The organism is Pseudonocardia sp. DxW (genome assembly GCF_058448985.1).
Genome location: NZ_JBZFLK010000003.1, coordinates 55469 through 170164, shown reverse-complemented (window position 1 = coordinate 170164; position 114696 = coordinate 55469). Strand labels below are relative to the sequence as shown.

The following is a 114696-nucleotide window of genomic DNA, read 5'->3' as shown; positions in this document are numbered from 1 at the left end:
TGAAATGGCTGCCGCACGCCGGGCACCCGGCGCTCGCCGACGCCGTCGGGCCGCTCCGGATGCTCACCGACGACCCGGACCGGGTCCGCCGCTGGTGGGTGGACGAGCCGTCGTCGGGCGACCGGCACCTGCTGGTGGTGCTGGACGGCGCCGCCGACACCCCCGGCGCCTGGGCCGGGGTGCCCGGCGTCACCGTGCTGCGGATCGGCCCGGCCCGCGGCCGCCGGCCCGCGGTGTCGGTGCTGCGGCTCGCCGTCGGCGTCGAACCCGGCGGGGCACGCACGCTGCGCCGCGGCGGCCCCGGCGGGACACCCGTCGGTGTCCCGGACGCGGTCACCGGGGCCGAGGCGCGCGCGCTCGCCCGGCGGCTGGCGCGCTACCGGCCGGACGGCCCGGCCGACGCCGCGGGCCCGGACGGTCCGGTGGACGTCCGGGCGCCCGGGCTGGGGCCGCTGCTCGGCCTCGGCCGCCCGGACCGGGACGGGATCGCGGCGCTGCGCGGGCGCCGCGGCCCGGCGGACCGGCTGCGCGTCCCGCTGGGCACCGACCCGGCGGGCCGGCCGGTCGTGCTCGATCTCAAGGAGTCGGCGCAGGGCGGCGCCGGGCCGCACGGGCTGTGCATCGGCGCGACCGGGTCCGGCAAGTCCGAGCTGCTGCGGACGCTGGTGCTCGGCCTGGTCGCCACCGCGGGTGCGGACGAGCTGAACCTGGTGCTGGTCGACTTCAAGGGCGGTGCGACGTTCCTCGGGCTGGCCGGGCTCCCGCACGTCTCGGCGGTGATCACGAACCTGGCCGAGGAGCTGACCCTGGTCGACCGGATGGCCGACGCGCTCGCCGGGGAGATCACCCGGCGGCAGGAGCTGCTGCGCGCCGCCGGGAACCTCGCGTCGCTGGCCGAGCACGACGCGGCCCGGCGCGGCGGGGCTCCGCTGGACCCGCTGCCGTCGCTGCTGGTGGTGGTCGACGAGTTCTCCGAGCTGCTCGCGCAGCGCCCCGAGATGATCGACCTGATGGTGACGATCGGCCGGCTCGGCCGGTCGCTCGGGATCCACCTGCTGCTGGCCTCGCAGCGGCTGGAGGGGGGGCGGCTGCGCGGCCTGGAGTCGCACCTGTCCTACCGGATCGCGCTGCGGACCTTCTCCGCCGCCGAGTCCCGTGCCGTGCTCGGCGTGCCGGACGCCCACCTGCTCCCGCCGACCCCCGGCTCGGCCTACCTGTCCGCGGGCACCGACGAGCTGGTCCGGTTCCGGGCCGCCTACGTCTCCGGCCCGCAGGACGAGCCGGCCGGCCGGGGCCGGGCGTCCGGCGGGCCGCGCCGCGCGCTGTCGTTCCCGGCCGGGCCGGTCGCGCTGCCGGCCCCGGTGCCGGTCCCGGAACCGGCCGGGCAGCCGGTCGCCGCGGCGAGCCTGCTCGACCGGGTCGTCGCCGCCGTCGGTGCGGCTCCCGGCCCGCGGGCGCACCGGGTGTGGCTGCCGCCGCTGGAGGAGCCGCCGCCGCTGACCGCGGTGCTCGGCGAGCCGGCCGTGCGGCCCGGCCGCGGCCTGCAGGTGCCCGGCCCGGGCGGCTGGGCGGTGCCGGTCGGCCTCGTCGACCGGCCCTACCTGCAGAGCCGGGACCTGCTCACGCTCGACCTGTCCGGGGCGGCCGGGCATCTCGCCGTCGTCGGCGGGCCCCGGTCGGGCAAGTCGACGGCGCTGCGCACGGTGGTCACCGCGCTCGCGCTCACCCGCACCCCGCACGAGCTCGGCGTGCACGTGCTCGACCTGGGGGGCGGCGGCCTCGGCCCGCTCGCCGGGCTGCCGCACGTCGGGACGGTCGCCGACCGGCGCCGGACCGACCTGGTGCGCCGGGTCGTCGCCGAGGTCGTCGCGACCGTCGACCGGCGCGAGCAGCTGTTCGCCGCGCACGGCATCGCCGGGATCGAGGAGTTCCGGGCCCGGCGCGGCGCCGGGGACCTGGCGGACGAGCCGTGCACCGATCTGCTGCTCGTCGTCGACGGCTGGACGGCGCTGCGGGCCGGGTTCGAGGACCTCGACGAGCGGGTCACCGCGCTGGCGTCGGGCGGGCTGGCCTACGGCGTGCACGTCGCGGTGACCGCCGCCCGCTGGGCCGACTTCCGGCCCGCGCTCAAGGACCAGCTCGGCAGCCGGATCGAGCTGCGCCTCGGCGATCCCGGCGAGTCCGAGGTGGACCGCAGGCGGGCGGCGGCGGTGCCGGTCCGGCCCGGGCACGGGCTCGCCCCGGACGGCGCCCCCGCCGTGCTCGCCGCGCCGTGGCCCGGTCCCGGAGCCGATCTCGCCCCGGCCGTCGCGGCGGCCTGGGACGGGGCCACGATGCCGGAGGTCCGGCTGCTCCCCGAGCGGATCGCGGTCGACGAGCTGCCCGCCGGACCCGGCCGCGGGCCCGCCGTCGGCGTCGACGAGGACCGGCTCGCCGCCGTCGAGCTCGACCCGGACGAGCCGCACCTGCTCTGCTTCGCCGACTCCGGCGGCGGCAAGACGAACCTGCTCCGGCTGCTGGCCCGCGACGTCACCCGCCGGTGGACGCCCGAGCAGGCCCGGATCGTCGCCGTCGACCACCGGAGGACCCTGCTCGGCGCGATCGACGCCACGCACCTGCTGGCACACACCTCCACCGCCCAGGCCACCGCGCAGGCCTGCGCCGACATCGCCGGCTCGCTGGGGCGCCGGTTGCCGGGGCCCGGCGTCTCCGCGCAGCAGCTGCGCGACCGGTCCTGGTGGAGCGGGCCCGAGGTGTGGCTGCTGGTGGACGACTACGACCTGGTCGTCCCGCCCGGCGGGACGACGCCGCACCCGCTGCTGCCGCTGGCCGAGTTCCTGCCGCAGGCCCGCGACGTCGGGCTGCACGTGGTGCTGGCCCGCCGCACCGGCGGCGCGGCACGGGCGCTGTTCGATCCGGTGCTCGGCAGGCTGCGCGAGCTCGGCGCGCCCGGTCTGGTCGGGTCGGGCAGCCCGGACGAGGGCGCGCTGCTGGAGAAGGTCAAGCCGCGGCCCGGGCCCCCCGGGCGGGCCGTGCTGGTCGACCGCAGGCACGGCGCCCGGCGGCTGCAGCTCGCCTGGACCGAGCCGGGATGACCGGGTACGCGGTCGCGGTGCACGCCCGCCCGGACCGGGTGCTGCTCGCCGCGGCCGATCCGGACGGCATCCGGCTGCTCGCCGCCGCGCCCGGCGGCACCGATCCGGCGGCCGCGGTCGCCGACTTCTTCGGTGACCATCCGCCCGTGGTGGTCGTCCGGGTCGGCGCGACCCCCGGCGGTCGGTTCCCCGGCACGCCGCGGGTGGAGACGGTGCCGGTCGCGGTCGCCGCGCTCGCGGTGGGACCCGCGCCGCCGCCCGGGCCGGTCCTGGTCGCGGAGACCTGGTCGGCGGATCCGTCCCGGGGCGGGCCCGCGGTCGTCCGGGACGGCGCGGTGATCGAGCCGGTGCCGGCGGCGCTCCCGCTCGGGATCGCGGCGCGCGCCGTCGGTGCGGTGGAGATCGTGCTGGTGGGGGAGCCGGCGGGGGACGTCGCCGCCGCACCCTGCCCGGTGCGGCGGGCCGGCCCGGGGGATCCGGACGACCCCGCCGACCCGGCCGCGGTCGACGGCGCGGGGCCGGACACCGCCGCGGTGCTGGGGGCGGCGCTACTGGGTGCCGGGCTGCTTGAGCTGGGGCCGGGGCCGGTAGACGCCGTGCTGCCGGGGCCGGTCCGGCCCGGGCCGCCGCCGGGACCGCCCGCCGGCCGGGACCGGCGGGACCTCATGCCCCGGGTGCGCCGGGTGCGCCGGGTCGTCGGCCGGGCCGCGCTCCCGGCCACCGCCCTGCTCGGGGCGGCACTGCTCACCGCCGGGCTCCTGGCGGGCGGCCCGCCTCCCGGACCGCCACCCGGACCGTCACCCGGTGCACCAACCGGCGGGACCCTCGTCCAGTACGGGTACGCGGCCGTCCTCCCGGCGGGCTGGGAGCACACCGGCGGCGACCCGGCCCGCCGGCGCAGCCTGCTCACCCCGGCCGGTCGGCCGGACGGGGCCGAGCTGGTGGTCGTCGAGCGCAGCCCGCTCGGCTACGACGCCGGGCGCGAACCGGACCGCGCCCGCCGGGAGCTGGCCGCCCGGCTGGCCGGCGCCCGCGGCGTGACCCCTCCGGAACCGGGCGCGGCCCCCGGGACGCACCGCTACCGCCAGCATCCCGGCGACGGCACCGTCGTCGACTGGCTGGTCCTGTTCAGCGGCACCGACCAGCTCGTCGTCGGCTGCCGCAGGCCGGTCGCGGCCGAGCCGCCGGCCGCCTGCGCCGAGATCGCCGGATCGCTGCGCCGGACGCGGTGATCCGTTCCCGGTCGCGAACCGTCACCCCGGGAACGGCCGCGGCCGCCGGGCGTCGGATGGCACGGTCCCCGCCGGCCGGGCGACCGCTCGGCCGGAACGGGACGGGGTGGGCGGATGACCCAGGGATTCGGCACGACGACCGACGAGATGGCCCGCGCGGCCGGGCGGGTGCGGGAGGTGAGCCAGGCCGTCAACGGCGAGCTCGGCGGGCTGCGCTCGCGGCTCGAGGCGACCCGCGGGCAGTGGGCGGGTGCGGCGGCCACGGCGTTCACCGCGCTGATGGCGGAGTGGGACGCCGAGGCGAAGCGACTCAACGCCGCGCTCGCCGACATCGCCGAGCAGCTCGGCGGCACGGCCACGGCCTACCAGGCGGTCGAGGACGAGAACGCGCGGAACGTCTCCGCGATCACATCGGCGCTGGGCTGAGAGGGGAACGGGCATGGGATCGGAGATCAGGGTCACGTTCGCGGCGATCGACCAGGCGGCCGCGGACATCGACGGGGCGAGGGCGAGGATCACCGCGCAGCTCGGGGAGCTGCAGAGTCATCTGACCCCGGTCGTGGCGGGCTGGACCGGCGACGCGGCGAACCGGTACAACGAGGCGCAGCAGCGCTGGGACCGCTCCGCCGCGGACCTCACCGGGACGTTGCAGCGGATCCGGGCGCTGGTGTCCGCCGCGGGCCAGGGATACCAGGACGTGGAGCGTCGCAACGCGGGCCGATTCGGCGTCTGACCATCCCGGGAGCGGGTGGACCGACCCCCCTCGCGCCCGCTCCCGGGATCGCCGGGTACTCTTGACACTCGTTGTGCAGCGGTGGAGACCCGCGGGCGCCGACCGTCGTTCCTCGAGAAGGTGCGAGGCAGCGAACTCCGGCGGGCGAGCGTCCCTCCGGCGTCCACCAGCGGCACGCTAGGAACCACACCAGTGTGGGCCGGATCCGAGCGGACGAGTCCGCCGGTACCGCCCACCGCAGCCGAGAACGACGACGAGGTAGATCCGTGCCCACGTACAGCCCCAAGCCCGGCGACATCACCCGCGCCTGGCACGTGATCGATGCCGACGACGTGCGCCTCGGTCGGCTCGCCACGCATGCCGCCACGCTGCTGCGTGGCAAGCACAAGCCGACCTACGCGCCGCACGTCGACAACGGCGACTTCGTGGTGATCGTGAACGCGGAGAAGATCTCGGTGTCCGGCAACAAGCGGACCGACAAGTTCGTCTACCGCCACTCCGGCTTCCCGGGTGGCCTCCGCCAGCGCTCCGTCGGCGAGATGATCGACAGCCAGCCCGACCGCCTCGTCGAGAAGGCGATCAAGGGCATGCTGCCGAAGAACCGGCTCGGGCGTGCGATGGCCAAGAAGCTGAAGGTCTACGCCGGTCCGGACCACCCGCACGAGGCGCAGAAGCCGCAGCCGTTCGAGATCACCCAGGTCAGCCAGTGACCACCCCGAGCAACGAAGAGGGACAGCCCGTGACCAGCCCCGAGAACGGACCCGACGAGGTCGTCGACGCGGTCGAGACCGAGGGTGCGGCCGCCGCGGCGACCGAGACCGAGCTGACCGAGACCGTCGGCGAGGCCGTCGGTGACGTCGAGGCCGCAGACGTCGAGGCCGTCGACGAGGTCGACTACTCGATCGAGGAGAACACCGACTTCGACGCCGACGCGTTCGCCGCCGAGGCGCCGCTGCAGGGCGACCGTCCGGTGCAGACCGTCGGCCGCCGCAAGGAGGCCGTGGTCCGCGTCCGGCTGCTGCCGGGCACCGGTGGCTTCACGCTCAACGGCAAGCCGCTCGAGACCTACTTCCCGAACAAGCTGCACCAGCAGATCGTGAAGGAGCCGCTGGTCACCGTCGAGAAGACGGAGCGGTTCGACATCTTCGCGAACCTGCGCGGCGGCGGCACCGCGGGTCAGGCCGGCGCGCTGCGCCTGGCCATCGCCCGCGCGCTGGTCGAGCTCGACTCCGAGGACCGCCCGGCCCTGAAGAAGGCCGGCTTCCTCACCCGGGACGCCCGCGCCGTCGAGCGCAAGAAGTACGGCCTCAAGAAGGCCCGCAAGGCGCCCCAGTACTCCAAGCGCTGATCGCAGACCGGATGCGTCGCCTTTTCGGGACAGACGGCGTCCGGGGCCTGGCCAACGGCGAACTCCTCACTCCGGAGTTCGCCGTTGGTGTGTGTGCCTCGGCCGCGCGCACCCTGTCGAACGGAGCCGGCCGCCGCCCCGTCGCGGTCGTCGGCCGGGACCCGCGCGCGAGCGGGGAGATGCTGGAGGCCGCGGTCGTCGCGGGCCTGACCTCGGCCGGTGCGGACGCGATCCGGGTCGGCGTGCTGCCCACCCCGGGCGTCGCGCACCTGGTCGCCGAGGCAGGCGCCGATCTCGGCGTGATGATCTCCGCGTCGCACAACCCGATGCCCGACAACGGCATCAAGCTGTTCGCCGCGGGCGGTCACAAGCTGCCCGACGACGTCGAGGACGAGATCGAGCGCGGTCTCGGCACCCGCGCGGACCGGCCCACCGGTGCGGACATCGGGCGGGTGTGGGACGCGCCGGACGCGACCACCGTCTACGTCGACCATCTGCTGTCGGCGGCCCCCGGCTCGCTGGCCGGGCTGACGGTGGTCGTGGACTGTGCGCACGGCGCCGCGTCCGTCGCCGCGCCCGAGGCGTACCGCCAGGCCGGCGCGGACGTGATCGCGCTGAACGCCGAGCCGACCGGGCTGAACATCAACGACGGCGTCGGGTCCACCCACCTGGAGCCGCTGCAGCGCGCCGTCGTCGAGCACGGGGCCGATCTCGGCATCGCGCACGACGGCGACGCCGACCGCTGCCTGGCGGTGGACGCCGCCGGGAACGTCGTCGACGGCGACCGGATCATGGCGGTGCTCGCGCTCGCGATGCGCGAGGCCGGCGAGCTCGCCCACGACACGCTCGTCGCGACCGTGATGAGCAACCTGGGCCTGCACCTCGCCATGCGCGACGCCGGGATCACCCTGGACACCACCAAGGTCGGTGACCGGTACGTGCTGGAGCGGCTGCGCGAGGGCGGGTACTCGCTCGGCGGCGAGCAGTCCGGGCACGTGGTGCTGCCGGGTCACGCGACGACCGGGGACGGCCTGCTCACCGCGCTGCGGCTGATGAGCCGGATCGCGTCGACCGGATCGTCGCTGGCCGAGCTGGCGTCGGTGATGACGCCGCTGCCGCAGGTGCTGCGCAACGTCGTGGTCGGCGACCGGGACGCGGTCGCCGCGTCCGACCGTGTCGCCGAGGCCGTCGCGAAGGCCGAGGCCGAGCTCGGCGACACCGGGCGGGTGCTGCTGCGACCCTCGGGCACCGAGCTGCTGGTCCGGGTGATGGTGGAGGCGCCGACCGCCGAGGAGGCCGGTGCGGTCGCCGCCCGGCTGGCCGACGTGGTCGCCGCCGCGAGCTGAACCGCCGCCGCTCGAGCGTTGCACGATGGTCGTCGGGACCGCCATCGTGCAACGCTCGACCGGCTGACGTTCGCGATGGCGAACGACCCTTGGGTGGTCGGGGGCCGGATCGGGCAGAGTGCCGGGATGCGACCGGACCTGCGGCGGGACCCCGATGCACTGGACCGGATGGCCACCCGGCTGGACGACGCCGTGGTCGATCTGCGGGCCGCCGTGGTCGCCGGCCCGACCGGTGAGCACGGCCGGGACGCGCTGCGGATCGCCGACGAGCTGGAGTCGCTGGCCGCCACCGCCCGGTACTGCGCCGGCGCAGCCCGCGCCGCCGACGAGATGACGGCCGCAGCGTTCCGGGCGGCCCACTGGACGATGCCGAGCCATCCGGCCGGGCCATCGGACATGGCCGGGCTGCCGGATCAGGCCGGGCCACTGGACCTGGCCGGGCGATCGGATCCGGCCGGGGCACGGGACCCGCGGTGACCGGGATCGCGGAGCAGAGCGCCGCGCTGCGGCGGCTGGTGGCGCGCCTCGACGACACCGCCGGCGCGCTGGTCGCGGTGCGCGGTGCCCTCGCCGCCGCCTGGGACGACCCGGCGGGCCGGGAGTGGACCGACCGGCTCGATCTGGTGCGCCGGGCGACCGACCGGCTGGCCGCCGACGCCACCGCCGAACGACAGCGCCTCGACGGGGGCTCCGAGCAACCCGAACCCGAGCAACCCGAACCCGAGCAACCCGAATCCGAGCAACCCGAACCCGAGCAACCCGAACCCGAGCAACCCGAACCCGAGCAGCCGGAAACCGGCCCGGCCGGGCCTACCGCCCCGCCGCTGCCCGGCATCACCGGGACCCGCGCCACCGACCGCCGCGGCGTCGTCGCACCGCTGCTGCCGCCGCTCGGCCCGGGCCCCGGCCGCTGACACGGGGGCCCGGGCCCCGGCCGCTGACACGGCGGCCCGGACCCCGGCTGCTGATCACCGATCGGGCACCGGATCGGTCGTCCGGGAGGGGTCCCGGTTCCCGATCGGTGATCAGGCGCCGGCCGGCCCGGTCAGCGGCCGATGCCGAGCAGGCCGCCGGACGAGGCGGACTCCTCGTCGTCCTCGGCCGGGGTGAGATCGACCAGCGGAGCCCCCGGGACGTTGCCCGAGGTCAGCGCGGACACCCGCTTCTCGCCGATCAGCTCCTGCATCAGGAATGCGGTGACCAGCGCCCGGGTGATCTTGCGGGTGCGGTGCTGCGGGCGGTTCTGCAGCAGCAGGCTCGACCAGTGCGTGCCCTCGCAGAAGCCGAGATGGCCCGCCTTGTCGATGCTGCGCAGGGTCACCTCGCCACCGGCCGCCCTGGCGATCGGCTCGGCGTGCCCGGCGGCCGGGGCCAGCGAGTCGACCGCGGCGGCCAGGTGCAGGGCGGGTGCGGTCACCCGGCCCGCGGCCTCGATCGCGGACGGCGAGGTCTCGGCCGGGGCGAGCGTCACCAGCGCGCCGAGACGTTCCCGGGCGGCCGCGGCCAGGATCGCCGCGCCACCGCCGATGCCGTGCCCGACCAGAGCGGTGCGGCGGGCGTCGACACTGATGTGGCCGTCGCCGAGCCGGACGCCGACGCACACGTCGAGCACGGTGTTCAGGTCCGCGGAGAACCGGGACACGCTCGGCACCGGGCCGCGCTGCGTGTTCGGTGCCGCGGCGACGAAACCCCAGGTCGCGAGGTGCCGGAGCAGCTCGTGATAGCGGCGCACCGGCTGCAGCCAGGCGTGCCCGAGCACGACGGCGGGCAGCTGGTAGCCCTCCGCGGGGGTGTAGACGATGCCCGGCAACCCGATCAGGCCGAGATCGCCGTACCGGACCGGATTCGGCCCCGGCCGGGAGAGCACGCCGAGGGCGTCCTTGGCCCCCTTCATGGACGGGGGACGGGTCACGCTGGTCCGGGCCACGGACGGCACCGTACCGGTGCAGGTCACGACCTGCCCGCCGCGCCGCCCACCTCGGGCGTGGCGCCGCTCGCACCCGGCGCCGGAAGATCGCGGATCGGGCGTCGATACGCTCGGTCGTATGTGTGGCATCGTCGGTTACGTCGGTCATCAGGTCGCACTCGACGTCGTGCTCGGCGGCCTGCGCCGCCTGGAGTACCGCGGGTACGACTCCGCCGGTGTCGCCCTACCGGGTGACGGTGACCTGCTGGTGGAGCGGAAGGCGGGTGCGCTGGCGAACCTGGAGGCCCGCCTGGACGAGATCGGCCGGGAGGGCTTCGTCAGCACGTCCGGGATCGGGCACACCCGCTGGGCGACGCACGGCCCGCCGACCGACCGCAACGCGCACCCGCACCGCAGCAGCGACGGCAAGGTCGCGGTGGTCCACAACGGGATCATCGAGAACTTCATCGAGCTGCGCGCCGAGCTGGAGGCGCGCGGGATCTGGGCCGAGTCCGACACCGACACCGAGACGGCGGCGCACCTGGTCGCCGTCGCCTACGCCGAGGGCGGGACCGCCGGGGACCTCCCGGCCGCCGTCCGCGCGGTGGCCCGCCGGCTGGAGGGCGCCTTCACCCTGGTCGTGACGCACGCCGACGACCCGGACCGGATCGTCGCGGCCCGCCGGAACTCGCCGCTGGTGCTCGGCATCGGCGACGGCGAGACGTTCCTGGCGTCCGACGTCGCGGCGTTCATCGAGCACACCCGCTCGGCCGTCGAGCTCGGGCAGGACCAGGTCGTCACCATCACCCGGGACGGCTACGAGGTCACCGACTTCCACGGTGAGCCGGTGACCGCCACCCCGTTCGAGGTGACCTGGGACCTGGCCGCCGCCGAGAAGGGCGGCCACGACTACTTCATGCTCAAGGAGATCGAGGAGCAGCCGACCGCGATCGCCGACACCCTGCGCGGGCACCTGGTCGACGGCCGGATCGTGCTCGACGAGCAGCGGCTCACCGACCAGGAGCTGCGCGACGTCGACAAGGTCTTCGTGGTCGCCTGCGGGACCGCCTACCACTCCGGGCTGCTCGCGAAGTACGCGATCGAGCACTGGACCCGGATCCCGGTCGAGATCGAGCTGGCCAGCGAGTTCCGCTACCGCGACCCGGTGCTGGACCGGTCCACGCTGGTCGTCGCGATCTCCCAGTCCGGCGAGACCGCGGACACCCTGGAGGCGCTGCGGCACGCCAAGGACCAGAAGGCCAGGGTGCTGGCCATCTGCAACACCAACGGGGCGCAGATCCCGCGCGAGTCGGACGCGGTGATCTACACCCATGCCGGTCCGGAGATCGGCGTCGCCGCGACCAAGACGTTCACCGCGCAGGTCGCCGCGAACTACCTGGTCGGCCTGGCGCTGGCGCAGGCCCGCGGCACCAAGTACCCGGACGAGGTGGTCCGCGAGTACGAGCAGCTGGAGGCGATCCCGGCGGCCGTCGCCGAGGTGCTGGAGTCGCTGGGGGCGGCCCGCGCGCTCGGGCAGGAGCTGGCGCCGTCGAAGGCGGTGCTGTTCCTGGGCCGCCACGTCGGCTACCCGGTCGCCCTGGAGGGTGCGCTCAAGCTCAAGGAGCTCGCCTACATGCACGCCGAGGCGTTCGCGGCGGGCGAGCTCAAGCACGGCCCGATCGCGCTGATCGAGGACGGCCTGCCGGTGGTCGTGGTGATGCCGTCGCCGAAGGGCCGCGCGGTGCTGCACTCCAAGCTGCTGAGCAACATCCAGGAGATCAAGGCCCGCGGCGCGCGGACCGTGGTGCTGGCCGAGACCGGGGACGAGACGGTGCGGCCGTTCGCCGACCACCTCTTCGAGCTGCCGGCCGTGCCGACGCTGCTGCAGCCGCTGGTGGCGACGATCCCGCTGCAGGTCATCGCGGCCGAGATCGCCCGGGCCCGCGGCTACGACGTGGACAAGCCGCGGAACCTGGCGAAGTCGGTCACCGTGGAGTGAGCCGACCGCCGATCGGGACGCGGGTCTAGTCTCCGCGCCATGCACGGGTTGTACACCGCGGAGCAGGTCAGGGCGTCCGAGGGCGCGATGGCGGCGACGGTCGCCGACGGCGTGCTGATGCGCCGGGCGGCCGGCGGGCTGGCCGCGCACCTGCGCGGCCTGCTCGGCGGCGGCTACGGAGGCCGGGTGGTCCTGCTGGTCGGGGCCGGCGACAACGGCGGCGACGCGCTGTGGGCCGGTGCCGAGCTGCGCCGCCGCGGCGCCCGGGTCACCGCGCTGCTGCTGGACCGGGACCGGGCCCATCCGGCCGGGCTCGCCGCGCTGCGCCGGGCCCGCGGCCGGGTGCTGCCGGTGCTGCCGGAGACCCTGGACGCGGCGCGCGAGCTGGTGGCCGGTGCCGACGTCGTGGTGGACGGCATCGTCGGCATCTCCGGCCGCGGCCCGCTGCGCGATCCGGCCCCGGCGCTGGTCGACGCCGCGGACCGGGCGGGCGTCCCGATCGTCGCCTGCGACCTGCCGTCGGGCGTCGACACCGACACCGGGCGCACCGCCGGGCCGCACGTGCGGGCCGCGTGCACCGTCACCTTCGGCACCCGCAAGCCGGTGCACGCGCTCGCGGCGCCGCTGTGCGGTCCGGTCCACCTGGTCGACTTCGGGCTCGGACCGTACCTGGGCGAGCCGCACGCCCGGGTGCTCGACGACGCCGACGCCGGCCGGTACTGGCCGGTCCCCGGCCCGGACGACGACAAGTACAGCCAGGGCGTCGTCGGGATCGCCGCCGGATCGGCGACCTACCCGGGAGCCGCCGTGCTGGCCGCCGGCGCGGCCGCGCTGGCCACCTCCGGGATGGTGCGGTTCGCCGGATCGGCGGCCGACGAGGTGCGCCGGCACTGGCCGGAGATCGTCGCCACCGGGGACATCACCGACGCCGGCCGCACCCAGGCGTGGGCGGTCGGCCCCGGCATCGGCACCGGATCGGCCGGCCGGGCCGTGCTGGAGGCGGTGCTGGACCGGGAGGTGCCGGTCTGCATCGACGCCGACGGGATCACCCTGCTGGCCGCCGACCGGGCCCTGCGGGAGCGCGTTCACGGGCAGCCCGCGGTGCTCACCCCGCACGCCGGCGAGTTCGCCCGGATCGCCGGCGACCTGTACCGGGACCACGGCGGCGACCGGGTCGCGGCGGCCCGGGCCGCCGCGGCCGAGCTGGGCGTGACGGTGCTGCTGAAGGGCAACGCCACTGTCGTCGCCGCCCCGGACGGGCGCGCGCTGGTCGATCCGGCGGCCGACGCGTGGGCCGCCACCGCGGGCTCCGGCGACGTGCTCACCGGGATGATCGGTGCCCTGCTGGCGGCCGGCCTGGAGCCCTGGTGGGCGGCCGGCTGCGCGACCCTCGTGCACGCCAGGGCGGCGACCCGCGCCGCGCGTGCGCACGGGCTGCCGCCGGTGCCGGTGCCCGCGTCGTCGCTGCAGGCCGCGATCCCGGCCGCGCTGAGCGGGGTGCGGGCCGCCGCAGCGGGCTGAGCCCGGGCCGCGCGGTCCCGTCCCCGGCGGGCCGACCGGTGCGGGATGCGATGATCGGACCCGTGTTGCCTGCCACCGAACCCGTGCCCGGTGCGGGTGCCGCCACACCCCCGGCCGGCGGCCCGCGCGCGGAGGCCGTGATCGACCTGGACGCGGTGCGGCACAACGTCGCCCTGCTCTCCGGTGCGGCGGCCCGCTCGGGCGCCGAGACGATGGTCGTGGTGAAGGCCGACGGCTACGGCCACGGCGCGCCCGGCGTCGCCCGGGCCGCGCTCTCGGCGGGCGCGACCCGGCTGGGCGTGGCGACCCTCGACGAGGCGCTCGCGGTGCGCTCCGCCGGGATCGACGCCCCGCTGCTGAGCTGGCTGCACCTGCCCGACGAGGACTTCGCCGCCGCCGTCGCCGCCGGGGTGGAGCTGTCGGTGTCCTCCCGCGAGCACCTCGCCGCGGTGCTCGCCGGGGCCCGCGCGGCCGGCCGGCCGGTCCGGCTGCACCTCAAGGCCGACACCGGCCTGGGCCGCAACGGCTGCCCGCCCGGCGAGTGGCCGGGCCTGGTCGACGACGTCGTGGCGGCCGCCGCCGACGGGACCGCCGAGCCGGTCGCCGTCTGGTCGCACCTGGCCCGGGCCGACGAGCCCGGCGATCCCAGCATCGACGCCCAGGCGGCCCGGCTGCACGCGGCCGTCGCGCACGTCCGCGACCGCGGCTTCGCCCCGCTGCGCCATCTCGCCAACTCGGCGGCCACCCTGACCCGCCCCGACCTGCACCTCGACCTGGTCCGGCCGGGCATCGCCGCCTACGGGCTGGACCCGATCGCGCAGCCCGCGGACAGCCCGCTGCGCCCGGCGATGACGCTGCGCGGGCGGGTCGCGCTGGTGAAGACGGTCCCGGCGGGCGAGGGCGTGTCCTACGGCCACGAGTTCGTGGCCGCCGGCCCGCGGGTGCTGGCGCTGGTGCCGCTCGGCTACGCCGACGGCGTCCCGCGGCGGGGGAACGACCGCGGCCGGATGCGGGTGCGGATCGGCGGCACGATCCGGCCGGTGGCCGGCCGGGTGTGCATGGACCAGTTCGTCGTCGACTGCGGGGAGCCGGGCGCGCTCGCGGTCGCCGTCGGGGACCCGGTGGAGCTGTTCGGGACCGGCGCGGGCGGCGGGCCGACCGCCCGCGAGTGGGCCGACGAGCTCGGCACCATCCACTACGAGATCGTCACCGGGATCAAGGGCCGGGTCCGCCGGACGGTGCACGACGGAGGGCAGGCGTGAGCCGCAGGGGATGGACGGTCGCCGGGATCACCGGCGGCCTGGTCGGCGCGGCCGGGGCGGCCGCCGGTGTCGGCGTCGCCGCGCAGCGCCGCAAGATCGCCTCGGCGCGGCGCAGCCTGGCCACCGAGATGGCCGAGCACGGCGGCGCGCCCTCGCCCGGCCGGATCGGCGAGGAGAGCTCGGTGATGGCCGACGACGGCATCCGGCTCGCCTGCGAGGAGGTCGCGCCCGCGGACGGATCGGAGCCCGCCGCGACCGTCGTCCTGGTGCACGGCTTCGCGCTGGACCGGCGGACCTGGCAGGAGCAGCGCGCGTTCCTGGCCGGCATGACCGACCCGTCGGTGCGGATGGTGCTCTACGACCAGCGCAGCCACGGCCGCTCCGAGCGGGCGCCGCAGGACTCCTGCACCATCGACCAGCTCGGCCGGGACCTCGACGCGGTGATCCGCGCGATGGTCCCGGAGGGGCCGCTGGTGCTGGTGTCGCACTCGATGGGCGGCATGACGGTGATGGCGCTCGCCGAGCAGCACCCGGAGCTGTTCCACGACCGGGTCGCCGCCGTCGCGCTGGTGTCGACGTCGGCGGGCGAGATGGCGGCGTCCGGCCTGCCCGGCACCTTCCTGTCCCGCCGCAACCCGGTGATCCGCGCGCTCGGCGGGCTCGCCGCCTGGCAGCCGGGGCTGGTGGAGACCGGCCGCCGCGCGCTCGGCGACATCATCTGGGCGATCACCAAGCGGTTCGCCTACGGCGACCGGCAGGTCGACCCGCGGATGGTGGACCTGGTCGACACGATGATCGACTCGAACGCGGTGGGTGCGCTCACCGACTTCGTCGACACCCTCGGCACGCACGACCGGCTCGCCGCGCTGCCCGGCCTGTGCTGCGCCGAGGTGCTGGTGCTCGCCGGCGACGGCGACCGGATCATCCCGTACCGGCACAGCGAGGTGATCGCCGACGCGATCCCGACCGCGCGGCTGGTGCGGCTGCCCGGCGTCGGGCACATGCCGATGCTGGAGCAGCCGGAGAAGGTCGACGCCGAGCTGGGTGCGCTGATCGAGCGCAGCCTGGAACGCACCCGGGGCGGCCGGTTCCGGCGCAGGCGCCCCGAGCACGGCCCGGACCGGCGCCCGGACGCCGACGGCACGCCGGACCGCCCGCGCCGCCGCGCCGGCGTCCTGCGCGGGGCCGGCCGCGGGAAGCGAAAGGGCCGCGCGTGATCCCCGCGCCGGGTGCCGCGCCGCTGCGCCGCGAGCTGCCGACCGTCGCCGACACCGAGACGTTCGGCGAGGAGCTGGGCCGCGAGCTCGTCGCCGGGGATGTGCTGCTGCTCGCCGGCCCGCTCGGGGCGGGCAAGACCGCGCTGGTCCGCGGGCTGGCCCGCGGGCTCGGGGTGACCGGGCAGGTCGCGTCGCCGACGTTCGTGATCGCCCGCGAGCACCCGCCGTCCGGGGACGGGCCGGCGCTGGTGCACGTCGACGCCTACCGGCTGGGCGGCGCCGGCGGGCCGGACGAGGCTGCCGCTGCCGCCGCGGTCATCGACGAGCTCGACGACCTGGACCTGGACACCGAGCTGGACCGGGCCGTGGTTGCCGTCGAGTGGGGGATCGGGGTGGCCGACCGGCTCGCCGAGCGCGCCGTCGAGGTCGTCCTGGAGCGCCGCGACGACGAGACCCGGGTCGCCACGCTGCGCCGCACCGCACGCCCGTAGGCTGGCCGACCGTGCTGGTACTGGCCCTGGACACCGCGACCCCGGTCGTCACCGCCGGCCTGGTCGCGCTGGAGGACATCCCGCGGGCCGTCGCCGTCCGCGCCCACCGCGGTTCCCCCACCCGCCCGAGCAGGCACGGCGAGCTGCTGATGCCCGCCGTCCGGGCGCTGTGCGCCGAGACCGGCCGGGACCTCGCGACGGTGGACGCGATCGTGGTCGGCGCCGGGCCGGGGCCGTTCACCGGGCTGCGGGTCGGGATCGCCTCGGCGGCCGCGCTCGGCCACGCGCTCGACGTCCCGGTGCACGGCGTCTGCACGCACGACGCGATCGCGCTGGCCGCGGCCGGGATCGCCGAGCCGGGCGCGGAACGTCCGCAGGCCGGGCCGGGCAACCTGCTCGTCGTGACCGACGCGCGCCGGCGCGAGGTGTACTGGGCGGCCTACGACCCGGCGGCGCGGCGGCTCAGCGGCCCCGCCGTCGAACCGCCGGACACGCTGGCCGGCCGGCTCGGCGAGCTGGCGGTCGGCACCGTCGCCGGGGACCCGGCGTTCGCCGACCGGCTCGGTGTCCCGGTCGCCGGGCCCGATGCCGTCACCCCGGAGGGCCTGGTCGGGGTGGCCGCGGCCGCGCTGCGGGCCGGGCGGGAGCCGGAGCCGGTCGAGCCGCTCTACCTGCGCCGCCCGGACGCCGTCGAGCCGACCGGGCGCAAGCGCGTCACCGCATGAGCACCACCGTCACGGTCGGCCCGCTCTACCGGGCCGACGCCGAGCGCTGCGCGGAGCTGGAACGGTTGCTGTTCCCCGGCGACGACCCGTGGAGCGCCCAGGCGTTCCGGGACGCCGTCAGCTCCGGGCAGCTCTATCTCGCCGCGCGGGCGGGCAGCGAGCTCGTCGGTTACGCCGGGCTGGCCGTCGTCGCCGGTCCGCCGCAGGCCGAGGCGGAGGTGCACACGATCGGCGTCGATCCGGCCTGGCAGCGGCACGGGATCGGCCGGGCCCTGCTGGCGAAGCTGCTGGAGGTCGCCGACGAGCTGCGCGCCACCGTGTTCCTGGAGGTGCGGACCGACAACGAGCCGGCCAGGACGCTGTACGAGCGGCACGGCTTCGAGATCGTCGGCCTGCGCAAGCGGTACTACCACCCGTCCGGCGCCGACGCGCACACCATGCGCCGGACCGCGCGCGGCTGAGCCGCCTACCGGCTCACAGCGGCGTCGTCCAGCGCGGCCGCGGTCACCTCGGCCAGCAGGTCGAGGTGCTCGGCGGTCGCGGTGAGCGGCGGCGAGAAGCCGACCGCCGAGCCCATCGGGCGGATCAGCGCCCCGCGCTCGCGGGCCGCGCGGAACACCCGCTGCGGCAGGTCGGGCGCCCCGGCCAGCCGTTCCGGGTCGAGCGCGAGCGCGCCGAGCACCCCGGTGCCGCCGCGGGCGTGGTCGACCAGCGGATGGTCGGCGATCCCCTGCAGCCGCTCCAGCAGCTGAGTCTCCAGCACGTCGGCCCTGGCCAGCAGCCCGTCCCGCTCCAGCAGGGCGATCGTGGCGCTGCCCGCCGCGCACGCCGCGGGATGACCGGCGTAGGTCTGGCCGTGCCGGAACACCCGGCCCGGGACGTCCCAGAACGGGGCCGCGATCCGCTCGGACGCCACGATCCCGCCGAGCGGCTGGTAGCCCGACGTCACGCCCTTCGCGAAGACGGCGATGTCCGGGCGGACCCCGAACCGCTCGACGCCGAACCAGTCGCCGAGCCGGCCGAACCCGCAGATCACCGCGTCGGCGACGAACAGCACCCCGTGCCGGCGGCAGACCTCGGCGGCGGCCGCGACGTAGCCCTCCGGCGGCGGCAGCACGCCGCCCGCACCGATCACCGGTTCGCAGAAGAACGCCGCGACCCGCTCCGGGCCGAGATCGACGATGGCCTTCTCCAGGCCGGCGGCGTCGTCCCAGGGGGTCTGCACGACGTCCGGCACGAACGGCCCGGCCAGCCGGTTACCCGGGATGCCCGCCAGCGAGGTGCCCAGGCCGTGGGTGCCGTGGTAGCTGTGCTCGCGGTGCAGCAGCACCGTGCGCTGCGGTTCCCCGATCGCGCCGAAGTACTCCCTGGCGAGCTTCGCGGCGGTCTCGATCGAGTCGCCGCCGCCGCTGGTGAAGAAGACCTTGCCGCCGTCCAGCGGGGCGCGCTCGGCGATCTCGGCGGCGAGCCGCTCGGCCGGCTCGTTGGTGAAGTCGGTGAACGTGGAGTACGCCTCCAGCCGGCCGAGCTGCTCGGCGATCGCGTCGACGATCTCCCGCCGGCCGTGGCCGACGTTGGCGTACCAGAGGCTCGCGGTGCCGTCGAGGTAGCGCCTGCCTGCGTCGTCGAACACCCAGACGTCCTCGCCGCGGACGATCGTCACCGCGCTGTCGCGGACGGAGTGCATGGCGGCGAACGGATGCCAGAACGCGGACATCGGCGGACCTCCTGGGCGGGACGGGGACTCGCCGTTCGACGCTAGCCCCGATCACCGGCCGCCGGATCCCGGTGGATCCACAACTGTGGACGGCGTGGTTGTGTTATCCACAAGGATGTGGATCTCGACGACCTGCTCGGCCGGGACGGTTTCGGGCTCGTCCCGGTCGTGCCGGGGCGGCGGCGGCCGGTGCTCGGCGCGCACGTCGTCGAGATCGGGCACCCGACGCGCTGGGTGCCGCCGGGCTGGGTGCTGCTCACCACCGGCCTGCGGCTCGGCTCGCCCGCCGACTGCCGGGAGCTGGTCACGGAGCTGGCCGCCGGTGATCTCGCGGCGCTCGGGTTCGGGATCGGGATCGTGCACGACACCGTCCCCGCCGCGCTGGTCGACGAGGCCCGCCGCCGGGAGCTGCCGCTGTTCGCGGTGCCCGAGGCGACGCCGTTCCGGGAGATCGTCCGCGCCGTCGACGCGGCGGTGCTGGATCGCGACCGGGACGTGTTCCGGCGGACCGCGGCGATCACCGACACGCTGACCGGGCTGCTCGACGGGCCGGTCCCGCAGCGGTCGCTGGTGCACGGGCTCGCCCGCGCGCTGCGCTGCGGGGTCGCGCTGCACCGCCCGGACGGGTCGGTGCTCGCCGCCGATCCGGCGTCCGGCCGGGCCGGGGCGGCCGAGCGCTGGACCCGGTTCCGCGGGCTCGCGATCACCGGGCCGCCGGTCGAGGTGGTGGACGCCGACGGGCTGTTCGCCGCCGCCGTCCGGTCGCGCGGCGAGCTGCGCGCCTGGCTGGTGGCGGGGGCGTCGCGCGGATCGGTGCCGGTCCCGCTGATCGTGCGGGCGGTGGCGCTGGTGGCGCGGCTGCTCGGCGGGCTGGCCGCCGCCGCGGACGACGACGCGCTCCGCCGCCGGGCCGACCGGGCCGCCGAGCTGCACCGGCTGGTGGCCGGGGACCCGGCGCCCGGCCCGGACGCCGGGACCCACGGACCGCCCGCCGACCGGCCGCGGACGGTGCTCGTGCTGGCCGCCGGCACGGCACTCGCCGACGCCGAGCGCACGCTGGACGCGCTGCGCGTCCCGTACCTGCTCGGCGAGGTCGACGGCTCGGTGGTGGCCGTCGTGGGGGAGGACGTCCCCGCCCCCGGGCCCCCGGTGGCCGGCGCGGCCGGCGGGCTCCCGGTGGCCGGGTCGGCCGGGGTCGCTGCCGGGGCGCCGCTGGGCCCCGGCCACCGCGACGCCCGGCTCGCCGCCCGGCACGTGGCGCTGACCGGCGGCGGCCCGGTCCGGGCCGGGGACCTCGGCGTCCTCGACCGGATGGTGCTGGAGATCGGCGAGGAGCGCACCGCGGAGCTGGCCCGGCCCCTGCTCGCGCCGCTGGCCCCGCCGCTGGTCGAGACGGTGCGGGTCTGGCTCGCGCACCGCCAGGACGTGCCGGCGACCGCGCGGGCGCTGCACGTGCACCCGAACAGCGTCCGGCACCGGCTGGGCCGGGTGCAGGCGCTGGTCGGGGACCTGCGGGACCCGGCGGTGCTGGCCGGGATCTACCTCGCCCTGCTCACCGGCGGGTGATCGCGGATCGGGAACCGCGACGTACGCGGGACGGCCGGTCGGGTTCCCGATCCGTGATCACCGTGCCGGGTCATCGGCTCCAGTGCGCGACGGCCCGGCGCCGCAGCAGCTCCCGGTACTCGGCCGTGGTGTCCGGGTGCAGCTCGCCGGTGCCCCAGTCGACGATGACGCCGTACCGGCGAACCAGGTCGGCGGTGTCCAGCTCGCCCTCCCGGTAGCGGCGCGCGACGTCGGCGGGATCGGCGTCCAGCCAGCCGTGCCGGGCGGCGCGGATCCGGTCCCGGGCGGCGTCGGTCGCCCCGCTGTCGATCTCGTAGTGGTCGAGCTCGGGATCGACGGCACGGACCACGACGCCGTAGTCGCGCTCGGCACCGGCGAGCGTGACGTAGCCGTCGATCACGTCCTCGACGACCGCCGCCGGATCCCGCTCCAGCGGGTCGCCCAGACCGCCACCACCGGCCGACGGCCGGGTGAACGTGTCACCAGGCTCCACCCGGACCCCGGAGAAGGTGGCACCGAGGAACCGTGGTGAGGCGGAGTCGCGGTTGAGCCACACCCCGTGCGGCACCGACGGGAGCCCACCCTCGATCCCCCAGGTGACGGAGCGGGAGCGGTCGCAGCAGTAGGACATGACCGTCCCCGCACAGTCGGTGAGCGTGCCGCCCTTCTCCAGCCCGCAGCCGCCGCGATGCCGGCCGGGGCCGCCGGAGTCCGGCACGATGCGGTGCTCGGTGATGAGGACGGGCGAGAGCCGCTCCTGGCCCTCGACCGGCTGCACGGCGAGACCCGGCCCGAAGACGGGAGCGGTTGCACTCGGGCCGTCCTTCGACGAGCGCGCACCCCAGCCACCGGCCATCCAGTCGTACCACATGAAGAACGGTCGATCGGCCGTCCGCGCGTCCCGGCCGCCGATCAGCAGGTACTCCAGGTTGAAGGCACAGGCCATCGCCCGCTCCGGCATGACCGACGACCACATCTCGAACAGGCCGTTCATCAGCTTCTCGTAGGGGCCCGAGCAGAACCCCGTCACGGCGTACGGCCAGCCCGCGTTCACCACCGTCCCCTCCGGTCCGATGTCCCCCCGGACGACCCGGTAGAAGCCGGAGTTCAGCGGGACCTCGGGGAAGAAGGTCTTCGTGCCCGCGTAGAGCGCGGAGAAGGTCGTGCCGTAACCCGAGTTCAGGAACGTCGAGACCACCGGGGCACTGCCGTTCAGGTCGTAGTGGACGCCGCCGCTGTCGATCGTCATCCGGATCCGGACCGGGATCAGGCCCTCCCCGGCGCCGGGGTCGGCGTCCAGGTGGTCGACGGTCTCCCAGGTGCCCATCGGCAGCTCGGCGAGCCTGGCCCGCACGAGCCGCTCGACGTAGTCCTGCACGCCGGCCATCGCGGCCACCACGGTGTCCCGGCCGTACCGCTCGACCAGGCGCAGCACCTCCCGCTCGCACACCGAGGTCGCCTCGGCCTGGGCGTTGAGGTCCCCCTCGGCGCTGTAGGGCGAACGGGTGTTGGACACCAGCAGCTGGGCGACGTCGTCGAGCCGGTGGCCGCGGCTCCACACCCGCAGCGGCGGGATCCGCAGGCCCTCGCCGAAGTGTTCGCCCGCGTTGACGTCGAACGAGCCCGGGACCGAGCCGCCGATGTCGGCCCAGTGCCCCTTGTTCTGCGCGTAACCGATGATCTCGTCCCCGACGAAGATCGGCCGGATGAAGCTGACGTCGTTGAAGTGGGTGCCGCCCCGGTACGGGTCGTTCACGGCGAAGACGTCGCCCGGGTGGATGTCGTCGCCGAACTGCTCGAGCACCGCCTTGCACTGGAAGTGCAGCGTGCCGACGTGCACGGCGATGTCGTCGCTGCCCTGCATGACCGTGTTGCCCTGCGCGTCGCACAGGGCGGAGGAGAAGTCGCGGGCGTAGATGACGAACGAGTAGCAGGTCCGCATGATCTGCTCGCTCATCAGATCGACCGCGGTGACGAAGGCGTTCTTGAGGACCTCGAAGGTCACCGGGTCGAGTCCGCCAGGGGTCCGGTCGTTCACGCGCCACCTCCGCCGATCCGGAGTCGGATGTTGAGCCACTCGTCGACCTCGGCCCGGCTGCCCGGTGGGACGAGCGTCGTCGAGTCCAGCTGTTCGACGACCGCGGGGCCGTCGAGGACGTGTCCGGTGCGCAGCGCGTCCCGGTCGTACACGGCGGTGTCCGTCCAGCCCGAACCGGAGAAGTACACCGGCCGCCTGCGGTCCGGTTCCGGTGTGCCGGTCACGGCCGGGTGCGCGGGGAAGGACGGCTTCGGCGTCGTGCCGATCGCGGTGAGGCCGAGCTGGTAGATCTCCACGGGGGTGTCGTCACGGCGGAACGCGTGCTCACGCTCGTGCTGTTCGTGGAACCGCGCGACGGCCTCGGTGAGTGCGCCGTCCGCACGTCCGCAGTCGACCTGCAGCGAGCGCCACTGGCCGAGGTAGCGCATGGACACGGTGCGCTGGAGGACGACGTCGGCGTCGGTGACGCCCTCGGCGTGCATCCTGGCCGTGGCCTCGGACTCCAGCCCGGCGAACGCGTCCTCCAGATCGGCGGCGTCGATCTCGTCGGTGCGGCCGCCGAACATGGCGGACAGGTCGTGCCGGATGTCGACGAGCAGGCAGCCCAGGGCCGAGGTGACACCGGGATTGGGCGGGACGATCACGGTGGGGATGTTCAGCTCGCGGGCGATCTCGGCGCCGTGCAGGCCGCCGGCCCCGCCGAACGCGACGAGGGCGAAGCCGCGCGGGTCGTAGCCGCGCCGGATGGAGATCAGCCGCACCGCGTCGGCCATGTTGGCGTTGGCGACCTCCAGCACCGCCTCGGCGGCGCGGTCCACGTCGAGGCCGAGCGGATCGGCGACGGTGGCTCGCAGCGCCTTCTCGGCGAGATCGGGCCGCAGCTCCTTCGCGCCTCCCGCGAGCGACCGGCCGAGCCTGCCGAGATGCAGGTTCGCATCGGAGTTGGTCGCCAGCTCGCCGCCACCGTCGTAACAGGCGGGCCCGGGGTCGGCACCGGCGGACTGCGGTCCGTTGCGCAGCGACCCGGCGTCGTCGATGTGCGCGATCGAGCCGCCGCCCGCTCCGATCGTCAGCACCTCGATCGACGGGAAGATGATCGGGTAGCCGAACTCGACCGACCATTCCTTCGTCATCCGGAGCGTCCCGCCGTGGATGAGCGACAGGTCGGTGCTCGTGCCGCCCATGTCCAGGCCGATGGCGTCCGGGAACCCGCACTGCAGGGCGACGTGCCGGGCGGCGATCGCTCCTGCGGCGATGCCGCTCGCGGCGAGCCGGACCGGGTAGCGCTCCACCGTGCGTGGAGTCATCGAGCCGCCGCCGGAGTGCAGGAGCAGCAGGTCCTCGGTGTACCCGCCGTCGCGCAGCTCGTCGGCGAGCCGGCCGACGTAGCCGCTGACCAGCGGAGCCAGCACGGCGTTCGCGACCGTCGTGGTGAACCGGTCGTGCTCGAAGATCTCCGGGAGGATCTCGGCGCTGGTCGACACCGCCGCCCCGGGGAGCTCCTCCTCGAGGATCTCCCGCATCCGGATCTCGTGCACCGGATTGGCGTAGGAGTTGACGAAGCACACCGCGACGGTCTGGGCGCCGCGTCGCCGCAGCAGCCGGGCCAGCTCCCGCGCGGCGGGCTCGTCGAGCGGGGTGACGACCCGGCCCGCGTGGTCGACCCGCTCCGGGACCTCGAACCGGTCGCGGCGACGGATGTAGGGCGGTGCGACGTCGGCGTAGGCGTCCCACAGGTCGTCGCGGGTCCCGTCGCGGATCTCGATGACGTCCCGGAACCCGCGGGTGGTGACCATCGCCGCCGGCCGGAAGCTGCGCGTGATCAGCGCGTTGGTCGCGACCGTCGTACCGTGCGAGAACAGCGACACCCGGCGCAGGTCGATCCCGCCGCGGGCGACGCCGTCGAGGACGGCGCGCATCGGATCGTCCGGTGTGGACGGCACCTTGGTGACCCGGACGTCGTGCCCGTCCTCGTCGAAGACACACACGTCGGTGAAGGTCCCCCCGACGTCGATCGCGACCCGTTGTCTGCTCATCGGTCCTCCGTCGCTGCCGCCCGTCCCGTGACAGGTCCCACTCTCGCCGGTGGACTTTCCGGTCGTCACTGTCGGATCTACAGTTGATGTCTTCATCTCTTGTCCAATCGCACGAGGGCGATCCCCATGAGCGGACCGGTCGAGCTGACGTTGCGTCTCCTCGTCGCCGAGCCGAGCCTCGGCCTGGCTCCGCTCGGCGATCCCGACCTCGACGTGCAGGTGCGGGGAGCGCACTCGATCGAGATCGCTGACGCGGCCCGGTGGCTCCGCCCCGGAACCCTGATGCTGACGACCGGTCTGCGGCTGGCGTCCGCCGCTCCGGACGCGGGGGACTGGACCGACCTGGCCGCGGAGCTGGCCGGGGCGCGGATCGCCGCGGTCGGGTTCGGGACCGGCATCGTGTTCGAGCAGGTTCCCTTCGGTCTCCGTCGGGCTGCCGCGCAGCACGGCCTCCCGGTGCTGACCGTCGATCCCGAGGTCCCGTTCACGCGGATCGAGGAGGCCGTCACCCGAGGGGTGATCGAGGGGGAGAGCTACCTGCTGCGGCGGACGGTCTGGCTGCAGGACGACCTGCTCGCGGCGCTGGTCTCCACCGACCCGACGGATGCGCTGATGGAGCGGCTCGCGTCCCTCGCCCGCGGCTCGGCGGCGCTCTTCGACGCGGCGGGCCGGACCGTCGCGTCGAACGGTTCGGCGCCGTTCCGGCTGATCGCGGACGAGCTGGCCCGTGGCGGACGCACCTTCACCGTCGGCCGGTGGGAGGTGCGGCACCGTGCCCTGCGGATCGGGCCGTCCGACTACCACCTGGTGATCGCCTCACGCGAACCCCGTGTGCTCGACGACCTCGGCGACGACCTGCTCCGGACCGCCGGGAGGGTGCTCGCCGCGGCGAGCAGCGTCCGGGTTCTGACCGCGGACCAGGAACGGCTGGAGGCCGGCCGGCTGCTCTCCGCGCTGCTCGCCGGACTGCCATCGTCGCGGGTGAGGCAGACATGGGAGCGGCTGCGCACCTTCGGTTTCCGTCCGGGCGAGCCGTTGCGGATGGTCCGGTGGGACGCCCCCGAGCCGTCGCGGCCCGGATCTCGGTTCGACTCGCTCGGTCCGGCGGAGGAGCCGGCCAGGCTGCTGGTCCGGGCGGACCCTGACCCCACCGGGTCCGGCATCGGTGCCAGTGCGTTGCTCGCCGACGACGAGCCGGGCGCGCGATGGCTGGAGTCCGCTGCCGCGGCGGGCGCGGTCGGTGCAAGCGGTCCGTTCACGGACCTGACCGCCTGTCCGGAGCGGGCGGAGGAGGCCGGCGCCGCCCACCGGCTCGCCGGGCGGGGCGGTCTCGTCCGGCTCGACGAGGTGGGCTACGCGACGTGGCTGTCGGCGACCCGGCACGGGGACCCGCGCGCGGCCGACCGGTTCGAGCATCGGTTCGGTGAGCTGACCCGGGCGCCGGAGCTGCGGGAGACGGTGGTCGCCCATCTGGCGTCCGATCAGGACGTCGGCGCGACCGCCCGGGGTCTGCGGCTGCACCCGAACACCGTCCGGTACCGCCTGCGGAAGGTGGAGTCGCTGCTCGGTGCACGGATCGCCGCCGCGTCCACGATCGCGGATCTCTACCTCGCGTTCCGGGAGGAGATCGAGGAGCTCCGGGCCTCCGGGGCCGGTCAGTCGGTTGCCGACAGGTAGGCCAGCAGCCGCAGCTCGTCGTCGGTCAGCTCCAGGGTCCGCATCGGCAGCAGCTGCGCCAGCTGCTCCGGGGTGCGGGCACTGGCGATCGGCGCGGTGACCGACGGCTGGGCCGCCAGCCAGGCCAGCGCGACGGCCGGGACCGGCACACCGTGCCCGGCGGCGATCTCGTCCAGCCCGGCGAGCACGGCGCGGCCGCGGGAGTCGAGATAGGCGGCGGCGCCCTCGGCGCGCGGACCCTCCGGCACCGAGTCCGGCCGGTACTTCCCGGTGAGGAAGCCCCTGGCCAGCCCGTAGTACGGGTAGACGGCCAGTTTCTCGGACTCCGCCAGCGGCGCCAGCGCGGCCTCGTAGTCGTCGCGCTCCATCAGGTTGTAGAGCGGCTGGACGGCGGTGAAGGCGGTGAGCCCGTCGCGCGCGGAGATCTCCAGCGCCGAGCGCAGCCGGTCGGGGGCGAAGTTCGACGCGCCGATCTCGCGGACGAGGCCCTCGCGGACGAGCGCGTCGAACGCGTCGAGGGTCTCCTCCTGCGCGGTGTCCGGGTCGTCGCGATGTGCGTGGTAGAGGTCGATCCGGTCGGTGCCGAGCCGGCGCAGCGACGCGCGCGCGGCGGCCGCGATGTTCTCCGCGGCGAGCCCGGTGTGCCCGGGCAGCGCGCCGACCTTGGTGGCGATGTGCAGCCGGTCCCGGTTGCCCCGGGCCCGCATCCACTCGCCGAGGATCGTCTCGGACTCGCCGCCGGAGTTGCCGGGATGGCTCCACATGTAGGAGTCGGCGGTGTCGATCATCGTCCCGCCCGCGTCGGCGAACGCGTCGAGTACCGCGAACGACGCGTCCCGGTCCGCCGTCCAGCCGAACACGTTCGCCCCGAGAACCAGGTCAGCCACGGCCGTGGACGCTACCCTCCGGGGCGCGCCGCAGTTCGTGCCCCGGGTGGGTGAAGAACCGGTTGAGCCCCCGTCGCGGTTCTGGCACTCTCGTGAGTAGAGTGCCAATGCGCGCGACGGACACCTGTCGCCCCGGCACCCGCGACGGCGGGGCGGGAGGGCGTACGCGCGCGCTGCTGACACCGGACATACCCGTGACACCGGATTCACCCCAGGAAGGGGAGGTCATCGTCGTGGCGAACATCAAGCCGCTCGAGGACAAGATCGTCGTCCAGGCCAGCGAGGCGGAGACCACCACCGCCTCCGGCATCGTCATCCCGGACACCGCCAAGGAGAAGCCCCAGGAGGGCAAGGTCCTGGCCGTCGGCCCGGGCCGGGTGGACGACAACGGGAACCGCGTCCCGCTCGACGTGGCGGTCGGCGACGTCGTCATCTACTCGAAGTACGGCGGCACCGAGGTCAAGTACAACGGCGAGGAGTACCTGATCCTCTCCGCCCGCGACGTGCTGGCCGTCGTCAACTGACGCCGAGCATCTCGTGAACGCACCGCCCCGGCGGGTCCACTCCGAGGGGTGGTCCGGCCGGGGCGGTCGCATTTCTCCCATGACGAGAGGTTGAGAGAAGAGAAGATGGCGAAGCAGATCAGCTTCGACGAGAACACGCGTCGCGCGCTCGAGCGCGGCGTGAACCAGCTCGCCGACGCGGTGAAGGTGACGCTCGGCCCGCGCGGCCGGCACGTCGTCATCGACAAGAAGTTCGGTGGCCCCACGGTCACCAACGACGGCGTCACGATCGCCCGCGAGATCGACCTCGAGGACCCCTTCGAGAACCTCGGGGCGCAGCTGGCGAAGACCGTCGCCACCAAGACCAACGACGTCGCGGGCGACGGCACCACCACCGCCACCGTGCTGGCCCAGGCGCTGGTGAAGGAGGGCCTGCGCAACGTCGCGGCGGGCGCCGCCCCGTTCGCGCTCGGCCAGGGCATCGCGGCCGCCGCGCAGAAGGTGTCCGACGTCCTGCTCTCCCGGGCGACCCCGGTCGACGCGGGCAGCCACATCGCCCAGGTCGGCGCCATCGCCTCCCGCGAGCAGGAGATCGGCGACCTGATCGCCCAGGCGATCCAGACCGTCGGCAACGACGGCGTCATCACCGTCGAGGAGGGCTCCACGCTCTCGACGGAGCTGGAGATCACCGAGGGCTTGCAGTTCGACAAGGGCTACCTGTCGCCGTACTTCGTCACCGACTCCGAGTCGATGGAGGCGGCGCTCGACGACCCGTACATCCTGCTGCACCGGGACAAGATCAGCTCCATCCAGGACCTGCTCCCGCTGCTGGAGAAGGTGCTCGGCGAGGGCCGGCCGCTGCTGATCATTGCCGAGGACGTCGAGGGCGAGGCGCTGTCCACCCTGGTGGTGAACTCGATCCGCAAGACCGTCAAGGTCGCCGCGGTGAAGTCGCCGTTCTTCGGTGACCGGCGCAAGGCGTTCATGGACGACCTGGCGATCGCCACCGGCGGTCAGGTCATCAACCCCGAGATCGGCCTCAAGCTCAACGAGGCGGGGCTGGAGCTGCTGGGCCGGGCCCGGCGCGTCGTGGTCACCAAGGACAACACCACGATCGTCGAGGGCGGCGGCTCGAAGGACGACGTTGCGGGCCGGGTCGCGCTGCTCAAGCGCGAGATCGAGGAGTCCGACTCCGACTGGGACCGGGAGAAGCTCCAGGAGCGCCTGGCCAAGCTCTCCGGCGGCGTCGCGGTGATCCGCGCCGGCGCGGCCACCGAGACCGCGCTCAAGGAGCGCAAGCACCGCATCGAGGACGCCGTCGCGGCGACCCGGGCGGCGGTCGAGGAGGGCATCGTCCCCGGTGGCGGTTCCGCACTGGTGCACGTCGCCTCGGAGCTCGACGGCGGCCTGGGCCTGACCGGTGACGCCGCGACCGGCGTCGCGATCGTCCGCAAGGCGCTCTCGGCGCCGCTGTACTGGATCGCCGAGAACGGTGGCGACGAGGGCTCGATCGTGGTGTCCCGGGTCGCCGAGAAGGGCTGGGGCACCGGGTACAACTCGGCCAGCCGCAGCTACGGCGACCTGATCGCCGACGGGGTCATCGACCCGGTCAAGGTGGTCCGGTCGGCGGTGGAGAACGCGTCCTCCATCGCGCGGATGGTGCTCACCACCGAGAGCGCCGTGGTGGACAAGCCCGAGGAGGAGCCGCCGGCCGCCGCCGGTGGTCACGGCCACGGGCACGGGCACTGACCCCGGATCCACACAGCACACACGACGAGGGCGGGTGGTCGAATCGACCACCCGCCCTCGTCGGCGTCGGGAACCGGTGTGACGCGCCGGTGTCGCGGCAGGGTGCGACGCTCAGGCGGAGCCCAGCGTCTTCTCGATCGGCTGGGGATCGGCGACCTTGAGGGTACGGCGCGGCCCGCGGATGATCGTGTCGCGCTCGGACTCGGAGAGCCCGCCCCAGATGCCGTACGGCTCGTGGACCTTCAGCGCGTGCTCCCGGCACTGGGCCAGCACCGGGCATTCCTGGCAGACCTGTTTGGCGCGCGCCTCGCGCCGGGCCCGCGCGGGACCGCGCTCGCCCTCGGGATGGAAGAAGAACGCGCTGTCCATCCCCCGGCAGGCTCCCTCCATCTGCCAGTCGTAGATGTCGGCGACCGGGCCGGGAAGCCTCCGGATGTCCGCCATGTTCGTCACCTGCCTTCGACCTCGGACGTGTCGAGGTCCAGATTCCCGGGGTCTGCCGGGCGCAAACCTGATTCGAGGTGAACGATCGTGCACGTCCGGACGTCGGATCCGGGAGCCGTCCCGCCGCCCGGGATCCGGCGCCTGCTCGGCGGCCCGGCGAGCACCGCCGAGACGGCCGCGGCCGGCCGGTCCGGACCGCTGTGGCGCTGGGCCGGCGGGGTCGCGCTCGGCGGGTTCGGCCACTACGCGGGCGCCGCGGCGGTGCTGGAGCCGCTGTCCCGGTCGCCGGCCGCCGGCCCGGCGCTGCGGGCGCACGCCGCGGTCACCCGGGCGTCGCACCTGCGGCAGCTGGGCGGGCACGCCGCCGCCGCGGTGCTCGACGGCGGGGCGCTCCGGGCGCTGTCCGCGATCGCCGCCGCGGGGGACCCGTCCGCCACCGACGTCTGGGGGACCGGGGCCTGCGCCGCGACGGCCGACGCGCTCACCGGGCTCGCCGCGGACGCCCTCGGCCGGTTCGACGCGCGGACCGCCCGGGTGCTGCTCGACCGCGCCGGGCCGTGGTGCGGCGGCCCCGGCCACCGGACCCGGGTGCGCCACGACTGGGTGCTGGCCGAGACCGCGCTGGTCGCGGGGGACCCGGTCGTGGCGCTCGGGGTGGCCGGGCGCGCGCTGGCCGGGGCCCGGCTGCTCGGCTCGCCCCGGCACGTGCTGAAGAGCCGGCTGGTCCGCGCGGTGGCCGGCGGGGTCGCGGGCGAGGACCCGGTCGCGGTGCTCGCCGAGCTGGACGCGGTCGCGGCGGAGGCGGGCGGCTCCGGGCTGCTGCCGCTGCACCGCGCCGCACTGCTCGCCGGCGCCGATCTCGCGGCCCGCACCGGCGCCCGGCCGCCATCCGGACAGCGCGGTGGTCCGTCCGCGGGAGCCGGCCGTGCACGAACCGGACACGCCACGGCCGATCGGGCGACGCCGGACGGCCGGCGTGATCCGGACGCCGGGGGACGACACGCCGGAGCGTCACGATCCGATACGCGTAGTCGCCAAACGGATGCGGAGGGTCGCCGAAGTGCGGTGTTGCGCACGGTGAGCGTCCTATACACGCGAAGTGACGGGCCCGGGCGGGACCTGCTGCGGGAGTAGTGCCCGCAGGCGGGCCCGGAGGATGTACCGTATGGACTACTCCATTCGGCGACCCTTCACCCACATGACGCTGAGCCAGGCGGGGCGAGGTTCCGAACGGAGGCAACAAATTCGCCCCGACCGTGTCAAGGTGAGAGGGTCACCCGCCGATTCGGAGGGTGAATATCACCCGGCTGCAGGAAGCTGCAGGAAGGAATCGTCGTGACGACGGTACTCATCTGCGACGATCGTCGCAGCGTCCGCGAGGGATTGACTCGCGTCATGTCCGCGGTCCCCGGGGTCCAGCGCATCGACTGCGTGGCCCACGGGGACGAACTCCTCGCCCGCTACGCCCGCCAGTCCGTCGACGTCGTCCTGGTCGGGACGCAGCGAGCGGTCCCCACCGGCGTGGAGGCCACCCGGCGTCTCGTCGCGGCCCACCCGCAGGCGAACGTGATCGTGTTCGGCGCCCCGGACGACGCCGGCAGCATCGCCGCCGCCATCGCCGGCGGGGCCCGTGGCTACCTGCGCTGGGACGCCTCGCGTCCCGAGCTGGTCGCCGCGCTCGCGCACACCCTGGCCAGCACCTCGGTGCCGACCCCGCGGGTGCCGACCGACCCGGGTGTCCAGCTCACCGAGCGCGAGCTGCAGGTGCTGCGCGGGATGAGCCAGGGCAAGAGCAACGGTCAGATCGGCCGCGAGCTCTACCTGTCCGAGGACACCGTCAAGACCCACGCGCGCCGGCTGTTCCGCAAGCTGGGCGTCCGGGACCGGGCACAGGCCGTCGCGCACGGCTTCCGCCGCGGCCTGGTCTCCTGACCGGGTTCCACACCCACGTCGTTCCCGCGGAGCGTCCGCCGGTCCCGAGCCGGAACGGCCGCAGCATCCGGTCGGCGCCGCACCACCGGCGCGACCCCCGGATGTGATCTGGTGAGCCGGGCCGACCCCCGCGGTCCGGTGCGGAGTGCGCAGCGCGCACCCCCTCGACGGCCCGTGTCCCGGGCCGCGGCGCCGGTCGTGCTCCCCGCGGCCGGACCCGCACATCCCGTCCCGCCGTCGGCGGCCTGCTCCTCCCGAGCGCGTGCCGTCGCCCCGCGGACGAGCGGTCGCTCCCGCGCCGGGAGTCGTCACCTCGCTGCTCCTGCTTCACTCTCGTCACTCGCGCCTCTGGTGTTACATCGCCCGCGCGAGGACCTTCGGCCCGGACAGCGCTGAGCCGGGCACCACCGGCGCCGGGCGGTCCGGTCCCGGTGTCCGGGCCCTGTCAGTGGCCCTGTCATGGGCCCTGTCATGGGCCCTGTCATCGCCGCGCAGCGCCCGGATCGTCCCCCCGCGGCCCGAACAGACCGTTCGCCGACCGTGCCCGGCTGGTGACCGCGTGCACCCGACACGCCGCGCAACCCGACACTCCGCACGATCGTCTGACTCCGTGTGGAGCAACTCCCGCGGGCGTACTGCGCTCGGATACGGTGGGCGGACTGTGGTCCCCGCCTGTCCTGCGGCGGGTTGCCTCCACGATCGGATGACACTGACGGAGTCTCGTAACGCCTGGGCGGTTCCCCACGATGAGTGAATCAAGAGACGTACCCGACGAGTGGATCGAAGCGGCCATGGCCGGCGATCGCTCCGCGGTCGAGCGCGTTCTCACCATGATTCGGCCCCTCGTCGTGCGCTACTGCCGCGCCCGACTGGGGACCGACCGAGGGTCCGTCTCGGCGGACGACGTCGCCCAGGAGGTGTGTGTTGCAGTGCTGACGGCGTTGCCGGGGTACCGGGTGCAGGGCCGCCCGTTCCTCGCTTTCGTCTACGGCATCGCGTCGCACAAGGTGATCGACGCGCACCGCGCCGCATCCCGGAACCGGTCCGAGCCCGTCGCGGACGTGCCGGACCGGATCGAGATCGCGGACGGTCCGGAGAGCAGGGCCCTTCAGGTCGAACTGTCCGCGGAGATGTCCAGGCTGCTGGAGGTCCTCCCGGAGAAACATCGGGAGATCATCGTGTTGCGGGTGGTCGTGGGGTTGTCCGCGGAGGAGACCGCGGCGGCCGTCGACTCCACACCGGGCGCCGTCCGGGTGGCACAGCACCGGGCGCTTACCCGGCTGCGGAAGATAATGAGTGAGGAGGTGGTCCGGGATGCGTGACGACCAGGGTCCGGTCGGTCCGGGCTCCCCTCCGCCGTCCGGCGACGGCTGGGAGCGACCGCCGGCACCGGTGACCCGGGGCCGCTTCGGCGAGCCCCGCACGGGCCGCCACGGCAGCGGCCCGAACAGCCAGGGCGGACCGAACGGCCCGAGCGGCCGCGGCCCGAACGGGCACGGCTACGTCCATCCGACCGGCCGCAACGGGCATCCCGCCCCGCAGCCGGTCGGCAGGCGGTTCGCCGAGCTCGACGACGAGGGTCCGGTGGACCTGGTCGAGCTGCAGGCCGACGACGAGCTGATCAACGCGCTGTCCTCCGGGCTCGGCGTGTCCGGCCCCGGCCGCCAGGGCTACGACGTCGACGACCGGCTGGTCGCGATGCTGTCGTCCTGGAAGGACGAGGTCGACCGCGAACCGGTCCCCGAGCTCGTCGGCACCGACGAGGCCGTGCAGATGCTGCAGCCGGCGCGGCCGTCGCGGAAGGTCTCCTACCTGCGTCCGCTGGTCGCCGCCGCGGCGGTGGCCGCCTGCGCGCTCGCCGTCGTCTCGATCAGCGCCCACGAGGCGGTGCCGGGCGACACGCTCTGGGGCGTCTCGAAGGTGCTCTACAGCGAGCGCGCCGAGCAGGTGCAGGCCGCGGCCGACCTGCGACAGGGCATCGAGCGGGTCAACGCCAAGCTGGCCGTCGGCGACACCGTCGGCGCGCAGCAGGACCTGGCCTCGCTCGGCCCGCTGGTCGACAAGGTCGGGCCGGACGAGCAGGGCTACTTCGAGCAGCAGAACCGGTTCCTGACCGCCAAGGTCGCCGAGACGCCCCCCGGGACCCCGACCGATCCGCGGTCCCCGCTGCGCGATGGCACCCCGGCCCCGCCGCCGCCCCCGGCGTCGGAGGGCACCCCGGAGGAGCCGCCGCCGGCGCAGCCGCAGCAGCCGTCCCCGCCGCCCGGCTCGACCGGTCCCGGTGGCACCACCGGTGGCGGCGAGGGCAGCCCCGGACCGGCCGACCCGAGCGGCTCGACCGATCCGCGGGTGCTGTCCGGCCCGGGTGGCACCACGTCCGACCCGTCCACCACGACGAACCCGGACCCGTCGCAGACCTCGCCGACCACCGAGGGCTCGGCCGACCCGACGACCACCACGTCGTCGACCCGGCCGACCGCCTCCGGCGAGGGCAGCTCCGACCCGGAAGGGCCGACGTCGTCGACCGCGACCGGGGCGGTCAGCAGCAGCCCCAACTAGCGCCACGCAGGAACGACGAAGGGCGGGCCCGGCCGGGCCCGCCCTTCGTGTGTGCCGCAGGTCGCTGTGCGGTCTTCGTCTCAGCCCGGCCGTCACCGGCCGGGGTCGCCCGGCTCAGCCGTCGGCGAGCGTCGCGTCCGCGTACCCGCGGCAGTACTCCCACGTGACGTAGTGCGCGGGATCGGGATCGTAGGCCGGCTCGTGCGGCCGCATCCGGCCCTCGTCGAGCAGCTGCTGGAGGCTCGCCCGCAGCAGGTTCCACTCGTGGAAGTGCTGCTCACCGCAGTCGGCGCAGTCCACCACGATGCCCCGGACCCCACGCCCGGACAGCAGCGCCTGGTAGACCGCGAGATCGGCCAGGTCGGCCAGGATCTCGCCGCGGTCGGTCTCGGTCAGCGGGGGTCCGTCGGGGTCACCGGAGCCCGCTCCGGTGATCTCGGCGTGATCGTCCAGCGCCCCCATGGAGCGCGCAGGGTCATCCGGGTCTCCGGCGAACGGGTCCGGTGGCAGCGCCTCTGGTGACACGCTGTACACGGTACCGGGGCACGGGGCCGGGCCCCGGCCCACCCCGCAATGGTGGACGTACGATGGCGTCGGCGCGGCGGGCGCCCGCCGCGGTAGCCGTGACTGCAAGGAGCCTCCAGGAGATGACGAGCGAGATCGGCGGCCTGCCCGAGAAGTTCGCGATGCTCGGCCTGACGTTCGACGACGTCCTGCTGCTCCCTGCCGAGTCGGACGTCGTGCCCAGTGCCGCCGACACCTCGAGCCAGGTCACCCGGCGGGTCCGGGTCCAGGTCCCGCTGGTGTCGTCCCCGATGGACACCGTCACCGAGTCCCGGATGGCGATCGCCATGGCCCGGGCCGGTGGACTGGGTGTGCTGCACCGCAACCTCTCCCCGGAGGCCCAGGCGGCCCAGGCCGAGGTGGTCAAGCGGTCCGAGGCCGGGATGGTGACCGATCCGGTGACCTGCTCGCCGGACGCGACGCTGGCCGACGTCGACGCGCTGTGCGCCAAGTTCCGGATCTCCGGCGTGCCGGTGACCGGTGAGGGCGGCAAGCTCGTCGGGATCATCACCAACCGGGACATGCGCTACGAGGTCGACCAGGACCGCTCGGTCGCCGAGGTGATGACCAGGGCGCCGCTGGTGACGGCGAAGGTCGGGGTGACCGCGGAGGCGGCGCTCGGTCTGCTGCGCAGGCACAAGCTGGAGAAGCTGCCGATCGTCGACGGCGACGACGTGCTGCGCGGCCTCATCACGATCAAGGACTTCAACAAGACCGAGCAGTACCCGCTGGCCACCAAGGACCCGGACGGCCGGCTCGTGGTCGCCGCCGCGGTCGGCGTCGGCGACGACGCCTACGCGCGCGCCATGCTGCTCGTCGAGGCCGGTGTGGACGTACTGATGGTCGACACCGCGCACGGGCACTCCCGGCGGGTGCTGGAGACCGTCGCGAAGCTGCGCGCCGAGGTCGGCGAGCAGGTCGACGTCGTCGGCGGGAACGTCGCCACCTACGAGGGCGCGCTGGCGCTCGTCGAGGCCGGCGCGGACGCCGTCAAGGTCGGTGTGGGCCCGGGCTCGATCTGCACCACCCGGGTCGTCGCCGGGGTCGGCGCGCCGCAGATCACCGCGATCTACGAGGCCACCCGGGCGTGCGCCCCGGCCGGCGTCCCGGTGATCGGCGACGGCGGCATCCAGTACTCCGGGGACGTCGCCAAGGCGATCGCGGCCGGCGCGTCCACGGTGATGCTGGGCTCGCTGCTCGCGGGCACCGCGGAGTCGCCGGGCGAGGTCGTGCTGGTCGGTGGCAAGCAGTTCAAGACCTACCGCGGCATGGGTTCGCTGGGCGCCATGCAGGGCCGCGCCGGTGCCGCCGGGCGCAGCTACTCCAAGGACCGCTACGCCCAGGACGACGTGCTCAGCGAGGACAAGCTCGTCCCGGAGGGCATCGAGGGGCGGATCCCGTTCCGCGGGCCGCTGTCGTCGGTGGTGCACCAGCTGGGCGGCGGGCTGCGCTCGGGCATGGGCTACGTCGGCGCGCAGACGATCCCGGAGCTGCAGCAGGCGCGGCTGGTCCGGATCACCGCCGCCGGGCTCAAGGAGAGCCACCCGCACGACATCACGATGACCGTCGAGGCGCCGAACTACGCCGCCCGCTAGTCCGCGGCGCGGGAGCGCCGCCTAGGGTGTGCTCGTGCGTGACCTCGTGGAGATCGGGATGGGCCGGGAGGCCCGTCGTGCCTACGACCTCGGCCAGATCGAGATCGTGCCGTCGCGGCGGACCCGCAGCTCGAAGGCGGTGTCGACGGCCTGGCAGCTGGATGCCTACCGGTTCGACATCCCGCTGGTGACCCACCCGACCGACGCGGTGGTCTCACCGTCGTCGGCGGTGCGGGTCAGCGAGCTGGGCGGCCTGGCGGTGCTCAACGCCGAGGGCCTGTGGGCCCGGCACGGCGACGCCGAGGGCGCACTGGCGAAGGTGGTCGAGGCGGCCACCGGCGACGAGCCGGACACCGCCCTCGCGCTGCTGCAGGAGCTGCACCAGGCGCCGATCCGCGAGGACCTGATCGCCGAGGCGCTGCGCCCGCTGCGCGACGGTGCGCACACCGTCGCGGCCCGGGTCAGCCCGCAGCGGGCCCGCGAGCTGACCCCGGCGCTGCTCGCCGCCGGCGTCGAGGTGCTCATCGTGCAGGGCACCATCGTCTCGGCCGAGCACGTCTCCGACGGCGAGCCGCTGAACCTGAAGGACTTCATCGCCGACCTCGACGTCCCGGTCGTCGCCGGCGGGGTCGGTGACTACCGCACCGCGCTGCACCTGATGCGCACCGGCGCGGCCGGCGTGATCGTCGGCTACGGGCAGTCCACCGCCACCACCACCGACGAGGTGCTGGGCGTGGGCGTGCCGATGGCGACCGCGATCGTCGACGCCGCCGCCGCCCGCCGCGACTACCTCGACGAGACCGGCGGCCGCTACGTGCACGTGATCGCCGACGGCGGCATCGGCACCTCCGGCGACATCGCCCGCGCCGTGGCCTGCGGCGCGGACGCGGTGATGCTCGGCGAGCAGCTGGCCGAGGCCGCCGAGGCGCCCGCCGGCGGCCTGTACTGGACCTCGTCGGCGGCGCACCCGTCGCTGCCGCGCTCCGAGGTGACCGGCCTGGGCCGGTCCGGGCGGACGCTGGACCAGGTGCTGTTCGGCCCGACCGACAGCCCGTACGGCACCACCAACCTGTTCGGTGCGCTGCGCCGGGCGATGGCCAAGACCGGCTACTCGGACCTCAAGGAGTTCCAGCGGGTCGGGCTGAACCTGCGGGCCTGACCGACCACCCCGGCCCGGGGACGGCTCCCGGTCCGGCGCGCCGGTGCATGATGGTCGGCAGAGCCGTCCCGCAGGTCGAGGAGGACCCGATGAGCCGACCCACCGCCGGATCCGCCATGGGCGGCGGCCGCGCGTTCGTCGACGCCACCGGCACCCCGGTGCCGCTGCGCGGACCAGTGCAGCGGGTGGTGGCGACGGATCCGGAGGTCGGTGCGCTGCTGGCCGAGCTGGGCGCCCGGGTGGTCGGCTGCGCAGGCCCGCTGGACGGCGCGGAGCCGGTCGGCGCCGAGCGCGCACCCGATCCGCAGGCCGTCGCCGCGCTGCGGCCGGACGCGATCGTCACCGGGCTCGGCGACGGCAGGCACGATCTCGCCGATCCGGCCGTGCTCGGCCGGCTGCGGCAGATCGCCCCGGTCATCGCGGTCGACCTGGCCCGCCGCGCCGCCTCCGCCGCCGACCTGCGCGCCCTGCTGGGCGCGGTGAACCCGCCCCCGCACCGCTCCCGCGGGCGGCACGAGGACTGACGATCAGGCGGTGGCGCCCCGGATCGACCGGACGCCGACGGTCAGCCCGACCGCCATCGTCGCCACCGCGGGGAGCAGGCCCCACAGCACCGCCGGATCGGCGAACGTCCCGGCGAACAGCACCCGCTCGGCGTCCACGATCCAGGTGAGCGGGTTCACCACCGACGCGACCCGCATCCACTCCGGGCCGGTCTCCAGCGGCAGCATCATCCCGGACAGGATCAGCAGCGGGAACAGCAGCGACTGCTGGACCGCCACCAGGGTGATGATCGCGGCCTGCACGACCAGCGAGGTCAGCTCCTTCATCGTATGCCGTACTGAGTAATGGGTCGTTAGAGTACGCCGTACGGAAAGATCACGCCAGGGAGAATTCGTGACCGACGACCAGCTGCCCGCCGGGACCACCGCCGGGCAGGCGATGATCGAGCTGCTGTGGGACCCGCCGCCGGCCCCGCGCCGCGGGCCGCGTCAGCGGCTGACCCTGGACCAGGTGCTCGACGCCGGGATGGCGGTGGCCGCGCGCTCGGTGGACGAGCTGTCCATGCGCAAGGTCGCCCAGGAGCTGGGCGTCGGGACGATGAGCCTCTACACCTACGTCCCCGGCCGGGACGAGCTGTTCGAGCTGATGGTCGACCGGGCGTGGCGGATGCGGGAGCTCCCGGACCGGGAGCTGCCGTGGCGCGGGCAGGCCGCGTTCCACGCCCACGAGGCGTGGCGGATGTACCGCGCGCATCCCTGGCTGATCAGCTCCAACCTGTGGCGGATGCCGTTGGGACCGCACGTGCTGGACGCCCAGGAGGACCTCTACCGGGTCCTCCTGCTGACCGGGCTGGACGCGGTCACCGTGGTCCGCGCGGCCGGGCTGATCGAGTCGCACGTGTTCGGCGCCGCCCGGGCCGAGATCACCGACACCAGTGTCGCGGCGCGCACCGGGGTCACCCAGGACGACTACTACGCGGCCCGGGCCGGGTTCTGGGGGACCTACTTCAGCGAGCAGCGGTTCCCGTCGATGCTGCGGCTCTGGAACGCCGGCGGGTTCGACGCCGACAACCCGGACGGGGACTGGGAGTTCGGCCTGGAACTCATCCTGGACGGGATCGAGCGGCTGGCGGGTGGTCCGGGGCCCGGGTGACCCGGATCGCGTCGTTACCCTTGACGCGTGCAGACCCCGACCGTCCTCGTCGTGGACTACGGCGCCCAGTACGCGCAGCTCATCGCCCGGCGGGTGCGGGAGGCCGACGTGTACTCCGAGATCGTCCCGGCGTCCACCCCCGTCTCCGAGATCGTCGCCCGCGAGCCCGCCGCCGTGATCCTCTCCGGCGGCCCGGCGAGCGTCTACGCCGAGGGCGCCCCGGCGCTCGATCCGGCGCTGTTCGACACCGGCATCCCGGTGTTCGGCATGTGCTACGGCTTCCAGGCGATGGCCCGCGCGCTCGGCGGCGAGGTCGCGCACGACGGCACCCGCGAGTACGGCCGCACCGAGGTCACGCTGTCCGGTTCGCCGGGCGTGCTGCACGACGGCCTGCCCGCCCGGCACCCGGTCTGGATGAGCCACGGCGACTCGGTGACCGCCGCGCCCGAGGGCTTCACCGTGACCGCGTCGTCGGACCGGGTCGCGGTCGCCGCCTTCGAGGACACCGGCCGCCGGCTGGCCGGCGTGCAGTACCACCCGGAGGTCGGCCACTCGCCGCACGGCCAGGAGGTGCTGCGCCGGTTCCTGCACGAGGTCGCCGGCATCACCCCGGGCTGGACCACGGCGTCGATCATCGACGAGACCGTCGAGGCGGTCCGGGCCCAGGTCGGCGACGGCCGGGCGATCTGCGCGCTGTCCGGCGGGGTCGACTCCGCGGTCGCCGCCGCGATCGTCCAGCGGGCCATCGGCGACCGGCTGACCTGTGTGTTCGTCGACCACGGGCTGCTTCGCGCCGGCGAGCGCGAGCAGGTCGAGTCGGACTTCGTCGCCGCCACCGGGGCGAAGCTGCACACCGTCGACGCGGCCGACCGCTTCCTCGCCGCGCTCGCCGGGGTCACCGACCCGGAGGAGAAGCGCAAGATCATCGGCCGGGAGTTCATCCGGGTCTTCGAGGCCGCCACCGCCGAGGTGCTGGCCGAGGAGAAGGTCGACTTCCTGGTGCAGGGCACGCTCTACCCGGACGTCGTCGAGTCGGGCGGGGTGGACGGCTCGGGCAACAACACCGCGACGATCAAGAGTCACCACAACGTCGGCGGGCTTCCCGACGACATCGAGTTCGCCCTGATCGAGCCGCTGCGCGCGCTGTTCAAGGACGAGGTCCGCAAGGTCGGCGCCGAGCTCGGGCTGCCCGAGGTGATCGTCGCCCGGCAGCCGTTCCCCGGCCCCGGCCTGGGCATCCGGATCATCGGCGAGGTCACCCACGACGGGCTGGAGACGCTGCGCGCCGCCGACGCGATCGCCCGCGACGAGCTCACTGCGGCCGGTCTGGATCGGGAGATCTGGCAGTGCCCGGTGGTGCTGCTGGCCGACGTCCGCAGCGTCGGCGTGCAGGGCGACGGCCGCACCTACGGGCACCCGATCGTGCTCCGCCCGGTCAGCTCCGAGGACGCGATGACCGCGGACTGGACCCGGCTGCCCTACGAGGTGCTGGAGCGGATCTCCACCCGGATCACCAACGAGGTGTCCGAGGTGAACCGGGTGGTGCTCGACGTGACGAGCAAGCCCCCGGGCACCATCGAGTGGGAGTGAGCCCCGGGCCGACGTGATGCGGGGCGGAGCCGGTCAGTCCGGCCCCGCCCCGGCCCACCCGGGTCGAGCGGCGCTCGACCCCCGTCGGAGCCGCGACCTCGCAGGTGGAACGGACGTCGGCGAGGCTCCCCAGCCCGCCGGCACCCGTCGTCTCTCCCTTAGTCGTCCATGGCCGCCCGGGAGTTACGCACACTCGCCACCAGGAATGCGATCCCGGCCACGACCGCGGTCCCGGCCAGCAGCCAGCGGATGTCGACGAGCTCCCACGGGCCCGTCCCGGTGATCCCGGCCGCCGCGACCAGCAGCGACAGCAGGCCCGCAACCAGCCCGACCGGATCCGGCCGGGTCCGCGCACGGCCGTCCCGGCCGGTACCGCCCTGCTCAGCCACGCTGCACCTCCACCGCTCCCATCTCGGCCCGCAGGTCGAGCTCCAGTACCCGTCCGCCGGGACCGTCCGGCCCGGGATCGGTGACGTCGAGCCGGGCGTCCTGCCCGGCCCGGGACTGGCCGTCGACGGTCACGTCGCCCCATCCGGCCGAGCTGCGCACGACGAGATCGGCGTCCTGCGGGACGCGGACGATCACCGCCCCGGCACCCACCTCGGCCCGGGTGGACACCGGGCCCTCGGCGCCGGGGGCCGCGGTGAGGTCGAGCCGGGTCAGGTCTAGTTCGATGCTGCCGGTGCCGCGCCGGTACTCCGGCGCCAGCTGGGCCACCGTCGCCGGGGCGTCCATCATCGGGCCCATCCCGCCGCGGACCGCCCACCCGTCCGGGCCCAGCGCACCGTTCAGCAGGGTCGCCAGCCAGGTCACGATCGCGAGCAGCACCGCGAACGGGATCAGCCAGCGGCCGGCCCGCCGGAACGCACCCACCAGCAACCCGATCCCGACGACGGCGAGTGCCGCACCGGGGACCGCGGAGGCGGGTAGTGCGCCGGGTGCGGCCAGCACCACGACGCCGACCATGCCCGCGGTGACCAGCGCGACGGCGAGGGTCACCGGGGTCACCCTGGAGCGCGGCCGGGGTGGCGGCGCCGGTTCGGGGCCCGGCTCGGGGAGGTCCCAGGCGAACGGTGCGACGCCGAGCGGGTCCCACGCCGGCGGCGCGCGCTCCGGCTCCGGCGGCGCGACCGGCGGCGTACCCGGCCGGCCCGGATCCCGGGCCGGGATCGCGGCGGTCGTCCCGTCCGGTGCGGCCCAGGGCACCGGCGGCGTCGGGGTGAGCGCGGCGGTCCGGCCGCCCGGGCGCCCCCCGCGGGTCACGTGCACCGCGACCAGCAGGCCCAGCGTGACGATCGTCGCGATCAGCCGGTCCACCGGCATCACCAGCGGGATCGCCAGCAGCGCCGCGATCGTCAGCAGCACCGCGGCGAGCGCGGAGGTCGATCCGCCGCGCTGCGGTGGCGGGCCCCCCGGCCGCCCCGCATCCGGCAGCACCGCGCACCCGGCGAGGTACAGCGGCAGTCCCGGGCCGGCGATCGCCGCGACGACGAAGCCGACCCGCACCAGCGTCGGATCCAGCTCGTAGCGCCGGGCCAGCGCCGCGGCGACGCCGGCCAGCTTCCGGTCGTCGCGCGGCCGCAGTGGCCGTGACTCCCACATGTCGCGCAGGGTGTCTGTCGCCTGCACCCCCGTCCCCGGGGCCCCCGATCCGCTCATGCAGGTCACTCTGCCCGCCCCGGGGACCCGGGGTCTCCGGGACAACCCCGAGGGGACCCCGGAACCGGACCGGAGGGCCCGGGGCGCGGCGCGTGTGACGATGGAGGGGTGAACAGCCCGAACCCGCGCACCGGGAGCCCGCCCGCGACCGTCGCGCGCGAACCGGACGTGGTGCCCGGGGAGCAGCCGGGAACGTCCCCGGAGCCGCCCGGGACCCAGGCTGCGCCGCTGGACCAGGCTGCGCCGTCGGACCAGGCTGCGCCGTCGGACCAGGCGGACCCGGGCGCGGCGACGACCGTGCCGGCCCCGGGCGCGGCGACGACCGTGCCGGGCCCGGCCACCCGGCCCGCGGCCCCGCTCACCCGGCGGCGCACCGGGCGGCTGCTCGGCGGCGTCGCGGGCGGTCTCGCCGACCACGTGGGTGTGGACGTGCGGTGGGTCCGGGCGGCGTTCGTCGTCCTGACCTTCCTGGGCTGGGCCGGAGTACTGGCCTACGGCCTGCTGTGGGTGTTCGTCCGGCAGGAGGACGATCCGGTCGAGCGCACGGTGACCCGCTCCGAGCGGCTGCAGGCGGCCGGGCTGCTCACCCTCGGTCTCGGCCTGTCCCTGGTCGCGGCGACCTCCGGCTCGTCGGTGCTCGGCTGGATCGCCGGGCCGCTCGGGCTCGCGACGGTGGGTGCCGCCGTCGTCTGGCGGGAGGCCGACGAGGCGCAGCGCAGGCGGTGGGCGCGCGACGCCCGCAGCCGGGTCGTCGGCGGGCGGGCGGCGCTGCTGCGCACGCTGCTCGGCGCCGCCCTGGTGCTGACCGGGCTGGCGGTGTTCCTGGTCGGCAACCTCGATCTCGGCCAGGTCCGGTTCGGGATCCTGGCCGCGCTCGCCACGCTGCTCGGCGTCGCGGTGCTGACCGTGCCGTGGTGGGTGCGGCTGGTCCGGGACCTCGGGGAGGAGCGGCAGGCCCGCGCCGTGGAGGCGGAACGGGTGGAGATCGCGGCGCACCTGCACGACTCGGTGCTGCAGACGCTCGCCCTGATCCAGCGGCAGGCCGGCGACTCCCGCGAGGTGCAGCGGCTGGCCCGCGGGCAGGAACGGGAGCTGCGGGCGTGGCTGTACGGGCCGGGCGGCCGGGCGCGGGGCGGTGACGGCAGCGCCGCGGCGACCGAGACGACGCTGTCCGCGGCGATCACCCGGGTCGCCGGCGAGGTCGAGGACACCTACGCGGTCACGGTCGGCCCGGTCCTGGTCGGTGACGCCGAGCTGGACGGCGACCTGCGGGCGCTGGTGCTCGCGGCCCGCGAGGCGATGGTGAACGCGGCGAAGCACTCCGGATGTTCGGAGGTGGACGTCTACGTGGAGGTCGAACCCGGCGAGGACGGCGCCGCAGGCACCGCCGAGGTGTTCGTCCGGGACCGCGGGCGCGGCTTCGACCCGGACGCGGTGGACGGCGACCGGCACGGCCTCGCCGACTCGGTGCACGAACGGATGCGCCGGCACGGCGGTACGGTCCGGATCCGGACCGGCGCGGGCTCGGGTACGGAGGTGCGGCTGTCGATGCCGCTGGGGGAGAAGGAGACGGCATGAGCGACGACGGCGATCCGATCCGGGTCTACCTGGTCGACGACCACGCGCTGTTCCGGTCCGGGGTGCGCGCCGAGCTGGACCGCGGCGACGGCGGCACACCGGTGGTCGAGGTGATCGGCGAGGCCGGATCGGTGGACGAGGCGGTGGCCGGCGTCGGGCACCTGGCCCCGGACGTGGTGCTGCTCGACGTGCACCTGCCCGGCGGGGGCGGCGCGGAGATCCTGCGCCGGACCCGGGCGGCGGGCACCGAGTCGGTGTTCCTCGCGCTGTCGGTGTCCGACGCGGCCGAGGACGTGATCAGCGTGATCCGGGCAGGCGCCCGCGGCTACGTCACCAAGACGATCTCCGGCCGGGACCTGTCGGACGCGGTGCGCCGGGTCCGGGCCGGGGACGCGGTCTTCTCGCCGCGGCTCGCCGGGTTCGTGCTGGACGCCTTCTCCGACCGCCCGGGCGCCGCCCCGCCGGTCGATCCGGAGGTCGACCAGCTCACCAAGCGCGAGCGGGACGTGCTGCGCCTGCTGGCCAGGGGCTACGCCTACAAGGAGATCGCCGGGGAGCTGTTCATCTCGGTGAAGACGGTCGAGACGCACGTGTCGAGCGTGCTGCGCAAGACCCAGACGTCGAACCGGCACGAGCTGTCGCGCTGGGCGACCGACCGCAGGCTGGTCTGATCCGGACGCCGTGACACCGACGGCCCCGGACCAGCTGGTCCGGGGCCGTTCGGGGTACGGGTCGTGCTCAGCCGCCGAGCAGCGAGCCGACGCCCTTCGTCACGCCGCCGAGCGCGCCGCCGACCGGCTCGGTGACACCGGACAGCACGCCGCCGACCGGCTCGGTCACCGCGCCCAGGGTCTGGCCGACCGGCTTCGTGACGGCCTGCAGCGGCTGGGTGGGCTCGCTGCCCCCGTCGTCGGAGGACCCGCCGTCGCCGGAGTCCCGCTCCGCGGAGGTGTCCAGCAGGCCGGTCACCGGGGCGGCGGCCTTCAGCACCGGACCGGTGAGCGGCTCGGTCGCGCTCAGCACCGGCTCGGTGACCGGGGAGAGCGCCCCCAGGACGGGGGTGGTGACCGGCTCCACGGTGTCGGTGAGCGGCTTCGTCAGCGGCTGCACCGCCTCGGTCACCGGGGTGACGGCCGAGGTGACCGGGCTGAGGGTGCCGCCGAGGGTCTCGCCGACCGGTGCCGCGGCCCGGGCGACCGGCGCGACCACGCCGCCGACCGTGGACCCGACCGGGCGGGTGGCCTCGGTGATGTCCTGCAGCGGGCCGGTGCTGGTGCCGCCCTGCGCCGGGCCGGGCGCGGTGACCGGCTCGATCAGGTTCGTCGCGGGCGGGCGGGACGGGTTGTTGAGCGCCGCGACCAGCGGGACCCCGCCGATCGGCGAGCCGGTGGCGGTCGAACCGGTCCCGGTGCCCGGGGTGCCCGGGGTGCCCGGCGCGGACGGGGCGGGCGAGAGGATCCCGGGCAGCAGCCCGCCACCCTGACCGCCCTGTTCCGGGGCGCGCTGCACCGGCACCGCGGCGGCGGCGCTCGGGCCGGAGCCGGTGGAGACCTGGCGCACCGTGGCCGCGGCGGTGGACCCGGCCGCCTGCTGCGGGAACGCGACCTCCATCCAGTCGGTCGCGCCGGGCGCGGTCGCCGGGAGGGTCTCCAGCGTCGACTGCAGCGCCACGTTCGCGGCCAGGTACTGGCCGGGCAGGCCGTCGGTCTGGGCGCTCGCCGGCAGCCCGACGCCGGGGAACAGCCCGTCCGCGGCGGCCTGGGCGTCCGACGGATGCGACGCGGCGCCGTTGTAGATGGCGGCGCCGAGCACCGAACCCGCGGCGACCAGGGCACCGGCGACGGCACCCGCCCGCCGGCGGCCGGCCGCGGGCCGGTTGGCCCACTCCTGGGCCGCGACGGCCGCGGAGCGCGGCTGCGGCAGGTCGATGTCGGGCCAGCCGCCGGGCGCACCGGCGGCGGGGACGTCGGCGGCCGCGGCGGGGACCGGCGCGCGGCCCTCCCGGCGCAGCAGGTCGCCCACGGACAGCACGGGGCCGGTCAGCGGACCGGTCTCGTGCCGGGACTCGCGCGCGCCTGCCGTGTGCCTGGCCAGCAGTTCGGCGACGCTCACTACCTCACGGGGCCCGGAGGCGCCGCCCTGGGCGCCGGGGAGCGGGGCACCGGCGGGGGTGTCGGTCACGGCCGCACGTCCTCCTTCGGGTCATTTCGACCAGGGAAGATGTACCGGATGAGCCGCCCCGTCCCAAGTGGTGACCCTCCGCTCGTCGCAGGTACCCCTTTAGGGTGATTCCCGTTCATCGGGCGTATCCAACCGCTCGTCCTGCTCGTTGGCGTCACAGGCAACCTGTGTGTGACGCACCAGGGTCGGAAGTCCCAGGTCGGTCACCCGTCGCCTTCGGAATCGGTCACGCAGCGGGCACGCCGGGCGAATCGGCGAACGGTTGTGATCTGATCCGCCGAGACGCCGTGTGCCGCACGCCGCGGCGGGACGGGGGCCGGTTCAGCGCCCGCCGAGCCGGCCGCGGCCGAGGCGCAGCAGCATCATCGCCAGCTCCCGGCCCTCGGACCCGAGCGCGTCGAACCGGTCCAGCACGGCCATCTCGCGGCTGTAGACGATCCGTGGGCCGCCGGCCGCCATCCGGGCGGCGCCGATCCGCTTCGAGACCTCGGTGCGCCGCAGGATCGCGTCCAGGATCTCGGCGTCCAGCCGGTCGATCTCGGCGCGCAGCGCGTCGATCTCGTCGTCCGCGGCGGTGGGGACGGAGTCGGTGCGGGTGCCGTGCGGGCGGGGGTCGGTGGCGGGCATGGGCTCCTCGTCTCGGTCGGTCGGGTGCTCGGGCCCGGGGACCGGGGACGCGCGAACGCCCCGGGTCCGCGGACTCCGGGGCGTGCTGGTGGCTCTGCGCTCAGACGGTGGGCGCGGTGGGCGCAGCGGGTACCCGGGTCCGGGACCCGTGGCGAAATCGCCCGCCGACGTACACGTTGCGCACGCGCGGAAGTGTAGACCACCCGGCGCGATGACGGCCGCGGGTTCGGGAGTGTCGGACCCCCGGCGTACCGTGTTCGACACGATGAGTGCGCTGTTCGAACTCCCCGGAACCAGCCAGGGCGGGTCCGCCGCCGAGCCGAAGACCTCGCGCGGCCGCCAGCTGCTGGAGGGTCTCAACGACCGGCAGCGAGAGGCGGTCACGCACGCGGGATCGCCGCTGCTCATCGTGGCCGGTGCCGGCTCCGGCAAGACCCGGGTGCTCACCCACCGGATCGGCTGGCTGCTCGCCGAGCGCGGCGTGCACCCCGGCGAGATCATGTCGATCACCTTCACGAACAAGGCAGCGGCCGAGATGAAGGAGCGGGTCGACGCGCTGGTCGGCCGCCGGTCCGGCCCGATGTGGGTGTCGACGTTCCACTCGATGTGCGTGCGGATCCTGCGCCGGGAGGCCAAGCACCTGGGGGTGCGCAGCGCCTTCTCGGTGTACGACGCGGACGACACCCGCCGGCTGGTCGGCATCGTCGGCCGGGACCTGGAGCTGGACCCGAAGAAGTACGCCCCGCGGGCGCTGGCCGCGCAGATCTCGAACCTGAAGAACGAGCTGCTCTCGCCGGACGACGCGGCCGAGCGCGCGGCGAACGACCACGAGCGCCGGGTGGCCGAGGTGTACGGCGTCTACCAGGCGCGGCTCCGCCAGGCGAACGCGTTCGACTTCGACGACCTGATCATGGAGACGGTCTCGCTGCTGGACCGGATGCCCGCCGTCGCCGAGTACTACCGGCGCCGGTTCCGGCACGTGCTGGTCGACGAGTACCAGGACACCAACCACGCGCAGTACGAGCTGGTCCGCCAGCTGGTGCTGCCCGCGACGGCGCAGGCCGCCCCGGCCGAGCTGTGCGTGGTCGGCGACTCGGACCAGTCGATCTACGCCTTCCGCGGCGCGAACATTCGCAACATCGTCGAGTTCGAGCAGGACTTCCCGGACGCGCGGACCATCCTGCTCGAGCAGAACTACCGCTCCACCCAGACCATCCTCACCGCGGCCAACCGGGTCATCGCGCGGAACACCGAGCGCCGCGACAAGCGGCTGTGGTCGGACGCGGGCGACGGCGAGAAGCTGGTCGGCTACGTCGCCGACAACGAGCACGACGAGGCGTCGTTCGTCGCCCGCGAGATCGACCGGCTGGTCGACTCCGGCGAGTACCGCAACTCCGACATCGCCGTGTTCTACCGGACCAACAACCAGTCCCGGGTCTTCGAGGACGTCTTCCTCCGGGTCGGGCTGCCCTACCGGGTCGTCGGCGGCGTGCGCTTCTACGAGCGGCGCGAGATCCGGGACGCGCTGGCCTACCTGCGGGTGCTCTCCAACCCGGAGGACACGGTCAGCCTGCGCCGCATCCTGAACGTGCCCAAGCGCGGCATCGGCGACCGGGCCGAGGCGGTCGTCGCCGAGTACGCCGAGCGGGAGCGCACCTCGTTCGCCCGCGCGCTGCGCACCGCGGCCGAGCAGCCGGAGCGGCTGCCCGCGCTGGCCACCCGGTCGCAGCGCAACATCGCCGGGTTCGTCCGGATGCTCGACGAGCTGGGCGAGCTGGTCGAGCGCGGCGACGACACCGCCGAGATCCTGGAGGCCGTCTACGGGCGCACCGGGTACCTGGAGGAGCTGCAGGCCTCCGAGGACCCGCAGGACGGCACCCGGATGGACAACCTCGCCGAGCTGGTCACCGTCGCCCGCGAGTTCGCCGGGGACGCGGCGGTGGCCGACCTGGCGGCGCTGTCGACCGATCCGGACGCCGGGGCCGCACCGGCCACCGACGGCCCGGCCACCGACGGCCCGGCCACCGACCGCCCGGCCACCGACGGGCCGGGTGCCGACGACGACATCGCCGCCGGCGTCCCCGAGCCGGGTTCGCTGGCCGCGTTCCTGGAGCGGGTCGCGCTGGTCGCCGACGCCGACTCCATCCCGGACGACGACTCCGGTCTGGTCACCCTGATGACCCTGCACACGGCGAAGGGCCTGGAGTTCCCGGTGGTGTTCCTGACCGGCTGGGAGGACGGGATCTTCCCGCACCTGCGCACCCTCGGCGACCCGAAGGAGCTCGCCGAGGAGCGCCGGCTCGCCTACGTCGGCATCACCCGCGCCGAGCAGCGGCTCTACCTCTCCCGGGCGATCGTCCGGTCCGCGTTCGGGCAGCCGAGCACCAATCCCGCGTCCCGCTTCCTGGACGAGGTGCCGCCGGAGCTCGTCGACTGGCGGCGCACCGAGGAGCAGCTGGTGGCCGAGCGGCCGTCCGCCCCGGTCGGCCGGTTCGGCTTCGGCCGCCGCTCCGGCTCCGACCGCGGCGACTGGAAGGTCCCCGAGCGCAGCCTGAACAACCAGTCCCTGCAGCTCGACGTCGGCGACCGGGTCAACCACGACAAGTACGGCCTGGGCACGGTGGTCGCCTCCGACGGGTCCGGGCCGCGGGCCACGGTGACGATCGACTTCGGCAGCGGCGGCACCGTCCGGCTGATGCTGATCGGCGGCGTGCCGATGCAGAAGCTGTAGCCGGGCGGCTCAGTCGTCGTCGTCCGGATCGGCGACGGCCTCGCTGCGGGTGAGGATCTCGGTGCTGCCGAACGCGCCGGACACGTCCACCCGGACGGGCTGCCCGCCGGTGGTCGCGCACGCGGTCTCGCAGTCCACCGAGCCGAACACCTTCCAGCCGCCCACGGTCACCCGCGCGTCGTCGGGCACGACGACCCGGACCGAGCCGAACAGCACCCCCAGCTCGACCCGGTCGCGGTCCTCGGCGACGCCGACCGTGCGGCTGCCGAACACGACCGTGCCGTCGTCCCCGCCGAGCAGGTGCGAGCCGCCCCACAGGGCGGCGGCGACCAGCGCGATCGTGGTGAGCGTCCCGCCCGCCGTGCGCGCCCACTCCAGGCCGATCTCGCGGGCCCGGGACGGGGCCGGCGTCGCGTCCACGCGGCGGGCGGGCGCACGATCGGGCGGCAGGTCGCCGGTCAGACCGGTGAGCTCGGAGTGGTGCCGCGCGGCCCACGCCTTCGCCGCCCGCTCCTCGTACTCCTCGAGCGTCAGCCGTCCCTCGCCGTGTGCGCGTTGCAGCCGGTCGTCGACCGCCCGCCGCTCGGCGTCCCCGATCCGATAGTCGTCCCCCATCCCGACATCCTGTCGGGTCCGGTCGGGGCGGCGGAAGCCGGGACCCGCCTCAACAGTTCTGGGGATTCCGCGCGGCCCGGGACCTTCGGACGGTGTGCGCGCCCCGGGGCGGCGCGCACCCTCGCCGGGCAACCGCCTCGCCGTCCCGGGAGACCCGATGACACCGACCGAGATCGTCCTGTTGCTGGTACTGGTCTGCTACGCGATCTACCGGCAGAGCCAGGAGCACGAGGTGGTCGGGGGTTCCCGGTTCACGCTCGCGATCGTCTACGGCGTGGTGGGGCTGCTGGTGGGCGGCTTCAGCAGACCCGACGGCGTCGCGGAGTGGTCACTGTTGGCCGGCTCGATCCTGCTCAGCGTGCTGGTCGGTCTGGCACGGGGCCGGTGGACGCGCGTGTGGCGGACCGAGCAGGGGCGGGTGCTGTCCCGGGGCACGCCACTGACGATCGGGCTGTTCCTCGGGCTGGTCGCGGTGAAGTTCGGGATGGGCACCGTCGCGTACCTCACCGGGGTCAGCGACGACGGCGGGTTCGGTGAGGTCCTGCTGATGATCGCGGTGATGGTCGCGTTCCAGGCCGAGATCGTCTGGCGGCGGGCGCGGGTGCTGGGCGCACCGCGCACGACGCCCCGGGCGTCGGCGAAGGCCTGAACCGGCTCAGGCGTCCCGGCTGCCGGTGGCGCCGCTGATGTCGAGGCCGCGCGCGGCGAGCCACGGCCGCGGGTCGGTCTTGGTGCCGTCCGCCTCCCACACCTCCAGGTGCAGGTGCGGGCCGGTGGACTGGCCGCGGTTGCCGACCTCGGCGATCTCCTCGCCGGCCCGGACCTGCTGACCGACCTCGACCAGCGAGCGGTTGATGTGCCCGTAGACCGTCGCGGTGCCGTCGTGGTGCCGGAGCACGACCCACATACCGAACCCGCTGGCCGGCCCGGACTCCTCGACGACGCCGTCGGTGAGCGCGAAGATCGGCGTGCCGATCGGGGCGGCCAGGTCGATCCCGTAGTGCTGCACGCCCCAGCGGGCGCCGAAGCCGGAGGTGAACCGGCCCGAGGTCGGCATCACGAACGGCTCGCCGTCGTAGACGACGGCCTTCGGGGCACCCTGCGACATCGCGGTGGACAGGGCGCGCTCGACCTTGGCGGCCTGCTCACCGAGCCGGGCGGCCTTGGTCAGGTTCTCCACGTCGACCGCGGCCGTCCGCGCCAGATCGGGCACCGACGACGCGGCCGCCAGCTGCTCGCCGCCGATCGCCGAGGTCACCGCGGGTGCGGTCGCCGCGGCCGGCTCGGCGGTCACCGGGAGCATCGCCGACGCGGCGATCCGCTCGTAGGACTCCTCCACCGACGGCGCACCCGCCAGTGCGGGGATGCCGAGGGTGCCCGCCACGGTCTGCCCGGCCGCGACCAGCGCACCGCCGGCTGCGGCGGCGACCGTCACACGGGTGCGCGAGATCGTCGGCGGTGGCGCCGGGAGCCGGTGACCGCCCGCGGTGACCGGCACACGGGGGAGCGTGCCGGGCCGGAGCTCCGGTCGGATGGCGCCGCTGGGGGAGCGGTGGCGCGCCAAGACCTGCCCTTCTGGGTGTTCATGGCGCCGCGGGCCGTTCGCCGGTGGTCGTCGGAGTGGGGGCTCCATCGGGGGGTGGCGCCGTTCGGGGAGGGCGCCGACCACCGTGATCGGTCCGTGACGTGGACGACGCGACGGTAACCCGCGAGTCGCGGTGTGGCAACGGCGTGCCACCGGGTGGTTGCGGACGGTCGGAGATCATCGACGACCGGTCGGGCCGGTGCGGGGAGCCGTCGCCGGCGTCGTCAGGAGGCGGGGGCGCCGCGCTGGTCGGTGACCGCTTCGGCGGAACCCGGATCGCGCCGTCCGACCGGGCGCAGCGAGCCGCGCAGCCGCCGGTCGCGGACCCGGTCGTGCTCGCGCCGCTCCTGCTCGCCGCGGGCCAGCGTGCTCGCCACCCAGTGCACCGTCCGCCGGTCGATCGGCAGCGACAGGTGACCGACGTCGTCGAGCCCCAGCTCCTGCACGTCGAGATCGGGATGGCGGAGCCGGGAGTTGCGCTGCGGGAGGATGATCTCGTCCATCCGCGACCAGACCACCAGGAACCGGGTCCGGCAGCCGGGTGCCGGCTCGGTCAGCTCGCGCAGCACGTCCGAGCCGGGTCGCAGCTGGCGGCACAGCGCGGTCGGCGCGAGCCGGGCCAGGTTGCTGCCCGAGTGCGGGCTGCCGAGGGTGACCACGGTGTCGACGACCGCGTCGCCGCCCATCCGCTGCACGTAGTAGCGGGCGATCACCCCGCCCAGCGAGTGCCCGACGATGTGCACCTTCTCCGAGCCGGTCACCTCGCGCAGCCGCTCGACGTGGCCGTGCAGCTCGTGCGCGGCACTGCGCAGGTCCCCGGTGAGCAGGCTGTAGTTGATGGCGTTCACCACACCGAACCCGCGGCGGCGGAGCTCATGGGCGAAGACGGTGAACACCGAACGGTTGTCCATGATGCCGTGGATCAGCAGGATCGGGGTGCCCGCCGCGGCCGGGTCGGCGACCACCAGGCTGCGCTTGACCGGGGGCAGCGAGTCGGTGCGGTAGTGGCCGTGCGGGCGGACCGTCTCCTCCGCCAGGCCGACCGGGTAGAGCGCCACGTGCGCGGTGAGCCAGGCCCACTCCACGGCCAGGCCACGCAGGCCGGCGGGCGAGGTGAAGGTGCGCAGCGCGTACCCGGCAGCCTGCCCGAGGTCGAGGGCCAGGGACGGGACCCCGGCGGCCACCGCGCGCAGGCGCCGCCATCCGGGTAGCGCCGTCGCCATGATCGAACGATAGGTCAGAAACGTCACCGCAACCAGACGGCAAAACGGTCAGGGCTGACCGGGGTTGGTCGCCCGCGGTCATCGGTGACTGCTCTTGCGGGGTGACAGCAGTCACCAGGACCAGGTCAGGACGGGTGCGGCCGGTCTGGTTAGGCTCCCCGACGCAGCACGACCGACGTCCGCGACCGCTGCCGCCTCCCCTGTGCGGGGCGCCCCCGGGAGAAGCCGGGCCGCGCCGGTCGCGACGAGAGCGAAGTGGAGCGGGAGAGCCGAGTGGACCTGTACGAGTACCAGGCGAAGGATCTCTTCGCCGCGCACGGAGTCCCGGTGCTGCCGGGCAGGACCGTGGACAACGCCGCCGACGCGGCGGCCGCGGCGGCCGAGCTGGGCACCGCCGTCGTGGTGAAGGCTCAGGTCAAGACCGGCGGCCGGGGCAAGGCCGGTGGAGTCAAGCTGGCCGAGAACGCGGACGAGGCCAAGGAGAAGGCCGAGGCCATCCTCGGGCTGGACATCAAGGGTCACACCGTCCACCAGGTGCTGGTGACCGAGGCCAGCGACATCGCCGAGGAGTACTACTTCTCGTTCCTGCTGGACCGCTCCAACCGCACCTTCCTGGCCATGTGCTCGGCCGAGGGCGGCATGGAGATCGAGCAGCTGGCCGTCGAGCGGCCGGACGCGCTGGCCCGGATCGCGATCGACCCGATCGCCGGTGTCGACAAGGCCAAGGCCGACGAGATCGTCGCCGCGGGCAAGATCCCGGCGGCGGTGGCCGACGAGGCCGCGACCGTGATCGTCAAGCTGTGGGAGACCTTCGTCTCCGAGGACGCCACGCTGGTCGAGGTCAACCCGCTGGTCCGCGACCCGCAGGACAAGGTGATCGCGCTCGACGGCAAGGTCACCCTGGACGAGAACGCCGGCTTCCGGCACCCGGCGCACGCCGAGCTGGTCGACGAGCGCACCGAGAACCCGCTCGAGGCGAAGGCGAAGGCCAAGGGCCTCAACTACGTCAAGCTCGACGGCGGCCAGGTCGGCATCATCGGCAACGGCGCGGGCCTGGTCATGAGCACCCTGGACGTCGTCGCCTACGCCGGTGAGGCGCACGGTGGCGTGAAGCCCGCCAACTTCCTCGACATCGGCGGCGGCGCCTCGGCGCAGGTCATGGCCGACGGCCTGGACGTCATCCTGGGCGACGACGAGGTCAAGAGTGTCTTCGTCAACGTCTTCGGCGGCATCACCGCCTGCGACGCGGTCGCCAACGGCATCGTCGAGGCGCTGAAGATCCTCGGCGACGAGGCGACCAAGCCGCTGGTCGTCCGGCTGGACGGCAACAACGTCGACGAGGGACGTCAGATCCTCGCCGACGCGAACCACCCGCTCGTCACCGTGGTGGGCACGATGGACGACGCGGCCGCCAAGGCCGCCGAGCTCGCGAACGCTGGAGCCTGAGACATGTCGATCTTCCTCAACGAGAACAGCAAGGTCATCGTCCAGGGCATCACCGGCGGCGAGGGCACCAAGCACGCCACCAAGATGCTGGCCTCGGGCACGAACATCGTGGGCGGCGTGAACGCCCGCAAGGCCGGGACCACGCACACCGTGGGCGACAAGGACGTCCACGTGTTCGGCACGGTCGAGGAGGCGATCAAGGAGACCGGCGCCGACGTGTCGGTGCTGTTCGTCCCGCCGAAGTTCGCCAAGGACGCCGTGATCGAGGCGATCGACGCCGAGATCCCGCTCGCCGTCGTGATCACCGAGGGCATCCCGGTGCACGACTCGGCGTACTTCTGGGCGCACGCCGTCGCGAAGGGCAACCGGACCCGGATCATCGGCCCGAACTGCCCCGGCATCATCTCCCCCGGGAAGTCCAACGCGGGCATCATCCCGGCGAACATCGCCGGCCCCGGCAAGATCGGTCTGGTGTCGAAGTCCGGCACGCTGACCTACCAGATGATGTTCGAGCTGCGTGAGTTCGGCTTCTCCACCGCGATCGGCATCGGCGGCGACCCGGTCATCGGCACCACCCACATCGACGCCCTCGAGGCGTTCGAGGCGGACCCGGAGACCGAGGCCATCGTGATGATCGGCGAGATCGGCGGCGACGCCGAGGAGCGGGCCGCCGACTTCATCAGGGCGAACGTCACCAAGCCGGTCGCCGGGTACGTCGCGGGCTTCACCGCGCCGGAGGGCAAGACGATGGGCCACGCCGGCGCCATCGTGTCCGGCTCGGCCGGCACCGCGCAGGCGAAGAAGGAGGCCCTCGAGGCCGCGGGCGTGAAGGTCGGCAAGACGCCGTCCGAGACCGCCGCGCTGATGAAGGAGATCCTCTCCTCGAAGTAGCAGGCACTCGCCGACGCACGCGCGGGCCCCGCGATCGTCTCCCGGGGCCCGCGCGTTCGCGTGGTGCCTCACCCGACCGGGTGGCCCGATCGGCTAGCGTGCGACCGAGCAGTCCTGTCGCCGACGCCGCGCCCGTCGCGGCCCGCTGGAGTAGCCGTCATGACGAGCCACCAGCCCGCCTCCCCGGGGGCCGCACCCCCTGCCCGACCCGCGGAGGCCGGTGATCCCGGCACCCTCCAGGGAGGTCCGGCGCGGCTCGCGGTGCTGGGCGGCGGGGCGCTGGCCCTGATCTCGCTGATCGCGGCGTTCTTCGACGCCGGCGCGGGCAGCCTGCTCCCACTGACGCTGGTCGTCGGTGGCGGGATCGCGGGCACCCTGTCGCTGCTGCCCGGCACCGGCCGCACCCTGGTCGCCGGGGTGGCGCTCACCGGGACCGGGTTCTTGACGATGCTGTTCCTGTTCACCGCGAGCGGCAGCCCGGTGTCCGCGGGTGCGGCGGGCTGGATCTCGCTGGCGTTCGCCCTGCTCGCCGCGGCCGCGCTGCTCTACGGGCAGCTCCTGCTGTCCGGGGTGCTGTCGGCGCCCGCGCCGCGGCCGGCCCGGCCGTCGCACGTGGCCGAGCAGCCGTGGGCCACGCCGGGGCTGCCGCAGCCCGGCTACCCCGGTCAGCCCGGGCCCGGCCAGTTCCAGCAGCCCGGGTACGGCCAGTACGGCGCCGTCCCCGGCCACTACGGCGTGGGGCAGCAGGCCGCGCCCGGTTACGGCCAGCACGCCCAGCACGCCCAGCCGCCGGGGCAGTACCCGGGCCCGTACGGCCAGCCCGGTTACGCCGGTCCGCAGCCGGGCGGTCACACGCCCGGGGCACATCCCTCGGGGGTGCCGTCCGGCGGTGCGTTCTCCGGGATCGCCTACGGCGAGCGGCCGGTCGCGGCGTCCGAGCCGGGTGGGTACGGGCAGGCGCCGGGCCAGCAGTACCCGGGTCAGCCGGGTGCGGGCCAGCCGGCCGCGGGGCAGCAGGTCGCGGGTCAGCCGGGTGCCGGTCAGCCGGCGTCCCCGGGTGTTCCCGCTGGTCATGATGCTTCCGCCGGCCAGCAGGTGCCGGCCCAGCCGGCCGCGCCGTCGTCGTCCGGTCAGCCCGCGCCGGGGCTCTCCCCGGCCGCCCAGCCCGGCTCGGCGCTCCCCGAGCAGGGGCAGGCGTCCTCGCCGGCCCACCCGGTCCCGGCCCAGTCCCCGTCGGCCCAGTCCGGGGCGCCCCGGTCGGTGTCCCAGCATTCCGCGGGGCAGTCGGAGTGGGCGCCGGGACCGTCCGGGACCGCCCAGCCGGGGACGCCGGCCGATCCGCCGCCCAGCACCCGCCCCTACGGCGGCGAGGACGTCCCCGGCGCCGAGCCCGGCGCCGGTGCGGCGTCCTCGGCGGGCCACCGGCAGCCGGATCCCGCCGGGAACGCCCCGGACGACGAGGCGACCCGCGCACTGCGCACCGACGGCGGCTCGTCGGGCTGAGCCGGGACGCGGGTGACGGTGACCGCCGTCCCCGGCGTGCCTGCCGTCGGTGGCGTCCCGGCGCTGCGACCCTGACCGGGTGAGCACCCCGTCCCGGCCCACCCGCGGCCGTCCCGCGTCCCGTTCCCGGACGACCGGCTCCGCGGCCGGCCGGACCCGCGGCGGGGTGCGCGACGCGGGCGTCTCCGAGCGCGGCCGGTCCCGTGACGGCGTTGCTGTCGAGGGCGGCCGAACCCGTGACGCGGGTGTCGCCGACCGCGGCCGGTCCCGTGGCACGGCCCGCGCGGGCGGTCCCGGCGGGCGACCGGAGCGCGGCGGCACCGGGCACGGTCTGGACCGGCTGCGGGTGCTGCTCGCCTCGACGATGGGGGCGGTGCTGGCCGGCTACACGATGCTGGTCCCGGTCGCCGCACTGCTCACCGGTACCGGCGGTGCCCCGGTCACCGCGGACGGCGCGCTCGCCGCGGCCGTCCCCATGTGGCTGGCCGCCCACCAGATCCCGATCGCGCTGGACGGGCATCCGCTCGGCGTCCTCCCGCTGCTGCCGACGATCGTGGTCGTCGTGCTGGTCGGCTGCTTCTCGCGCTGGGCGGTGCGCCGGCTCGGCGGGCGGGTCCGGCACGACGCGGGAGCCGTGGTCGCGAGCCAGGCCGGCGCCGCGGCAGCCGTCGCCGTGCTGGCCGGTGCGCTGCTGCCGCGGGAGATGGCGGTCACCGCGCCGTGGGCGTCGCTGGTCGGTGCCGGGCTGATCGGCGGCACCGCCGCCGGGGTGGGCGTCGTCCACGCCTGCGGGCTCCCGGTGGCCTGGCGCCGGGTGCTGGCGGGCTGGCCGGGGGTGGCGCTGGCCGGGATCCGGGTGGCGGCCACCGGCCTGCTGCTCACCGCCGCGCTCGTGCTGACCGCGGCGCTGCTGCTCACCGCGCCCGCGGTGACCGACATCGCCCTGCGGCTCGGCCCCGGGATGGGCGCCGCGACCGGGGTGCTCGTGCTGACCGTGGGCTACCTGCCGAACGCACTCGTCGGTGCGCTGTCCTGGGCGGCCGGGCCGGGCGTGACGATCGGCATCGCCACCTCCGGGCCGCTGGCCGCCGAACCCGGCCCGATGCCGCCGTTCCCGCTCACCGCGGTCCTCCCGGTGACGGCCGTCCCGACCGCCGCACCGCTGGTGCTGCTGCTCCCGGTGGCGGTGGGCGTGCTGACCGGGCTGGCCTGCCGGCGTGCGCTGCCGGCCGGCGCCCCCACCGCGGACCGGATCGCCGCGCCGGTGACGGCGGCCGCCGTCACCGCCGTCGGGGCGGCGGTGCTCGCCACCGTGGCCGGTGGCCCGCTCGGCGGCGGCCCGTACGACCCGGTGTCCTTCCACCCCGGTGCCCTCTTCGGGGCGGTGCTGCTCCTGGTCGGTCTGCCCGCGCTGCTCACCTGCGCCGGGCCGGAGCTGGCCCGGCACGTCCCGATGGGCAGCGCGCCCGGTCGCCGTCCGGCCGCGCGCCCGGCGCCCGCGCGATCCCGCGGTGCTCGCCAGGGCCGCCCGGCCACGGTCGGTGACCTCGTCGAACGCCACCGCACCTCGGGCTCCGGGGCCCCCGGCCAGGCGTCCGCCGCGACCCCGGCCGGGCGCTCGGCCGACGACCCGGATCCGGGCAGCGCCACCGACCACAGCGCCACCGACCACAGCGCCACCGACCACAGCGCCACCGACCACAGCGCCACCGACCACAGCGCCACCGACCACAGCGCCGCCGGCCACGACAGCGCCGACCACAGCACCACCGATCGCGACAGCGCTGACGACGACAGCACCGCCGATCCCGGCGACCACGGGGCGACCGGCGACCACGGGGTGACCGGCAGCCGCGGCGACACCGGCGGTCGCGGCACCACCGGCACCCTCGGCGAACCGGGCGGCGAGCCGGACCGCTGACCGCCGCCGGACCTCCCACCCGGCCCGGACAGGGTCCCGGCACCGCCCGGCGGGCCCCCGCCTACCCTGGCCTGTGCAGCGGGACGGCCCGCGGGGCGATGTCGAGGGAGAGCGGTGGGCGCGGACGAACAGCCGGTGACCGGCCGGTTCCGGATCGTCGTCCTGATCTCGGGCGGCGGGACCCTGCTCCAGGCACTGCTCGACGCGGCGAGCCCGGAGTTCGCAGTGGTCGCGGTCGGCGCGGACCGGCCAGGGGCCGCCGGGCTGGACCGGGCACGCGCCGCCGGCCTGCACACCTTCGTCGAACGGGTCGGTGACCATCCCGACCGCGCGGCATGGAACCGGGCGCTCGCCGCCGCCGTGACGGCACACCGGCCGGACCTCGTCGTCGGGGCCGGCTTCATGAAGCTCGTCGCACCGGCTTTCCTGGACGCGCTCGGATGCCCGATGCTGAACACGCACCCGGCCCTGCTGCCGGCGTTCCCCGGCGCGCACGCGGTGCGTGACGCGCTGGCCGCCGGGGTGGACGTCACCGGCGCGACCGTGCACGAGGTCGACGCGGGACTGGACACCGGGCCGGTGCTCGCGCAGGCGGAGGTGCCGGTACTCCCGGGCGACGACGAGACCGCCCTGCACGAGCGGATCAAGACCGAGGAACGACGGCTGCTGGTCGGGACGGTGCGGCGGCTCGCCGCATCGGGGACCACCGCCTCCGAACCCACGAGGTGAACATGAGTGAGCGCAGGCCGGTCCGCCGGGCCCTGATCAGCGTCTACGACAAGGCCGGGCTGCTGGACCTGGCGACCGGGCTGCACGCCGCGGGGGTGGAGATCGTCTCGACCGGCTCGACCGCCGCGCGGATCGCCGACGCCGGCGTGCCGGTCACCGCGGTCGAGGAGGTCACCGGGTTCCCGGAGTGCTTCGACGGCCGGGTGAAGACCCTGCACCCGCGGGTGCACGCCGGGCTGCTCGCCGACACCCGCAAGCCCGAGCACGTCGACCAGCTGGAGCAGCTGGGCATCGCGCCGTTCGACCTGCTGGTGTCCAACCTGTACCCGTTCCGGGAGACGGTGGCCTCCGGCGCCGGCCGGGACGATATCGTCGAGCAGATCGACATCGGCGGTCCGGCGATGGTGCGGGCGTCGGCGAAGAACCACGACAGCGTCGCCGTCGTGGTCGACCCGGCCCGGTACGACTGGGTGATGGAGCAGGTCGCCGCGGGCGGGTTCGTGATCGAGGACCGGCGCGGGCTGGCGGCCGAGGCGTTCCGGCACACCGCGGGCTACGACGTCGCGGTGGCGTCCTGGATGGGCGGTGAGCTGGCGCCCGAGCAGGACGCCGGGCCGTTCCCGACCTGGATCGGCGCCACCTGGAACCGGGAGCGGTCGCTGCGCTACGGCGAGAACCCGCACCAGGCCGCCGCGCTCTACACCGACGGCGCCCCCGGCCTCGCCGGTGCCGAGCAGCTGCACGGCAAGGAGATGTCCTACAACAACTTCGTCGACGCCGACGCCGCCTGGCGGGCCGCGCACGACCACGGTGACCAGCCGACCGTCGCGGTGATCAAGCACGCGAACCCGTGCGGCATCGCGGTCGGCACCGACGTCGCGCAGGCGCACCGCAAGGCCAACGCCACCGACCCGGTGTCCGCCTTCGGCGGCGTGATCGCGGTCAACGGCGAGGTCTCGGAGGAGCTGGCCGAGCAGGTCGCGGAGATCTTCACCGAGGTGGTGGTCGCCCCCTCCTATGCCGACGGTGCGCTGGAGGTGCTGTCGCGCAAGAAGAACGTCCGCCTGCTGCGGATCCCCGGCGAGGTCGCCCGATCCGGGGTGGAGCTGCGGCCGATCTCCGGCGGGGTGCTCGTCCAGCAGCGCGACCTGGTCGACGCCGACGGTGACGACCCGGCGGCCTGGAAGCTCGTCACCGGCGACCCGGTCGCCGAGGAGACGCTCGCCGATCTCGCGTTCGCCTGGCGTGCCTGCCGCGCGGTGAAGTCGAACGCGATCCTGCTCGCGCACGACGGCGCCGCGGTCGGCGTCGGCATGGGTCAGGTCAACCGGGTGGACGCGGCCAAGCTCGCGGTGCAGCGGGCCGGTGACCGGGCGCGCGGCTCGGTCGCCGCCTCGGACGCGTTCTTTCCGTTCCCGGACGGGCTGGAGGTGCTGCTCGAGGCCGGCGTCACGGCCGTCGTGCAGCCCGGCGGCTCGGTGCGCGACGAGCAGGTGGTCGCGGCCTGTGCACAGGCGGGCGTCGCGATGTACCTGACCGGGACCCGGCACTTCGCGCACTGACCCCCGTCCCTCCCCGGCAGCCGGCCCGGGTCGCCACGCGCGGCCCGGGCCGCGCCGTGTCCGGGGCCCGCGGTCCGCCCGGCGGAAACTGTCGGAGTGCCGTGCGACGGTGCTCCGCATCGGCCCGGGCATCCCCCGACCGGGGGCTGCGCAGCGCCGGGCCGAGCCCTATGATTCGAACGTAAGTTCGAGCACGCGCCGTCTTCCCCACGGCGCGCCGGGCAGGTTCCGGCCGGTCAGCTGACCGGCCACGGTGCGTGGAGCGGGGGAGGTCCGTGTGGTGAGGGCCGTGCAGTGGTGGGCCGTGCAGTGGTGAGCGCAGTGGATGCCGGTGCGGGTGGGGACCCGGAGCCGGTGTTCGACCCGGCGGAGGTGTCGGGCCCGGTGATCGGCGCCGGGTACACGGGGACGGACGGGGAGCCCGTCCCCGTGGGCCGCGCCGGTCCCGGGGATGCCGGGCCCGGCGCACCGGTCGGTGCGTCACCCGCGGACCGGCTGGCCGCGGCGCGGCGGGTGCTGCACCGGATGGAGGCCCGGGCGGATCCGGAGCGGTCCCGGCCGCGCGGGGTCCCCCGCACCGGGCCCGCGCGCCCGGCCGGTACCGCGACAGGTGCCGCGACAGGCGTCGCCGCAGGTGCCGCCGCAGGGATCGACGACGCGCCGGGCGATCCGGTGCTGCCGGTGCCCGGCCCGCTGTCCGGGCTGCTGCCCGGGGGTGGATTGCGTCGCGGCTCCACGGTCGCGGTCGGTGCCGGGGCGGGCGCCGGGTCGCTGCTGTTCGCACTGCTGGCCGCGGCGTCCGCGGAGGGCGCCTGGGCCGGGGTGGTCGGCCGTCCGGGCCTGGGGGCGACGGCGGCGGCCGAGAGCGGTGTCCGGCTGGACCGGCTGGCGCTGGTCCCGGATCCGGGGATCGACGTGGTGCCGGTCGCCGCGGCCCTGCTCGACGGGCTGGATCTGGTCGTGGTGGCGGGCCCGGAGCGGGCCGGGCTGCGCGCGGCGGACCGGCAGCGGCTGGCGGCCCGCGCCCGGCAGCGCGGGGCGGTGCTGCTGGCGCTGGGCCCCTGGCCGGGGGCGGACCTGCGGCTGCACTGCGAGCGGGCGCGCTGGGAGGGTGCCGGCCGCGGGACGGGCCGGCTCCGGTCGCGCCGGGTGGAGGTGCGCGCGCACGGCCGCGGTATCGGGCCGGCGGGGTGGGGCGTCGAGGTGCTGCTGCCGGGCCCGGGCGGGACCGTCGTCGAGGCCCCGGCCGGTCCCGGAACCGCCGTCGCACCGGCCGGGCTGCCGGCACTGGCCGGGCAGGCCGCGCCGGCCGCAGCGGCCGCACCGCCCGGGCCGGCCGCCGCGGTGCGGGTGGCCGGATGAGCGCCGCGGCCCGGGTGCTCGCGGTCTGGTCCCCGGACTGGCCGGTCACCGCGGCGGCCCGGGCCGCGCACGTGCCGGTGCACCGTCCGGCGGCGGTGTTCCACGCCAACCGGGTACTGGCCTGCTCGGCGACCGCCCGCAGGCACGGGGTGCGCCGCGGGCTGCGCCGGCGCGAGGCACAGGCCCGCTGCCCGGGGCTCGCGGTGCTCGCGCCGGATCCCGGCCGGGACGCCCGGCTGTTCGAGCCGGTCGCGGCCGCGGTCGAGGAGCTCGCCCCTGGCGTCGAGGTGGTCCGGCCCGGGCTGCTGGTGCTGCCCGCGCGCGGCCCGGTCGGCTGGTTCGGCGGTGAGCGGGCCGCGGTGGAACGGCTGATCGACCAGGTCGCGCTGCGGGCCGCCACCGAGTGCCAGATCGGGATCGCGGACGGGATGTTCGCCGCCGGGCTCGCGGCCCGCCGCGGGCGCGGGGTGCCGGCGGGCCGGTCGGCGGAGTTCCTGGCCCCGCTGGAGGTCGCCGAGCTGGACCGGGATCCGGATGTCGACCGGTCCGCGCTGGTCGATCTGCTGCGCCGGCTCGGCCTGCGGTCGCTGGGGGCGTTCGCGGAGCTCGCCGAGGCCGACGTCGCCTCCCGGTTCGGTGCCGACGCGGTGGCCGCGCACCGGCTGGCCCGGGGTCTCGATCCGCGGCCCCCGGCCCGCCGGGTGCCGCCGGAGGAGCTGGCCGCGGCGATCGAGCTGGATCCGCCGGTGGACCGGGTGGACGCGGCCGCGTTCGCCGCCCGCGGGCTGGCGACCCGGCTGCACGAGGCGCTCGCCGGGCACGGTCTGGCCTGCACCCGGCTCGGGGTGCACGCACGCACCGAGGGCGGGGAGGAGCTGCTGCGGGTCTGGCGGTGCGCCGAGCCGCTGACCCCGGGCGGCACGGTCGACCGGGTGCGCTGGCAGCTCGACTCGTGGCTCGGGCGCGGCGGCTCGGGCACGCTCGTCGCGCTGCGCCTGACCCCGGAGGACACGGTGCAGGCCGGCGCGCTGCAACGCGGGCTGTGGGGCGACGTCGGCGAGTCCGACGAGCGGGCCGGGCGGGCGCTGGTCCGGGTGCAGGCGCTGCTCGGCCCGGAGGCGGTGCTCACCGCGGTCCCGGTCGGCGGGCGGGACCCGGGCGAACGGGTCCGGCTGGTGCCCTGGGGGGAGGAGCGCACCCCCGGGGGCGCGGGCGCCTCACCGAAGGACCCGCCGCCGTCCTGGCCGGGGCGGTTGCCCGCGCCGTCCCCGGCGACGGTGCCGCCGGAGCCGGTGCCGGTCCGGCTGCTCGCGGCCGGCGGCGCCGAGGTGCACCCGGCCGCCCCGGACCTGCTCGACGGCGTCCCGCACCGGATCTCCGGGGGCGGCGGCCCGGACCGGGAGATCACCGGGTGGGCAGGCCCCTGGCCGGTCGGGGCCCGCTGGTGGGTGCCGGGGGACCTCGGCCCGGCGGTGCGGATGCAGGCCGTCCTCGCCGACGGGACGGCGCTGCTGCTGGTGCACCGGGCCGATGGCTGGGCGGTGGCCGGTGTCTACGACTGAGGCGCCGCCGGCCGGGCGGGCCCGGCCCGGCGGCTCACCTTGCCGGCACCCCGGACAGGTCCACCGCGAACCGGCCGATCGCCGAGCCCATCGCGGTGAGGTTGCGGTCCAGCGCCGTGCGGTCGATGTTGGTCAGCCGGTCGCAGGCGGTGTGGTAGCAGGGATCGAACGACTGGCCCGCCGTGCCGCCCCACTTCTGCGCCTGCTCCGGGGTCTTCTGCTCCTCGGCACCGGTGAACAGGCCCCCCGCCGGGATCCCGGCGTCGATGAACGGCCCGTAGTCCGAGCGGCCGTCGAAGGCGGTCCCCTCCGGGCCGGTCACACCGGCGGCGACGAGCGCCTCGGTCAGCACCCGCTCCGCGGTGTCCGAGCCGGGCGGCCCGGGCTCGCCGCCGAGCCCGTCGGAGTCGTCGCCGTCGTAGACGAAGTAGGCCGGGTTCGGGGAGGCGACCATGTCGAAGTTCAGATACAGCGCGATCCGGGCCCGGTCCTCGTCGGAGAGCCCCTCGACGTACCGCGCCGCACCGACCAGGCCGATCTCCTCGGCACCCCACCAGGCGAAACGCACCTTCTGCGCCGCGGGCGGGGTGGCGCCGAGCTGCTGCGCGACCTCCAGCAGCGCCGCGCTGCCGCTGCCGTTGTCGTTGATGCCGGCCCCCTCGGGCGCCGAGTCCAGGTGCGCCCCGGCGACCAGCACCCGGTCCGGGTCGCCGGTCGTCGTCTCGGCGATCACGTTGCGCGAGGTCTGCTGCTCGATCGTCGTGTCCAGCAGCAGGGTCGCCTGCTGTCCGTCCTGCAGTCCCTCGCCCGCGGACCGGGTCACCGACGCGGTCGGGAGCACCTCCGGGGTGTCGCCGAGGGTGGCGGGCAGCGCGGCGTCCTCGGTGTTCACGATGATCACCGCACCGGCCCCGGCCGCCCCGGCCAGCTGGGACTTCTGCCCGAACGGGCAGACCCCCCGCTCGACGACGGCGATCGCCCCGGCCGGCATCCCGGCGTAGTCCTCCGCCTCGCAGCCCGGGGTCGGGTCCTGCGGGGTGCGCGCCCGCACGGACAGCGGCGCGGTCAGCCCGCCGGGCGGGGTGGCGGGGGAGAAGCTGAGCACCTCGGTGGGGACGGGCGCGTCCGCGACCGTCAGCCGGGCGTCGTTCGAGGTGAAGGTGCGGACGTCGAACGAGGGGGTCTGCACCTCGAACCCGGCCTCGCGCAGCTCGCCCACCACGTAGTCGAGGCTCGCGTCGTAGCCCGGTGTGCCGACCGCGCGGTTGCCGTCGTTCGCGTCGGCGATCCGCTCCAGCTCCTGCAGGTGGGCGTAGGCGGCATCCCCGCTGACCGCGGCGGCGAGCCGCTCCGGCAGACCGGGATCGGCCTGACCGGAACCGCTCGCCCCGGTGGCTCCGGTGTCCAGCGTCGCCGTCGCGCCGGGGCCGGCCGGCACGTTCGCACACGCGGCCAGCGCGGCCGTGGCGATCCCGGCGCCGACCAGACGCCCCAGCCGGCGCCCGGCGCGGCGCCCAGGTGCCCCGGCCGTCGCTCCCGTGGTTCCCGTCGTTCCCGCCCGCATGGCCCCCACCCCCGCTGTCCGGTCCGGCGCCGGTCGATGTCCGTGCCGTCCACGAGGCCGAGCCTCCGGCATCGGATGTGGACACGGCGTGAAACGGCGGTCACCACACGGTAGCCGTGATCGGCAGTGCGGGCCCGCCGCGACCGGGCGGACGGGGAGTCTGATCCACGGCGGATCCACGGGCGGATCTCAGTCGTCCCACAGGTTCGGCTGCTGGAATCGGGTCCGTCGGCGGGGCACGCGAGCGACTCGCCGACGGTGACCGAGGGTCTTCCGAGTGGCCCCGCGGCCCGGTGCTGAGGAGCAGCCGGTGCCGTGGAGGAGCTCGGTACCGCCGTGCGGGGCCGGCCGGCGCTGGGGAGCTGCCGGCCGGTCCCCGCGCGGCCGCTCCGTGTCCGCGCCCCGGACCGGCAGGCCACCCGCAGGGTCAGTGCACGGCGTGGGGCACGTCGCCGGCCGCCGTCCGGTGCTCCTCCATCGCTTCGCTGTGTGCGACGAGTGCCTCGTAGTCGACCGCTGCGCCACGCAGCAGCGTCTCGACGAGCTTGTCGGCCTCGGCGTCGCTGAGGTGGGCGTCCTCGAACAACGCGCGGTAGTAGACCAGGGAGCCGAGCAGGTCGAGGATCTGGTCGCGATCTGTGTCGGGCCGTAGCGCCCCGGCCGCGACGGCCCGGTCGAGCATGGCGCCGACGGCCGCGCGGGGCGGATCGAACACGATGCGCATGTACTGCGCTCGCAGCTCGGGATCCCCGGCGCACTCGGCGAACAGCGAGCCGAGGACATCCGGGCGGATGGCCCGGAACTCGGCGAGGAAGACCGCCAGGCCTTCCCCGAAGTCGCACAGTGTGCAGCCCGTGTCCGGGGACTCGGGCACGTCGAGCCGGTCGGCGATGGCGGCGAGCACCAGCCGGGCCCGCCCGCGCCAGCGGCGGTAGATCGCCGGTCGGGTGGTGCCGGCGCGGCGGGCGACCTCCTCCAGGGACAGGGCGCCGTAGCCGGACTCGTCGAGCAGCGCCAGGGTCGCGGCGAGCACGGCCTTGTCGATGTGGGGGTCGCGCGGGCGTCCGCCCGATCGGGAGGGCATGCCCTCACCGTAACCCGGTTACGTTCCGGTACGGACCGTAACGATCCGTACCGCGAGTCCCTGGACAAGGCGGCGCGTCGGCATTTACATTACGAGCCAGATCGTAACGATAAGGCGGAGGTGTCCTGATGCAGCAACGCCCGATCCGGCTGGTGATCATCGTCGGCAGCACGCGGCGGGGGCGGTTCGCGCCGACGGTCGCGGACTGGGTCGCCGGGCACGCCCGGCAGCGGGGAGCGCTGGAGGTCGATGTCGTCGATCTGGCCCGGGTCGCGCTCCCCGAGACGCTCGGGGACGAGCACGATCCGATCCCCCCGGCGGTGGCGAAGCTGGCTCCCCGGCTGGCGGCCGCGGACGCATTCCTGGTCGTCACTCCGGAGTACAACCACAGCTTCCCCGCGGCGCTGAAGACCGCGATCGACTGGTTCCTCGACGAGTGGGCGGCGAAACCGGTCGGTTTCGTGTCCTACGGCGGTATGGGCGGCGGGCTCCGCGCGGTGGAGGCGCTGCGGCTGGTGTTCGCCGAACTACACGCCGCGACCGTTCGCGACGTGGTCAGCTTCCACTTCCGCGACTGGCCGTTCCCGTTCGAACCGGTCGATCCGAGTGCCGTCACGGCGCTGGGTGGGTTGCTCGACCAGCTGGGGTGGTGGGCCGAGGCCCTTCGCAACCACCGGGACCGGACCCCCTACGTCGAGTCGGCCTGACGGTGTCGTCCGTACCCCGAACCGTCGTGCCCCGAACTGCCGTACCCGAGGAGAGCCGATGCCTGCCCGGCCTGACCCGTCCCTGTCCGATCCGATTGCGCCCGCGGTTGCCGAGGGAGCGCCCGAGGCGGTCGATCCCGGATGACGACTCCTGAGACGGTCCCGCCCCCGACCTGGCGTACCTGGGCCGCGCTACCGGTGCTGGCACTGCCGTTGTTCATGATGGCCACCGATTTCACCGCGATGTTCCTCGCGCTGCCGGCGGTGACCGCCGATCTTGCACCGACGACCTCGCAGATGCTGTGGATCGTGCACGTCGGTGAACTCGTCGCCGCTGGAACGCTCATCACGATGGGCTGGCTCGTCGGCCGGCTCGGCCCGCGAGCATTGCTGCTGATCGCGATGGCGCTCTACGGCTCGGCTTCGGCGCTGGCCGCCGTCGCCCCGGATGTCGAGACGCTGGTTCTCGCGCGGGTCCTGCTCGGTGTGGCCACGGCGGCGGCCTCCCCGGCGGCGATCGCGATGCTCCGGTCACTGTTCACCGGCCCCCGGCACTACGGGATCGCGTTCGCGGTCGTGATGGGCGCCTTCTCGGTCGGCGGCGCGCTCGGCCCACCGATGGCGGGCCTGCTCCTGGACCACTTCTGGTGGGGCTCGGTGTTCCTGGTCAACGTCCCGGTGGCGGCCGTGGTGCTGCCGGCCGGCTGGTGGCTGTTGCCTCGATCCGGTCGCACCGGGACCGACCGGATCGATGTGACCAGCGTGGTGGTGTCGGTGGCCGCGGTGATGCTGACGGTGTACGGCCTGCAGGAGCTGGCCGGTCGTGGGCTCTCCGCCCAGCACGTGCTGACCGCCCTCGCCGGTGGTCTGCTCGCGATCTGGTTCGTCCGCAGGCAGCACCGGGTGGCGAACCCGTTGCTGGACCTCGGCTTGTTCTCCCGGCGGGTGGTGTGGGTCATCACGGTCGTCTTCCTGCTGTCCCAGGTGGCGTTCATGGCGGTGGATCTCGTGCTGACCCAGTACCTGCAGATCGTCGCCGGGATCCCGCCGGGCACGCTCGGCCTGCTCATGACCCTGCCCGCGATCACCTCGATCGCGGCGACCGCGGCGACCCCGCTGTTGACGCGCCGTTTCACCCCGGCGATCGTCATGGGTGCAGGTCTGGGGCTCGCCGTCATCGGGGCACTGGCGGTCGCGGCCGCCGTCGCGGTCGCACCGGAGCCCGCGGTGGTGGTCGCCGGGATGATGGTCGTCGCCCTCGGTGTGAGCCCTCCGATGGTCCTCGGCGCTCAGCTGATGGTCACCTCGGTCCCGAGGGCGCGGGCCGGCCAGGCGGCAGCGGTCCAGGACATCAGCGCGAGCCTGGGGGCCGCGGCGGGGATCATGGTCCTGGGTGGTGTGGCGACGGCCGTCTTCGGTCGTGAGGTGCGGGCGGAGGCGCCGTTCGCCGTCTCCGGAACGCTCCTGGACGCCGCAACCGAGAGTCCCGGCGGTGCGTTGGCCGTCGCCGAGGGTATCGGCGGCGCAGTGGGCGCCGATCTGGTGCCGGTCGTCGAGCGGGCGTGGTCGTCGGGGACGATGGCCGCCTACGCCACCGCGCTCGTCGTCGGTGTGGTGACCGTGCTGGTCGCAGTGCGCGGGCTGCGCGGGATCGTGCTCCCGGACGACACAGACACAGACTCCGGACGCGGTTCCGAGGTCGAGGTCGGCCCCGGTGCGGCCGTCCGGTCAGGGCGATCCGTGACGTCCTGCCCGCCGGGGCCGCCCTGAGATCCGCACTCGCCTTCGAACTGGTGTTCGATTATTCTCGATGCGTGGGCTGGCAGAATCCGGACGTTCCGTGGTCCGAGCTGGAGGGTGCGCTCTCCGGTCGTGCGGTGCCGGGTTCGTCCCTGCGCGGCGGGCCGGAGGCGGGCGACGGCGGCGACTCCCCGGCCTGGTCCGCGCACCGCGGCCGCTACGAGCCACCGGAGGGTCTGCGCCCGGCCACGGCCGCCACGGTCCCGTACGCGGAGCTGCACTGCCACTCGCACTTCAGCTTCCTCGACGGTGCGAGCTCCCCGGAAGAGCTCGCCGAGCGGGCCGCCGAGCTGGGGCTGGAGGCGATCGCGCTCACCGACCACGACGGGATGTACGGCGTGGCCCGGTTCGCCGAGGCCGCCCGGGCGCTGGGGATGCGGACCGTGTTCGGTGCCGAGCTGAGCCTGGGGCTGTCCGCCCCGCAGGCCGGTGCTGCCGACCCGGAGGGCGAGCACCTGCTCCTGCTGGCCCGCGGCCCGTCCGGGTACCGGGCGCTGTGCCGCACGATCTCCACCGCGCAGATGCGCGGTGGGGAGAAGGGCCGCCCGGTCTACGAGGTCGACGAGGTGGTCGCCGACACCGCGGGCGAGGTCGTCGTGCTGACCGGCTGCCGGAAGGGCGCGGTGCGCCGGGCACTCGACCGGGGCGGTCCGGCGGCCGCCGCGGCCGAGCTGGAGCGCCTGGTGCGGTGGTTCGGCCGGGAGCACGTCCGGGTTGAGCTGACCGCGCACGGCGACCCGTGCGACACCGAGCGGAACGACGCGCTGGCCGCGCTGGCGGCCGCGGCCGGGCTGGACACCGTCGCGACCACCGCCGCGCACTACGCGACACCGGACCGGGCGCCGCTGGCGGCCACGGTCGCCGCGGTGCGGGCCCGCCGTAGCCTGGACGAGATCGACCCCTGGCTGCCCGCCGCGGGCACCGCGCACCTGCGTTCGGGGGCGGAGATGGCGCTGCGGTTCGAGCAGCGGTACCCGGGCGCGGTCGCCCGGGCCGCGGAGCTGGGCCGGGAGCTGGCGTTCGAGCTGCACCTGGTGGCCCCGGACCTGCCACCGTTCGACGTGCCACCGGGCGAGACCGAGGCGACCTGGCTGCGGAAGCTGACCCGGATCGGCGTCATGACCCGGTACGGCAGCGAGGCCGAGCACCCGTTCGCCGCGCACACCGTGCAGCGCGAGCTGGCGATCATCGAGCGGAAGAACTTCCCCGGCTACTTCCTGATCGTGCACGACATCGTGGACTTCTGCCGCCGCTCGGGGATCTTCTGCCAGGGCCGGGGCTCCGCGGCGAACTCCGCGGTCTGCTACGCGCTGGGCATCACGAACGTCGACGCGGTGCGGCACGGCCTGCTGTTCGAGCGGTTCCTGTCCCCGGACCGGGACGGCTATCCCGACATCGACCTGGACATCGAGTCCGGTCGCAGGGAGGAGGCCATCCAGTACGTGTACCGCCGCTACGGCAGGTTGTTCGCCGCGCAGGTCGCGAACGTCATCACCTACCGGCCGCGGTCGGCGGTCCGCGACACCGCCCGCGCGCTCGGGTTCTCGCCCGGCCAGCAGGACGCGTGGAGCAAGCGGATCGAGCGGTGGCACGCCCTGGAGGCGGAGGCGCTGCCGCGGGACATGCCCGACCGGCTCGTCGAGCTGGCCGGCCAGCTGCTGGGGGCGCCCCGGCACCTGGGCATCCACTCCGGCGGGATGGTCATCTGCGACCGCCCGGTGTCCGAGGTCGTCCCGGTGGAGTGGGCCCGGATGGCGGACCGCACGGTCGTGCAGTGGGACAAGGAGGACTGCGCCACCGCGGGGCTGGTCAAGTTCGACCTGCTCGGCCTGGGGATGCTCACCGCGCTGCACCTGATGGTGGACCTGGTCGCCGAGCACGAGGGCACCCGGATCGCGCTGCACGAGATCGGCGAGTCCGATCCGGAGGTCTACGCGATGCTGTCGCGCGCGGACTCGGTCGGGGTGTTCCAGGTGGAGTCCCGGGCCCAGATGGCGACGCTGCCGCGGCTGCGCCCGCGCGAGTTCTACGACCTGGTCGTCGAGGTCGCGCTGATCCGGCCCGGCCCGATCCAGGGCGGCTCGGTGCACCCCTACATCCGCCGCCGCAACGGCCTCGAGGAGTGGGAGCACGATCACGAGCTGCTGCGCCCGGCGCTGGACAGGACCCTGGGCATCCCGCTGTTCCAGGAGCAGATGATGCAGATCGCGGTCGACGTGGCCGGGTTCTCCGCCGCCGAGGCCGACGAGCTGCGCCGGGCGATGGGGGCCAAGCGGTCCACCGAGCGGATGGAGCGGCTGCGTACCCGGTTCTTCGACGGGATGGCGGCGAACGGGATCACCGGCGAGCCGGCCGACCGGATCTTCACCCGGATGCTGGCGTTCGCGAACTTCGGTTTCCCGGAGAGCCACTCGATCAGCTTCGCCGCGCTCGTCTACTACTCGGCGTGGTTCAAGCGCTACCACCCGGCGGCCTTCTGCGCGGCGCTGCTCAACGCCCAGCCGATGGGTTTCTACTCGCCGCAGTCGCTGGTCGCCGACGCGCGCCGGCACGGGGTGCCGGTCCGCGGGCCGGACGTGAACCACGGCCGCGCCGACGCGATCCTGCAGGCCGTGCCGGAGGACGAGCGGGCGGGCACCGGCGGCCGGGCGGTCCGGCTCGGCCTGTCCGGGGTCCGGACGGTCGGCGCCGAGCTGGCCGCGACGATCGACGCCGAGCGGGACGCGGGCGGCCCGTTCGCCGATCTCGCGGATCTCGCCCGCCGGGTCCGGCTGACCGGCCCGCAGGCCGAGGCGCTGGCCACCGCCGGTGCGTTCGGCTGCTTCGGGGTGGACCGGCGGGAGGCGCTGTGGGCGGCCGGTGTGGTGGCGGGGGTGCGCCCGGAGCACCTGCCGGGCACCGCGGTCGGCCTGACGGCGCCCGCGCTGCCCGGGATGACCGAGGCCGAGCTGACGGTGTCCGACGTCTGGGCCACCGGTGTCTCCCCGGACAGCCATCCGGTGCAGCACCTGCGGAGCGAGCTCGACGCGCTCGGTGCGATCCGGATCGACCGGCTCGACGCCGTCGGGCGCCGGGAGCAGGCCCGCCCGGACGAGGACCGGCACCGGTCCGGGCCGGAGGCGCCGCCGCGGGTGCTGGTCGGTGGTCTGGTCACCCACCGGCAGCGTCCGGCGACGGCGGGCGGGGTGACGTTCGTGAACCTGGAGGACGAGTCCGGGATGCTCAACGTGACCTGTTCGGAGGGGCTGTGGGCGCGGTACCGGTCGGTGGCGCTGGGCAGCGCCGCGTTGCTGGTGCGCGGCCGGCTGGAACGCAGCCCGGAGGGGGTGCTGAACCTGCTGGCCGACCGGTTGCAGCGGATGCCGCTGGCGGTCACGGTGCGGTCCCGCGACTTCCGCTGAGGCGCCCACCCGCGCGGGTGGGCGCCCCGGTGCGGTCAGGACCGCACGAGCGGATTGCCCATCGCCATCGCACGTCCGCCCAGGGTCTGGCCGAACGCGTCGAACAGGATGTAGGCGAACACCGCGCAGAACGCGAACGTGGTGATCCCGGCGATCGGGAACAACCCGGCGTTGCCGGCGGTCACCCCCAGGTAGGCGAGCACGAACGTGATGTCGACCAGCACGAACCCGACGGTGAACATCAGCGGCAGCCGCAGCGTGGCGAGCGTCAGCAGGATGAAGACCAGGGTGAACGACAGCAGGTAGGTCGACTGGATGGAGCCGATCTGCGCGGTCGACAGCGCCTCACCGGTGCCCGCGTCGATGATCCAGCCGTTGTTCAGCGCCATGAGCAGCACACCGAAGCTGGTCCAGAACGCGGAGAACACCCCGAAGATCGCGGCCGAGACGCTGTCGCCGACCCGCAGTGCGGAGATCGTGGCGATCATCATGAACAGACCGGCCGAGAAGGTCAGTGCGGGGATCATCCCGCCCGGCAGGGCGGTGGTGTCGAGATAGCCGACGAACCACAGGCCCAGCGTGATGCCCGCGGGCAGGAAACAGATCAGGCCGAGCAGTGCGGGATTGGCGGGCGGCGGCGCGGCCGCCGCGGGCGGTGCCGCGGCTGTCGCGGCAGCGGTCTCGCTCTCCACGCTCATGGGAAACTCCTCGTCGAGTTGTGGCCGGTCCGGCACCGGCTGTGTGATTCTGCTCTCGTCGAGATCGTTTCCGGCCCCTCCGGACGACCAGACCGCATCCCCTTCTCCGATTGCACGGTCCACCGGCGTCCGCGCAGGTCGTGGCTCCGGGTCCCACTACCTCGGCGGCACGAGCACCTCGTTCGATCAGGTTCCGTCACCCGTCCGGGCACCTGCGAGGATGGCCGGGTGAGCGCACGGGTGATGGACGGCAAGGCGACGCTGGCGGAGCTGCTGGAGGACCTGCGGGCGCGGGTGGAGAAGCTGGCGGCGGCGGGGGTGACCCCGGGCCTGGGCACCGTCCTGGTCGGGGACGACCCCGGTTCGCACGCCTACGTCCGGGGCAAGCACCGGGACTGCGCCAAGGTGGGGATCACCTCGCTGCAGCGCGAGCTGCCGGCGGACGCGAGCCAGGCCCAGGTCGAGGACGTGATCGACGAGCTGAACGCGGACCCGTCGTGCACCGGGTTCATCGTGCAGCTGCCGCTGCCCGCCGGGCTGGACGCCGGCGCCGCGCTGGAGCGGGTCGACCCGGCCAAGGACGCCGACGGCCTGCACCCGGTCAACCTGGGCCGCCTGGTGCTCGGCGAGCCGGGCCCGCTGCCGTGCACCCCGCGCGGCATCGTGGAGCTGTGCCGCCGGTTCGACGTGGAGCTCGACGGCGCGCGGGTGGTGGTCGTCGGTCGCGGGGTGACGGTCGGGCGGCCGCTCGGGCTGCTGCTGACCCGGCGCAGCGAGAACGCGACGGTGACCCTCTGCCACACCGGCACCCGGGACCTGGCGGCGCACCTGCGGGAGGCCGACGTGGTCGTCGCGGCCGCGGGGAAGGCAGGGCTGATCACCGCGGACCAGATCCGGCCGGGTGCCGCGGTGCTGGACGTCGGTGTCACCCGGACCGATCTCGGTCTGGTCGGGGACGTCTCGCCGGAGGTGGCCGAGGTCGCCGGGAAGCTCGCCCCGATGCCCGGTGGCGTGGGCCCGATGACCCGGGGGATGCTGCTGACGAACGTCGTCGAGGCAGCCGAGCGAAGCTTGCCGGAGTGAGCAGCAGGCAGCACGCAGCTCGTCCGGCTGAACCGGAGGTCACCGTGGAGGCGATGAGCCGGACCGGGCACGGGTTGCGGGCCCGGCTGCGGACGCACTGGCCGCTGCTCGTGGTGCTGCTGATCGCGGTCGTCGGCCTGCAGCGGGTGGTGACCGAGCACTGGCGGGAGGGGTCGGCGCTGTTCGCCGTCGCGCTGCTGGTCGCGACCGGGTTGCGGGTGGCGCTGCCGCAGGACCGGGTGGGCCTGCTGGCGATCCGGGGCCGCTACACCGATGCGCTGGTCTACGGCGGGTTCGGCGTCGCGGTCCTGCTGCTCGCGCTGACGATCACCAGCAGCTCGCTGACGGTCAGCTGAACGCCGGCGGCCCGGGACGCGGGCCTCGGCCGGGGCCGAGCCGCCCGGCGCTCAGCGCCGGGTGTCGCCGGGGGTGGCGGGGCTCGCCGGGCGCCGGGTCGGCGGGCGGCGCGGGCCGGCCGGCCGCTTGCTGCCGGGGCGGCCGGGGCCGGTGCTGGTGGCGCTCGGCGGGACCGGCCGGGCGGGTCGGGGGGCCCGGGGCGGCACGGTCGGCGGCTGCTCGATAATGATCATCGCTATCAGGATTCTACCGGCGCGTCGCGCACGCTCGGTGACCGGGGATGGTCCGGACGGGTCGGTGATCGTCGCCGTCGATCGCGGTGATCACCCGATGATCGCAGTGAAGATCGTCGGATGCACCCGCTCGGCGGTGCCGTGCGCCCAATCGGATACCGGCTCGCCAATCCTGTCGTCAGGGGCGCAGGTGCCGCGGCAGGGTGAGGATCTCGGCGCCGTCGCGGGTGACGGCGATCGTGTGCTCGCTGTGCGCGGTGCGGCAGCCGGTCGCGCTGCGCAGGGTCCAGCCGTCGTCGTCGGTGACGAGCTCGGCGGTGTCCGCCATCACCCACGGCTCGAGCGCCAGCAGCAGCCCGGGACGCAGCCGGTAGCCGCGCCCCGGACGCCCGGTGTTGGTGATGTGCGGGTCCTGGTGCATCGTCGAGCCGATGCCGTGCCCGCCGAACTGGGTGTTGATCGCGTAGCCCGATCCGCCCAGCACGGTGCCGATCGCGTGCGAGATGTCGCCGATGCGGGCACCCGGGCGGGCGGCCGCGATCCCGGCCGCCAGCGCCCGCTCGGTCGCGTCGATCAGGGCGAGGCTCTCCGCGGGGGCCCGGTCGCCCACGACGAAGCTGATCGCCGAGTCCGCCGCGATCCCGTCGACGGTGACGGCGAGATCGAGGGTGAGCAGGTCGCCGTCGGCGAGTGCGCGGTCGTGCGGGCGGCCGTGCAGCACGGCATCGTTGACCGCGGTGCAGACGTGGTGGCCGAACGGCCCGCGCCCGAACGACGGTGCGTAGTCGACGTAGCAGGACGTCCCGCCGCCGTCGGCGATCAGCGTGGCGGCCAGCCGGTCGAGGTCGAGCAGGTTCGTGCCGGGTGTGGTGGCGTGGCGCAGCTCCTGCAGCACGTCGGCGACCAGGGCGCCGGCGGACCGGGCGCGGGCGACCTCCGCGGGGCTCAGGATCTCGATCACGGGGTGTCCTCCGGAGGGCGTCCAATAACAATACCGGTGAAACTATACCGGTACTATCATCGGCGCCATGGTCAGGCTTCCGCTCACCCCCGCCGAGGTCGAGCGCGGTCGGCGCCTCGGCTGCCTCCTCCGCACGGCCAGGGGGGCGCGCCCGATGCTGGACACCGCGCTGGAGGCGGGCGTCTCGCCGGAGACCCTGCGCAAGATCGAGTCCGGCCGGGTCGCGACCCCCGCGTTCCCGACCATCGCGGCGATCGCCGACGTGCTCGGTCTCTCGCTGGACGAGGTGTGGGCCGAGATCTCCCGGCCCGCGGCCGGGACGGTGGCCGCGGCGACCGCGCCGCCCGCGACGTAGCCCGGACACGACGGGGGCCCGCCCCGCAGGACGGGCCCCCGTGTGCGGCGGCGCGGATCAGGCCTTGCCGGCGAACCCGTCGATCGCGGCGTTGAAGGTGGCGCTCGGGCGCATCACCTCGTCGGCCCGGGCCCGGTCCACGTGGTAGTAGCCGCCCAGGTCGACCGGCTCACCCTGGACCGCGTTGAGCTCGGCGACGATCGTCTCCTCCTGCTCGGCGAGGGTGGCCGCGAGCGGGGCGAACACCGCCGCCAGCTCCGGGTCCTCGGTCTGCGCGGCCAGCGCCTGCGCCCAGTACAGCGCGACGTAGAAGTGGCTGCCCCGGTTGTCCAGCTCGCCGACCTTGCGCGACGGGGACTTCCCGTTCTCCAGCAGCTTCCCGGTGGCCTCGTCGAGGGTCTGGCCGAGCAGCTTCGCGCGGAGCGGGTCCGGCGACTTCGACGCCAGCATCTCCAGCGACACGGCCAGCGCCAGGAACTCGCCGAGCGAGTCCCACCGCAGGTGGTTCTCCTTCTGCAGCTGCTGGACGTGCTTCGGGGCGGAGCCGCCGGCGCCGGTCTCGAACAGGCCGCCGCCGTTCATCAGCGGGACGATCGAGAGCATCTTCGCCGAGGTCCCCAGCTCGAGGATGGGGAACAGGTCGGTCAGGTAGTCGCGCAGCACGTTGCCGGTGACCGAGATGGTGTCCTCGCCCTTGCGGGCCCGCTCCAGGGTGTAGCGGGTGGCCTCGGCGACGTTCAGGATCTCGATGGTCAGGCCGTCGGTGTCGTGCTCGCCCAGGTACTTCTCGACCTTGGCGATCAGCTGCGCGTCGTGGGCGCGCGCGGAGTCCAGCCAGAACACCGCCGGCGAGCCGGTCGCCCTGGCCCGCTCGACGGCGAGGCCGACCCAGTTGCGGATCGGCGCGTCCTTGGTCTGGCAGGCCCGCCAGATGTCGCCCTCGGCGACCTCGTGCGACAGCCGGACCTCGCCCGAGCCGGCGTCGACCACCCGGACGGTGCCGGCCGAGGCGATCTCGAACGTCTTGTCGTGGCTGCCGTACTCCTCGGCCTTCTGCGCCATCAGGCCGACGTTCGGGACGGTGCCCATCGTCGTCGGGTCGAAGGCGCCGTTGGCGATGCAGTGCTTGACGGTCTCGTCGTACAGCTCGGCGTAGGACGAGTCCGGGATGACGAACTTGGCGTCCTGCGTCGTGTCGTCGGCGTTCCACATCTGGCCCGACGAGCGGATCGCGGCCGGCATCGAGGCGTCGATGATGACGTCGCTGGGCACGTGCAGGTTGGTGATCCCGCGGGAGGAGTCGACCTGGGCCAGCGCCGGGCCGGTGGCGTAGGCGTCGTCGATCGCCTTCTCGATCGCGGCCCGCTTGTCGGCGGGCAGCTTCTCGATCGCGGACAGCACCGACGCCAGGCCGTCGTCCGGGTCGGCGCCGACCGACGCGAGGTCGTCGCCGTAGGTCTCGAAGACGTCCGCGAAGTAGGCGCGCACCGCGTGCCCGAAGATGATCGGGTCGGAGACCTTCATCATCGTGGCCTTGAGGTGCACCGAGAACAGGACACCCCGCTCCTTCGCGTCGGCGATCTGCTCGGCCAGGAACTCCCGCAGGGCCTCCTTGCGCAGCACGGCGCCGTCGATCACCTCGCCCTCGAGGACCGTCACCGACTCCTTCAGCACGGTGACGGTGCCGTCGGCGGCCACGTGCTCGATCCGCACGGCGCCGTCGGCCGGTGCGGTGAAGGAGGTCTCGGAGTGCCGGAAGTCGCCGTCGGACATGGTCGCGACGTGGCTCTTGGAGTCGGCGCTCCAGGCGCCCATCGAGTGCGGGTGCTTGCGCGCGAAGTTCTTCACCGACAGCGGGGCGCGCCGGTCGGAGTTGCCCTCGCGCAGCACCGGGTTGACCGCGGAGCCCTTGACCGAGTCGTAGGCCGCCTTCGCGGCGCGCTCGTCGTCGGTCTGCGGGTCCTCCGGGTAGTCCGGCACGTCGTAGCCGCCCGCCTGCAGCTCCCGGATCGCCGCCTTGAGCTGCGGGACCGAGGCGCTGATGTTGGGCAGCTTGATGATGTTGGCGTCCGGCGTGGTCGCCAGCTCGCCCAGCTCGGCGAGCGCGTCCGGGACGCGCTGCGCCTCGGTCAGCCGGTCCGGGAACTTCGCCAGGATCCGGCCGGCCAGCGAGATGTCGCGGGTCTCCACGTCGACCCCGGCCTGCCCGGCGAACGCCTCGATGACCGGCAGGAACGAATGGGTCGCCAGCGCGGGCGCCTCGTCGGTGTACGTGTAGATGAGCTTCATCGCGTGTCTGGCCTGCCTCGGCTCGTCGTCGGATCTCCTGCGACGGGTGGCGCGGGGGGACGAGCCCGGGGTGACCGGGCGGGTCCCCGGCGGCGACCCGCATCTGCGCGCACACGCTATCCCGCACCCGCCCGGCGACGCCCGCAGGAGTAACCGGTCCGACACCCCGGTCGGTGGATCTCCCCGCCGCGGCGGAGCGGTTACCGTACGTGCGAGGACGGTCGCGGGAAGGGGACCACACGCGTGGCGAAGGTGAAGCTCGGGCTCTCCAGGAAGTCGCTGCTGACCGGCTGGCCGCTGGTCGGCCTGATCGGGGTCGGGCTGACCGCGATCGCGCTCGGCTACGGCGGCGCGACCGGCAGCCTGGAGAACGCCTGCACGGTGACCGTGCAGGCGGCCGAGGTCACCGTCCGGGCGGCGCCGAGCCCGACCGCGCAGGCGGTGGAGACGCTGCGCAGCGGCCAGGAGGTCCCGGCCGAGACGATCGTCGACACCGGGTTCCGCAAGCTCACCGGCGGTGAGCGGTGGGTCCCTTCGGACAGCGTCGCCGCGACGGCGGGCAGCGTCTGCTGAGCCCGTTCCGGACGGTGCCGGGCGGTGCGGGAGAGTAGGCGGGTGGTTGCCGTCCGTGTCCTCAGTACCGCGAACGTCAACGGCGTCCGGGCCGCCTCCACGAAGGGGCTGCTCGACTGGCTGGCGGGGACCGCGGCCGACGTCGTCTGCCTGCAGGAGGTCCGGGCCCGCCCGGAGGAGCTGCCGGACGCCTTCCGGGCCACCCTCGACGAGCACGGCTGGCACCTGCGGCTGGTGCCCTCGGAGACGGCGAAGGGGCGGAACGGCGTCGCCGTGCTGAGCCGGGCCGAGCCGGAGGCGGTGCGGATCGGGTTCGGCGACCCGGCCACCGACCTCGACGGCCGCTACCTGGAGGTCGACCTGCCCGGCGGGTTCACCGTCGGGTCGCTCTACCTGCCCAAGGGCCTGGCCGGGACCGAGAAGCAGGACGCCAAGGACGCGTTCTGCAAGACCTTCGGCGATCACCTGCGCGCCGCGTTCGGCCGGTGCGTCGCGACCGGCCGCGAGATGGTCGTGGCCGGCGACTGGAACATCGCGCCGACCGAGCTGGACCTGCGGAACTGGCGGGGGAACCGGAAGAACTCCGGCTTCCTGCCGCACGAGCGGGAGTGGTTCGCCGGGCTGGTCGAGCACGGCTGGGCCGATCTGGTCCGCGACCAGCACCCGGATGTCGACGGGCCGTACTCGTGGTGGAGCTACCGCGGGCGGGCCTTCGACAACGACGTGGGCTGGCGGATCGACCACCTGCTCGGCACGCCCGGCGTCGCGGCGGCGGCGACCGGCGCCGTTGTCGAGCGGGCGCCGTCGCACGACCGGCGCTGGTCCGACCACGCCCCGGTGACGGTCCGGCTCGGGGAACCCGGGTGACCGGGACCGGCGTGGTCGGCGGCCGTTACGTGCTGCTCGATGAGCTGGACCGGCGCGGTTTCGGCCCGGTCCGCCGCGCCGAGGACCGGATCACCGGCCGGATGGTCGCGATCACCGAGATCGCGGTGCCCGCGCACGGCGACGGCCTGCGCGAACGCCTGCTCGCGGAGGTGCGCGCCGCGGGCCGGCTGCAGCATCCCGGGGTGGCCGGCGTCCTGGACCTGATCACCGACCGCACCCCGGACGGCGCCCTGCGCGAGTACCTGGTCACCGAGCGTCCGGACGCCCGGCCGCTGGGCAGGCTCGTCGAGGGCGGCCCGCTCGGCGCGCAGCGGACCGCCGCGATCGGCCGGGACGTGCTCGCCGCGCTGCGCGCGGTGCACACCGCGGGCGGCACGCACGGCGGTCTCGATCCGGACTGCGTGCTGCTCGCCCCGGACGGGTCCGCACTGGTCACCGACCTGGGCCTGGCCCGCGCGGTCGGCCGGGAACCGGGGCCGTTCAGCCCGCCCGAGCGCCGCGCCGGGGCCGGCGACGGCCCGGCCGCCGACCTGTGGAGCCTCGGCGCGCTGCTGGCGCACACGGCCGGGCGGCGGATCCCGTCCGGCGGCCCGCTGGAACGCGCGATCGCCGGGCTGACCGCGGCCGATCCCGCGGAGCGCACCGGGCCGGACGACGCCCACGCCCTGCTGGAGCGGGCCGCCCGGCCCCGCCCGACCGGCGGCGACCTGGGCCGCAACCGCTGGATCCTGCTCGTCGTGGCCGGACTGCTGCTGTTCGCGGTCGTCGCGATGCTGCTGTGGGCAGCCCGCTGAAAGCCGCTGAAAGCCGCTGACAACCGCTGAAAACCGGTGGAACCGGCCAGCAGGATGGGACGATGAACGACTCCACCGGGGCCGCCGAGCATCCCGCCGACCATCCGCGGGTCGCTGCCGTGAAGGAGGCGCTGCGCACCGCGGGTGCGGATCCGGCGTCGATCGCCGGACTGGTCCTGCTGCCGGACGCGGTGACCACCGCGGCCGCGGCGGCCGCGGCGCTCGACGTCGAGATCGGCCAGATCGCCAACTCGCTGGTGTTCGACGCCGACGGCGAGGCGCTGCTCGTCCTCACCTCGGGGCGGCACCGGGTGGTCACCGGCCGGGTCGCCGCGCTGGTCGGGGCGCGGTCGGTCGGCCGGGCCGACCGGGACCTGGTCAGGGCGGCCACCGGGCAGGTCATCGGCGGGGTGGCGCCGGTCGGGCACCCGGCGCCGCTGCGCACGCTGGTCGACGTCGCACTCGACGACTACGACCGGGTCTGGGCGGCCGGCGGGATCGCCCGGTCGGTGTTCCCGACGACGTTCGCCGAGCTCGTCGCCGTCACCGGGGGTACCGCGGCCCGGGTCGGGGACTGATCCGGGCCGGCCCGCTCAGGGCCGGACGACGACGGCGCCCAGACCGGGCGGCCCGCCGTGCGCGACCCGCTGCCAGTCCGCGCGGGCCGCGTCCAGGCCGTCCGTGGTGCGCAGCGACATCCAGGTCGCCGCCCGGCCCACCAGGGTGGCCCGCGCCTCGGCGAGGAGCCGGTCGAGGGTCGCCCCGCCCAGCTCGGCGAGCAGCTCGGTCTCGCGCCGCCCGACGCTGAACCATGCCCGCACCATACATGTCAGTCAGCCAACAGATATCCATGCGGGACGGTGGCCGACTGCGGGGCACGGGTTCGTATGCTCACGGTCATGTCGGGGGCAGCCACGCCGCGTGCGGCCACGCCGGGCACGGCGGTCCCGGACCCCGGCGCCCGGCCCGGGGAGCGCCGCACCCAGGAGCAGCGCCGGACGCGCGCCCGCACGGCCCTGCTCGCCGCCGCTGCCGAGCTCGTCGCCGAGTCCGGGATCCGCGCGGTGACCTTCGCCCGGGTCGGCGAGCGTGCCGGTTACAGCCGCGGGATGGTCACCCACCACTTCGGCTCCAAGCAGGGCCTGCTCGAGGCGCTGGTGCAGGAGGCGCAGGCCGGTCTGGCGCCCGGCATCCAGCAGGAGCCGCCCGGACTCGACCGGCTGCTGCGGTTCGTCGAGGCCTACCTGCTCGGCCTCGGGGCCGATTCTCCGACCTGGCAGGCGTTCCTGGTGCTGTGGGCCGATGCCGTGGGCGGCGGCGATCTCGCCCCGATGATGCGCGAGCGGGACGCCTGGTTCCGGGACCGGCTGCGCGCCGACGTGGTCGCGGGGCAGGCCGCGGGCACCGTCCGGTCCGACGTCGACGCCGGGATCGTCGCCCTGCGGGTGGTGGCCGAGCTGCGCGGGATCGGCATGCAGCGGATCCTCGATCCGGAGCCGCCCGCCGTCGGTCCCCTCGCGGCCGCCGTCGTGCGCGGGTGGGTGCAGCAGCTCGGCCGGGACGCCGGCGCCGCGGAGTGACCCGCGCCACGAGTTGACCACCCGTTGATGTTCGACGGTCGCTGCGGTGATGCGGGAAACCTACTGTGGGTCCATGGCCGACACTCCTGCCGATTCCGTTCCGGCCCAGGCCGCCCCGTCCGCCTCCGCGATCCGGCGGGCGTTGCGGCGCGTCCGGGACGGCGCGACGCTGGACGTCACCGAGGCCGCGGTGCTGCTCGCCGCGCGCGGCGACGATCTCGACGAGCTGCTCACGCACGCGGGCCGGGTGCGTGACGCGGGGCTGGTCGAGGAAGGGCGCCCCGGCGTCGTCACCTACTCCCGCAACGTGTTCATCCCGCTGACCCGGCTCTGCCGCGACCGCTGCCACTACTGCACGTTCGCGACCGTGCCGCACCGCCTCGAGTCGATGTTCCTGGAGCGCGACGAGGTCGTCGAGATCGCCCGCCAGGGCGCCGCGCAGGGGTGCAAGGAGGCGCTGTTCACCCTCGGCGACCGGCCGGAGGACCGCTGGCCGCAGGCCCGTGAGTGGCTCGACGCCCGCGGCTACGACTCGACGCTCGACTACGTCCGGGCCTGCGCGATCGCCGTGCTGGAGGAGACCGGGCTGCTGCCGCACCTCAACCCGGGCGTCATGTCCTGGGAGGAGGCGACCCGGCTCAAGCCGGTCGCGGCCAGCATGGGGATGATGCTGGAGACCACCTCGCAGCGGCTGTTCGAGAAGGGCGGCCCGCACTTCGGCAGCCCCGACAAGGAGCCCGCCGTCCGGCTGCGCGCGCTGACCGACGCCGGCCGGGTCGGCATCCCGTTCACCACCGGGATCCTGATCGGGATCGGCGAGAACCGCACCGAGCGGGCCGAGTCGCTGTTCGCGATCCGCTCCGCCGCCCGGGCGCACGGGCACGTGCAGGAGGTGATCGTCCAGAACTTCCGGGCGAAGCCGGACACCGCGATGGCGAACGACCCGGACGCCGATCTCGACGACCTGGCCGCGACGATCGCCGTCGCCCGCGTCGTGCTCGGCCCGAAGATCCGGCTGCAGGCCCCGCCGAACCTGGTCGGCGAGGAGTTCGGGCTGATGGTGCGCGCCGGCATCGACGACTGGGGCGGGGTCTCCCCGGTGACCGTGGACCACGTGTCCCCGGAGATGCCGTGGCCGGCCGTCGACGAGCTGGCCCGGGTCACCGCCGCCGAGGGCTTCGAGCTGCGGGAGCGGCTCACCGCCTACCCGAAGTACGTGCGCGCCGGGTCGCCGTGGATCGACACCCGGCTGCACGGCCACGTCGCCGCACTGGCGACCGCCGACGGCCTCGCCGATCCGGGCGTGGTCGTCGAGGGGCGGCCCTGGCAGGAGCCGGACGGCGGGTTCGCCTCCACCGGGCGCACCGACCTGAACAGCACCATCGACACCACCGGGCGCACCGACGACCGGCGCACCGACTTCGGTTCGGTCTACGGCGACTGGGACGAGGTGGCCGCCGAGCTGGCCGAGCAGCGCTCGCGGGCGCCCGAGCGGCTCGACGGCGACGTGAAGGCCGGCCTGGACCTGGCCGCGTCCGATCCGGCGGCGCTGCTCGATCCGGCGCACGCCGCGGCCGCGATGGCGGTGCTCACCGCCGACGGTCCCGCGCTGCGGACCCTGCTGGGTCTCGCCGACGACGTCCGCCGGTCGGTGAACGGGGACGACGTCACCTACGTCGTCAACCGGAACATCAACTTCTCGAACGTCTGCTACGTCGGCTGCCGGTTCTGCGCGTTCGCCCAGCGTGAGCGGGACGCCGACGCGTTCCGGCTCTCCCTCGACGACGTCGCCGCGCGGGCCGCCGAGGCCGCCCGGGACGGCGCGACCGAGGTCTGCGTGCAGGGCGGGATCGACCCGCAGCTGCCCACCTCGTTCTACGGCGATCTGGTCCGTGCGGTGCACGAGGCCGTCCCCGGGATGCACGTGCACGCGTTCTCCCCGATGGAGGTCGTCTCCGCGGCGGCCAAGGCGGGCGTGTCGATCCGGGAGTGGCTCACCGAGCTGAAGGCGGCCGGCCTCGGCTCGATCCCGGGCACCGCCGCGGAGATCCTCGACGACGAGGTCCGCTGGGTGCTCACCAAGGGCAAGCTCCCGGCCGCGCAGTGGATCGAGGTCGTGTCCACGGCGCACGAGCTGGGGATCCCGTCGTCGTCGACGATGATGTACGGCCACGTCGACGAGCCGCGGCACTGGCTCGGGCACCTGCGCACCCTGGCCTCGATCCAGGACCGCGCCAGTGAGCACAACGCGGCCGGGTTCACCGAGTTCGTCCCGCTGCCGTTCGTGCACCACAACGCGCCGATCTACCTGGCCGGACTCGCCCGGCCCGGGCCGACCGAGCGGGACAACCGGGCGGTGCACGCGTTCGCCCGGCTCGCGCTGCACGGGCGGATCGACCACATCCAGGTGTCCTGGGTGAAGCTCGGCGACGACCTGGCCGCCGAGGTGCTCGCCGGTGGGGCCGACGACATGGGCGGCACCCTGATGGAGGAGACGATCAGCCGGATGGCCGGCTCGGAGAACGGTTCGGAGCGCTCGGTGGAGGAGCTCACCGCGATCGCGCACGGCGCCGGGCGCCCGGTGCGGCAGCGGACGACCACCTACCGGGGTGAGCCGACGACGCTGGTCCCGGCCCCGCGGCCCGGTCCGACGATGCTGCCGCTGACCCCGGCCTGAGCGGCCGGACCGGCCGCGCCACCCGGCCCGCCGCCGGGGCCGCCGCCGGGCGGCGGAACCGTCGTACGGTGGTGGCATGAGCGTGCTCGGAGAGATGTTCCCGCGGAAGCGGATCCACGAGGACTCGGACGCCGCGCAGGGCGGGGAGCAGTGGCGGCTGGGCCCGATCGACCTGGAGAAGGGCGTCGTGACGATGCAGCCGGCGCCCGCTCCGGAGACCGGTGACGACGAGCAGTCCGGGAACCCGGACGACAGCGGGCAGTCCGCCGGCTAGACCGTCGCACCCACGCACGACCGGCCGGACCGTGGCGACCTCCCCCTCAGCGCCGCCGCGGATCCGGACCGGCCGTCCGGGTGGATCGGACCCCCCGAGCCCGATCCACACTCCGCCCCGTCCGCTGGCGCTCCCCGTTGCGCGGCCCGGCTTCGATCGGCAGAGTCAGACCCTCACAGTACGATCATGATCGGGGCTGGTCAAGGGAGGCGGGCAAGTGCGGGCGCAGAAGCTGGGCGCCGTCGGGTGCGGGCTCGGCCTGCTCGCGGACACCTGGACCCTGCTGATCCTGCAGCGGGCGGCCCTCGGGGTGCGCCGTTACGCGGGCTGGCGGGACACCCTCAACATCTCCGACGCGACGCTGTCCGCGCGGCTGCGGTCGCTGGTCGACGCGGGGCTGCTGCAGACCCGGCCCTACCGTGAGGGCGGCCGGGAGCGGCGCGAGTACGCGCTGACCGAGCGCGGCGCCGACGTCTGGAAGCTGCTGATCACCACCTGGCACTGGGAGAAGTCCTGGGTGCCCCGGGAGGTCCCGCTGCCGGACATCGTGCACCGGGCCTGCGGCGCCCCGGCCGGGGTGCTGACCTGCTGCGCGGCCTGCGGCGAGCGGGTCGGGGCGCGGGACACCACGGTGCACCGGACGCCCGGGACGCCCGGCCTGGAGCAGCTGGCGCGCCAGCACCCGCGGCGCACCCGCGGCCGGCTCCCGGACGACCCGATGTCCCTGCTCCCCGGGGCGATGGAGATCATCGGTGACCGCTGGGGGGCCACCGTGCTCGGCGCCGCGCTGACCGGGCTCCGCTCGTTCAGCGGGATCGCCGACGCGCTCGCGATCTCCCCGGAGGTGCTCTCCGACCGACTGCGCCGGTTCGTCGAGCTGGGGGTGCTGGCGCGCACCGGGGACGGCAGCTACCGGCTCACCGAGAAGGGGATCGCGTCGTTCCCGATCTTCGCCTGTCTGGTCGACTGGTCGCTCCGCTGGCACGCCGGGATCGACGGGTCGCCGGTGGACCTCACGATCCGGCACCGCGCCTGCGGTGCGGTGCTGCAGGTCCGGCTGGTCTGCGACCGGTGCGGTGCGGCGTTCGACCGGGGTTCGGTGTCGCCGGTACAACCGAGCTGACCGCGTCCGCCGGGGGCTGCGAGGATGCCGTTCATGACCGACCGCCGTCCCCGCGTGCTCTCCGGGATCCAGCCCACCGCCGACTCGTTCCATCTCGGCAACTACCTGGGCGCGCTGCGGCAGTGGGTCGCGCTGCAGGAGAGCCACGAGGCGTTCTACTGCGTGGTCGACCTGCACGCGATCACCGTCGAGCACGACCCGAAGGAACTGGCGCAGCGGACCCGGGTGGCCGCGGCGCAGCTGCTCGGCCTCGGCCTGGACCCGCAGCGGTGCACCCTGTTCGTGCAGTCGCACGTGCCCGAGCACGCCCGGCTGAGCTGGGTGCTGGAGTGCATCACCGGGTTCGGCGAGGCCGGCCGGATGACCCAGTTCAAGGACAAGTCGGCGCGGCACGGGGCCGACCGCGCCACCGTCGGGCTGTTCACCTACCCGGTGCTGCAGGCCGCCGACATCCTGCTCTACCAGGCCGATCAGGTGCCGGTCGGCGAGGACCAGCGCCAGCACCTGGAGCTGACCCGCAACCTGGCGCAGCGGTTCAACCACCGCTTCGGCGCGACGTTCCAGGTGCCCGAGCCCCACATCCCGCAGGCCACGGCGAAGATCTTCGACCTGCAGGACCCGACGGCGAAGATGAGCAAGTCGGCGTCGTCGCCGTCCGGGATCGTGGAGCTGCTGGACCCGCCGAAGACGTCCGCCAAGAAGATCCGCTCGGCGGTCACCGACAACGAGCGTGAGATCCGCTACGACCCGGAGACCAAGCCGGGCATCGCGAACCTCCTGACGATCAACGCGGCGATGACCGACCGGAAGGTCTCCGAGGTCGAGGCCGAGTACGAGGGCCGCGGCTACGGCGATCTCAAGAAGGACCTCGGCGAGATCGTCGCGGCCTTCGCGGAGCCGTTCGCCGAGCGGGTCCGCGGCTATCTCGCCGACCCGGCGGAGCTGGACCGGGTTCTGGCGCACGGTGCCACCCGGGCGCGCGAGGTGTCCGGCGCGACACTGGCCGCAGTTCACGAGAGGATCGGCTTCCTCCCGCCCGCAGGCTGACGAGTCCCGGGCGGGCGAGCACGACCGACCCCGGGGGAACGATGGCCGACAACCGTCCGACGACGACGGCGCACCGGTTCGACGACGACGAGGAGGAGGGCCCGACCTTCCTCGAGCGCCAGCGGGAGAAGCACCCCTGGCTCGACCACCTGGTCCGGGCCGGGGAGCGCTACACCGAGAACCACGGCGACCACTACGCCGCGGCGATCACCTACTTCTCGATCCTGGCGCTGGTGCCGTTGCTGATGGTGGCGTTCGCCGTCGCCGGGTTCGTGCTGCGCGGCAATCCCGACCTGGTGGAGCAGCTGCGCGAGGGCATTACCTCGGCGGTGCCCGGTGACCTCGGGCAGACCCTCGACGGCGTCGTCGACACGGCGATCAACCGGGCGGGTGCGATCGGCCTGATCGGCCTGGTCGGCGCGCTCTACTCCGGGATCGGCTGGATGAGCAACCTCCGCGAGGCGCTCACCGAGCAGTGGGGGCAGCGCGACGAGGCCCCGCCGATGATCAAGCGGCTGGCGTTCGACCTGCTGGCGCTGGTCGGGCTCGGTCTGGCCCTGGTGCTGTCGTTCGCCATCGCCTCGGTCACCGGCGCGCTCGGCAGCTACCTGCTCGGCCTGGTCGGCCTCGGCGGCGCGAGCTGGGCGATCGTGCTGTTGAACGTCGTCGGGTTCCTGGTCGGCCTGCTCGGGAACTGGCTGGTGTTCCTCTGGGTGATCGCCCGGCTGCCCCGCGAGCCGGTCACCTTCCGCAGTGCCGCGAAGGCCGCGCTGATCGGCGCGATCGGCTTCGCCGTTCTGCAGCGGGTGATGGTCGTCTACCTGGGCACCATCGGTCAGACCCCGGCCGGTGCCGCGTTCGGCTCCATCCTCGGTCTGCTGATCTTCATCTTCTTCACCTCCCGGTTCCTGCTGTTCGTGACTGCCTGGGCGGCCAGCGCCGAGGAGAACGACCAGGGACCGCGCGACATCCCCGGCCCGGCCGTGATCCGGCCGCAGTACGTGGTGCGGGAGGGCCCCGGCGCGCTCGCCTCGGCCGGCCTGGTCACCGCCGGACTGATCGGCGGCGCGCTGGGGCTGCGGGCGTTGGGCCGCCGTCGCCGCTGAGCCCGGAGCCATCTCGTTACCGCGCCGGGCGCTCCTCTCGCGCCGGGTGCTCCCTCCGTCCATCCCTTCCCGCGTCCCCGGTCCCCTTCCCGCGCCGGGTCAGAACGGCGGGGCATCGGCTTCGGCATCGGCATCGACTCGCGCCGTCGCTGCCGTGGCCGCGATGGACGTCGTGGTCGCCGTGGCCGTGGTCGCCGCGGTCGTGGCTGCCGGCGCCGTGGTGGTTGCGGTCGCGGAGCCGTTGGAGGGCGGTGTCGTGTGTGCGTCGTGGAGGTGGGGTCGGTAGTCGTGTGGGTGGGTGGTCTCCCGGTGCCCGCACGGGCTGATCCAGGTCAGTGAGCCGTCGGCTGCGGCGAGGACCTGCCAGCCGGGTGTGTCCTTGAGCTTGTGGTGGTGCAGGCACAGGCCGTGCAGGTTCGTGGTGTCGGTGGTGCCGCCGTGGGCCCAGGGGATGAGGTGGTCGAGGTCGCGGATCGGTCGGCTGCACGGTGGTCCGCGGCAGAGGCCGTCGCGGGCTCGTATGAGGTCGGCCATGTCCTCGGGTGGGGTGTAGGTGCTGCGGCCCCGGTCGCGGACCGTTCCGGACAGCGGGTCGATCACGAGGCGGGTCCATGTGCCGCCGGCGGCCAGGGCGCGTGCGGTGGTGGCGGGGATCGGGCCGTGTCCGACCAGTTCGGCGGGGTGGTCGTCGCCGAGCAGTGTGTCGAGGGAGACGACGACCTGGATCAGTGGTTTGCGTCCGATCGCCGTGCCTGGATCGGGGCGTGCCGCCAGTACGGCGGCGACGATCTCGGCGAGTATCTCGGCCGGGGGGGGCCCACGTATCCGGCTGCCCCCGCGACCCGATCGACCTGCCCGATGCCCCCACCGGTTCCGGCGGCACCGCCATCCGGCCCGGACGGGTCGGCCGTGCCGGTCGGGTCGGTCGGGTCGGATCCCAGGATCCGGTTGACGGCCTCCCGGATGGTCTCCACGTCGGTGACCGTCATCGTGCCCTGCAGCAGTTGGTGCGCCAGGTCGACCCGCCGCTGGTCCAGTGTCCGCGGGTCATCAGCACCCAACGATCGGGCCAGCCGGTCCACCGACCGCCACGACGCCTCGGTCTGCTCGGCTGCTGCGGACAGCCACAGCGACGCCATCCCGTCCTCGGAGCGGCTGATCGACATCCGGCGGTCGGTCTTCGCCCGCTCGTGCCGTCGCGCCGCGCCGTCGGGATCGACCCGGGCCACCGCGCGCCGCAGCCGGTCCTGCAGCAACCGGCGGATCGCCGCCGCCGCGCCGGGCAGCACCCGCGCTTCGACCTCGCGGGCCTGTTCGTCGTCGAGCACGCTGGTGGCGTGTGCGATGGCCTCGGCCTTGCGTTGGTCGATCCGCCCGGCCTCCCATTCGGCCAGGGTCGCGGGCAGTACGTGGGAGAACCGGGCCGCGCCGGCCAGCAGGCAGCGGGCCTCTTCCAGCGACACCCGCAAGGTCAACGCGACCTGGTCGGGCAGCCAGCGGCCCACCGGTGTGACCGCCCGGGGGTCGGCGCCCGGTGGTGCGGCGCTGCTGCCGGGTGGGTGCCGGTCGGCGAACGCTGCCAGCATCCGGGTCCGCAACGCCGAGGCCCATCGCTCGAGGCGTTCGGCGCCTTCGACGACGTCGAGCACCTGGGCGTCACTCAACAGCTCGGGGCTGTCGGCGGCGAGTTGGCAGTCCAGTGCCAGTGCGAATCCCACCGGCCGGGTCGGGTCCACCACCACGACCGGCTCGCTGTTCTCGTCTCCGCACAGTAGGGCGCACAGGTCGCGGGTCATGCCGTGCGGGCAGGGGTCGGCGGCGACCGCCTCGGGACTGAGCAGCGCACCGTCGATATCGACCATGTGTTCGATTCTATCGGGTTGGGCTGGTTGTTCTCTAGAAGAAAGTCGGGGGGAAATCCACTCAGGACAGGGTTGTTGTCGCACCCGGCGACGGACTGGCCGACGAGCCGCGCGAGCGGCAGGCCGACGTCCGTGGTCCGGCCGGCCAGGACCGCGTTCCCGGTGGCGCCCGGCTCGGCGTCGTACTCGCTCGCCATCGCGCGGCACGGGCTTGCCACTGCGCGGCACCGGTTCGCCATCGCGCGGCAGCCGCTCGCTGCGGCGTCCCTCCCGTCTCCACGCCGACCGACCCGGACCGGCGGACCCCGGGTCAGCCCCGCAGTCGGCGCCGCAGCACCGCCATCACCGCCGCGATCACGCCGACCGCCGCGGCGACCGCTCCGACGATGATCGCCGCGGACGGACCGGTCCCGTCGGCGTCGGTCCGGGACGATCCCGGGTCCCCGGGCGCGGCGGGATCACCCGCCGCGGGACTCCCCGCGGTCGCGGACCCCCCGGACCCGGACGGCGCCGGATCGGCCGGGTCCGCCCCGGTCAGGCCGGGACCGGTCGGGCCCGGGACGGGCGATCCCGGGCCGGTCGATGCCGGATCGGCCGGCACGTCGCCCGGCGCCACCAGTGTCCCGATCCCGGCCGCGGTGACGCCGAAACCCCAGTCGAGCAGCGCCCGCGCCTGGTCGACCATCCGCACCGGCTGCGGCTCGCCGCGCACCAGTGCCACCACCAGCCGCCGCCCGTCCCGCTCGACGGCACCGACGTAGGTGTGCCGCGCCGCGTCGGTGAAGCCGTTCTTGCCGCCCAGGAAGCCGGGGGTGCCGAACATCCGGTCGCCGTTGCCGAGCTCGAAGCCGGGCCGGTCGGCGAACCCGGGGAACGGGATGCCCGGGGACCGCAGCACGGCTGCGAGCCGCGGGCGGTCCAGTGCCTCCCGCAGGACCAGTGCGAGATCGTAGGCCGACGACGACATGCCCGGGCCGTCCAAACCGGACGGGGTCGCGGGCCGGGTGTCCAGCGCCCCCAGGCCGCGGGCCGCGTCGTGCATGGCGGCGAGCGTCGCGGGGGTGCCGCCGAGCTCGCGGGACAGAGCGTGCGCGGTGTCGTTCCCGGACGCCAGCAGCAGGCCGTGCAGCAGCTGCTCGACGGTGTACCGGCCGCCGGGGCCGATCCCGGCCCGGCTGCCCTCGATGTTCGCGTCCTCGACGGTGCCGGTGACGACCCGGTCCGGCGGCAGGACGTCGTCGACGACGAGGGCGAGCAGCAGCTTGATCGTCGACGCGGGACGGTGCCGGGCGTGCGGGGCCCGGGCGGCGAGCACCGCGCCCGAGTCCAGGTCGGCGACCAGGTACGACGCCACCCCGACCGGCGGCGGCGGGACCGGTCCGGCGTGCGCCTCGGCGCAGCCGGTGAGCCCGCCGACCGGCGGATCCGGCGCCGGCAGCGGCGCCACCGGCACGGTCTCCTCCTCGGCGGCCGGTCCCGGCGGCACCTCCTGGCCCGGGCAGGCCACGGCCACCGGCGCGGGCGCCGTGGCGAGCCCGGCCACCGGCGCCGCGGGCGCCGCACCGCTCAGGATCAGCGGCACCGACAGCAGGACGAGCCATCCCGGGGCGCTGGGCACCCGGGCAGCATGCCCTACCCGGCGGGGACCTCCACGATCGTCCGCACCCGCTGCAGGCTCTGCTCCAGCCCGTCGCGCATCATCGTCTCCCGGTCCCGGCCGAGCAGCCCGCTGCGCTGCAGCAGCCGGACCGGCAGCGCGGGCGTGCCCACGCTCTCCCGCCAGGCGACGACGTGGGTGCCTGCGCCGTCGTCGGTCGGGGTGAGCACCCAGCCCCACGCCGTCCTCGACTCGGTCACCACGAAGGTGAACCGGCGGCCCGGCTCGCACTCGGTGACCCGGCAGTGGGTCGGCCAGCGGATCACGCCGTGCCGGTTGAGCCCGACGAACCGGGCACCCACCGCGGGCCCGGTGGCATCGCCGCGCCAGCGGCCGCCGGTGGCCTCCGGGCTCCACTCGCCGGCCCGGGTGATGTCGGAGACCAGCTCCCACACCCGCTCCGGCGGCGCTTGCACGGTCAGTTCCGCTCGGTCCACGACGGCACCGTCCTCCTCGACGCGACTGGCCCGGCAGAGATCGACTCCGGGCGCGCGGAGACTACCGCCCGCCCGCTTCTCGACCGCCTGTCGACGCGTCCGGTCACAGCGCTGTTGCGACCCTGCCGCTCGGCGCGGTGAGCGGTTACCGTCCCGCGGGATGCGCGCCGCCGACCGGCGGGCGCCGGAACGGGGGAGGACGTTCGTGCGGAACAACCAGCGCATCGGACGGCGGAGCAGGTTCGCGACCGCGATCGCAGTCGGGGCCGTCGCGGCACTCGCGCTGTCGGGCTGTGCCCGCGACACCGGTGGCGGCGGGGGAGCCGCCCAGGGCGAGTGCGAGCGGGTCGCGCCGCCGTCGGTCCCGGCGGCCAGCGCGCAGCCGGCCCCCGAGGCGGCGCCCGCGGACGCGAGCGCGCTGCGGGTCGGCCTGGCCTACGACATCGGCGGGCGCGGCGACGCGTCGTTCAACGACGCCGCGGCGGCCGGCCTGGACCGCGCCGTGGAGGAGCTGGGCCTGGTCCGGGAGAACACCCGCGAGGCCACCGCCCAGCCGGGCGAGAGCGAGGACGCCGGGACCACCCGGCTGCGCCAGCTCGTCCAGGGCGGCTTCAACCCGGTGATCGCGGTCGGCTTCAACTACGCCAACGGCGTGCAGACCGTGGCGACCGAGTTCCCGGACACCCAGTTCGCCATCGTCGACGACGACACCGTCGACCTGCCGAACGTCACCCCGCTGGTGTTCGCCGAGGAGCAGGGGTCGTTCCTGGTCGGCGTCGCGGCCGCGCTGAAGACCGAGACCTGCCGGGTCGGCTTCATCGGCGGCGTGGACAGCCCGCTGATCCAGAAGTTCGACGCGGGCTACGAGCAGGGCGCCCAGGCCGTCGCACCGGACATCCAGATCGACTCGGCCTACATCTCCCCGGCCGGTGACTTCACCGGCTTCAACGACGCCACCCGCGGCACCGAGATCGCCGCCGGCCAGTACGACGGCGGCGCCGACATCTCCTTCGCCGCGGCCGGCCAGTCCAACCAGGGCGTGTTCGCCGCCGCGCAGACCGCCGGGCAGCGGGCGATCGGGGTCGACTCCGACCAGTACAACTCGCCGCAGCTGACCGCCGTCCGCGATGTCATCATGACGTCGATGATCAAGCGGGTGGACGTGGCGGTGTACGACTACGTGAACGCCGTCGCCGGGAACACCGTCGACTCGCTCCCGGAGCGCTTCGATCTCGCCAACGACGGCGTCGGCTACTCCACCTCCGGTGGCTTCGTCGACGACATCACGCCGCAGCTCGAGGCGTACCGGGCCGCGATCATCGCCGGTGAGATCGAGGTCCAGTCCACCAAGTGACCGAGCAGCAGCACGCGGTCGAACTGCGCGGGATCACCAAGCGGTTCCCCGGTGTCGTCGCCAACGATCGCGTGGACCTCGCCGTGCGCAGCGGCGAGGTGCACGCGCTCTGCGGGGAGAACGGCGCGGGCAAGTCGACCCTGATGAAGATCCTCTACGGGATGCAGGCGCCGGACGAGGGCACGATCGCCGTCGGCGGGGAGCCGGTGCACTTCCGGACCCCGGCCGACGCGATCGCCGCCGGGATCGGGATGGTGCACCAGCACTTCATGCTGGCCGACAACCTCACCGTCGCCGAGAACATCCTGCTCGGCGCGGAGAAGCGGCACGGGATGGGCCGGGCGGCCCGCACCCGGATCGCCGAGCTGTCCCGGACCGTCGGCCTCTCGGCGGGGCCGGAGCTGCTCGTCGAGCACCTGGGCGTCGCGGACCGGCAGCGGATCGAGATCCTCAAGGTGCTCTACCGGGGCGCCCGCACGGTGATCCTGGACGAGCCGACCGCGGTCCTCGTCCCGCAGGAGGTCGACGAGCTGTTCGCCACCGTCCGCTCCATGCAGGCCGACGGCTACACCTTCCTGTTCATCTCGCACAAGCTCGACGAGGTGCGGGCGATCGCCGACCGGATCACCGTGATCCGGCGCGGCCGCACCGTCGGCACCGCCGATCCGGGATCGGTCACCAACTCGCAGCTGGCGGAGATGATGGTCGGCTCCGAGCTGCCCTCGCCGGAGACCCGCGAGTCGACGGTGACCGACCGGGAGGTGCTCCGCGTCGAGGGCCTGGGTCTGCCCGACCCGGCCGGCGGCCGGGACCTGCTCGACGGCGTCGATCTCGTCGTGCACGCCGGCGAGGTGCTCGGGGTGGCCGGCGTCGAGGGCAACGGCCAGACCGAGCTGGTCGAGACGATCATGGGGATGCGGGCGCACGCCCGCGGCCGGGTGCTGCTCTCCGGCACCGACGTGTCCGGGCTGTCCACGATGGCCCGCCGGGAGCACGGCGTCGGCTACATCCCCGAGGACCGGACCCGGCACGCGCTGCTCGGCGACCAGCCGCTGTGGGCCAACCGGATCCTCGGCTTCCAGTCCCGGCCGCCGATCGGCGGGCGCGGCCTGATCGACCGCGCCGCCGCGCGGGCCGACACCGAGCGGATCGTGACCGGCTTCGACGTCCGGACCCCCGGCATCGACGTCATGGCGTCCGCGCTGTCCGGCGGGAACCAGCAGAAGCTCGTCGTCGGCCGGGAGCTCTCCGGCGAGCCGGTGCTGCTGATCGCCGCGCACCCGACCCGCGGCGTCGACGTCGGCGCGCAGGCCGGCATCTGGGCGGAGCTGCGCCGGGCCCGCGCGGCCGGGCTCGCGGTGCTGCTGGTCTCCGCCGACCTGGACGAGCTGATCGGCCTGTCCGACACCCTCGCCGTCATCCTGGACGGGCGGCTGGTCGGCACCGCCGATCCGGCCACCGTCACCCCGGAGGAGCTGGGCACCAAGATGACCGGAGCGTCGACGTGAGGCGCCTGGGCGGCGCCGTCGTCGCACCCGCACTGGCGATCGGGGTCGCCGCGCTGCTCTGCGCGGTCGCCCTGGTGATCAGCGGCGCCTCGCCGTGGACGGCGCTCACCACGATCCTGTCCCAGCTCGGCTCGGGCACCGTCGCGGTGGACACGGTCAACTCGGCGGCCGTCTACTACATCGCCGCGCTCGCGGTCGCGATCGGCTTCCAGATGCGGCTGTTCAACATCGGCGTCGAGGGCCAGTTCCGGGTCGCCGCCTGCGTCGCCGCGATCGTCGGCGGCACGGTGATCCTGCCGCCGGTGCTGCACACCGTGCTGATCATGGTCGTGGCGATGCTGACCGGGGCCGCGTGGATCGCGATCCCGGCGCTGCTCAAGGCCTACCGGGGCGTCTCCGAGGTCATCTCGACGATCATGCTGAACGCGATCGCCACCGGGCTGATCGCCTACCTGATCCGCGCCGAGACCTTCGGCGAGCTGCGCGGCAACAACATCACCACCCCGCCGATCCCGGAGTCCGGCTGGTTCCCGGGGATCCCGGTCGGCAACGGGCAGATCTTCGGCATGGTCGTCGTCGCGATGGTGCTCGGGCTCGGCTACTGGTTCCTGCTGGGCCGGACCCGGTTCGGGTTCGAGCTGAAGGCCTCCGGCGAGTCGAAGACGGCGGCGTCGGCCGGCGGGGTGAACGCGCGCCGGACCATCCTGATCGCGCTGCTGCTCTCCGGGGCGGTCGCCGGGCTGGTCGGGCTGCCCGAGCTGCTCGGCCGCGACCACGCCTACACCCTGAGCTCGCCGCAGGGCTACGGCTTCACCGGCATCGCGATCGCGCTGCTGGGCCGCAACCACCCGGTCGGCATCGCCCTCGGCGCGCTGCTCTGGGCGTTCCTGGACAAGTCCGCGGTGGCGCTGGACGTCGTCGGCATCCCCCGGGAGATCGTGCTGATCATGCAGGGCCTGATCGTGCTCTCGGTCGTCGTCGCCTACGAGGTGGTGCGCCGGATCGAGCGGCGCGCCGAGCAGCGCCGGGTGGCCGCCGAGGTACCGCAGCAACCGGTGGGGGCGTCGGCATGACCGCGGCGGTGCTGGAACGGGCCGCCCGGCTGCCCGGCTGGGCGCGGTCCGCGCTGATCGCGGCCGGGCTCGTGCTGATCCTCTCGGTCACCGTCACGCTCACCGGGCAGACCCAGCTCGCGTCCTCCGGGACCTCCGAGGCGGCCGTCCGGCTCGGGCTGCCGATCCTGTTCGCCGCGCTCGGCGGGCTGTGGGCCGAACGCGCCGGGATCATCAACATCGGCCTCGAGGGCATGATGGTGCTCGGCACCTGGGGCGCGGCCTGGGCCGGCTACCAGTGGGGGCCGTGGGCCGCGGTGCTGGGCGGGCTGGCGTTCGGCGCGCTCGGCGGGCTGGTGCACGCCGTCGCGACGGTCACCTTCAACGTCAACCACATCGTCTCCGGTGTGGCGATCACCCTGCTCGGCACCGGCCTCACCAAGTACCTGGCGACGCTGCTGTTCACCCCGGTCTCGCAGAACCCGCGCCAGTCCCCGCGGCTGGAGGGCTTCGAGCAGTTCTCGGTGCCCGGCCTGTCGTCGGGCCTGCGGGCGCTGGAGGCCCAGCAACGGGTCTTCGTCTCCGACCTGGCCGGGCTGCTGTCCGGCCTGGTCACCGGGCTGACCCCGATCGTCGTGCTGGGTTTCGCGCTGGTGCCGGTCAGCTACTGGATCCTCTGGCGGAGCGCGTTCGGGCTGCGCCTGCGCAGCTCCGGCGAGTCCCCGGTGGCCGCCGAGTCGCTCGGCGTGAACGTGATCGCGCACAAGTACGTCGCGGTGGTCATCTCCGGCGGGCTGGCCGGCCTCGGCGGCGCCGCGCTGGTGCTCAACCCGGGCCAGCTCGGCTACCTGGAGAACCAGGTCGGCGGCCGCGGCTACATCGGCCTCGCCGCGATGATCTTCGGCAACTGGCGGCCGGCAGGGCTGCTGGTCGGGTCGGCGCTGTTCGGCTACGTCGACGGGCTGCAGCTGCGGGCCGGCGGCGAGGCGGTGCACGCGCTGCTCTACGGCGCGACGCTGGTCGCCGTCGTCGTCGCGGTGCTGTGGGCGATCCGCCGGATGTGGACCGCCGCCGCGATCGCCCTCGGCGCCGGCGCCGTCGTCTACGCGCTGTACTGGGCGTTCGACACCGTCCCCAGCGAGTTCGCGTCCTACGCGCCGCAGCTGGTCACCCTGATCGTGCTCGCCGCGGCGTCCCAACGACTACGACCACCGGCGCGGCTCGGCGACGAGTACCGCCGCGGGGAGGGCGGCTAGATGGCCGGCGGCGGACCCACCGGAGCCGGTGCGGACATGGTGGCGCCCGATCCGCCCGTCCCGGACTGGGACGCGCTTCGCTCGGCCGCCGTCACCGCGGCGGCCTGGGCGTACGCGCCCTACTCCGGCCTGCGGGTCGGCGCCGCCGCACTCGTCGACGACGGCCGCCTGGTGACCGGCTGCAACGTCGAGAACGCCTCCTACGGCCTCGGCGTGTGCGCCGAGGTGACCCTGGCCGGGCAGCTGCGGCTCTCCGGCGGCGGCCGGCTGCTCGCGATCGCCTGCCGGTCCGGCACCGGCGAGCTGCTGATGCCGTGCGGGCGCTGCCGCCAGGTGCTCTACGAGTTCGGCGGACCGCAGCTGCGCTGCGACACCCCGGGCGGGGTGCGCCCGTTCACCGAGGTGCTGCCGGACGCGTTCGGGCCCGAGCACCTGCCGGGGAGCGCGCGGTGAGCGGCCGGTCGTTCAGCGCCGTCGAGATCATCGCGGCCAAGCGGGACTGCCGGGAGCTCAGCCGCGACCAGATCGACTGGGTGGTCGGCGCCTACACCCGCGACGAGGTCGCCGACGAGCAGATGGCCGCGCTGGCCATGGCGATCCTGCTCAACGGGATGGACACGGCCGAGACCGCGCACTGGACCCAGGCGATGATCGACTCCGGCGAGGTGCTCGACTTCGGCGACGTCGGACGCCCGCTGGTGGACAAGCACTCCACCGGCGGCGTCGGGGACAAGATCACGCTGCCGCTGGCGCCGCTCGTCGCGGCCTGCGGCGCCGCCGTCCCGCAGCTGTCCGGGCGCGGGCTGGGCCACACCGGCGGCACCCTGGACAAGCTGGAGGCGATCCCCGGCTGGCGGGCGTCGCTGAGCACCGCCGAGATCACCGCGCAGCTCGCCGACGTCGGCGCCGTGATCTGCGCGACGACGCCCACCCTGGCCCCCGCGGACCGGCGGCTCTACGCGCTGCGCGACGTCACCGGCACCGTCGAGTCGGTCCCGCTGATCGCCAGCTCGATCATGAGCAAGAAGCTGGCGGAGGGGACCGGCGGGCTGGTCCTCGACGTCAAGGTCGGCTCCGGGGCGTTCATGAAGAACGCCGCCCGGGCCGGCGAGCTGGCCGACGCGATGACCGAGATCGGGGCCGCGCACGGGCTCCCGACGACGGCGCTGCTCACCGACATGTCCCGGCCGCTGGGCCGCTGCGTCGGGAACGCGCTGGAGGTGGCGGAGTCGGTCGAGGTGCTGCGCGGCGGCGGCCCGCCGGACGTCGTCGCGCTGACCGTGGCGCTCGCGTCCGAGATGCTCGCGCTGGCCGGGATCACCGACGCCGATCCCGCGCAGGTGCTCGCCTCCGGCGCGGCGTACCCGGTGTGGGAACGGATGATCGCCGCCCAGGGCGGCGACCCGTCGGCGCCGCTGCCGGTGGCCGGGCACGTGGAGACGGTGACCGCGGACCGGTCCGGGATCTTCGCCGGCGCCGACGCGCTCGCCGTCGGGACCGCGGCCTGGCGGCTCGGCGCCGGGCGGGCCCGCAAGGAGGACCCGGTGCAGGCCGGCGCCGGGGTGCGGCTGCTCGTCGCGCCCGGCGACCAGGTGCGGGCCGGGACACCGCTGCTGGAACTGCACACCGACACCCCGGACCGGATCCCCGACGCCCGGCGGCTGCTGGCCGGCGCGGCGCTGCTGATCACCGCCGATCCGCCCGCCCCCCGCGAGCTGATCCTGGACGTCCGCCGCGGGTGATCGCCGTCCCGGTGCACGGAGCCGCGATCCGCGTGGCCGGGCGCACCGGGACGGTGATCATGCCCTGCCCCTGACGTCCCGGGTGCGCCGGGGCCTACGCACCGTCCGCGACCGATCCGGCACGATGGGCGCGATGCGTGAGGATCGACCGCCCCGGCGGGCTCCGATACCCCGTCCGGTGATGCCGGAACGGGCCGGACGCGCACCCGCGGAGTCGGTGCAGCCGCCGGAGGCTCCGGAGGAGGTCACCCGCCCGGTCCAGCGACCGTCGGTCCCGCCGGACGACGGCCCGCCGACCACCCCGATCGACCGGGTCCCGGAACCCGCCGAGCCCGCCGGGCCCGCGGGCGGGGGCACCGAGAACGCGGGCTCGCTGGTCCGCTCCTCCGGCATGATCGCGATCGCCAGCCTGGTCAGCCGGGTGACCGGCTTCCTGCGGAACCTGGCGATCGTCGCGGTGCTCGGGTTCGCAGTCGTCAACGACTCGTACACGATCTCGAACACGCTGCCGAACATCGTCTACGAGCTGCTCCTCGGCGGCGTCCTGACCAGCGTGATGATCCCGGTGCTGGTCCGCGCCCAGGCCGAGGACCCGGACGGCGGCGAGCGGTTCACCCGTCGCCTGCTGACCGTCGTCGGGGTGGCGCTGCTGCTGGCGACGCTGCTCGCGATGGCCGCCGCGCCGCTGCTCACCCGGCTCTACCTGGGCTCCGGCGACGGCGGCGAGGCCAATCCGGCGCTGGCGACGGCGTTCGCCTGGCTGCTGCTGCCGCAGATCTTCTTCTACGGGATCGGGGCGCTGCTCGGCGCGATCCTCAACTCCAAGCAGGTGTTCGGGCCGTTCGCCTGGGCGCCGGTGCTGAACAACGTCGTGGTGCTCGGCGTGCTCGCCGTCTACGCGCTGGTGCCCGGCGAGATCTCCGCCGATCCGGTGCGGATGGGCGACCCGAAGCTGCTGGTGCTGGGGCTCGGGACGACGCTGGGCATCGTCGTGCAGGCGGCCGTGCTGATCCCGTTCATGCGCCGCATCGGGTTCTCCTACCGGCCGGTGTGGGGCTGGGACCCGCGGCTCTCGCTGGCCGGCGGGATGGCCCTGTGGATCGTCGGCTACGTGCTGGTCGGGCAGGCCGGCTACATCGTCACCACCCGGGTCGCGGCCGCCGCGGACGGCGGCTCGGTCGCCACCTACATGAACGCCTGGCTGCTGCTGCAGGTGCCCTACGGCGTCCTCGGGGTGTCCCTGCTGACCGCGCTGATGCCGCGGATGAGCCGGGCCGCGGCGCAGGGCGACACCGACCAGGTGGTGACGGACCTGTCGCTGGGGGCCCGGCTGTCCACCGTCGGGCTGGTCCCGATCGCCGCGGTGATGACCGCGTTCGGCGGCGCGCTGGGCACCGCGCTGTTCTCGGTCGGCGCCGGCAGCGGGGACGGCGCGGCCCGGCTGGGGGAGACCGTCGCCTGGTCGGCGTTCGGGCTGCTGCCCTACGCGGTGACGATGCTGCAGATGCGGGTCTTCTACGCGATGACCGACTCCCGCACGCCGACCCTGATCCAGGTCGGCATGGTCGGCGTGAAGATCCCGCTGCTGCTCGCCTGCCCGCTGCTGCTGCCGCCGGGCCAGGTGGTGCTCGGGCTGGCCGCGGCGAACTCGCTGTCGTTCGTCGGCGGCGCGCTGATCGGGCAGTGGCTGCTGCGCCGCAGGCTCGGCCGGGTCCGCAGCGTCGAGGTGCTGCGCTGCCTGGTGAAGGTGACTGCCGCCTCCGGTGCGGCCGCGGCGATCGCCTGGGGCCTGACCCGGCTCGCCGAGCCGGCGATCGCGGACTGGCCGGTCGTCGCGCAGGCGTGGACGCTGCTGCTCGGCGGGACGCTGATCGCGTTGCCGCTGGCCGTCGCCGGGATGCGGCTGCTGAAGGTCGCCGAGCTGGACGCGGTGTTCCGGCGGCTCGCCCGCCGCTGAGCGCTCCCGTGCCAGGATCGGTGGCGTGCCGGACCTCCTGGAGTTCCCGACGCTGACCGAGCTGCGCCGCCGCACCAGCATGAAGTGGCGGACCTACGACGACGACGTCCTCCCGCTCTGGGTCGCCGAGGCCGACGTGCCGGTGGCGCCCGGGGTGCTGGCCGCGGTCAACCGGGCGCTCGCCGACGGCGACACCGGCTACCCGGCCGGCGACGGCTACGCCCGCGCACTGGCCGCGTTCGCCCGGGACCGCTGGGGCTGGGACGGGCTCGATCCGGCGCGCGCGCTCGTCGTGCCGGACGTGATGCAGGGCGTCGTCGAGGCGCTGCGCGCGGTCGTCCCGCCCGGCGACGCGGTCGCGGTGACCCCGCCGGTGTACCCGCCGTTCTTCGCGTTCCTCCGGCACGCCGGGTGGGAGCCGGTGTCCGCGCCGCTGACCGCCGCCGGGCGGCTCGACCCGGACGCCCTGGAGCGCGCGTTCGCGCTGCCCCGGGTGCGGGCGTTCCTGCTCTGCTCACCGCAGAACCCGACCGGCACCGTGCACACCGCCGACGAGCTCGCCGCGGTCGCCGCCGCGGCCCGCCGGCACGGGATCACCGTGGTCGCCGACGAGATCCACGCCCCGCTGGTCGATCCCGGCACGCCGTTCACGCCGTGGCTGAGCGTGCCCGGCGCGGAGGACGGGTTCAGCCTGATGTCGGCGTCGAAGGGCTGGAACCTGGCCGGGCTGAAGGCGGCCGTCGCCGTCGGCGGGCCGGCGGCGCCGATCGACCGGCTGCCCGCCGACATGCTGGAGGTCGGCGCGAGCCACGTCGCCGTGCATGCGCACGTCGCCGCGCTGGAGTCGGACCGCGGCTGGCTGGACGGCTTCGTCGCGGCGCTCGCCCGGAACCGGGAGCTGCTGGCCGGGCTGCTCGCCGAGCACCTGCCCGGGATCGGCTACCGGCCGGCCCCGGCGACGTTCCTGGCCTGGCTGGACTGCCGCGGGCTCGGTCCCGACGATCCGGCGGCGACATTCCTGGAGCGCGGCCGGGTCGCGCTCAACGCCGGGGAGCCGTTCGGTGCGGGCGGGGCCGGGCACCTGCGGCTGAACCTGGCGACGCATCCGGACGTCCTCACCGAGGCGGTGCAGCGGATGGCCGCCGCCCTGCCCTGAACACGACGACGCCGCGACCCCCGGGTGGGGATCGCGGCGTCGCCGTGCTGCTCGCGGTGTCAGTCGTCCGGGTCGTCGGAGACCAGATCGGCCGCCGAGGCGCCGTTCTGGCTCTTCACCGCGACCTTGGACCGGGACCGGCGCTGCGCGGGCCGCGGCGGGGGCGGCGGGGTCTGCTGGGCGTACTGCCCGCCCCGCCCCATGATGAGCTCGGCGAAGGTCGCCATCGCCTCGTCCAGCTGGCTGGCGTTGCGCCGCTCCGAGTCTGCATTGGCGCGGGTCACCAGCTCGGTGACCGAGCCGGTGTCCGGCCGGTCCCGCAGCACCGCGTCGAGACCGGACAGCCGGCCGTCGACGTCGCCGGAGAGCGTGTCGAACCGGGTGTCGACGCTCTCGGCCAGCTTCGCCAGCCGGGTGTCGACGCCCTCGGAGAGCCGGTCGAACCGGCCCTCGACGTCACCGGAGAGCTTGTCCAGCCGGGTGTCGAAGCCGTCGAGCTTCTCCTCGACACCGCTGGCGAGCTCGCCCAGCCGGTTCTGCACCGAGCCGTCGAGCTCGCCGATCCGGTCCTTGAGGGAGCCGCCGAGCTTGCCGACCCGCTCCTTGACCGAGCCGTCGAGGTCGCTGAGCCTGCCCTCCATGCCGGACTCGACGGTGTCCAGCCGGCCGCCGACCTCCTCCAGCCGGGCCGACAGCGCCTCGAGCCGCTCGGTGAGCGCCTCGAAGCCCGGCGTCGGGTCGACGGCGGGCCGCTGGGCCAGCTCCTCCAGCCTGCGGTGCAGGCCGACCGAGGTGTCGCCGAGCAGGTTGCGCAGGCCCTCGCCGGTCTCCTCGAAGGAGCCGACGGCGGCGTCGAGCTGGTCCTTGACCTGCCGCTCGACGCCCTCGATGCGCTCCTTGATCGGAGAGGCGACCGCGTTGGGCATCGCGTCCAGGCGCATCTCGTGCCGGTCGAGCCGGTTGTCCAGGTCGTCGAGCCGCTTGTGCAGCCCGCCGAGCCGGTCGTCCAGCCCGTCCATCCGGCCGGACACCCCCTCGAGCCGGCCGCTCATGCCGTCCAGCCTGCCGTCGAGCTGGGCGATCGGCTTCGCCAGCTTGTCCGGCAGGGACTCGATGGCGCGGGTGATCGCTCCGAGGATGACCTCCTGGTTGTCCAGCTTGGTCACGGTCTCGTCGAGCCGCTCGGCCAGGACGTTGAGCTCGGTCCGGTCGGGGAGCTCGGTGAGCTTCTTGCGCACGGTGCCGATGGCGTCCAGTGCGGCAAGCCGGGCGTGGATCTCGTCGAGGGAGTCGAAGATCTGCTGCTGTTCGCTGTCGCGGATCTCGGCCGCCCGCATGAGCATGCCGCGCATCCGGTCGAACGAGAGGTTCGAAGTGTCGCTCATGGCACCTGCTGCGCTTCCTCTGAGCCAAGTGGGGAGTGCCCAGAGGGTAGCGACCGCCGTTCGAGGGTCGACGGACGGTGTTGCATTGAGCCGTCCGGGGGCCGTTCTCGCCGCCGGATCGGGATGATCATTGCAGGCCCGCACGGCCGGTGCAGGACGCCACGCCGAACGGGCGGCCGGGATCGGTACCGTGCGCGGGTGGCAGAGAACCCCGCGCCGATCCCGCTCACCCACGACACCGTCCGGCGCGCCCCCAAGGTGCTGCTGCACGATCATCTGGACGGCGGACTGCGGGTCGGGACGGTCACCGAGCTGGCCCGCGAGACCGGCTACGACAAGCTCCCGACGACCGACCCGCAGGAGCTGGCCGCCTGGTTCCTGGGCGCCGCGCACTCCGGCTCGCTGGTCCGCTACCTGGAGACGTTCGGGCACACGGTCGCGGTCATGCAGAGCCGGGAGGCGCTGACCAGGGTCGCCGCCGAGGCGGCCGAGGACCTGGCCGCCGACGGCGTCGTCTACGCCGAGGTGCGGTTCGCGCCGGAGCTGCACGTCGAGGGCGGCCTGGACGTCGACGCGGTGATCGCCGCCGTGCTGGACGGGTTCCGGATCGGCACCGAGCGGGCCGCCGCGAGCGGGCGCACCATCCGGATCGGCACGCTGCTGACCGCGATGCGGCACGCCGCGCGGTCCCGGGAGATCGCCGAGCTGGCCGTGCGGCACCGGGACGCGGGCGTGGTCGGCTTCGACATCGCCGGCGCCGAGAAGGGGTTCCCGCCCACCCGGCACCTGGACGCCTTCGAGTACGTCCGCCAGCAGAACGCGCACGTCACCATCCACGCCGGCGAGGCGTTCGGGCTCCCGTCGATCTGGGAGGCCATCCAGTGGTGCGGCGCGGACCGGCTGGGGCACGGCGTCCGGATCGTCGACGACATCACGACGGGCACCGGCCCGGACGGGCCGGAGCACCGGATCGGCAGGCTGGCCGCCTACGTCCGGGACATGCGGGTGCCGCTGGAGATGTGCCCGACCTCGAACGTGCACACCGGCGCCGCGGCGTCGCTGGCCGAGCACCCGATCGGGCTGCTCACCGAGCTGCGGTTCCGGGTCACGGTCAACACCGACAACCGGCTCATGTCCGGCTGCACCATGACCAGCGAGCTCACCGACCTGGCCGGGGTGTTCGGCTACGGCTGGGACACCCTCGAGTGGTTCACGGTGAACGCGATGAAGTCCGCCTTCATCGGGTTCGACGAGCGGGTCGCGCTGATCCGGGACGTCATCCGGCCGGGCTACGCCGAGCTCACCGGAGGCGCAGCCGGGCCGCGAGCCCGGCCACCAGCTCGCTCCAGGCCTGCGCCTCCCGGGTGAACGGCGGGCTCGGCGCCATCCGGGTCGGGTCCGGCCGGACCACGAACGACACCAGCCAGCCCAGGCTGCTCGACTCGGCGAGGGACTCGGCGGGCTCGGGATCGCCCGCCCACTCGCCGACGTCGGTCAGCAGCTCCGAGGCGAGGTCGAGCTGGACCGGGTCCAGGTCGAGGACGCCCTCGGCGAGATCGGAGCCGATGCCGGTGAGCACGTAGGTGTTCATGTCCTCGACCGTCGCGTCCAGCTCGCCCGCCCTCGCGGCCGCCAGCACCTCGGCGAAGGTGACCGCCGCGGCCAGGTCGGTGCCCGCTACCGCGGGGTGCTCCGGATCGGCCAGCGCCGCGACCAGCTCCTCCTCGGAGCCGAAGACGTCGATCCGGCCGTCCGATCCGAGGAACACCGGCTTGTCGTCGAGGTAGCAGCGCAGCGTCACCAGGGAGGTGTCACCGTTCTCGATCCGGATCGGGTCGATGCCGACCTCGGCCCAGAAGCCGGTCGGCCCCTCCGCGACATCCCGGTCGCCGGCACCGATCGCCGCGGCCCCGTCGTTCTCGCCGTCGGTGGCCTCGTCGTCGGTGTCGCCGGAGTCGCCGGTGTCGTCCGTGCCGTCGGCCTGGGCGGCCTCCCACTCGGCGGCCTCGGTGCGGGCCTTCTCCAGCGCCCCGGCGTCCACCTCGGGGGTGGCGACCAGGCCGTCGACGGTGTCGACGATCTCGTCCCAGTGCTGGGCGACCGCCTCGGACAGCGCGGCCCAGCGCTTGGCGCCGTCCCGGCCGGCGAACGCGCCGGCCCCCTCGCGGAGCAGCGCGAACGCGGGTTCACCGTCCAGCGCGGCGACGACGTTCTCCAGATCGCAGACGTCGGCCAGCGACCGGACCATCGAGACGGCCTCGTGCAGCTCCTGCACGGTCCAGGCGTCCGGGTCCTCGGCGGCCAGCTCGGGCAGCCCGACGAGGTCGTACCGGTGCGCGTCGTCCGGTGTCAGGTCGCCGACCGGCAGGCCGGGAACCGCCGACCAGGCGGGATGGTCCTCCAGGTCGTGCCCGGAGGCGGTCCGCACGAAGGCGGCGAGACCCGCGACCTCGTCGAAGACGAACACGTGCTCGTCGTCGCCGAGGAAGGCCTCCCACTCCTCGCCGTCCTCCCGCCAGGGGGGAGCCCACAGGGTGACCACGTCGCCCCGGGTGAGAGCGAGCCGGATCGGGACGATGTCGCTTGCCACGATGCGGACCCTATCTCGATCGGTCGGGGGCCTCGGGGAGCCCCGGCGCGGTCAGGCCTGGCTGTGCAGGCGGACCACGCCGATCGACACGTCCTCGAGACCGCCCCGGTCGAAGTCGCGCCTCAGCTGGTCCGCCTTGATGGTCGCCGTCATCCCGTCGAACGGGCCGTGCGCGTCCACCTCCCCGGTCTGCGGGTCCACCGCCAGAACGACGTATCCGTCGCACTGCGTGAGCTTTTCCGCAGCAGCGATCAACGTCTGCTCTTCGGAAGTCGTGTTCTCCGGCATCGGATCACCTCCTCGTCATCTAGTACAGCGTCGGCGGGGGCTTCGATGTGACACCGTTTCGGCCATACCACCCGTTCGGGTCAGGTGAATCCCGAGTTCGGCGACCTTGTGTGCCGATAGTGGCACTCAGCGCGCGTGATCACGCGATGTGGGGAGCCCGGCGTGTCGGCGCGAGCACTGTTGGTCACTGCCGGACCGATCGGGGATCGACTGTCACGCAAGGTCTGTGACCGTGCCGCGGGCCTCACCCGGGCGGACGACCGGGGCTGCAGCAAGGGAGTTGACATCACTCGTCGGTGGCGACGGACCGCTCACTCTTCGTGAACCCTGACACGCATCCGTGTCGACGTCGTCACCGGTCCCGCTGTGCCGCAGCAGGTCCGGGGTGTGCGGCCGGGACGGCGCCGCGGCCGGGTGCCCCTCGCCGGGGGATACCGGCCGGTCCGCGCGCACGTAGGCTCTCCGCTCGTGGACACGATCGTCGTCGACCACCCGCTGGCGCGGGCGCGGCTGAGCAACATGCGGGACGCCCGCAACGACAACGCCACCTTCCGGGCGGCCCTGCGCGAGCTCACCCTGATGCTCGTCTACGAGGCGACCCGCGGCGCGCCGCTGGCCGAGGAGCCGATCCACACGCCGGTCTCGCGCACCGTCGGGCACCGCCTCGCGGCGCCCCCGGTGCTGGTGCCGGTGCTCCGGGCCGGCCTGGGCATGGCCGAGGCGGCGCTGAACCTCATCCCGGAGGCCCAGATGGGCTTCGTGGGGATGGCCCGCGACGAGGAGACCCACCAGCCGGTGCCCTACATGGAGTCGCTGCCCGACTCGCTGGTCGGCCGGCCGGTCTTCGTGCTCGACCCGATGCTCGCCACCGGCGGCTCGATGCTGCACACCGTCGAGCTGCTGACCCGGCGCGGCGCCGACGACGTGACCGTGGTCTGCGCGCTGTCCGCCCCGGAGGGCGTGCAGCGGCTGCGCGAGTCGGGCCTGCCGCTGCGGATGGTCACCGCGAGCATCGACGAGCGGCTCAACGACTCCGCCTTCATCGTCCCGGGACTCGGCGACGCCGGGGACCGCCAGTTCGGGTCGGTCTGAGCGGTAGTGCCGGCACCCTCCGCGCCGACCCGGCGCCGGGTCCTGACCGCACTGGCGGCCGCGCTGCTCGTCGCGGCCGTGGCGCTGCTGCCCGGCGCGGACCGGCCGGAGGAGACCGAGGTGCCCGATCCGTCGCCGGGCGCGCTGCGGGTGATGCCGCTCGGGGCGTCGTCGACGGTCGGGGTGGGCAGCCCGGCGACGGCCGGCTACCGGCTGCCGCTGTGGGAGCGGCTGACCGCCGACGGCGTCGCCGTCGACTTCGTCGGCTCCCGCTCGTCGGGGCCGGACGCGCTGCCCGACACCGACCACGAGGGACGCTCCGGCTGGACCGCCGCCCGGATGCTGCCGCTCACCGGCGGCTGGGTGCTGGCCGCCGACCCGGACGTCGTGCTGCTGCACGCCGGCACCAACGACCTGCTGTCCGGGACGTCGGCGCAGGCGACCGCGGCCACCCTGGACCGGGTGCTGGACCGGATCTTCACCGCGGCGCCCGGCACCCACGTGATCATGGCCGGGGTGTGGGCGCCGCTCCCGAAGCAGCGGACCGAGCGGGCCCGGCTCGCCTCGCTGCTGCCCGGGGTGGCCGAGCGGCACCGGGCGGCCGGCCGCTCGGTGGAGTACGCCGACGTGTCCGGGTTGTTCGGCAGCGGGCGCACCGCCGACGGCCTGCACGCCGGCCCGGACGCCTACCGCACCATCGCCGCGATGTGGGCGGACCGGATCGGGGCCTGGCAGGACCGCACGCCGGTGCCCTCCACCCGCAGGTAGCCGGGCTCAGCCCGGCATCACCCCGGCGGCCAGCACCGCGCCCAGCTCGCGGCAGGCGGCCCGGGCCGCGGCGTCCGGGGCGCCGGTGACCTCCACCGGAGCGGCCGCGGCGACCCAGCCCATGCCCTCGGCGATCGCGGTGACCGACCGGGTCGCGCCCGAGGTGTCCGATCCGCCGTGCACCCACAACCCGTACGGCAGGCCGCGGGTGTCCTCGCCGCACACGTAGTACACCTGGTCGAGGAAGTGCTTGAGCGCCCCGGACATGTAGCCGATGTTGGCCGGGGTGCCCAGCAGCACGGCGTCCGCGGCGAGCAGGTCGGACGCGGTCGCGGCCAGCGCGGCCCGGGCGACGGTCCGCACCCCGGTGATCTCCGGATCGGCGGCGCCCGCCCGCACCTGCGCCAGCAGCTCGGCGGTCGCCGGGGACGGCGTGTGGTGCACGATCAGCAGCCGGGCCCCGCTCACCGGTTCAGCATCCCGTCCACCTCGGCGCGCAGCGCGTCGAGCCGCCGCTCCGCCCGCTCCCGGGACGCCGGGACCAGCGCCGGATCGCCGGTCGGCGGTTCGACGACCTCCAGGTACGCCTTCAGCTTCGGCTCGGTGCCGGACGGCCGGACCACCACCCGGACGCCGTCGCGGCGCAGCCGCAGCACGTCCGGTGCCGGCCGGTCGGCCGCCCAGCCCGGCGGCGGCGCGTCGCGCAGCCGCTGCACCGCGCGGTCCCGCTCGGCGGGCTCCATCCGGAGCGAGACGCCGAGCGTGCGGTGCACGCCGGCCGCGGCGGCCAGCTCGTCGAGCCGCGCGGGCACCGACGACCCGGCCGCGGCCAGCCCGCGCACCAGGTCGGCGGCCAGCACCGCGGCGGAGACGCCGTCCTTGTCCCGGACCGCGTCCGGGTCGACGCAGAGCCCGATCGCCTCCTCGTAGCCGAAGACCAGCCCGTCGCCGGCGCGGACGATCCACTTGAACCCGGTCAGCGTCTCGGCGAACCGGGCGCCGTGCGCGGCCGCGACCCGGGCCAGCATCGACGACGACACCACCGTCGTCGCGACCAGCGGCGCCGGCGCGTCCGGCCGGTCCGGCTCGCCCCGGGTCCGCAGCAGGTGATCGGCCAGCAGCACGCCGGTCTCGTCGCCGGAGAGCATCCGCCAGCCGTCGTCGAACGGGACGCCGATCGCGCACCGGTCGGCGTCCGGGTCCAGCGCGACGGCCAGCTCCGCCCCGCAGCCGGCGGCCAGCTCGAGCAGCAGGTCGGTGGCGCCGGGCTCCTCCGGGTTGGGGAACGCGACCGTCGGGAAGTCCGGATCGGGCCGGGCCTGGGCGGCCACCACGTGCACGTCGTGCACCCCGGTGCGGGCGAGCGCGGCGGTGACGAGCGCGCCGCCGACACCGTGCATCGAGGTCAGCGCGATCCGCGGGGCGGCGCCGTGCGGGGTGCGCGGGAGCGTCGCGATCCGGTCCAGGTAGTCGGCGGTCACGTCGGTGACGGCGGGCAGCGGCCCCAGCGGGACCGACACCGCGGCCGGCGCGGCGGTCACCGCGGCCTCGATGCCGGCGTCGTCGGGCGGGACGAGCTGGGCGCCGTCCTGCAGGAACACCTTGTAGCCGTTGTCGGCCGGTGGATTGTGCGAGGCGGTGACCGCGATCCCGGCGACCGCGCCGAGCCGCCGCACGGCGAACGCGACCAGCGGGGTCGGCACCGGGGGATCGAGCAGCACCACCTCGAACCCGGCGCCGGTCAGCACCCGGGCGGCGGCCTCGGCGAACGCGGCCGAGCCGTGCCGGGCGTCGCGCCCGACGACGACCGTCCCGGTCCGGCCGCCGGCGCGCAGCCAGCCGGCGAGCCCGGCCGTCGTGCGGGTCACCACCGCCACGTTCATCCCGGCCGGCCCGGCCCGGACCGGGCCGCGCAGGCCCGCGGTTCCGAACCGGAGCGGCCCGGACATCCGGTCGGACAGCCCGGCGACGGCGTCGGCGGCCGGTGGGCCGCCGGCCAGCGCGGTCGCCAGCAGCCGCTGCAGCTCGGCCCGGGTGCCCGGATCCGGGTCGTCGGCGATCCAGCGCAGCGCGGCGTCCCGCAGCTGCGGATCGGGCCCCATCAGACGCGGGCGACGAGCTCGCCCAGCAGCTCGCCCATCCGGGTCGCCGCGGCCCGCCCGGCGTCGAGCACCTCCTGGTGGTCCAGCGGCTGCCCGGACAGCCCGGCGGCCAGGTTGGTGACCAGCGAGATGCCGCAGACCTCCAGCCCGGCGGCGCGGGCCGCGATCGTCTCCAGCACGGTCGACATCCCGACCAGGTCGGCGCCGAGCGTGCGCAGCATCCGGATCTCGGCCGGGGTCTCGAAGTGCGGCCCGGGCAGCCCGGCGTACACGCCCTCGACCAGCGACGGATCGAGCTCGCGGGCGGCCGCGCGCAGCCGCGGCGAGTAGGCGTCGGTGAGATCGACGAAGTCGGCGCCGACCAGCGGCGAGCGGGCGAGCAGGTTGAGGTGATCGGCGATCAGCACCGGCTGGCCGACCGAGAGGCCCTCGGTGATGCCGCCCGCGGCGTTGGTGAGCACCACGGCCGAGACGCCCGCCGCGGCCGCCGTCCGGATCCCGTGCACCACCGGCTCGACGCCGTGCCCCTCGTAGAGGTGGGTGCGGCCGAGCAGCACCAGCACCCGGCGCCCGCCGATCGTCAGCGAGCGCACGGTGCCGCCGTGCCCGACCGCGGACGGGGCGACGAACCCGGGCAGCTCGGCCATCGGCAGCTCCGCGTCGGCGGTCCCGAGCACGTCGGCGGCGGGACGCCAGCCGGAGCCGAGCACGACGGCGACGTCGTGCCGCTCGGTTCCGGTGCGGCGGGCCAGCTCGGCGGCGGCCTCCTGGGCGGTGTGCGCGGGGGCGGACATGGCGCCACCCTAATCACCGGCCGGGATCAGCCGCCGGTGCTCCGGAACCCGGCGGCGACCGCGTCGAACAGCCCGGCGGCGGCCTCCTCGGCCTGGCCGGCGGGGGAGGTGAGCTGCAGCACCCAGACGCCGTCCGGATCGCGGCCGGGGAAGATCCGCAGCAGCGTGCTGCGCTCCTGCGGGCCGCTGGTGGTGGTCATCTCGATCTGGTCGGACCCGTCGGCCTGTGGCTGCACCGGGCCGGCGTCGACGCCGTCCACGCCGAGCGCCTCCGGGGTCAGCGCGCCGGCGACCGCCTCGGTGGAGGCGGCGGCGCGCACGGACAGCTCCTGCCGGCCGTCCGGGCTGACGAACCGGACGACGGCCGAGCCGTCGCCCGCCGGGGAGCGGTACTGGGTCCAGTCCTGGGGGACCGCGACGGAGAACCCGAGCGGATCCGGGTGGGCGACCCGCGGCGTGCGCTCGGTGGCGACGGTGATCGTGCTCAGCGGCTCCTGGCCGGCCAGCGCGCGGACCCCGGCGAACCCGGCGAGCGCGCCCAGCAGCACCAGCAGCGCGCCGCCGAGCACCAGCGGCACCCCGCCGAGCACGCCGGCGAACCCGGTGCCCCGCGCCGCGGCGGGGCGGGCGGGCGCCGGTCCGGCCCGTCCGGCCGGGCCGGTGGGGCGGGCCGGCCGGGGCGCGGGCCGGTGCTCGGGGACGGGGGGTGCGGCCGGTGGGGCGTGTCCGGCCGGGGCGGCCGGTGCCACCTCGGTGGCGGGCGGCGCCCCGCCGCGGGTGTGCGTGCCGGTCGCGGCCGGCGGCCGGTGCGGCACCTGCGGGCCGGACGCCGGCGGGGCGGCCGGGGCCGGGACCCGCGCCATCACGGTCGGGACGTCCGGCGAGCCGGGGAAGATCGGGTCGTCCGGGTCGGCCAGCAGCGGCCGCAGCCGGGCCCGGACCTCGTCCAGCGGCATCCGGCCCGCGGGCTCCTTCACCATCAGCCCGGAGATCACCTCGGCGATCGGGCCGCCCACGGTCGGCACCGGCACCGGGCCGTCGACGACCTCGGTGATGGTCCGCACCGGATCGCCGTCGACGTCGTAGGGCGGCCGGCCCTCGACGGCGGCGAACAGCGTCGCGCCCAGGCCCCACAGGTCCGCGGCCGGGGTGACCGGCTGGCCGGCGGCGACCTCCGGGGCGATGTAGGCGGGGGAGCCGAGCACCAGGCCGGCCGAGGTCATCGGGGCGTCCGACTCGTTGCGGGCGATGCCGAAGTCGGTGAGCTTGATCCGGCCGTCGTCGGAGATGAGGACGTTGCCGGGCTTGACGTCGCGGTGCGTGATCCCGGCCCGGTGCGCCGCCCGCAGCGCGGCGGCGGTGCCGTACCCGACGACGCCGGCCTGGGCCCGGTCGAGCCGCCCGGCCTCGGCGATCGCCGCGGCCAGGTTCTTCGACGGCACCAGCTCCATGACGACCAGCGGCTCGTCGCCGCCGGAGTCCAGCACGTCGAACACGGTGACGACGTTCGGGTGCGAGAGACCGGCCAGCGCCCTGGCCTCGCGCATGATCCGTTCGCGCAGCTCGAGCTTCTCGGCGGCCGGGATCCCGTCCGGGATCTTCAGTTCCTTCAGGGCGACCCGGCGCTGCAGCACGTCGTCGAAACCGGACCACACGGTGCCCATGGCGCCGCTGCCGAGCGGCCCGTCGACGCGGTACCGCCCGGCGATCTGGCGGCGCTGGACATCGCCTTCGGGAACGGTCACGCCGGCGATTGTTCCATCGTCCCGCGAGCCGCCCACCTGCACACCGGCTGTGACAGGCGGTTCCGGCCGGTGACGGTGTGTCACCAATTGCGCGGCGCCCGGTCGCCGGGCGGCGCCGGCCGCGGGGCGGACGCCGTTGCGTCACGGCCCGGTGACGGTGCGGATTCGGGGCGGCTGCGGGGCGGCTGCGGTGCGGTTGCGGTCCGGTCCGGGACCGCCGGTGAACGGCGGAAACGGCCGCTCGTCGCGCTCCCGCCCGCCCGCTCGTCACAACTGGTGAACCCGTTGGCAGCATCCCGCCGACCCCTCGCCGCGCGGACCCGTGAACGGCCGCTTTCGACTGGAACACCGCCGGACGGGTGAGCACCATGAGTCGTGGTCGGGCACGTTCCGACGCCCCGTGACGGGGCGGCGGGCCGGGGCCCCGACATCCCGGACGAGGAGGACAAGGTGACTGCGCTGCAGACCCGCACCGAGCTTCCCGAGGTGGGCGACCTGCCGGTCGACGACCTCGGTGCCGGCACGGGTCCGGCCTGGCTGGAATCGTGGATGCGGGCGCACAAGGGCGAGATCGTCGGGTGGCGCCGCGCCATCCACGCGCAGCCGGAGCTGGCCCGTCGCGAGCACCGCACGACGGCCCGCGTCTCGGAGACGCTGCTGCGGGCCGGCCTGGAGCCGCGCACGCTCGCCGGCGGGACCGGCGTCGTCTGCGACATCGGCCACGGCGGTCCGCTGGTGGTGCTGCGTGCCGACATGGACGCGCTGCCGCTGCAGGAGCAGACCGGGCTCGCGTTCGCCTCGACGGTGCCCGGCGTGATGCACGCCTGCGGGCACGACGCGCACACCGCGATGCTGCTCGGCGCCGCGCTGGCGCTGAACTCGGCGCCGTCGCTGCCCGGCCGGGTCCGGCTGGTGTTCCAGCCGGCCGAGGAGGTGCAGCCCGGCGGCGCGCTGGACGTCGTCGCCCAGGGCGTGATGTCCGACGTCGAGCGGATCTTCGCGCTGCACTGCGACCCGCGCCTGGAGGTCGGGCGGCTGGGTACCCGGGTCGGGCCGATCACCTCGGCCTGCGACCTGATCGAGGTCCGGCTGACGTCGCCGGGCGGGCACACCTCGCGCCCGCACCTGACCGCCGACCTGGTGCAGGCGCTCGGCCTGCTGGCCACCCAGGTCCCGCTACTGCTCACCCGGCACGTGGACCCGCGCTCGGGCACCGTGCTGACCTGGGGAGCGGTGCAGGCCGGCGACGCGGCCAACGCGATCCCGCAGTCCGGGATGCTGCGCGGCACGCTGCGCACCGCCGACCACGCGACCTGGACCGAGCTGGAGGACACGCTGCGCGCGCTGGTCGCCGCGGTGCTGGCCCCGACCGGTGTCGGGTACGTGCTGGACCACGTCCGCGGGGTCCCGCCGGTGGTCAACGACGAGATCTCGACCGGCCTGCTGCGGGACGCGGCGGTGACCGTCGGCGGCGAGCCGGCCGACGCGAGCACCGAGCAGTCCTCCGGCGGCGAGGACTTCGCCTGGTACCTGGAGCACGCCCCGGGCGCGATGGCCCGGCTCGGCGTGTGGTCGGGCAGCGGCCCGCAGCGCGACATCCACCAGCCGACGTTCGACCTGGACGAGCGGTCGCTG

Annotated in this window: 102 protein-coding genes (2 of these 102 only partly in view); 69 read left to right on the top strand and 33 right to left on the bottom strand. The window is 75.0% G+C overall.

Features of this window, described 5'->3' with window-relative positions; translation table 11 throughout:
• The 9 genes from eccCa to ACVJO7_RS05820 form a co-directional block, all read left to right on the top strand.
• A protein-coding gene (eccCa, locus tag ACVJO7_RS05860; protein ID WP_491672049.1) for a type VII secretion protein EccCa crosses the window boundary here: on the top strand, window positions 1-3095 show its 3' portion. Its footprint begins 784 nt before the window's first position; only the last 3095 of its 3879 coding nucleotides appear in the window; its start codon lies beyond the left edge, outside the window; the stop codon is at window positions 3093-3095.
• Window positions 3092-4327, top strand: coding sequence for a type VII secretion-associated protein (locus ACVJO7_RS05855; protein WP_491672048.1), 1236 nt, complete (start codon window positions 3092-3094; stop codon window positions 4325-4327). Before eccCa ends, ACVJO7_RS05855 begins: the two co-directional genes overlap by 4 nt.
• 114 nt (window positions 4328-4441) lie before the next feature.
• Window positions 4442-4753 carry a WXG100 family type VII secretion target gene (locus ACVJO7_RS05850; protein ID WP_344028939.1) on the top strand — a complete coding sequence of 104 codons (312 nt, stop codon included), beginning with the start codon at window positions 4442-4444 and terminating at the stop codon, window positions 4751-4753.
• A gap of 13 nt (window positions 4754-4766) precedes the next feature.
• Window positions 4767-5060: a WXG100 family type VII secretion target gene (locus tag ACVJO7_RS05845; protein WP_344028942.1), complete on the top strand. Its 294-nt coding sequence runs from the start codon at window positions 4767-4769 to the stop codon at window positions 5058-5060.
• Between the two features lie 266 nt (window positions 5061-5326).
• Complete coding sequence (gene rplM / locus ACVJO7_RS05840; protein ID WP_344028945.1) at window positions 5327-5770, top strand: 50S ribosomal protein L13; 444 nt, start codon at window positions 5327-5329, stop codon at window positions 5768-5770.
• Complete coding sequence (gene rpsI, locus ACVJO7_RS05835) at window positions 5767-6408, top strand: 30S ribosomal protein S9 (protein WP_491672047.1); 642 nt, start codon at window positions 5767-5769, stop codon at window positions 6406-6408. Before rplM ends, rpsI begins: the two co-directional genes overlap by 4 nt.
• Before the next feature lie 11 nt (window positions 6409-6419).
• Window positions 6420-7754 carry a phosphoglucosamine mutase gene (glmM, locus tag ACVJO7_RS05830; protein WP_491672046.1) on the top strand — a complete coding sequence of 445 codons (1335 nt, stop codon included), beginning with the start codon at window positions 6420-6422 and terminating at the stop codon, window positions 7752-7754.
• 75 nt (window positions 7755-7829) lie between these two features.
• On the top strand, window positions 7830-8231 hold the full coding sequence (locus ACVJO7_RS05825) for a hypothetical protein (RefSeq protein ID WP_491672045.1): 402 nt from the start codon (window positions 7830-7832) through the stop codon (window positions 8229-8231).
• The gene (locus ACVJO7_RS05820) at window positions 8228-8668 is read left to right on the top strand and encodes a hypothetical protein (protein WP_491672044.1); all 441 of its coding nucleotides are present in this window, start codon (window positions 8228-8230) and stop codon (window positions 8666-8668) included. The genes ACVJO7_RS05825 and ACVJO7_RS05820 overlap by 4 nt, the downstream gene beginning before the upstream one ends.
• 131 nt (window positions 8669-8799) lie before the next feature.
• Here ACVJO7_RS05820 and ACVJO7_RS05815 read toward each other — a convergent pair whose 3' ends face one another.
• A complete protein-coding gene (locus tag ACVJO7_RS05815) occupies window positions 8800-9681 on the bottom strand; it encodes a dienelactone hydrolase family protein (protein WP_344028958.1) in 882 nt (293 codons plus the stop codon).
• 118 nt (window positions 9682-9799) lie between these two features.
• Between ACVJO7_RS05815 and glmS the strand changes: the two genes are divergently transcribed.
• The 7 genes from glmS (at window position 9800) to rimI (ending at window position 17336) form a co-directional block, all read left to right on the top strand.
• Entirely contained in the window at window positions 9800-11659 is a 1860-nt protein-coding gene (glmS, locus tag ACVJO7_RS05810) for a glutamine--fructose-6-phosphate transaminase (isomerizing) (RefSeq protein ID WP_344028961.1), read from the top strand.
• A 39-nt stretch (window positions 11660-11698) separates the two neighbouring features.
• Window positions 11699-13180, top strand: a complete 1482-nt coding sequence (locus tag ACVJO7_RS05805) for an NAD(P)H-hydrate dehydratase (protein WP_491672043.1) — start codon at window positions 11699-11701, stop codon at window positions 13178-13180.
• A gap of 65 nt (window positions 13181-13245) precedes the next feature.
• Window positions 13246-14442 carry an alanine racemase gene (alr, locus tag ACVJO7_RS05800; protein WP_491672215.1) on the top strand — a complete coding sequence of 399 codons (1197 nt, stop codon included), beginning with the start codon at window positions 13246-13248 and terminating at the stop codon, window positions 14440-14442.
• A complete protein-coding gene (locus ACVJO7_RS05795; RefSeq protein WP_344028966.1) occupies window positions 14439-15659 on the top strand; it encodes an alpha/beta fold hydrolase in 1221 nt (406 codons plus the stop codon). Before alr ends, ACVJO7_RS05795 begins: the two co-directional genes overlap by 4 nt.
• Window positions 15656-16150 carry a tRNA (adenosine(37)-N6)-threonylcarbamoyltransferase complex ATPase subunit type 1 TsaE gene (gene tsaE / locus ACVJO7_RS05790; RefSeq protein WP_491672042.1) on the top strand — a complete coding sequence of 165 codons (495 nt, stop codon included), beginning with the start codon at window positions 15656-15658 and terminating at the stop codon, window positions 16148-16150. Before ACVJO7_RS05795 ends, tsaE begins: the two co-directional genes overlap by 4 nt.
• An 11-nt stretch (window positions 16151-16161) precedes the next feature.
• Window positions 16162-16875, top strand: coding sequence for a tRNA (adenosine(37)-N6)-threonylcarbamoyltransferase complex dimerization subunit type 1 TsaB (tsaB, locus tag ACVJO7_RS05785; RefSeq protein ID WP_491672041.1), 714 nt, complete (start codon window positions 16162-16164; stop codon window positions 16873-16875).
• A complete protein-coding gene (rimI, locus tag ACVJO7_RS05780; RefSeq protein ID WP_344028975.1) occupies window positions 16872-17336 on the top strand; it encodes a ribosomal protein S18-alanine N-acetyltransferase in 465 nt (154 codons plus the stop codon). The genes tsaB and rimI overlap by 4 nt, the downstream gene beginning before the upstream one ends.
• Before the next feature lie 5 nt (window positions 17337-17341).
• Here rimI and ACVJO7_RS05775 read toward each other — a convergent pair whose 3' ends face one another.
• Window positions 17342-18592, bottom strand: a complete 1251-nt coding sequence (locus tag ACVJO7_RS05775) for an aminotransferase family protein (RefSeq protein WP_491672040.1) — start codon at window positions 18590-18592, stop codon at window positions 17342-17344.
• Window positions 18593-18709: 117 nt separating this feature from the next.
• On the opposite strand from ACVJO7_RS05775, the gene ACVJO7_RS05770 reads away from it, so the two are divergent.
• The gene (locus tag ACVJO7_RS05770; RefSeq protein ID WP_491672039.1) at window positions 18710-20158 is read left to right on the top strand and encodes a PucR family transcriptional regulator; all 1449 of its coding nucleotides are present in this window, start codon (window positions 18710-18712) and stop codon (window positions 20156-20158) included.
• Between the two features lie 70 nt (window positions 20159-20228).
• Here the strand turns inward: ACVJO7_RS05770 and ACVJO7_RS05765 are convergent, their stop codons facing one another.
• Both ACVJO7_RS05765 and ACVJO7_RS05760 read right to left on the bottom strand, forming a co-directional pair.
• Window positions 20229-22196 (bottom strand): hydantoinase B/oxoprolinase family protein, encoded by a 1968-nt coding sequence (locus ACVJO7_RS05765; RefSeq protein WP_491672038.1) that lies wholly within the window; start codon window positions 22194-22196, stop codon window positions 20229-20231.
• Window positions 22193-24232, bottom strand: a complete 2040-nt coding sequence (locus ACVJO7_RS05760; RefSeq protein ID WP_491672037.1) for a hydantoinase/oxoprolinase family protein — start codon at window positions 24230-24232, stop codon at window positions 22193-22195. Before ACVJO7_RS05760 ends, ACVJO7_RS05765 begins: the two co-directional genes overlap by 4 nt.
• A gap of 126 nt (window positions 24233-24358) precedes the next feature.
• Between ACVJO7_RS05760 and ACVJO7_RS05755 the strand changes: the two genes are divergently transcribed.
• Window positions 24359-25909, top strand: a complete 1551-nt coding sequence (locus ACVJO7_RS05755) for a PucR family transcriptional regulator (RefSeq protein ID WP_491672036.1) — start codon at window positions 24359-24361, stop codon at window positions 25907-25909.
• On the opposite strand, the gene ACVJO7_RS05750 is transcribed toward ACVJO7_RS05755, so the two are convergent.
• Complete coding sequence (locus ACVJO7_RS05750; RefSeq protein WP_491672035.1) at window positions 25888-26796, bottom strand: aldo/keto reductase; 909 nt, start codon at window positions 26794-26796, stop codon at window positions 25888-25890. The two genes, ACVJO7_RS05755 and ACVJO7_RS05750, sit on opposite strands and share 22 nt — an antisense overlap.
• 233 nt (window positions 26797-27029) lie before the next feature.
• On the opposite strand from ACVJO7_RS05750, the gene groES reads away from it, so the two are divergent.
• Both groES and groL read left to right on the top strand, forming a co-directional pair.
• A complete protein-coding gene (gene groES / locus ACVJO7_RS05745; protein WP_010225616.1) occupies window positions 27030-27320 on the top strand; it encodes a co-chaperone GroES in 291 nt (96 codons plus the stop codon).
• Between the two features lie 105 nt (window positions 27321-27425).
• Window positions 27426-29048, top strand: a complete 1623-nt coding sequence (gene groL / locus ACVJO7_RS05740) for a chaperonin GroEL (protein WP_344028986.1) — start codon at window positions 27426-27428, stop codon at window positions 29046-29048.
• Between the two features lie 111 nt (window positions 29049-29159).
• On the opposite strand, the gene ACVJO7_RS05735 is transcribed toward groL, so the two are convergent.
• The gene (locus ACVJO7_RS05735) at window positions 29160-29492 is read right to left on the bottom strand and encodes a WhiB family transcriptional regulator (protein WP_344028988.1); all 333 of its coding nucleotides are present in this window, start codon (window positions 29490-29492) and stop codon (window positions 29160-29162) included.
• A gap of 87 nt (window positions 29493-29579) precedes the next feature.
• Here ACVJO7_RS05735 and ACVJO7_RS05730 point away from each other — a divergent pair, with 87 nt between their 5' ends.
• From ACVJO7_RS05730 to ACVJO7_RS05715, 4 genes are all read left to right on the top strand, one after another.
• Window positions 29580-30626, top strand: a complete 1047-nt coding sequence (locus tag ACVJO7_RS05730) for a hypothetical protein (RefSeq protein WP_491672034.1) — start codon at window positions 29580-29582, stop codon at window positions 30624-30626.
• A gap of 201 nt (window positions 30627-30827) precedes the next feature.
• Complete coding sequence (locus tag ACVJO7_RS05725; protein WP_010225624.1) at window positions 30828-31424, top strand: response regulator transcription factor; 597 nt, start codon at window positions 30828-30830, stop codon at window positions 31422-31424.
• A 746-nt stretch (window positions 31425-32170) separates the two neighbouring features.
• Window positions 32171-32746, top strand: a complete 576-nt coding sequence (locus tag ACVJO7_RS05720; protein ID WP_344028993.1) for a sigma-70 family RNA polymerase sigma factor — start codon at window positions 32171-32173, stop codon at window positions 32744-32746.
• The gene (locus tag ACVJO7_RS05715; RefSeq protein ID WP_491672033.1) at window positions 32739-33983 is read left to right on the top strand and encodes an anti-sigma-D factor RsdA; all 1245 of its coding nucleotides are present in this window, start codon (window positions 32739-32741) and stop codon (window positions 33981-33983) included. The genes ACVJO7_RS05720 and ACVJO7_RS05715 overlap by 8 nt, the downstream gene beginning before the upstream one ends.
• Before the next feature lie 114 nt (window positions 33984-34097).
• On the opposite strand, the gene ACVJO7_RS05710 is transcribed toward ACVJO7_RS05715, so the two are convergent.
• Window positions 34098-34508, bottom strand: coding sequence for a DUF5319 domain-containing protein (locus ACVJO7_RS05710; RefSeq protein WP_344028999.1), 411 nt, complete (start codon window positions 34506-34508; stop codon window positions 34098-34100).
• A 122-nt stretch (window positions 34509-34630) separates the two neighbouring features.
• Between ACVJO7_RS05710 and guaB the strand changes: the two genes are divergently transcribed.
• The 3 genes from guaB (at window position 34631) to ACVJO7_RS05695 (ending at window position 37825) form a co-directional block, all read left to right on the top strand.
• A complete protein-coding gene (guaB, locus tag ACVJO7_RS05705; RefSeq protein WP_344029002.1) occupies window positions 34631-36142 on the top strand; it encodes an IMP dehydrogenase in 1512 nt (503 codons plus the stop codon).
• A 34-nt stretch (window positions 36143-36176) separates the two neighbouring features.
• The gene (locus tag ACVJO7_RS05700; RefSeq protein WP_344029005.1) at window positions 36177-37301 is read left to right on the top strand and encodes a GuaB3 family IMP dehydrogenase-related protein; all 1125 of its coding nucleotides are present in this window, start codon (window positions 36177-36179) and stop codon (window positions 37299-37301) included.
• An 89-nt stretch (window positions 37302-37390) separates the two neighbouring features.
• Window positions 37391-37825, top strand: a complete 435-nt coding sequence (locus tag ACVJO7_RS05695; protein ID WP_344029008.1) for a TroA family protein — start codon at window positions 37391-37393, stop codon at window positions 37823-37825.
• Between the two features lie 3 nt (window positions 37826-37828).
• On the opposite strand, the gene ACVJO7_RS05690 is transcribed toward ACVJO7_RS05695, so the two are convergent.
• Entirely contained in the window at window positions 37829-38131 is a 303-nt protein-coding gene (locus tag ACVJO7_RS05690; RefSeq protein WP_491672032.1) for an ABC transporter permease, read from the bottom strand.
• Window positions 38132-38198: 67 nt separating this feature from the next.
• Between ACVJO7_RS05690 and ACVJO7_RS05685 the strand changes: the two genes are divergently transcribed.
• Together ACVJO7_RS05685 and guaA are read left to right on the top strand one after the other, a co-directional pair.
• Window positions 38199-38957, top strand: a complete 759-nt coding sequence (locus ACVJO7_RS05685; protein ID WP_491672031.1) for a TetR/AcrR family transcriptional regulator — start codon at window positions 38199-38201, stop codon at window positions 38955-38957.
• Between the two features lie 27 nt (window positions 38958-38984).
• A complete protein-coding gene (guaA, locus tag ACVJO7_RS05680) occupies window positions 38985-40547 on the top strand; it encodes a glutamine-hydrolyzing GMP synthase (protein ID WP_491672030.1) in 1563 nt (520 codons plus the stop codon).
• Between the two features lie 158 nt (window positions 40548-40705).
• On the opposite strand, the gene ACVJO7_RS05675 is transcribed toward guaA, so the two are convergent.
• The gene (locus tag ACVJO7_RS05675) at window positions 40706-40936 is read right to left on the bottom strand and encodes a hypothetical protein (RefSeq protein ID WP_491672029.1); all 231 of its coding nucleotides are present in this window, start codon (window positions 40934-40936) and stop codon (window positions 40706-40708) included.
• Window positions 40929-42206 (bottom strand): PspC domain-containing protein, encoded by a 1278-nt coding sequence (locus tag ACVJO7_RS05670; RefSeq protein ID WP_491672028.1) that lies wholly within the window; start codon window positions 42204-42206, stop codon window positions 40929-40931. The genes ACVJO7_RS05675 and ACVJO7_RS05670 overlap by 8 nt, the downstream gene beginning before the upstream one ends.
• A gap of 228 nt (window positions 42207-42434) precedes the next feature.
• Here ACVJO7_RS05670 and ACVJO7_RS05665 point away from each other — a divergent pair, with 228 nt between their 5' ends.
• Both ACVJO7_RS05665 and ACVJO7_RS05660 read left to right on the top strand, forming a co-directional pair.
• The gene (locus ACVJO7_RS05665) at window positions 42435-43784 is read left to right on the top strand and encodes a PspC domain-containing protein (RefSeq protein ID WP_491672214.1); all 1350 of its coding nucleotides are present in this window, start codon (window positions 42435-42437) and stop codon (window positions 43782-43784) included.
• Entirely contained in the window at window positions 43781-44455 is a 675-nt protein-coding gene (locus ACVJO7_RS05660) for a LuxR C-terminal-related transcriptional regulator (RefSeq protein WP_344029029.1), read from the top strand. Before ACVJO7_RS05665 ends, ACVJO7_RS05660 begins: the two co-directional genes overlap by 4 nt.
• 67 nt (window positions 44456-44522) lie before the next feature.
• Here the strand turns inward: ACVJO7_RS05660 and ACVJO7_RS05655 are convergent, their stop codons facing one another.
• Both ACVJO7_RS05655 and ACVJO7_RS05650 read right to left on the bottom strand, forming a co-directional pair.
• The gene (locus ACVJO7_RS05655) at window positions 44523-45965 is read right to left on the bottom strand and encodes a hypothetical protein (RefSeq protein WP_491672027.1); all 1443 of its coding nucleotides are present in this window, start codon (window positions 45963-45965) and stop codon (window positions 44523-44525) included.
• A gap of 321 nt (window positions 45966-46286) precedes the next feature.
• Window positions 46287-46592, bottom strand: coding sequence for a chorismate mutase (locus tag ACVJO7_RS05650; RefSeq protein ID WP_344029034.1), 306 nt, complete (start codon window positions 46590-46592; stop codon window positions 46287-46289).
• 265 nt (window positions 46593-46857) lie between these two features.
• Between ACVJO7_RS05650 and ACVJO7_RS05645 the strand changes: the two genes are divergently transcribed.
• Complete coding sequence (locus tag ACVJO7_RS05645; RefSeq protein WP_491672026.1) at window positions 46858-49323, top strand: UvrD-helicase domain-containing protein; 2466 nt, start codon at window positions 46858-46860, stop codon at window positions 49321-49323.
• A 9-nt stretch (window positions 49324-49332) separates the two neighbouring features.
• On the opposite strand, the gene ACVJO7_RS05640 is transcribed toward ACVJO7_RS05645, so the two are convergent.
• Window positions 49333-49938, bottom strand: a complete 606-nt coding sequence (locus ACVJO7_RS05640) for a DUF1707 SHOCT-like domain-containing protein (protein WP_491672025.1) — start codon at window positions 49936-49938, stop codon at window positions 49333-49335.
• Between the two features lie 157 nt (window positions 49939-50095).
• Between ACVJO7_RS05640 and ACVJO7_RS05635 the strand changes: the two genes are divergently transcribed.
• A complete protein-coding gene (locus ACVJO7_RS05635; RefSeq protein WP_491672024.1) occupies window positions 50096-50587 on the top strand; it encodes a hypothetical protein in 492 nt (163 codons plus the stop codon).
• Window positions 50588-50593: 6 nt separating this feature from the next.
• On the opposite strand, the gene ACVJO7_RS05630 is transcribed toward ACVJO7_RS05635, so the two are convergent.
• Window positions 50594-51436 (bottom strand): M23 family metallopeptidase, encoded by an 843-nt coding sequence (locus ACVJO7_RS05630; RefSeq protein WP_491672023.1) that lies wholly within the window; start codon window positions 51434-51436, stop codon window positions 50594-50596.
• A gap of 311 nt (window positions 51437-51747) precedes the next feature.
• Entirely contained in the window at window positions 51748-52746 is a 999-nt protein-coding gene (locus ACVJO7_RS05625; protein WP_491672022.1) for an esterase/lipase family protein, read from the bottom strand.
• A gap of 255 nt (window positions 52747-53001) precedes the next feature.
• Between ACVJO7_RS05625 and sucC the strand changes: the two genes are divergently transcribed.
• From sucC to ACVJO7_RS05585, 8 genes are all read left to right on the top strand, one after another.
• A complete protein-coding gene (gene sucC / locus ACVJO7_RS05620; RefSeq protein ID WP_344029049.1) occupies window positions 53002-54192 on the top strand; it encodes an ADP-forming succinate--CoA ligase subunit beta in 1191 nt (396 codons plus the stop codon).
• A gap of 3 nt (window positions 54193-54195) precedes the next feature.
• Window positions 54196-55083 (top strand): succinate--CoA ligase subunit alpha, encoded by an 888-nt coding sequence (gene sucD, locus ACVJO7_RS05615; protein ID WP_491672021.1) that lies wholly within the window; start codon window positions 54196-54198, stop codon window positions 55081-55083.
• A gap of 159 nt (window positions 55084-55242) precedes the next feature.
• Entirely contained in the window at window positions 55243-56586 is a 1344-nt protein-coding gene (locus ACVJO7_RS05610) for a DUF5336 domain-containing protein (RefSeq protein ID WP_491672020.1), read from the top strand.
• A 79-nt stretch (window positions 56587-56665) separates the two neighbouring features.
• Window positions 56666-58507, top strand: coding sequence for a cell division protein PerM (locus ACVJO7_RS05605; RefSeq protein WP_491672019.1), 1842 nt, complete (start codon window positions 56666-56668; stop codon window positions 58505-58507).
• 114 nt (window positions 58508-58621) lie between these two features.
• The gene (purN, locus tag ACVJO7_RS05600; protein WP_491672018.1) at window positions 58622-59236 is read left to right on the top strand and encodes a phosphoribosylglycinamide formyltransferase; all 615 of its coding nucleotides are present in this window, start codon (window positions 58622-58624) and stop codon (window positions 59234-59236) included.
• 2 nt (window positions 59237-59238) lie between these two features.
• Window positions 59239-60798, top strand: coding sequence for a bifunctional phosphoribosylaminoimidazolecarboxamide formyltransferase/IMP cyclohydrolase (purH, locus tag ACVJO7_RS05595; RefSeq protein WP_491672017.1), 1560 nt, complete (start codon window positions 59239-59241; stop codon window positions 60796-60798).
• A gap of 312 nt (window positions 60799-61110) precedes the next feature.
• Entirely contained in the window at window positions 61111-62160 is a 1050-nt protein-coding gene (gene imuA', locus ACVJO7_RS05590; RefSeq protein ID WP_491672016.1) for a DnaE2-dependent mutagenesis accessory factor ImuA', read from the top strand.
• Window positions 62157-63722, top strand: a complete 1566-nt coding sequence (locus ACVJO7_RS05585) for a DNA polymerase Y family protein (protein ID WP_491672015.1) — start codon at window positions 62157-62159, stop codon at window positions 63720-63722. The genes imuA' and ACVJO7_RS05585 overlap by 4 nt, the downstream gene beginning before the upstream one ends.
• 34 nt (window positions 63723-63756) lie before the next feature.
• Here ACVJO7_RS05585 and ACVJO7_RS05580 read toward each other — a convergent pair whose 3' ends face one another.
• Window positions 63757-65286: a M28 family peptidase gene (locus ACVJO7_RS05580; protein WP_491672014.1), complete on the bottom strand. Its 1530-nt coding sequence runs from the start codon at window positions 65284-65286 to the stop codon at window positions 63757-63759.
• Between the two features lie 427 nt (window positions 65287-65713).
• Window positions 65714-66370: a TetR/AcrR family transcriptional regulator gene (locus tag ACVJO7_RS05575; protein ID WP_491672013.1), complete on the bottom strand. Its 657-nt coding sequence runs from the start codon at window positions 66368-66370 to the stop codon at window positions 65714-65716.
• Window positions 66371-66498: 128 nt separating this feature from the next.
• Between ACVJO7_RS05575 and ACVJO7_RS05570 the strand changes: the two genes are divergently transcribed.
• The 3 genes from ACVJO7_RS05570 (at window position 66499) to ACVJO7_RS05560 (ending at window position 72278) form a co-directional block, all read left to right on the top strand.
• A complete protein-coding gene (locus tag ACVJO7_RS05570) occupies window positions 66499-67077 on the top strand; it encodes an NADPH-dependent FMN reductase (RefSeq protein WP_491672012.1) in 579 nt (192 codons plus the stop codon).
• Between the two features lie 141 nt (window positions 67078-67218).
• Window positions 67219-68847, top strand: a complete 1629-nt coding sequence (locus ACVJO7_RS05565; protein WP_491672011.1) for an MFS transporter — start codon at window positions 67219-67221, stop codon at window positions 68845-68847.
• A gap of 44 nt (window positions 68848-68891) precedes the next feature.
• Window positions 68892-72278, top strand: coding sequence for an error-prone DNA polymerase (locus ACVJO7_RS05560; RefSeq protein ID WP_491672010.1), 3387 nt, complete (start codon window positions 68892-68894; stop codon window positions 72276-72278).
• 35 nt (window positions 72279-72313) lie between these two features.
• Here ACVJO7_RS05560 and ACVJO7_RS05555 read toward each other — a convergent pair whose 3' ends face one another.
• Window positions 72314-72976 (bottom strand): GPR1/FUN34/YaaH family transporter, encoded by a 663-nt coding sequence (locus ACVJO7_RS05555; RefSeq protein ID WP_344029075.1) that lies wholly within the window; start codon window positions 72974-72976, stop codon window positions 72314-72316.
• Between the two features lie 228 nt (window positions 72977-73204).
• Here ACVJO7_RS05555 and ACVJO7_RS05550 point away from each other — a divergent pair, with 228 nt between their 5' ends.
• On the top strand, window positions 73205-74059 hold the full coding sequence (locus tag ACVJO7_RS05550) for a bifunctional methylenetetrahydrofolate dehydrogenase/methenyltetrahydrofolate cyclohydrolase (protein ID WP_344029078.1): 855 nt from the start codon (window positions 73205-73207) through the stop codon (window positions 74057-74059).
• Between the two features lie 53 nt (window positions 74060-74112).
• Window positions 74113-74415, top strand: a complete 303-nt coding sequence (locus tag ACVJO7_RS05545) for a DUF3017 domain-containing protein (RefSeq protein WP_344029081.1) — start codon at window positions 74113-74115, stop codon at window positions 74413-74415.
• A 51-nt stretch (window positions 74416-74466) separates the two neighbouring features.
• On the opposite strand, the gene ACVJO7_RS05540 is transcribed toward ACVJO7_RS05545, so the two are convergent.
• Together ACVJO7_RS05540 and map are read right to left on the bottom strand one after the other, a co-directional pair.
• A complete protein-coding gene (locus tag ACVJO7_RS05540) occupies window positions 74467-74649 on the bottom strand; it encodes a hypothetical protein (RefSeq protein WP_344029084.1) in 183 nt (60 codons plus the stop codon).
• Between the two features lie 178 nt (window positions 74650-74827).
• A complete protein-coding gene (gene map, locus ACVJO7_RS05535; protein WP_491672009.1) occupies window positions 74828-75610 on the bottom strand; it encodes a type I methionyl aminopeptidase in 783 nt (260 codons plus the stop codon).
• A 67-nt stretch (window positions 75611-75677) separates the two neighbouring features.
• Here map and ACVJO7_RS05530 point away from each other — a divergent pair, with 67 nt between their 5' ends.
• Window positions 75678-75965, top strand: a complete 288-nt coding sequence (locus ACVJO7_RS05530; protein WP_491672008.1) for a helix-turn-helix transcriptional regulator — start codon at window positions 75678-75680, stop codon at window positions 75963-75965.
• A gap of 57 nt (window positions 75966-76022) precedes the next feature.
• On the opposite strand, the gene ACVJO7_RS05525 is transcribed toward ACVJO7_RS05530, so the two are convergent.
• Window positions 76023-78254 carry an NADP-dependent isocitrate dehydrogenase gene (locus ACVJO7_RS05525; protein ID WP_344029093.1) on the bottom strand — a complete coding sequence of 744 codons (2232 nt, stop codon included), beginning with the start codon at window positions 78252-78254 and terminating at the stop codon, window positions 76023-76025.
• A 243-nt stretch (window positions 78255-78497) separates the two neighbouring features.
• On the opposite strand from ACVJO7_RS05525, the gene ACVJO7_RS05520 reads away from it, so the two are divergent.
• The 4 genes from ACVJO7_RS05520 (at window position 78498) to ACVJO7_RS05505 (ending at window position 81087) form a co-directional block, all read left to right on the top strand.
• Complete coding sequence (locus tag ACVJO7_RS05520; protein WP_344029096.1) at window positions 78498-78827, top strand: hypothetical protein; 330 nt, start codon at window positions 78498-78500, stop codon at window positions 78825-78827.
• A 42-nt stretch (window positions 78828-78869) separates the two neighbouring features.
• Window positions 78870-79694 carry an exodeoxyribonuclease III gene (locus ACVJO7_RS05515; protein WP_491672007.1) on the top strand — a complete coding sequence of 275 codons (825 nt, stop codon included), beginning with the start codon at window positions 78870-78872 and terminating at the stop codon, window positions 79692-79694.
• Window positions 79691-80509: a protein kinase domain-containing protein gene (locus tag ACVJO7_RS05510; RefSeq protein ID WP_491672006.1), complete on the top strand. Its 819-nt coding sequence runs from the start codon at window positions 79691-79693 to the stop codon at window positions 80507-80509. The genes ACVJO7_RS05515 and ACVJO7_RS05510 overlap by 4 nt, the downstream gene beginning before the upstream one ends.
• Before the next feature lie 62 nt (window positions 80510-80571).
• Window positions 80572-81087 carry a YbaK/EbsC family protein gene (locus ACVJO7_RS05505; RefSeq protein ID WP_491672005.1) on the top strand — a complete coding sequence of 172 codons (516 nt, stop codon included), beginning with the start codon at window positions 80572-80574 and terminating at the stop codon, window positions 81085-81087.
• Between the two features lie 15 nt (window positions 81088-81102).
• Here the strand turns inward: ACVJO7_RS05505 and ACVJO7_RS05500 are convergent, their stop codons facing one another.
• Window positions 81103-81333: a hypothetical protein gene (locus tag ACVJO7_RS05500; RefSeq protein ID WP_491672004.1), complete on the bottom strand. Its 231-nt coding sequence runs from the start codon at window positions 81331-81333 to the stop codon at window positions 81103-81105.
• A gap of 75 nt (window positions 81334-81408) precedes the next feature.
• On the opposite strand from ACVJO7_RS05500, the gene ACVJO7_RS05495 reads away from it, so the two are divergent.
• The 6 genes from ACVJO7_RS05495 (at window position 81409) to yhjD (ending at window position 88316) form a co-directional block, all read left to right on the top strand.
• On the top strand, window positions 81409-82089 hold the full coding sequence (locus ACVJO7_RS05495) for a TetR/AcrR family transcriptional regulator (RefSeq protein ID WP_491672003.1): 681 nt from the start codon (window positions 81409-81411) through the stop codon (window positions 82087-82089).
• Between the two features lie 73 nt (window positions 82090-82162).
• Window positions 82163-84766: a bifunctional FO biosynthesis protein CofGH gene (locus ACVJO7_RS05490; RefSeq protein WP_491672002.1), complete on the top strand. Its 2604-nt coding sequence runs from the start codon at window positions 82163-82165 to the stop codon at window positions 84764-84766.
• A 76-nt stretch (window positions 84767-84842) separates the two neighbouring features.
• Window positions 84843-85040, top strand: coding sequence for a hypothetical protein (locus tag ACVJO7_RS05485; protein ID WP_344029114.1), 198 nt, complete (start codon window positions 84843-84845; stop codon window positions 85038-85040).
• 217 nt (window positions 85041-85257) lie between these two features.
• Complete coding sequence (locus ACVJO7_RS05480) at window positions 85258-86163, top strand: winged helix-turn-helix transcriptional regulator (RefSeq protein WP_491672001.1); 906 nt, start codon at window positions 85258-85260, stop codon at window positions 86161-86163.
• Between the two features lie 33 nt (window positions 86164-86196).
• Window positions 86197-87210, top strand: coding sequence for a tryptophan--tRNA ligase (trpS, locus tag ACVJO7_RS05475; protein WP_491672000.1), 1014 nt, complete (start codon window positions 86197-86199; stop codon window positions 87208-87210).
• 41 nt (window positions 87211-87251) lie between these two features.
• A complete protein-coding gene (gene yhjD / locus ACVJO7_RS05470; protein ID WP_491671999.1) occupies window positions 87252-88316 on the top strand; it encodes an inner membrane protein YhjD in 1065 nt (354 codons plus the stop codon).
• A gap of 99 nt (window positions 88317-88415) precedes the next feature.
• Here the strand turns inward: yhjD and ACVJO7_RS05465 are convergent, their stop codons facing one another.
• The 4 genes from ACVJO7_RS05465 to ACVJO7_RS05450 all read right to left on the bottom strand — a co-directional run bounded on the left by ACVJO7_RS05465 (window position 88416) and on the right by ACVJO7_RS05450 (window position 92272).
• Window positions 88416-88916: an HNH endonuclease gene (locus ACVJO7_RS05465; protein WP_491671998.1), complete on the bottom strand. Its 501-nt coding sequence runs from the start codon at window positions 88914-88916 to the stop codon at window positions 88416-88418.
• Between the two features lie 125 nt (window positions 88917-89041).
• Window positions 89042-90262 (bottom strand): DUF222 domain-containing protein, encoded by a 1221-nt coding sequence (locus tag ACVJO7_RS05460; RefSeq protein ID WP_491671997.1) that lies wholly within the window; start codon window positions 90260-90262, stop codon window positions 89042-89044.
• Window positions 90263-90488: 226 nt separating this feature from the next.
• Window positions 90489-91796: a D-alanyl-D-alanine carboxypeptidase family protein gene (locus tag ACVJO7_RS05455; protein ID WP_491671996.1), complete on the bottom strand. Its 1308-nt coding sequence runs from the start codon at window positions 91794-91796 to the stop codon at window positions 90489-90491.
• Between the two features lie 14 nt (window positions 91797-91810).
• The gene (locus ACVJO7_RS05450; protein ID WP_491671995.1) at window positions 91811-92272 is read right to left on the bottom strand and encodes an SRPBCC family protein; all 462 of its coding nucleotides are present in this window, start codon (window positions 92270-92272) and stop codon (window positions 91811-91813) included.
• Between the two features lie 160 nt (window positions 92273-92432).
• On the opposite strand from ACVJO7_RS05450, the gene ACVJO7_RS05445 reads away from it, so the two are divergent.
• From ACVJO7_RS05445 to ACVJO7_RS05410, 8 genes are all read left to right on the top strand, one after another.
• Complete coding sequence (locus ACVJO7_RS05445) at window positions 92433-93626, top strand: BMP family lipoprotein (RefSeq protein WP_491671994.1); 1194 nt, start codon at window positions 92433-92435, stop codon at window positions 93624-93626.
• Window positions 93623-95134 (top strand): ABC transporter ATP-binding protein, encoded by a 1512-nt coding sequence (locus ACVJO7_RS05440; protein ID WP_491671993.1) that lies wholly within the window; start codon window positions 93623-93625, stop codon window positions 95132-95134. Before ACVJO7_RS05445 ends, ACVJO7_RS05440 begins: the two co-directional genes overlap by 4 nt.
• Entirely contained in the window at window positions 95131-96207 is a 1077-nt protein-coding gene (locus ACVJO7_RS05435; protein ID WP_344029139.1) for an ABC transporter permease, read from the top strand. Before ACVJO7_RS05440 ends, ACVJO7_RS05435 begins: the two co-directional genes overlap by 4 nt.
• Window positions 96204-97442, top strand: a complete 1239-nt coding sequence (locus ACVJO7_RS05430) for an ABC transporter permease (protein ID WP_491671992.1) — start codon at window positions 96204-96206, stop codon at window positions 97440-97442. The genes ACVJO7_RS05435 and ACVJO7_RS05430 overlap by 4 nt, the downstream gene beginning before the upstream one ends.
• A gap of 36 nt (window positions 97443-97478) precedes the next feature.
• On the top strand, window positions 97479-97895 hold the full coding sequence (locus tag ACVJO7_RS05425; protein ID WP_344029817.1) for a cytidine deaminase: 417 nt from the start codon (window positions 97479-97481) through the stop codon (window positions 97893-97895).
• Window positions 97892-99184, top strand: a complete 1293-nt coding sequence (locus tag ACVJO7_RS05420) for a thymidine phosphorylase (RefSeq protein ID WP_491671991.1) — start codon at window positions 97892-97894, stop codon at window positions 99182-99184. The genes ACVJO7_RS05425 and ACVJO7_RS05420 overlap by 4 nt, the downstream gene beginning before the upstream one ends.
• A 181-nt stretch (window positions 99185-99365) precedes the next feature.
• The gene (murJ, locus tag ACVJO7_RS05415) at window positions 99366-101141 is read left to right on the top strand and encodes a murein biosynthesis integral membrane protein MurJ (RefSeq protein ID WP_344029147.1); all 1776 of its coding nucleotides are present in this window, start codon (window positions 99366-99368) and stop codon (window positions 101139-101141) included.
• A gap of 25 nt (window positions 101142-101166) precedes the next feature.
• Complete coding sequence (locus tag ACVJO7_RS05410; RefSeq protein ID WP_491671990.1) at window positions 101167-102297, top strand: MalY/PatB family protein; 1131 nt, start codon at window positions 101167-101169, stop codon at window positions 102295-102297.
• A 59-nt stretch (window positions 102298-102356) separates the two neighbouring features.
• Here ACVJO7_RS05410 and ACVJO7_RS05405 read toward each other — a convergent pair whose 3' ends face one another.
• A complete protein-coding gene (locus ACVJO7_RS05405) occupies window positions 102357-103682 on the bottom strand; it encodes a PA containing protein (RefSeq protein WP_344029152.1) in 1326 nt (441 codons plus the stop codon).
• Window positions 103683-103880: 198 nt separating this feature from the next.
• On the opposite strand from ACVJO7_RS05405, the gene ACVJO7_RS05400 reads away from it, so the two are divergent.
• Window positions 103881-105050 (top strand): adenosine deaminase, encoded by a 1170-nt coding sequence (locus tag ACVJO7_RS05400; protein WP_491671989.1) that lies wholly within the window; start codon window positions 103881-103883, stop codon window positions 105048-105050.
• Here ACVJO7_RS05400 and ACVJO7_RS05395 read toward each other — a convergent pair.
• Together ACVJO7_RS05395 and ACVJO7_RS05390 are read right to left on the bottom strand one after the other, a co-directional pair.
• A complete protein-coding gene (locus tag ACVJO7_RS05395; protein WP_491671988.1) occupies window positions 104983-106272 on the bottom strand; it encodes a SatS C-terminal domain-containing protein in 1290 nt (429 codons plus the stop codon). The two genes, ACVJO7_RS05400 and ACVJO7_RS05395, sit on opposite strands and share 68 nt — an antisense overlap.
• Before the next feature lie 51 nt (window positions 106273-106323).
• A complete protein-coding gene (locus ACVJO7_RS05390) occupies window positions 106324-106560 on the bottom strand; it encodes a hypothetical protein (protein WP_010230125.1) in 237 nt (78 codons plus the stop codon).
• Between the two features lie 468 nt (window positions 106561-107028).
• Here ACVJO7_RS05390 and upp point away from each other — a divergent pair, with 468 nt between their 5' ends.
• A complete protein-coding gene (gene upp / locus ACVJO7_RS05385) occupies window positions 107029-107652 on the top strand; it encodes a uracil phosphoribosyltransferase (RefSeq protein ID WP_344029162.1) in 624 nt (207 codons plus the stop codon).
• Between the two features lie 6 nt (window positions 107653-107658).
• Window positions 107659-108420 carry a GDSL-type esterase/lipase family protein gene (locus ACVJO7_RS05380; protein ID WP_491671987.1) on the top strand — a complete coding sequence of 254 codons (762 nt, stop codon included), beginning with the start codon at window positions 107659-107661 and terminating at the stop codon, window positions 108418-108420.
• Between the two features lie 6 nt (window positions 108421-108426).
• Here ACVJO7_RS05380 and ACVJO7_RS05375 read toward each other — a convergent pair whose 3' ends face one another.
• From ACVJO7_RS05375 to ACVJO7_RS05360, 4 genes are read right to left on the bottom strand one after another with little or no spacing between them, the layout of a single operon-like run.
• The gene (locus ACVJO7_RS05375) at window positions 108427-108888 is read right to left on the bottom strand and encodes a flavodoxin family protein (protein ID WP_344029168.1); all 462 of its coding nucleotides are present in this window, start codon (window positions 108886-108888) and stop codon (window positions 108427-108429) included.
• The gene (locus ACVJO7_RS05370; RefSeq protein ID WP_491671986.1) at window positions 108885-110522 is read right to left on the bottom strand and encodes a phospho-sugar mutase; all 1638 of its coding nucleotides are present in this window, start codon (window positions 110520-110522) and stop codon (window positions 108885-108887) included. The genes ACVJO7_RS05375 and ACVJO7_RS05370 overlap by 4 nt, the downstream gene beginning before the upstream one ends.
• On the bottom strand, window positions 110522-111316 hold the full coding sequence (locus ACVJO7_RS05365; protein WP_491671985.1) for a purine-nucleoside phosphorylase: 795 nt from the start codon (window positions 111314-111316) through the stop codon (window positions 110522-110524). Before ACVJO7_RS05365 ends, ACVJO7_RS05370 begins: the two co-directional genes overlap by 1 nt.
• 26 nt (window positions 111317-111342) lie before the next feature.
• Window positions 111343-113061: a serine/threonine-protein kinase gene (locus ACVJO7_RS05360; RefSeq protein WP_491671984.1), complete on the bottom strand. Its 1719-nt coding sequence runs from the start codon at window positions 113059-113061 to the stop codon at window positions 111343-111345.
• A 450-nt stretch (window positions 113062-113511) separates the two neighbouring features.
• Here ACVJO7_RS05360 and ACVJO7_RS05355 point away from each other — a divergent pair, with 450 nt between their 5' ends.
• Window positions 113512-114696, top strand: the 5' portion of a protein-coding gene (locus ACVJO7_RS05355) for an amidohydrolase (protein ID WP_491671983.1). 60 nt of this gene lie beyond the right edge of the window; 1185 of the gene's 1245 nt are visible here — the first part of the coding sequence; its start codon is at window positions 113512-113514; its stop codon lies beyond the right edge, outside the window.

Excerpts from the sequence above, each read along its gene's own strand:
- ACVJO7_RS05855 (WP_491672048.1), top strand. The coding sequence starts at position 3,092 with ATGACCGGGTACGCGGTCGCGGTGCACGCCCGCCCGGACCGGGTGCTG.
- ACVJO7_RS05850 (WP_344028939.1), top strand. The coding sequence starts at position 4,442 with ATGACCCAGGGATTCGGCACGACGACCGACGAGATGGCCCGCGCGGCC.
- ACVJO7_RS05845 (WP_344028942.1), top strand. The coding sequence starts at position 4,767 with ATGGGATCGGAGATCAGGGTCACGTTCGCGGCGATCGACCAGGCGGCC.
- glmM (WP_491672046.1), top strand. The coding sequence starts at position 6,420 with ATGCGTCGCCTTTTCGGGACAGACGGCGTCCGGGGCCTGGCCAACGGC.
- ACVJO7_RS05825 (WP_491672045.1), top strand. The coding sequence starts at position 7,830 with ATGGCGAACGACCCTTGGGTGGTCGGGGGCCGGATCGGGCAGAGTGCC.
- glmS (WP_344028961.1), top strand. The coding sequence starts at position 9,800 with ATGTGTGGCATCGTCGGTTACGTCGGTCATCAGGTCGCACTCGACGTC.
- ACVJO7_RS05805 (WP_491672043.1), top strand. The coding sequence starts at position 11,699 with ATGCACGGGTTGTACACCGCGGAGCAGGTCAGGGCGTCCGAGGGCGCG.
- rimI (WP_344028975.1), top strand. The coding sequence starts at position 16,872 with ATGAGCACCACCGTCACGGTCGGCCCGCTCTACCGGGCCGACGCCGAG.
- ACVJO7_RS05775 (WP_491672040.1), bottom strand. The coding sequence starts at position 18,592 with ATGTCCGCGTTCTGGCATCCGTTCGCCGCCATGCACTCCGTCCGCGAC.
- ACVJO7_RS05760 (WP_491672037.1), bottom strand. The coding sequence starts at position 24,232 with ATGAGCAGACAACGGGTCGCGATCGACGTCGGGGGGACCTTCACCGAC.
- ACVJO7_RS05755 (WP_491672036.1), top strand. The coding sequence starts at position 24,359 with ATGAGCGGACCGGTCGAGCTGACGTTGCGTCTCCTCGTCGCCGAGCCG.
- groL (WP_344028986.1), top strand. The coding sequence starts at position 27,426 with ATGGCGAAGCAGATCAGCTTCGACGAGAACACGCGTCGCGCGCTCGAG.
- ACVJO7_RS05735 (WP_344028988.1), bottom strand. The coding sequence starts at position 29,492 with ATGGCGGACATCCGGAGGCTTCCCGGCCCGGTCGCCGACATCTACGAC.
- ACVJO7_RS05720 (WP_344028993.1), top strand. The coding sequence starts at position 32,171 with ATGAGTGAATCAAGAGACGTACCCGACGAGTGGATCGAAGCGGCCATG.
- ACVJO7_RS05715 (WP_491672033.1), top strand. The coding sequence starts at position 32,739 with ATGCGTGACGACCAGGGTCCGGTCGGTCCGGGCTCCCCTCCGCCGTCC.
- guaB (WP_344029002.1), top strand. The coding sequence starts at position 34,631 with ATGACGAGCGAGATCGGCGGCCTGCCCGAGAAGTTCGCGATGCTCGGC.
- ACVJO7_RS05695 (WP_344029008.1), top strand. The coding sequence starts at position 37,391 with ATGAGCCGACCCACCGCCGGATCCGCCATGGGCGGCGGCCGCGCGTTC.
- ACVJO7_RS05690 (WP_491672032.1), bottom strand. The coding sequence starts at position 38,131 with ATGAAGGAGCTGACCTCGCTGGTCGTGCAGGCCGCGATCATCACCCTG.
- ACVJO7_RS05670 (WP_491672028.1), bottom strand. The coding sequence starts at position 42,206 with ATGAGCGGATCGGGGGCCCCGGGGACGGGGGTGCAGGCGACAGACACC.
- ACVJO7_RS05660 (WP_344029029.1), top strand. The coding sequence starts at position 43,781 with ATGAGCGACGACGGCGATCCGATCCGGGTCTACCTGGTCGACGACCAC.
- ACVJO7_RS05650 (WP_344029034.1), bottom strand. The coding sequence starts at position 46,592 with ATGCCCGCCACCGACCCCCGCCCGCACGGCACCCGCACCGACTCCGTC.
- ACVJO7_RS05645 (WP_491672026.1), top strand. The coding sequence starts at position 46,858 with ATGAGTGCGCTGTTCGAACTCCCCGGAACCAGCCAGGGCGGGTCCGCC.
- ACVJO7_RS05640 (WP_491672025.1), bottom strand. The coding sequence starts at position 49,938 with ATGGGGGACGACTATCGGATCGGGGACGCCGAGCGGCGGGCGGTCGAC.
- ACVJO7_RS05635 (WP_491672024.1), top strand. The coding sequence starts at position 50,096 with ATGACACCGACCGAGATCGTCCTGTTGCTGGTACTGGTCTGCTACGCG.
- ACVJO7_RS05625 (WP_491672022.1), bottom strand. The coding sequence starts at position 52,746 with ATGGCGACGGCGCTACCCGGATGGCGGCGCCTGCGCGCGGTGGCCGCC.
- sucD (WP_491672021.1), top strand. The coding sequence starts at position 54,196 with ATGTCGATCTTCCTCAACGAGAACAGCAAGGTCATCGTCCAGGGCATC.
- ACVJO7_RS05610 (WP_491672020.1), top strand. The coding sequence starts at position 55,243 with ATGACGAGCCACCAGCCCGCCTCCCCGGGGGCCGCACCCCCTGCCCGA.
- purH (WP_491672017.1), top strand. The coding sequence starts at position 59,239 with ATGAGTGAGCGCAGGCCGGTCCGCCGGGCCCTGATCAGCGTCTACGAC.
- ACVJO7_RS05585 (WP_491672015.1), top strand. The coding sequence starts at position 62,157 with ATGAGCGCCGCGGCCCGGGTGCTCGCGGTCTGGTCCCCGGACTGGCCG.
- ACVJO7_RS05580 (WP_491672014.1), bottom strand. The coding sequence starts at position 65,286 with ATGCGGGCGGGAACGACGGGAACCACGGGAGCGACGGCCGGGGCACCT.
- ACVJO7_RS05575 (WP_491672013.1), bottom strand. The coding sequence starts at position 66,370 with ATGCCCTCCCGATCGGGCGGACGCCCGCGCGACCCCCACATCGACAAG.
- ACVJO7_RS05570 (WP_491672012.1), top strand. The coding sequence starts at position 66,499 with ATGCAGCAACGCCCGATCCGGCTGGTGATCATCGTCGGCAGCACGCGG.
- ACVJO7_RS05565 (WP_491672011.1), top strand. The coding sequence starts at position 67,219 with ATGACGACTCCTGAGACGGTCCCGCCCCCGACCTGGCGTACCTGGGCC.
- ACVJO7_RS05555 (WP_344029075.1), bottom strand. The coding sequence starts at position 72,976 with ATGAGCGTGGAGAGCGAGACCGCTGCCGCGACAGCCGCGGCACCGCCC.
- ACVJO7_RS05545 (WP_344029081.1), top strand. The coding sequence starts at position 74,113 with ATGAGCCGGACCGGGCACGGGTTGCGGGCCCGGCTGCGGACGCACTGG.
- ACVJO7_RS05540 (WP_344029084.1), bottom strand. The coding sequence starts at position 74,649 with ATGATCATTATCGAGCAGCCGCCGACCGTGCCGCCCCGGGCCCCCCGA.
- ACVJO7_RS05530 (WP_491672008.1), top strand. The coding sequence starts at position 75,678 with ATGGTCAGGCTTCCGCTCACCCCCGCCGAGGTCGAGCGCGGTCGGCGC.
- ACVJO7_RS05525 (WP_344029093.1), bottom strand. The coding sequence starts at position 78,254 with ATGAAGCTCATCTACACGTACACCGACGAGGCGCCCGCGCTGGCGACC.
- ACVJO7_RS05505 (WP_491672005.1), top strand. The coding sequence starts at position 80,572 with ATGAACGACTCCACCGGGGCCGCCGAGCATCCCGCCGACCATCCGCGG.
- ACVJO7_RS05500 (WP_491672004.1), bottom strand. The coding sequence starts at position 81,333 with ATGGTGCGGGCATGGTTCAGCGTCGGGCGGCGCGAGACCGAGCTGCTC.
- ACVJO7_RS05495 (WP_491672003.1), top strand. The coding sequence starts at position 81,409 with ATGTCGGGGGCAGCCACGCCGCGTGCGGCCACGCCGGGCACGGCGGTC.
- ACVJO7_RS05490 (WP_491672002.1), top strand. The coding sequence starts at position 82,163 with ATGGCCGACACTCCTGCCGATTCCGTTCCGGCCCAGGCCGCCCCGTCC.
- ACVJO7_RS05485 (WP_344029114.1), top strand. The coding sequence starts at position 84,843 with ATGAGCGTGCTCGGAGAGATGTTCCCGCGGAAGCGGATCCACGAGGAC.
- trpS (WP_491672000.1), top strand. The coding sequence starts at position 86,197 with ATGACCGACCGCCGTCCCCGCGTGCTCTCCGGGATCCAGCCCACCGCC.
- yhjD (WP_491671999.1), top strand. The coding sequence starts at position 87,252 with ATGGCCGACAACCGTCCGACGACGACGGCGCACCGGTTCGACGACGAC.
- ACVJO7_RS05445 (WP_491671994.1), top strand. The coding sequence starts at position 92,433 with ATGCGCGCCGCCGACCGGCGGGCGCCGGAACGGGGGAGGACGTTCGTG.
- ACVJO7_RS05430 (WP_491671992.1), top strand. The coding sequence starts at position 96,204 with ATGACCGCGGCGGTGCTGGAACGGGCCGCCCGGCTGCCCGGCTGGGCG.
- ACVJO7_RS05425 (WP_344029817.1), top strand. The coding sequence starts at position 97,479 with ATGGTGGCGCCCGATCCGCCCGTCCCGGACTGGGACGCGCTTCGCTCG.
- murJ (WP_344029147.1), top strand. The coding sequence starts at position 99,366 with ATGCCGGAACGGGCCGGACGCGCACCCGCGGAGTCGGTGCAGCCGCCG.
- ACVJO7_RS05405 (WP_344029152.1), bottom strand. The coding sequence starts at position 103,682 with ATGAGCGACACTTCGAACCTCTCGTTCGACCGGATGCGCGGCATGCTC.
- ACVJO7_RS05390 (WP_010230125.1), bottom strand. The coding sequence starts at position 106,560 with ATGCCGGAGAACACGACTTCCGAAGAGCAGACGTTGATCGCTGCTGCG.
- ACVJO7_RS05370 (WP_491671986.1), bottom strand. The coding sequence starts at position 110,522 with ATGGGGCCCGATCCGCAGCTGCGGGACGCCGCGCTGCGCTGGATCGCC.
- ACVJO7_RS05365 (WP_491671985.1), bottom strand. The coding sequence starts at position 111,316 with ATGTCCGCCCCCGCGCACACCGCCCAGGAGGCCGCCGCCGAGCTGGCC.